This window comes from Micromonospora sp. NPDC049175 (assembly GCF_043197345.1).
Taxonomy (GTDB): Bacteria; Actinomycetota; Actinomycetes; order Mycobacteriales; family Micromonosporaceae; genus Micromonospora.
Genome location: NZ_JBICSY010000001.1, coordinates 631271 through 745308, shown reverse-complemented (window position 1 = coordinate 745308; position 114038 = coordinate 631271). Strand labels below are relative to the sequence as shown.

At 69.9% G+C, this 114038-nt stretch carries 96 protein-coding genes and 7 pseudogenes (1 of these 103 cut by a window edge); 41 read left to right on the top strand and 62 right to left on the bottom strand.

Annotated features, from left to right (window positions below; all coding sequences use genetic code 11):
- Window positions 1-387, bottom strand: partial view of a hypothetical protein gene (locus tag ACGFH8_RS03030; protein ID WP_393364563.1) — the 5' portion only. It extends 138 nt beyond the left edge of the window; only the first 387 of its 525 coding nucleotides appear in the window; the start codon lies at window positions 385-387; the stop codon falls past the left edge of the window.
- Between the two features lie 43 nt (window positions 388-430).
- Window positions 431-511: pseudogene (locus ACGFH8_RS03025) on the bottom strand (hypothetical protein); the annotation flags it as partial.
- A gap of 362 nt (window positions 512-873) precedes the next feature.
- Here ACGFH8_RS03025 and ACGFH8_RS03020 point away from each other — a divergent pair.
- The 5 genes from ACGFH8_RS03020 to ACGFH8_RS03000 all read left to right on the top strand — a co-directional run bounded on the left by ACGFH8_RS03020 (window position 874) and on the right by ACGFH8_RS03000 (window position 6875).
- Window positions 874-2490: an ABC transporter substrate-binding protein gene (locus ACGFH8_RS03020; RefSeq protein WP_393362535.1), complete on the top strand. Its 1617-nt coding sequence runs from the start codon at window positions 874-876 to the stop codon at window positions 2488-2490.
- Window positions 2490-3419 carry an ABC transporter permease gene (locus tag ACGFH8_RS03015; protein ID WP_393362532.1) on the top strand — a complete coding sequence of 310 codons (930 nt, stop codon included), beginning with the start codon at window positions 2490-2492 and terminating at the stop codon, window positions 3417-3419. The genes ACGFH8_RS03020 and ACGFH8_RS03015 overlap by 1 nt, the downstream gene beginning before the upstream one ends.
- Before the next feature lie 323 nt (window positions 3420-3742).
- Window positions 3743-4228: an ABC transporter permease gene (locus ACGFH8_RS03010; protein ID WP_393362529.1), complete on the top strand. Its 486-nt coding sequence runs from the start codon at window positions 3743-3745 to the stop codon at window positions 4226-4228.
- The gene (locus ACGFH8_RS03005; RefSeq protein ID WP_393362526.1) at window positions 4228-5811 is read left to right on the top strand and encodes a dipeptide ABC transporter ATP-binding protein; all 1584 of its coding nucleotides are present in this window, start codon (window positions 4228-4230) and stop codon (window positions 5809-5811) included. The genes ACGFH8_RS03010 and ACGFH8_RS03005 overlap by 1 nt, the downstream gene beginning before the upstream one ends.
- Window positions 5808-6875, top strand: a complete 1068-nt coding sequence (locus tag ACGFH8_RS03000) for an LLM class flavin-dependent oxidoreductase (RefSeq protein ID WP_393362523.1) — start codon at window positions 5808-5810, stop codon at window positions 6873-6875. The genes ACGFH8_RS03005 and ACGFH8_RS03000 overlap by 4 nt, the downstream gene beginning before the upstream one ends.
- Here ACGFH8_RS03000 and ACGFH8_RS02995 read toward each other — a convergent pair.
- Genes ACGFH8_RS02995 through ACGFH8_RS02975 form a run of 5 tightly spaced genes read right to left on the bottom strand, consistent with a single transcriptional unit; the run spans window position 6844 to window position 11987 of the window.
- Window positions 6844-7644 (bottom strand): class I SAM-dependent methyltransferase, encoded by an 801-nt coding sequence (locus tag ACGFH8_RS02995; RefSeq protein ID WP_363720636.1) that lies wholly within the window; start codon window positions 7642-7644, stop codon window positions 6844-6846. The two genes, ACGFH8_RS03000 and ACGFH8_RS02995, sit on opposite strands and share 32 nt — an antisense overlap.
- Window positions 7641-9098 carry a 4-hydroxyphenylacetate 3-hydroxylase N-terminal domain-containing protein gene (locus tag ACGFH8_RS02990; RefSeq protein ID WP_393362520.1) on the bottom strand — a complete coding sequence of 486 codons (1458 nt, stop codon included), beginning with the start codon at window positions 9096-9098 and terminating at the stop codon, window positions 7641-7643. Before ACGFH8_RS02990 ends, ACGFH8_RS02995 begins: the two co-directional genes overlap by 4 nt.
- Window positions 9095-9613 (bottom strand): flavin reductase family protein, encoded by a 519-nt coding sequence (locus tag ACGFH8_RS02985; RefSeq protein WP_393362518.1) that lies wholly within the window; start codon window positions 9611-9613, stop codon window positions 9095-9097. The genes ACGFH8_RS02990 and ACGFH8_RS02985 overlap by 4 nt, the downstream gene beginning before the upstream one ends.
- Complete coding sequence (gene asnB / locus ACGFH8_RS02980) at window positions 9610-11430, bottom strand: asparagine synthase (glutamine-hydrolyzing) (RefSeq protein ID WP_393362515.1); 1821 nt, start codon at window positions 11428-11430, stop codon at window positions 9610-9612. Before asnB ends, ACGFH8_RS02985 begins: the two co-directional genes overlap by 4 nt.
- Window positions 11418-11987, bottom strand: a complete 570-nt coding sequence (locus ACGFH8_RS02975; protein ID WP_146247468.1) for a hypothetical protein — start codon at window positions 11985-11987, stop codon at window positions 11418-11420. Before ACGFH8_RS02975 ends, asnB begins: the two co-directional genes overlap by 13 nt.
- A gap of 291 nt (window positions 11988-12278) precedes the next feature.
- Here ACGFH8_RS02975 and ACGFH8_RS02970 point away from each other — a divergent pair, with 291 nt between their 5' ends.
- Complete coding sequence (locus ACGFH8_RS02970; protein WP_393362512.1) at window positions 12279-13112, top strand: alpha/beta fold hydrolase; 834 nt, start codon at window positions 12279-12281, stop codon at window positions 13110-13112.
- Between the two features lie 17 nt (window positions 13113-13129).
- Here the strand turns inward: ACGFH8_RS02970 and ACGFH8_RS02965 are convergent, their stop codons facing one another.
- The 9 genes and pseudogenes from ACGFH8_RS02965 to ACGFH8_RS02925 all read right to left on the bottom strand — a co-directional run bounded on the left by ACGFH8_RS02965 (window position 13130) and on the right by ACGFH8_RS02925 (window position 22865).
- Window positions 13130-14002 carry a helix-turn-helix transcriptional regulator gene (locus ACGFH8_RS02965; RefSeq protein WP_393362509.1) on the bottom strand — a complete coding sequence of 291 codons (873 nt, stop codon included), beginning with the start codon at window positions 14000-14002 and terminating at the stop codon, window positions 13130-13132.
- Between the two features lie 100 nt (window positions 14003-14102).
- Window positions 14103-14963, bottom strand: coding sequence for an alpha/beta hydrolase fold domain-containing protein (locus tag ACGFH8_RS02960; protein WP_393362506.1), 861 nt, complete (start codon window positions 14961-14963; stop codon window positions 14103-14105).
- The gene (locus ACGFH8_RS02955; protein ID WP_393362504.1) at window positions 14960-15919 is read right to left on the bottom strand and encodes an LLM class F420-dependent oxidoreductase; all 960 of its coding nucleotides are present in this window, start codon (window positions 15917-15919) and stop codon (window positions 14960-14962) included. The genes ACGFH8_RS02960 and ACGFH8_RS02955 overlap by 4 nt, the downstream gene beginning before the upstream one ends.
- A gap of 11 nt (window positions 15920-15930) precedes the next feature.
- Window positions 15931-17115 (bottom strand): acyltransferase family protein, encoded by a 1185-nt coding sequence (locus ACGFH8_RS02950; RefSeq protein ID WP_393362501.1) that lies wholly within the window; start codon window positions 17113-17115, stop codon window positions 15931-15933.
- Entirely contained in the window at window positions 17102-18367 is a 1266-nt protein-coding gene (locus ACGFH8_RS02945) for an MFS transporter (RefSeq protein ID WP_393362499.1), read from the bottom strand. The genes ACGFH8_RS02950 and ACGFH8_RS02945 overlap by 14 nt, the downstream gene beginning before the upstream one ends.
- A gap of 78 nt (window positions 18368-18445) precedes the next feature.
- Window positions 18446-19507 carry a GDSL-type esterase/lipase family protein gene (locus ACGFH8_RS02940; protein ID WP_393362497.1) on the bottom strand — a complete coding sequence of 354 codons (1062 nt, stop codon included), beginning with the start codon at window positions 19505-19507 and terminating at the stop codon, window positions 18446-18448.
- 197 nt (window positions 19508-19704) lie between these two features.
- Window positions 19705-20301 (bottom strand): annotated as a pseudogene (locus ACGFH8_RS02935) (recombinase family protein); the annotation flags it as partial.
- A gap of 155 nt (window positions 20302-20456) precedes the next feature.
- Window positions 20457-21500: an NAD(P)-dependent alcohol dehydrogenase gene (locus ACGFH8_RS02930; RefSeq protein WP_393364445.1), complete on the bottom strand. Its 1044-nt coding sequence runs from the start codon at window positions 21498-21500 to the stop codon at window positions 20457-20459.
- A 27-nt stretch (window positions 21501-21527) separates the two neighbouring features.
- On the bottom strand, window positions 21528-22865 hold the full coding sequence (locus ACGFH8_RS02925; RefSeq protein ID WP_393362494.1) for a multidrug effflux MFS transporter: 1338 nt from the start codon (window positions 22863-22865) through the stop codon (window positions 21528-21530).
- Window positions 22866-22966: 101 nt separating this feature from the next.
- Here ACGFH8_RS02925 and ACGFH8_RS02920 point away from each other — a divergent pair, with 101 nt between their 5' ends.
- Window positions 22967-23845 (top strand): helix-turn-helix transcriptional regulator, encoded by an 879-nt coding sequence (locus ACGFH8_RS02920; protein WP_393362491.1) that lies wholly within the window; start codon window positions 22967-22969, stop codon window positions 23843-23845.
- 239 nt (window positions 23846-24084) lie between these two features.
- On the opposite strand, the gene ACGFH8_RS02915 is transcribed toward ACGFH8_RS02920, so the two are convergent.
- Window positions 24085-24801 (bottom strand): cation transporter, encoded by a 717-nt coding sequence (locus ACGFH8_RS02915; protein WP_393362488.1) that lies wholly within the window; start codon window positions 24799-24801, stop codon window positions 24085-24087.
- Complete coding sequence (locus ACGFH8_RS02910; protein ID WP_393364442.1) at window positions 24801-25136, bottom strand: ArsR/SmtB family transcription factor; 336 nt, start codon at window positions 25134-25136, stop codon at window positions 24801-24803. Before ACGFH8_RS02910 ends, ACGFH8_RS02915 begins: the two co-directional genes overlap by 1 nt.
- Window positions 25137-25279: 143 nt before the next feature.
- On the opposite strand from ACGFH8_RS02910, the pseudogene ACGFH8_RS02905 reads away from it, so the two are divergent.
- Window positions 25280-25489, top strand: a pseudogene (locus ACGFH8_RS02905) (hypothetical protein); the annotation flags it as partial.
- Between the two features lie 174 nt (window positions 25490-25663).
- Here ACGFH8_RS02905 and ACGFH8_RS02900 read toward each other — a convergent pair.
- Window positions 25664-26023, bottom strand: coding sequence for a cyclophilin-like fold protein (locus tag ACGFH8_RS02900; RefSeq protein WP_393364440.1), 360 nt, complete (start codon window positions 26021-26023; stop codon window positions 25664-25666).
- Window positions 26024-26718: 695 nt separating this feature from the next.
- Here ACGFH8_RS02900 and ACGFH8_RS02895 point away from each other — a divergent pair.
- The 3 genes from ACGFH8_RS02895 to ACGFH8_RS02885 all read left to right on the top strand — a co-directional run bounded on the left by ACGFH8_RS02895 (window position 26719) and on the right by ACGFH8_RS02885 (window position 30041).
- Window positions 26719-27339, top strand: a complete 621-nt coding sequence (locus ACGFH8_RS02895; protein WP_393362486.1) for a TetR/AcrR family transcriptional regulator — start codon at window positions 26719-26721, stop codon at window positions 27337-27339.
- Between the two features lie 159 nt (window positions 27340-27498).
- On the top strand, window positions 27499-28398 hold the full coding sequence (locus ACGFH8_RS02890) for an ATP-binding cassette domain-containing protein (RefSeq protein ID WP_393362483.1): 900 nt from the start codon (window positions 27499-27501) through the stop codon (window positions 28396-28398).
- A complete protein-coding gene (locus tag ACGFH8_RS02885; protein WP_393362480.1) occupies window positions 28395-30041 on the top strand; it encodes a hypothetical protein in 1647 nt (548 codons plus the stop codon). The genes ACGFH8_RS02890 and ACGFH8_RS02885 overlap by 4 nt, the downstream gene beginning before the upstream one ends.
- Window positions 30042-30283: 242 nt before the next feature.
- On the opposite strand, the pseudogene ACGFH8_RS02880 reads toward ACGFH8_RS02885, so the two are convergent.
- The 4 genes and pseudogenes from ACGFH8_RS02880 to ACGFH8_RS02865 form a co-directional block, all read right to left on the bottom strand.
- A pseudogene (locus ACGFH8_RS02880) lies at window positions 30284-30462 on the bottom strand (Na+/H+ antiporter NhaA); the annotation flags it as partial.
- Between the two features lie 47 nt (window positions 30463-30509).
- A complete protein-coding gene (locus ACGFH8_RS02875; RefSeq protein WP_393362478.1) occupies window positions 30510-31328 on the bottom strand; it encodes an S-methyl-5'-thioadenosine phosphorylase in 819 nt (272 codons plus the stop codon).
- Between the two features lie 40 nt (window positions 31329-31368).
- Complete coding sequence (locus tag ACGFH8_RS02870) at window positions 31369-31905, bottom strand: hypothetical protein (RefSeq protein ID WP_393362475.1); 537 nt, start codon at window positions 31903-31905, stop codon at window positions 31369-31371.
- The gene (locus tag ACGFH8_RS02865) at window positions 31898-33265 is read right to left on the bottom strand and encodes a molybdopterin-dependent oxidoreductase (RefSeq protein WP_393362472.1); all 1368 of its coding nucleotides are present in this window, start codon (window positions 33263-33265) and stop codon (window positions 31898-31900) included. The genes ACGFH8_RS02870 and ACGFH8_RS02865 overlap by 8 nt, the downstream gene beginning before the upstream one ends.
- 117 nt (window positions 33266-33382) lie before the next feature.
- Between ACGFH8_RS02865 and ACGFH8_RS02860 the strand changes: the two genes are divergently transcribed.
- Window positions 33383-34444: an NAD-dependent epimerase/dehydratase family protein gene (locus ACGFH8_RS02860; protein ID WP_393362469.1), complete on the top strand. Its 1062-nt coding sequence runs from the start codon at window positions 33383-33385 to the stop codon at window positions 34442-34444.
- Window positions 34445-34461: 17 nt separating this feature from the next.
- On the opposite strand, the gene ACGFH8_RS02855 is transcribed toward ACGFH8_RS02860, so the two are convergent.
- Window positions 34462-35862 (bottom strand): hypothetical protein, encoded by a 1401-nt coding sequence (locus tag ACGFH8_RS02855; RefSeq protein WP_393362466.1) that lies wholly within the window; start codon window positions 35860-35862, stop codon window positions 34462-34464.
- A 144-nt stretch (window positions 35863-36006) separates the two neighbouring features.
- Here ACGFH8_RS02855 and ACGFH8_RS02850 point away from each other — a divergent pair, with 144 nt between their 5' ends.
- The 5 genes and pseudogenes from ACGFH8_RS02850 to ACGFH8_RS02830 all read left to right on the top strand — a co-directional run bounded on the left by ACGFH8_RS02850 (window position 36007) and on the right by ACGFH8_RS02830 (window position 40286).
- Window positions 36007-36681 carry a glycosyltransferase family 2 protein gene (locus ACGFH8_RS02850; protein ID WP_393362463.1) on the top strand — a complete coding sequence of 225 codons (675 nt, stop codon included), beginning with the start codon at window positions 36007-36009 and terminating at the stop codon, window positions 36679-36681.
- Window positions 36678-37280 (top strand): annotated as a pseudogene (locus tag ACGFH8_RS02845) (TIGR04282 family arsenosugar biosynthesis glycosyltransferase); the annotation flags it as partial. The gene ACGFH8_RS02850 and the pseudogene ACGFH8_RS02845, both read left to right, overlap by 4 nt.
- A gap of 206 nt (window positions 37281-37486) precedes the next feature.
- Window positions 37487-38176 (top strand): class I SAM-dependent methyltransferase, encoded by a 690-nt coding sequence (locus tag ACGFH8_RS02840; protein WP_393362460.1) that lies wholly within the window; start codon window positions 37487-37489, stop codon window positions 38174-38176.
- Between the two features lie 415 nt (window positions 38177-38591).
- Window positions 38592-38830: pseudogene (locus ACGFH8_RS02835) on the top strand (two-component sensor histidine kinase); the annotation flags it as partial.
- Window positions 38831-38996: 166 nt separating this feature from the next.
- The gene (locus tag ACGFH8_RS02830; RefSeq protein ID WP_393362457.1) at window positions 38997-40286 is read left to right on the top strand and encodes an SLC13 family permease; all 1290 of its coding nucleotides are present in this window, start codon (window positions 38997-38999) and stop codon (window positions 40284-40286) included.
- Between the two features lie 3 nt (window positions 40287-40289).
- On the opposite strand, the gene ACGFH8_RS02825 is transcribed toward ACGFH8_RS02830, so the two are convergent.
- Together ACGFH8_RS02825 and nhaA are read right to left on the bottom strand one after the other, a co-directional pair.
- Window positions 40290-40736, bottom strand: a complete 447-nt coding sequence (locus ACGFH8_RS02825) for a CBS domain-containing protein (RefSeq protein ID WP_393362455.1) — start codon at window positions 40734-40736, stop codon at window positions 40290-40292.
- Between the two features lie 70 nt (window positions 40737-40806).
- On the bottom strand, window positions 40807-42129 hold the full coding sequence (gene nhaA / locus ACGFH8_RS02820; RefSeq protein ID WP_393362452.1) for a Na+/H+ antiporter NhaA: 1323 nt from the start codon (window positions 42127-42129) through the stop codon (window positions 40807-40809).
- A 472-nt stretch (window positions 42130-42601) separates the two neighbouring features.
- On the opposite strand from nhaA, the gene ACGFH8_RS02815 reads away from it, so the two are divergent.
- Window positions 42602-43102, top strand: a complete 501-nt coding sequence (locus ACGFH8_RS02815) for a hypothetical protein (RefSeq protein ID WP_393362449.1) — start codon at window positions 42602-42604, stop codon at window positions 43100-43102.
- A gap of 197 nt (window positions 43103-43299) precedes the next feature.
- A complete protein-coding gene (locus tag ACGFH8_RS02810; protein ID WP_393364437.1) occupies window positions 43300-44409 on the top strand; it encodes a hypothetical protein in 1110 nt (369 codons plus the stop codon).
- Window positions 44410-44804: 395 nt separating this feature from the next.
- Here the strand turns inward: ACGFH8_RS02810 and ACGFH8_RS02805 are convergent, their stop codons facing one another.
- The 3 genes from ACGFH8_RS02805 to ACGFH8_RS02795 all read right to left on the bottom strand — a co-directional run bounded on the left by ACGFH8_RS02805 (window position 44805) and on the right by ACGFH8_RS02795 (window position 46688).
- Complete coding sequence (locus ACGFH8_RS02805; RefSeq protein ID WP_393362447.1) at window positions 44805-44954, bottom strand: hypothetical protein; 150 nt, start codon at window positions 44952-44954, stop codon at window positions 44805-44807.
- 305 nt (window positions 44955-45259) lie between these two features.
- A complete protein-coding gene (locus ACGFH8_RS02800; protein WP_393362444.1) occupies window positions 45260-45763 on the bottom strand; it encodes a hypothetical protein in 504 nt (167 codons plus the stop codon).
- Between the two features lie 142 nt (window positions 45764-45905).
- Window positions 45906-46688 carry a hypothetical protein gene (locus tag ACGFH8_RS02795; RefSeq protein WP_393362442.1) on the bottom strand — a complete coding sequence of 261 codons (783 nt, stop codon included), beginning with the start codon at window positions 46686-46688 and terminating at the stop codon, window positions 45906-45908.
- A 90-nt stretch (window positions 46689-46778) separates the two neighbouring features.
- Between ACGFH8_RS02795 and ACGFH8_RS02790 the strand changes: the two genes are divergently transcribed.
- Complete coding sequence (locus ACGFH8_RS02790) at window positions 46779-47927, top strand: cellulose binding domain-containing protein (RefSeq protein ID WP_393362440.1); 1149 nt, start codon at window positions 46779-46781, stop codon at window positions 47925-47927.
- 280 nt (window positions 47928-48207) lie between these two features.
- Here ACGFH8_RS02790 and ACGFH8_RS02785 read toward each other — a convergent pair whose 3' ends face one another.
- Window positions 48208-49488 carry a hypothetical protein gene (locus tag ACGFH8_RS02785; protein WP_393362437.1) on the bottom strand — a complete coding sequence of 427 codons (1281 nt, stop codon included), beginning with the start codon at window positions 49486-49488 and terminating at the stop codon, window positions 48208-48210.
- A 352-nt stretch (window positions 49489-49840) separates the two neighbouring features.
- The gene (locus tag ACGFH8_RS02780; RefSeq protein ID WP_393362434.1) at window positions 49841-50581 is read right to left on the bottom strand and encodes a hypothetical protein; all 741 of its coding nucleotides are present in this window, start codon (window positions 50579-50581) and stop codon (window positions 49841-49843) included.
- A 39-nt stretch (window positions 50582-50620) separates the two neighbouring features.
- Between ACGFH8_RS02780 and ACGFH8_RS02775 the strand changes: the two genes are divergently transcribed.
- On the top strand, window positions 50621-51247 hold the full coding sequence (locus tag ACGFH8_RS02775; protein WP_393362431.1) for a TetR/AcrR family transcriptional regulator: 627 nt from the start codon (window positions 50621-50623) through the stop codon (window positions 51245-51247).
- 16 nt (window positions 51248-51263) lie between these two features.
- Here ACGFH8_RS02775 and ACGFH8_RS02770 read toward each other — a convergent pair whose 3' ends face one another.
- From ACGFH8_RS02770 to ACGFH8_RS02735, 8 genes are all read right to left on the bottom strand, one after another.
- Entirely contained in the window at window positions 51264-52271 is a 1008-nt protein-coding gene (locus tag ACGFH8_RS02770) for a hypothetical protein (RefSeq protein ID WP_393362428.1), read from the bottom strand.
- Window positions 52272-52348: 77 nt separating this feature from the next.
- Window positions 52349-52885 carry an FHA domain-containing protein gene (locus ACGFH8_RS02765; protein ID WP_393362425.1) on the bottom strand — a complete coding sequence of 179 codons (537 nt, stop codon included), beginning with the start codon at window positions 52883-52885 and terminating at the stop codon, window positions 52349-52351.
- The gene (locus ACGFH8_RS02760; protein ID WP_393362422.1) at window positions 52873-53511 is read right to left on the bottom strand and encodes a 4Fe-4S cluster-binding domain-containing protein; all 639 of its coding nucleotides are present in this window, start codon (window positions 53509-53511) and stop codon (window positions 52873-52875) included. The genes ACGFH8_RS02765 and ACGFH8_RS02760 overlap by 13 nt, the downstream gene beginning before the upstream one ends.
- Window positions 53508-55364, bottom strand: coding sequence for an AAA family ATPase (locus tag ACGFH8_RS02755; RefSeq protein ID WP_393362419.1), 1857 nt, complete (start codon window positions 55362-55364; stop codon window positions 53508-53510). The genes ACGFH8_RS02760 and ACGFH8_RS02755 overlap by 4 nt, the downstream gene beginning before the upstream one ends.
- A complete protein-coding gene (locus tag ACGFH8_RS02750) occupies window positions 55361-56671 on the bottom strand; it encodes a hypothetical protein (RefSeq protein WP_393362416.1) in 1311 nt (436 codons plus the stop codon). Before ACGFH8_RS02750 ends, ACGFH8_RS02755 begins: the two co-directional genes overlap by 4 nt.
- Window positions 56668-58959 carry a protein kinase gene (locus ACGFH8_RS02745; protein ID WP_393362413.1) on the bottom strand — a complete coding sequence of 764 codons (2292 nt, stop codon included), beginning with the start codon at window positions 58957-58959 and terminating at the stop codon, window positions 56668-56670. Before ACGFH8_RS02745 ends, ACGFH8_RS02750 begins: the two co-directional genes overlap by 4 nt.
- A 65-nt stretch (window positions 58960-59024) precedes the next feature.
- Window positions 59025-60485 carry a toll/interleukin-1 receptor domain-containing protein gene (locus tag ACGFH8_RS02740; RefSeq protein WP_393362410.1) on the bottom strand — a complete coding sequence of 487 codons (1461 nt, stop codon included), beginning with the start codon at window positions 60483-60485 and terminating at the stop codon, window positions 59025-59027.
- Between the two features lie 2 nt (window positions 60486-60487).
- On the bottom strand, window positions 60488-62293 hold the full coding sequence (locus ACGFH8_RS02735) for a BTAD domain-containing putative transcriptional regulator (protein WP_393362407.1): 1806 nt from the start codon (window positions 62291-62293) through the stop codon (window positions 60488-60490).
- Window positions 62294-62576: 283 nt separating this feature from the next.
- Here ACGFH8_RS02735 and ACGFH8_RS02730 point away from each other — a divergent pair, with 283 nt between their 5' ends.
- The 3 genes from ACGFH8_RS02730 to ACGFH8_RS02720 all read left to right on the top strand — a co-directional run bounded on the left by ACGFH8_RS02730 (window position 62577) and on the right by ACGFH8_RS02720 (window position 64774).
- On the top strand, window positions 62577-63062 hold the full coding sequence (locus tag ACGFH8_RS02730; protein WP_393362404.1) for an HIT family protein: 486 nt from the start codon (window positions 62577-62579) through the stop codon (window positions 63060-63062).
- Window positions 63063-63477: 415 nt separating this feature from the next.
- Complete coding sequence (locus ACGFH8_RS02725; RefSeq protein WP_393362401.1) at window positions 63478-63714, top strand: hypothetical protein; 237 nt, start codon at window positions 63478-63480, stop codon at window positions 63712-63714.
- 247 nt (window positions 63715-63961) lie between these two features.
- Window positions 63962-64774 (top strand): hypothetical protein, encoded by an 813-nt coding sequence (locus ACGFH8_RS02720; protein WP_393362398.1) that lies wholly within the window; start codon window positions 63962-63964, stop codon window positions 64772-64774.
- A 281-nt stretch (window positions 64775-65055) separates the two neighbouring features.
- Here ACGFH8_RS02720 and ACGFH8_RS02715 read toward each other — a convergent pair whose 3' ends face one another.
- On the bottom strand, window positions 65056-65841 hold the full coding sequence (locus ACGFH8_RS02715) for an SGNH/GDSL hydrolase family protein (protein ID WP_393362395.1): 786 nt from the start codon (window positions 65839-65841) through the stop codon (window positions 65056-65058).
- A 56-nt stretch (window positions 65842-65897) separates the two neighbouring features.
- Here ACGFH8_RS02715 and ACGFH8_RS02710 point away from each other — a divergent pair, with 56 nt between their 5' ends.
- On the top strand, window positions 65898-66539 hold the full coding sequence (locus ACGFH8_RS02710; protein WP_393362392.1) for a TetR/AcrR family transcriptional regulator: 642 nt from the start codon (window positions 65898-65900) through the stop codon (window positions 66537-66539).
- A gap of 243 nt (window positions 66540-66782) precedes the next feature.
- Here the strand turns inward: ACGFH8_RS02710 and ACGFH8_RS02705 are convergent, their stop codons facing one another.
- The gene (locus ACGFH8_RS02705; RefSeq protein ID WP_393362389.1) at window positions 66783-67718 is read right to left on the bottom strand and encodes an NADP-dependent oxidoreductase; all 936 of its coding nucleotides are present in this window, start codon (window positions 67716-67718) and stop codon (window positions 66783-66785) included.
- A 224-nt stretch (window positions 67719-67942) separates the two neighbouring features.
- On the opposite strand from ACGFH8_RS02705, the gene ACGFH8_RS02700 reads away from it, so the two are divergent.
- Window positions 67943-68416, top strand: coding sequence for a MarR family winged helix-turn-helix transcriptional regulator (locus ACGFH8_RS02700; RefSeq protein ID WP_393362386.1), 474 nt, complete (start codon window positions 67943-67945; stop codon window positions 68414-68416).
- 120 nt (window positions 68417-68536) lie between these two features.
- On the opposite strand, the pseudogene ACGFH8_RS02695 reads toward ACGFH8_RS02700, so the two are convergent.
- Window positions 68537-68641: pseudogene (locus tag ACGFH8_RS02695) on the bottom strand (LuxR C-terminal-related transcriptional regulator); the annotation flags it as partial.
- 324 nt (window positions 68642-68965) lie between these two features.
- Between ACGFH8_RS02695 and ACGFH8_RS02690 the strand changes: the two are divergent.
- Complete coding sequence (locus tag ACGFH8_RS02690; protein ID WP_393362383.1) at window positions 68966-69304, top strand: PadR family transcriptional regulator; 339 nt, start codon at window positions 68966-68968, stop codon at window positions 69302-69304.
- Window positions 69301-70386 carry a hypothetical protein gene (locus ACGFH8_RS02685; protein WP_393362381.1) on the top strand — a complete coding sequence of 362 codons (1086 nt, stop codon included), beginning with the start codon at window positions 69301-69303 and terminating at the stop codon, window positions 70384-70386. Before ACGFH8_RS02690 ends, ACGFH8_RS02685 begins: the two co-directional genes overlap by 4 nt.
- On the opposite strand, the gene ACGFH8_RS02680 is transcribed toward ACGFH8_RS02685, so the two are convergent.
- From ACGFH8_RS02680 to ACGFH8_RS02655, 6 genes are all read right to left on the bottom strand, one after another.
- Window positions 70377-70574, bottom strand: coding sequence for an NAD(P)-binding domain-containing protein (locus tag ACGFH8_RS02680; protein WP_393362378.1), 198 nt, complete (start codon window positions 70572-70574; stop codon window positions 70377-70379). The two genes, ACGFH8_RS02685 and ACGFH8_RS02680, sit on opposite strands and share 10 nt — an antisense overlap.
- The gene (locus tag ACGFH8_RS02675) at window positions 70571-71479 is read right to left on the bottom strand and encodes an SDR family NAD(P)-dependent oxidoreductase (protein ID WP_393362375.1); all 909 of its coding nucleotides are present in this window, start codon (window positions 71477-71479) and stop codon (window positions 70571-70573) included. The genes ACGFH8_RS02680 and ACGFH8_RS02675 overlap by 4 nt, the downstream gene beginning before the upstream one ends.
- Before the next feature lie 47 nt (window positions 71480-71526).
- Window positions 71527-72333 (bottom strand): helix-turn-helix domain-containing protein, encoded by an 807-nt coding sequence (locus tag ACGFH8_RS02670; protein WP_393362372.1) that lies wholly within the window; start codon window positions 72331-72333, stop codon window positions 71527-71529.
- A 149-nt stretch (window positions 72334-72482) separates the two neighbouring features.
- Window positions 72483-73277 carry an ABC transporter permease gene (locus ACGFH8_RS02665; protein WP_393362369.1) on the bottom strand — a complete coding sequence of 265 codons (795 nt, stop codon included), beginning with the start codon at window positions 73275-73277 and terminating at the stop codon, window positions 72483-72485.
- A gap of 20 nt (window positions 73278-73297) precedes the next feature.
- Window positions 73298-74815: an ABC transporter permease subunit gene (locus ACGFH8_RS02660; protein ID WP_393362366.1), complete on the bottom strand. Its 1518-nt coding sequence runs from the start codon at window positions 74813-74815 to the stop codon at window positions 73298-73300.
- Window positions 74816-74862: 47 nt separating this feature from the next.
- Window positions 74863-75612 (bottom strand): ABC transporter ATP-binding protein, encoded by a 750-nt coding sequence (locus ACGFH8_RS02655; protein ID WP_393362363.1) that lies wholly within the window; start codon window positions 75610-75612, stop codon window positions 74863-74865.
- A gap of 117 nt (window positions 75613-75729) precedes the next feature.
- Here ACGFH8_RS02655 and ACGFH8_RS02650 point away from each other — a divergent pair, with 117 nt between their 5' ends.
- Both ACGFH8_RS02650 and ACGFH8_RS02645 read left to right on the top strand, forming a co-directional pair.
- Window positions 75730-76875, top strand: a complete 1146-nt coding sequence (locus tag ACGFH8_RS02650) for a sensor histidine kinase (protein ID WP_393362360.1) — start codon at window positions 75730-75732, stop codon at window positions 76873-76875.
- Window positions 76872-77531 (top strand): response regulator transcription factor, encoded by a 660-nt coding sequence (locus ACGFH8_RS02645; protein WP_393362357.1) that lies wholly within the window; start codon window positions 76872-76874, stop codon window positions 77529-77531. Before ACGFH8_RS02650 ends, ACGFH8_RS02645 begins: the two co-directional genes overlap by 4 nt.
- A 15-nt stretch (window positions 77532-77546) precedes the next feature.
- Here the strand turns inward: ACGFH8_RS02645 and ACGFH8_RS02640 are convergent, their stop codons facing one another.
- From ACGFH8_RS02640 to ACGFH8_RS02630, 3 genes are all read right to left on the bottom strand, one after another.
- On the bottom strand, window positions 77547-77732 hold the full coding sequence (locus ACGFH8_RS02640) for a transposase (protein ID WP_393362354.1): 186 nt from the start codon (window positions 77730-77732) through the stop codon (window positions 77547-77549).
- A 24-nt stretch (window positions 77733-77756) separates the two neighbouring features.
- Entirely contained in the window at window positions 77757-78329 is a 573-nt protein-coding gene (locus tag ACGFH8_RS02635; protein WP_393362351.1) for a GNAT family N-acetyltransferase, read from the bottom strand.
- Window positions 78330-78435: 106 nt separating this feature from the next.
- Window positions 78436-79236: a helix-turn-helix transcriptional regulator gene (locus ACGFH8_RS02630; protein WP_393362348.1), complete on the bottom strand. Its 801-nt coding sequence runs from the start codon at window positions 79234-79236 to the stop codon at window positions 78436-78438.
- 124 nt (window positions 79237-79360) lie between these two features.
- Here ACGFH8_RS02630 and ACGFH8_RS02625 point away from each other — a divergent pair, with 124 nt between their 5' ends.
- Together ACGFH8_RS02625 and ACGFH8_RS02620 are read left to right on the top strand one after the other, a co-directional pair.
- The gene (locus ACGFH8_RS02625; RefSeq protein ID WP_393364434.1) at window positions 79361-79810 is read left to right on the top strand and encodes a VOC family protein; all 450 of its coding nucleotides are present in this window, start codon (window positions 79361-79363) and stop codon (window positions 79808-79810) included.
- Complete coding sequence (locus ACGFH8_RS02620) at window positions 79764-82646, top strand: AAA family ATPase (RefSeq protein ID WP_393362345.1); 2883 nt, start codon at window positions 79764-79766, stop codon at window positions 82644-82646. Before ACGFH8_RS02625 ends, ACGFH8_RS02620 begins: the two co-directional genes overlap by 47 nt.
- Window positions 82647-82709: 63 nt before the next feature.
- Here ACGFH8_RS02620 and ACGFH8_RS02615 read toward each other — a convergent pair whose 3' ends face one another.
- Complete coding sequence (locus ACGFH8_RS02615; protein ID WP_393362342.1) at window positions 82710-83351, bottom strand: SRPBCC family protein; 642 nt, start codon at window positions 83349-83351, stop codon at window positions 82710-82712.
- Entirely contained in the window at window positions 83348-83833 is a 486-nt protein-coding gene (locus tag ACGFH8_RS02610) for an SRPBCC family protein (RefSeq protein ID WP_393362339.1), read from the bottom strand. Before ACGFH8_RS02610 ends, ACGFH8_RS02615 begins: the two co-directional genes overlap by 4 nt.
- Window positions 83834-84664: 831 nt before the next feature.
- Between ACGFH8_RS02610 and ACGFH8_RS02605 the strand changes: the two genes are divergently transcribed.
- The gene (locus tag ACGFH8_RS02605) at window positions 84665-85408 is read left to right on the top strand and encodes a DUF6082 family protein (protein ID WP_393362336.1); all 744 of its coding nucleotides are present in this window, start codon (window positions 84665-84667) and stop codon (window positions 85406-85408) included.
- Window positions 85409-85587: 179 nt separating this feature from the next.
- On the opposite strand, the gene ACGFH8_RS02600 is transcribed toward ACGFH8_RS02605, so the two are convergent.
- Window positions 85588-85788, bottom strand: a complete 201-nt coding sequence (locus ACGFH8_RS02600) for a DUF397 domain-containing protein (RefSeq protein WP_393362333.1) — start codon at window positions 85786-85788, stop codon at window positions 85588-85590.
- Between the two features lie 344 nt (window positions 85789-86132).
- On the opposite strand from ACGFH8_RS02600, the gene ACGFH8_RS02595 reads away from it, so the two are divergent.
- From ACGFH8_RS02595 to ACGFH8_RS02580, 4 genes are all read left to right on the top strand, one after another.
- Window positions 86133-86465 (top strand): hypothetical protein, encoded by a 333-nt coding sequence (locus ACGFH8_RS02595; RefSeq protein WP_393362331.1) that lies wholly within the window; start codon window positions 86133-86135, stop codon window positions 86463-86465.
- Between the two features lie 333 nt (window positions 86466-86798).
- Window positions 86799-86969 carry a hypothetical protein gene (locus ACGFH8_RS02590; protein ID WP_393362328.1) on the top strand — a complete coding sequence of 57 codons (171 nt, stop codon included), beginning with the start codon at window positions 86799-86801 and terminating at the stop codon, window positions 86967-86969.
- A gap of 99 nt (window positions 86970-87068) precedes the next feature.
- Window positions 87069-89951 (top strand): hypothetical protein, encoded by a 2883-nt coding sequence (locus tag ACGFH8_RS02585; protein WP_393362325.1) that lies wholly within the window; start codon window positions 87069-87071, stop codon window positions 89949-89951.
- 4 nt (window positions 89952-89955) lie between these two features.
- Complete coding sequence (locus ACGFH8_RS02580) at window positions 89956-91935, top strand: pre-toxin TG domain-containing protein (RefSeq protein WP_393362323.1); 1980 nt, start codon at window positions 89956-89958, stop codon at window positions 91933-91935.
- 152 nt (window positions 91936-92087) lie between these two features.
- Here the strand turns inward: ACGFH8_RS02580 and ACGFH8_RS02575 are convergent, their stop codons facing one another.
- From ACGFH8_RS02575 to ACGFH8_RS02555, 5 genes are read right to left on the bottom strand one after another with little or no spacing between them, the layout of a single operon-like run.
- Window positions 92088-93767 (bottom strand): hypothetical protein, encoded by a 1680-nt coding sequence (locus tag ACGFH8_RS02575; protein ID WP_393362320.1) that lies wholly within the window; start codon window positions 93765-93767, stop codon window positions 92088-92090.
- Window positions 93767-99103 carry a hypothetical protein gene (locus ACGFH8_RS02570; protein ID WP_393362317.1) on the bottom strand — a complete coding sequence of 1779 codons (5337 nt, stop codon included), beginning with the start codon at window positions 99101-99103 and terminating at the stop codon, window positions 93767-93769. The genes ACGFH8_RS02575 and ACGFH8_RS02570 overlap by 1 nt, the downstream gene beginning before the upstream one ends.
- Entirely contained in the window at window positions 99100-101628 is a 2529-nt protein-coding gene (locus ACGFH8_RS02565; protein WP_393362314.1) for a hypothetical protein, read from the bottom strand. The genes ACGFH8_RS02570 and ACGFH8_RS02565 overlap by 4 nt, the downstream gene beginning before the upstream one ends.
- Entirely contained in the window at window positions 101625-104816 is a 3192-nt protein-coding gene (locus ACGFH8_RS02560) for a DUF6603 domain-containing protein (protein WP_393362311.1), read from the bottom strand. The genes ACGFH8_RS02565 and ACGFH8_RS02560 overlap by 4 nt, the downstream gene beginning before the upstream one ends.
- 19 nt (window positions 104817-104835) lie before the next feature.
- Window positions 104836-106086: a hypothetical protein gene (locus ACGFH8_RS02555; RefSeq protein WP_393362308.1), complete on the bottom strand. Its 1251-nt coding sequence runs from the start codon at window positions 106084-106086 to the stop codon at window positions 104836-104838.
- 97 nt (window positions 106087-106183) lie between these two features.
- On the opposite strand from ACGFH8_RS02555, the gene ACGFH8_RS02550 reads away from it, so the two are divergent.
- The 4 genes from ACGFH8_RS02550 to ACGFH8_RS02535 are packed head-to-tail and all read left to right on the top strand — an operon-like array spanning window position 106184 to window position 110155.
- On the top strand, window positions 106184-106723 hold the full coding sequence (locus tag ACGFH8_RS02550) for a DUF2332 family protein (RefSeq protein ID WP_393362305.1): 540 nt from the start codon (window positions 106184-106186) through the stop codon (window positions 106721-106723).
- Window positions 106707-106835, top strand: coding sequence for a hypothetical protein (locus tag ACGFH8_RS02545; RefSeq protein ID WP_393362302.1), 129 nt, complete (start codon window positions 106707-106709; stop codon window positions 106833-106835). Before ACGFH8_RS02550 ends, ACGFH8_RS02545 begins: the two co-directional genes overlap by 17 nt.
- A gap of 18 nt (window positions 106836-106853) precedes the next feature.
- Window positions 106854-107597 (top strand): ABC transporter ATP-binding protein, encoded by a 744-nt coding sequence (locus ACGFH8_RS02540; protein ID WP_393362299.1) that lies wholly within the window; start codon window positions 106854-106856, stop codon window positions 107595-107597.
- Complete coding sequence (locus ACGFH8_RS02535; RefSeq protein ID WP_393362296.1) at window positions 107594-110155, top strand: ABC transporter permease; 2562 nt, start codon at window positions 107594-107596, stop codon at window positions 110153-110155. Before ACGFH8_RS02540 ends, ACGFH8_RS02535 begins: the two co-directional genes overlap by 4 nt.
- 372 nt (window positions 110156-110527) lie before the next feature.
- Here ACGFH8_RS02535 and ACGFH8_RS02530 read toward each other — a convergent pair whose 3' ends face one another.
- From ACGFH8_RS02530 to ACGFH8_RS02520, 3 genes are all read right to left on the bottom strand, one after another.
- Window positions 110528-111235 carry an SDR family oxidoreductase gene (locus tag ACGFH8_RS02530; protein WP_393362293.1) on the bottom strand — a complete coding sequence of 236 codons (708 nt, stop codon included), beginning with the start codon at window positions 111233-111235 and terminating at the stop codon, window positions 110528-110530.
- A 182-nt stretch (window positions 111236-111417) separates the two neighbouring features.
- Complete coding sequence (locus ACGFH8_RS02525) at window positions 111418-112407, bottom strand: hypothetical protein (RefSeq protein ID WP_393362290.1); 990 nt, start codon at window positions 112405-112407, stop codon at window positions 111418-111420.
- A gap of 181 nt (window positions 112408-112588) precedes the next feature.
- Window positions 112589-113584, bottom strand: a complete 996-nt coding sequence (locus tag ACGFH8_RS02520; RefSeq protein WP_393362287.1) for a LacI family DNA-binding transcriptional regulator — start codon at window positions 113582-113584, stop codon at window positions 112589-112591.
- Window positions 113585-114038 lie beyond the last annotated feature (454 nt).

The following is a 114038-nucleotide window of genomic DNA, read 5'->3' as shown; positions in this document are numbered from 1 at the left end:
GGCGTCGCAGAGCACGGCGGTGATGTCGCCGAGCGCGTTCACCAGGGTCGTGATTTCTGCTCGGCTCATCCTGCGCGGGGCGGTGCCCGTGTTCGCGCGGAGGCCTGCCTCCGCACGGGCGCGTTCGGCCTGGGTCTGCGCGATCCAGCCAGTGACCACCGCCGGGTCGGCTCCAGCGTCGAGGGCGGCGCGGAAGCGCTCCAACTTGGCGTCGCACTCGGTGATGATCGTCTGAGCTGCTGTGCCCGCTGCGGGCGAATGATCCATGGGCTGGGCTTCGGTCATCGCGGTCATCGCGGTGATCGTTGATTCGACGTGGTGGGGTGCGAAGGCGGCGGCCAGCCAGGTGTCGATTGGGTCGGTGAGGGCATCCTCGCGCAGGTACACGTTTGCTGGGATGATCAACTTGGTTGGCGAGGGCGTACTCCTGCGGGAAGCGGCAGCGGTAGTAGGCGTCGCCGTGGTTGTACTGGCCCTGCATGCGTCGGTCGCAGGCGGCGCAGTAGATCATGCCCCGGAAGACGTACGGGTTGCGGGTGCGCTGCCGGACGTGTTGTCCGCCGGTTCCCCGACTCGAGGCCGGACCCGCATCCCATCCCGGTTACTTTCCGTGACGTTGGCAGGGTCTTTGTCGTCCCGGTAGGGGCCGTCACGGGGCCGTGTATGCCAGTGCGTGGTGCGGAGGCCGGCGGGCGGGACTGAGGGGGCGTGACCCGCTGGGCCGAGGTCTCCCATGATCGTGTCCAGGAATGCCGTGCCGGCTACGACAGCTGAGCCTGATACTGCAGACAACCCCATAGATTGACGTCTGGTTGGCCGGCGACAGGGAACGCAAGCTCGGCGGGACGAATCGTTCATCCCCCTGGAGCTCTCGTGCCGCACTTCCCTGGTCCTGTCGCGTTGCTGTCCGCCACCATTCTGACCCTGGTAACGGCCTGCTCGGGTGCCGTGCGGCAGCCGACCGGTCAGGCCGGCGGCCGGGTGGTCTTCGCGACCGATAAGGAGCCGGAGTGCTTCGACACGCAGGTGTCGCAGTCGGATATCTCCGGGGTGCTGATGCGCAACGTCTTCGACTCCTTGGTCAGCCGTGGGCAGGACGGGGAGTTCAAGCCCTGGCTAGCCAGCAAGTGGTCATTGTCGGCGGACGAGCTGACCTACACCTTCACGCTGCGCGAGGGTGTGAAGTTTTCCGACGGTACGCCGTTCGACGCCGCTGCCGTGAAGGCCAACTACGACCGGATCGTTGCCCCTGCTACCAAATCGAAGTACGCCGCGGGATTGCTCGGGCCGTACGCGGGGACGACCGTGATCGACCCGCTGACCGTAGCCGTCCGGTTCACCCGCCCCTTCGCATCGTTCCTGACCGCCGCCAGTACGTCGTACCTCGGGATCCGCTCGCCCAAGGCGATCGCGGCCGACCTCTGCGCGGGCAGCCCGGCCCAGCAGGTGGGGACCGGACCGTTCCTCTTCGCCTCCTACACCCGCGGCCAGCAGGTCGTGCTCACGCGGAACCCGTCGTACAACTCAGCACCGGCCACCGCGGCGCATACCGGCCCAGCGAACCTGTCCGAGCTGGTCTTCCGGTTCGTCGCTGAGGACACCGTGCGAGTAGGGAGTGTGACGAGCGGCCAGGCGGACATCGCAGATCGGGTGCCGCCGAACCAGGTCGGCACCCTGAAGAACAACGCCACTGTCCAGCTCACGAGCAGCAACACCCCAGGTCTGGGATACCAGTACTTCCTCAACACCCAGTCGCCACTCTTCGCCGATCGCCGGGTCCGCCTCGCCGCCCAGCAGGCCTTCGATGTCGACCGGGCCGTCAAGGCCGTCTACTTCGGGGAGTACGAGCGGGCGTGGAGTCCGCTGAGCCCTGCTACGGAGGCGTACGACGCCAGTCTGGTGAATTCGTTCAAGTACGACCCCGCTGCCGCAGCTGTGCTCCTCGACCAGGCGGGGTACACCGGCCGAGACGCGCAAGGCTTCCGTACCAAGGCCGGTCGCCGGCTGACCGCCACCTTGCTCTATGTACCGCTGTACACACCCGAGGACCGCCGGACCCTCGACCAGGCGCTGCAGGGTGACCTGAAGAAGGTGGGGATCGAACTCAAGCTCGTACCGATGGAAGCCGCCGCCTACGAGCCGGTCCGCAACGCCGGCGAGTACGACGTGATCGCCTTCGCCTGGGGTGGTTCGAACCCTGACCTGCTCCGGACGATGTTCGACTCGAAGAACTTCTTCGATGCCGGCGGCAACAACGCATCCCGGCTCACCGACCGGGCGGTCGACGACTGGCTGGCAGCGGCTGCCGCGAGCACGGATCCGGTTGCCCGCAAAGATCTGTACGGCAAGGCACAGCGCCGGATCATCGACGAGGGCGTCTCGCTGCCGACAGCGGTGTCCGAGCGGCAGTTGGCCGTCCGGTCCGCGATCACCGGTCTGACCTTCGACGCCAACGGCTGGCCCTTGTTCTATGACGTCGAGCGCAGCTGATGATCGCCCTGATCCTCCGCCGAGTACTGGCCGGAGTCGCCGTGATGTGGGTCGCGGCGACGCTGACCTTCGCCGCCCTCCGAGGTGTCCGGGGCGATCCGGTGGCTGCGGTAGTGGGTTCCGGTGCCCTGGTCACCCCGGAGGTGCGGGCGCAGATCGTCAGCGAGTACGGCTTCGACCAGCCACTCGTCGTTCAGTACCTGCGCTGGTTGAGCCGGCTGGTCAGTGGGGATCTCGGCTGGTCCTATCAGCTCGGCCAGCCGGTCACCGAGGTGCTGCGTGGTCAGCTCGGCCCAACGGCTGAACTGGCAATCGCTGCGACGATCACGGCGGTGCTGGCTGCCGTCGTCCTCGCGCTGCTCACGGCCGGACGTGGACGGACGACCAGGTCGCTGGCGTCGATGGCCGAGTTGTCAGCGGCCTCGGTGCCGACCTTCTGGCTCGGTCTGGTGGCGCTGACATTCTTCTCGTTCCGCTGGCAGCTCTTTCCCGCAACCGGGGCGGGCAGCCTCAGCGCGCTGATCCTCCCGGCGGTGGTCCTCGCCGTACCGGTCGCCGGTGTGCTGACTCAGGTGCTGCGCGAGGGCCTGGAGACGGCACTCGCCCAGCCGTTCGCGCTGAGCGTGCGGATGCGGGGGATCGGGCCGGTCGCATTGATCGGACGGCACGCTCTCCGCCACGCCTGCATCGCGTTGGCCACGATGACCGGCTGGGTCCTCGGCAGTCTCTTCGGCGGCGCAGTGCTCACCGAAACGGTCTTCGCCCGCCCTGGCCTCGGCCGCGTCCTGCTGTCGGCGATCGCCTCGCGCGACCTGCCCGTCGTCACCGCTGTGGTCCTGCTGGTCGCGGCCGCCTTCACAGTGATCAACCTGCTGGTCGACCTGGCCTACCTCGCCATCGATCCTCGGCTGCGGAGGCGTACCGGATGAGCGGACGAACGCGGAGATCCTGGTCGCCCGCCACATTGGCGGCAGTCGCGACACTTGTGACCATCGTTCTGGCTGCCGTGTGGCCGGAGCTCCTGACGCACCGGGCGCCCGACCCGACCGATCTGGGCGCCACCCTCCAGCCGCCGAACGGCGAGCATCTGTTCGGAACTGACAGGCTGGGGCGTGACGTGTACAGCAGAGTCGTCCATGGTGCCCGGCTCTCCCTCTTGATCGGCCTCGGAGCGACAGCTCTCGGACTGAGCCTGGGCACGCTCCTCGGCGTATTCGCCGGGGCTGGTGGCCGGTGGGCCGACGGAGTCACGATGCGGCTGATCGATGTCCTGTTCGCCGTCCCCGAGCTGCTGGTGGCGTTACTGGCCATCGCCGTCTTCGGCAGCGGCACAGCGAACGTCGTGATCGCGATCGGGCTCGCCTCCGCACCGAGCTATGCCCGGCTGATCCGCTCCCAGGTCCTGACCGTCCGCGAGTCCGAGTTCGTCCAGGCAGCGCGCACGGTGGGGCGGCATCCGCTGCATCTAATCGCCCGGCATGTCATGCCGAACACGCTCGGCCCGGTGCTGGCACTCGCAGCGGTCTCGGCGGGTGGCGCGGTGGTCGCCGGGTCCGCTTTGAGCTACCTGGGTCTCGGGCCACCACCTCCCGCACCGGATTGGGGCAGCATGCTCGCCGACGGACAGAGCTTCCTGCAGACCGCTTGGTGGCTGGTCCTGTTCCCCGGCCTCGCCATCGCCGCCGTCGTGATCAGCGCGAGCGTCGTCGGACGCTCGCTGCGGACCCGGAGCACCTGATGGCCGAACTGCTCGACGCCCGCGGGCTCACGGTCTCCTTCGACGACCGGGCTGTTGCCCAAGACATCGATCTCCAGTTGGCCGCCGGCGAGTGTCTGGCACTGGTCGGCGAATCGGGATCGGGCAAGTCCGTCACCGCCCGGGCCTTGGTCGGCCTCGCGGGACCGCGGGCCACCGTCACGGCCGAGCGGCTGCAGGTCAGCGGCGAGGACGTCAGCCGGTACGGCGAACGGCAGTGGCGGCGAATCCGCGGCAGCCGGATCGGGTTCGTGCTGCAGGATGCGCTTACCGCGCTTGATCCACTCCGCACCGTCGGTGCCGAGGTGGACGAACCGTTGCGGCTGCACACCCGGCTCGGTCGGACGGCCCGCGATGCCGAGGTCGAGCGGCTGCTCACCGAGTGCGGGATTCCTGATCCGGAGCGGCGCAAGAATCAGTACGCCCACGAACTGTCCGGTGGTCTCCGGCAGCGTGCTCTGATCGCCAGCGCACTCGCTGCCGGTCCGGCACTCCTGATCGCCGACGAGCCGACCACCGCCCTCGACGTGACGGTCCAGCAGCAGATCCTCGACCTGCTCGCCAAGCTCAAGCGGGACGGCCACGGCCTGGTGTTGATCAGCCACGACCTGGCCGTGGTGGCCGAGATCGCTGACCGGATCGCGGTCCTCGATCGTGGCCGCATCGTCGAGCAGGGTCCTGCGCTCGACGTCCTCGGCCGCCCACGACACGAAATGACGCGGGAGCTCCTGGCGGCGATCCCCGGCAACCGGAACGCGAAACCGCGGCAGGTGCACAGAGAGGGACCGGCGGTGCTGTCGGTTCGCGGGGTCTCTCATCGGTACCGCGAGCGCTCTGGTCAGTACCGACAGGCGCTGGCCCGGGTCGGCTTCGAGCTGGCTCGCGGCGAGACGCTCGGCGTCGTGGGTGAATCAGGGTCCGGCAAGAGCACCTTGGCGAAGGTGATCCTCGGTCTGCTCCGCCCGGACTCCGGCGATGTCCTCCTCGATGCCGATCCCTGGAGCAGCATCGGTGAGCGGGACCGGCGCCGCCGACGCCGCGAAGTGCAGTTCGTGCCTCAGAATCCCCTCGGTGCACTCGATCCCCGCTACCGCGTCGGGTCCGTTCTGTCCGAGAGCCTGGCCGCGATCGGCGTACCGCGCAGCGATCGGCTGCAACGAATCGCCGCCCTGCTGGCCGAGGTCGGGCTGCCTCCCGAGCTCGCCGTGCGACGTCCGTCCGAGCTGTCCGGCGGTCAGCGCCAGCGCGTCTGCATCGCCCGCGCCCTGGCCACCGACCCGAGGATCCTGGTCTGCGACGAACCGGTGTCCGCGCTCGACGTCCGCACCCAGGCAACCGTGCTCGACCTGCTCGCCGACTTGCGCGACCACCGCGGTCTCGCGCTGGTCTTCATCTCGCACGACCTGGCGGTCGTTCGCGAGATCAGTGATCGCGTGATCGTCATGAAGGACGGCCACATCGTCGAATCCGGACCTGTCGACGATGTCTTCGACCATCCGGAGCATCCCTACGCCAAGGAGCTGGTCGCCGCCACTCCCCGCATCCCAGCCGTGGAGACCCGATGACGCTCGAGATCCGCAGTGGTGTCCGCGGTGCCGCCTTACCCGGTCACGATCCGGGCGAGCGGCAGGCACTCCGGCTCGCCCCGGACACCAGGCAGCGCGACGCGGACCCCGGACACATCATCGCCCAGGCAGTCGAGCACGAGCAGTCCGGCGTCGACAGCGCGCTCGTCGCCCAGTCCAGCTCCTGGCCGGACCCCTGGCTCGTCGCCGCGTGGGCCCTCGCTGCCACGAGCACCTTGCGGCTGGTGCCGGCCCACCGCATCGGGACGACGGCGCCGACTGTGGCGGCCCGTTCGCTCGCGACTCTCCATCGGCTCTCGGGCGGCCGGGCCGGCGTTCACCTCATCCTCGGTTCGAGCGACCTCGAGGTCGGCCGGGACGGCGACAACCTGCCGAAAGAGGTCCGCTATCGGCGGGCGGCCGAGTTCCTGGAGATCTTCACTCGGACCCTGACCAGTCGCGAGCCGTTCGACTTCGACGGCGAGTTCTATCAGGTCCGGGACGTGGTGTCCGGCCTGCCGCCAGTGCGGCCGGAGCTGTCCTTCGCCGGCACCTCACCAGCGGGCATCGCCTTGGCCGGCCGGTATGCCGATGTGTACGGCATACCGACCCAGCCGATCGAGCAGACCCGCGAGCTGATCGCCGCGGTGCAGGCAGCAGCCGCCGAACACGACAGCAGGATCCGGATCTGGCGGAACGCGAGCTTCATCCTCGGCGACACCGATGCCGCCGCGGCAGACCATGCCGAACGGCTCGCCGCTCAAGCCGTACACCTCGGCACCCGGCTCGGGCCGGATCCGCTCTGGATCACGCGGCCCGGCCGGATCGCCGTACCGGATGAGCTGGAGCAGGCGATCGCGAACGTGGCCGGACGGGCCGTCGTCGCCTCGCCCGAGACCGCGGCCGAGTTGGGTGCGCAGCTGTGGCGAGCGGGCGTCGACATACTACAGATCTCGACGCCCCTCGAGACACCCGAGGATCTTCGCCTGCGGCGGCGCCTGATCAGCTCACTGCGCGCCGCCACCGGCGGAGTCAGAGACCCAGCCTCCACGCTCGTACGGTGATGTCGTAAACGGATCCCTTGTCCTTGGTCCACGCGGCCGCGACCTCACCGACAGCCCGGAAGAAGTCTTCCTGCTCGTGATCGGCGACCAACCGGCTGAAGTACGTACCGAATGTCGACGCGTGGAAGTCGGCGTACTGACCTGCCGACTCCGCGACCACCGGGGCCACCCGCTCCTCGACCTCGGCGACCTTGAAGAACCGGCTCAGCTGCTGACCGATGTCAACTGCGGGCCGGGCTCGCACTGCCATCGGTACGACGTCGCCCAGCTCGGCGGGTCGGCCCAGCGCGAGCAAGGCTGCCCGTGCAACGAGATCCTCCGCACCGAATCCGTCATCCTGCACCTGCGGGTGGTGCGTGGTCAGCACGAAGTCGCCGCCGGCAGCGAGGTGCCGAGCGATCCAGCTGTAGAGCAGATGCTCGTCGGGGTACAGCCAGTGCAGCACCGAGGTCATCGTGATCAGGTCGAACCGCTCGACGAGCTGCGGTAGTCGCAGCAGGTCGTCCTGCCAGACCCGCGCGCTCGGCCCGAGCCGATGCTTGGCCTCCTGCACCCGCTCGGGCGATCCGTCGATGCCGAGCAGGTCGAGGTGCCCGGGCCAGCGATCCGTGACCGCCGCCAGGAGTGCGCCGGTGCCACACCCGAGATCGGCGATCCGCCGCGGCCGGCGTTCGACGAGCGACAGCACCCAGTCGTAGTCCTGATGCTGGCGGATCTGGCTGACCTCGTCGTACCCGGCCAGGTCCCTGGCCCGCTGGACGATGCTCATAGCGGCACCTCGATCAGCTGCTCGATCCGGCGGCGAACCTCGGTCTGGTCGTGCCGCTTGAACAGGTTGATCCGGTTCCGCGCCGGATCGCCGCGATGCACCGCCTCGTAGAGATCCTGACGCTGACCGAAACTGTCCGACGTCAGGTCCCACGCGAGCCGGAAGAGCCGGGACTTGGCCTGTACGTCGCGGTTCGCGCCGCGCATGTACCGCTCCAGCAACGGCTTGAGCGACGACTCGATATCGCGCTCGGTGGGCTGCATCAAGATGCCGGATTGTCCGATCCGCCGGACGATGTCCAGGGCCTCACCAGCCACCTCGGCCGCCCAGATCGCCGCGGCGGGCGTCGACCCGGGGGCGAGCAGCCCGCTGTCGGTGACCCGCGCGGTCGCCTCCCCCGCGGCCAGGAAGTGCCCGAGGATCTCGATGAACGACGTCAGCCGGCCGAGGTCCTCCTGGATGTTGCGGAACGAGTCGACGCCGATCGCCTCGGCCAGCAACGTCCCCACTCCCAGCAGCGTCTTCAACCGCTCCTGATAGCGGACTTGGCCGACGTACTGGCTCCAGGCGTTGATCCGGGTCAGGCCTTCCAGTGCCAGCCGGCCGTCCCGCAGCAGGAACACCCGATCCGCGGGAACCCGGACGTCGTCGAAGAACAGCATCGCGTCCTGCTCGTCGTAGCGGGATGCGAACGGATGCGCATGCCCGTACGGCGTTCCGCCCAGCGGCTCGCGGCACAGGATTCGCAGCCCCGGCGTGCTCAGCGGGAGCGCGAACCAGATCACCAGGTCCTCGGCGCCCCGACCGGCGAAACTGGCCGACAGGTAGACCAGGACCTCATGAGCGAACGGTGCCAACGTGGTCAACTGCTTCGCGCCCCGGACGATCACGTCGTCACCTTCCCGGCGGACGATCCGCAGCGCCAGGTCGGGATCCTGCACCGGATCGGCACTGCGATCGATCTGCGGGTCGCCGAGCGCGTGGGTCAGCACCAGATCGCGCTCGGCGACGAAGCGGTACCAGCGTTCGGCGTTCTCACCATGCGCCGGATCGTTGGCCGCCAGCCGGTGCCGGAAGTCGTACACGCCCAAGGCGATCGTGGACATGAACGCAGGCACCCGGCCGAGTTGCCCCCACGACTCCCGCATCCACACGGCGGCGTTGCGCCGCAGCGCCCGGAGGTCGGCAAGATCGGTCGGTGGATGGAAGCCTCGGCCGATGCGCAGGCCGGTCGCCGGGTCTTCGACGGTCAGGGTGTCCCGGTGCTCGTCAGCGTGCTGCAGATCGATGAGGCGGCCGAGCTCGTCCAGCAGCGGAGTGAAGGCGGGATGCTCGCCGACGTTCTTCACCTCCTCGCCGTCCAGCCAGACGCTGCGCCCGTCGTTCAGGCTCGCGCGGTAGCGCTCACCGGTCAATGCGCCACGTGGTTCCACAAGCGATGTCAAGGAACTCATGTCGTCGTCTCCAGGTCTGGTCCGAGATGCCTGTAGCCGCCGCCGTGGTGGATCAACGGCCGGCCCGGGCGGGTCTCCACATCGGTCACGTGGCCGATCAGGATCTGGTGGTCGCCGGCCGGCACCGCCGCCGCGAGCTCACAGGTGAACCAGCTCAGGCAATCCGCGAGGACCGGCGTACCGCAGGTGTCCGCGAAGTCGGGCAACGTCTCGTCCGGCCGGTCAGCGGCGGACCGTGCGAAGTGCCGTGAAACGTCCGGCTGGCTGTCGTGCAGCACACTGATGCCGAACCGCCGTGTGCTCCGAATGGCCCAGATCAGCGGGCTGTTGGTGCCAATCGCAACGGACACCATCGCGGGTTCGAGCGACAGCGAGCAGAAGGCGGACACGGTCTTGGCCTCCACCTGACCGCGGTACCGGGTGGAGACCACGGTGACGCCCGACGCGAAGGTCCGCGCGGCGGACCGGTAGGCGCTCGAGGTCGGCCAGGTGGTTAGCACGTCGGTCCCGGTCATCGGATCCGCACCTTCCAGTCCTGCAGCCAGCTGTTCACGGCGAGCAGGAAGTCCGCGCCGCCGGTCGGATGCGGAGCCGCGCGCGGTCCGGGCAATGGCATACCGCGGTGCACCAGAGCCTCGACCTTCGCGGGATCCACCAGGTCGAAGACCGGTCCGCCCCGATGCAGCAGGTCGGCCAGCTCCAGCCGCAGCCGATCGCCGTACGCCGTCCCCGCACTGGCCGGGTAGCCGCTCTTCGGCCGGTTCACCACCTCGTCCGGCAGGAGGTCGGCTGTTGCCTGCCGCAACAATCCCTTGGGCCGGCCACCCGCGTTCTTGAGCGCCCACGGGACGTTCCACAGGTACTCGACCAGGCGGTGGTCGGCGAACGGCACGCGTGCTTCCAGGCCGGTCGCCATACTCATCCGGTCCTTGCGGTCCAGCATGGCCGGCAGCCAACGCGTCAGCGCGAGATAGCTGATCCGCCGGATCCGCGCATCCTCCGTGGCCTCCCCCGGCAACTCCGGTACGGCGGCCAATGCCTCGTGCAACCGATCTGCGGCGTACTGGTCGGGGCGAACCTCCGCCCGGACCTCGTCCCTCAGCAGCCCCGCCGGCGCGGTCTTGCCGGCCGTCCATGGAAAGGCTCCGGTGACCGCCGGGGAATGGAAGTACGGGTAGCCACCGAAGATCTCGTCGGCGACCTCGCCGGTCAGCGCAACCGTCGAATGTGCCCGCACCCCGCGGAACAGCAGGTACAGCGAGACATCCGGCTCGCCCCAGCCGGGCCGGTCGCGAGCCGCGAGACCGATCGATCGGTGCTGTAGCAGCTCGGTCGACGGCACCACGATCCTGGTGTGCTGGGTGCCGACATGCTCGGCAACCAGAGCGGCGTACGGCGAATCACTTGTCGAGTTCCACGCCCCGAGCACCTCCGCGCCTTCATTCTCGGGGAAGTCGACCGCAAATGTCGCAAGCTTGTCCGGCGAGTACTGAGCGGCCAGCGCAGTCACCGCGCTGGAATCCAACCCGCCGGAGAGCAGCGAGCCGAGCGGAACATCACTGACAAGCTGGCTACGCACCGCCTCCTCCAGCAGCTCTCGGACCGTGCGGACAGTCGTCGGCAGATCGTCGGTGTGCGGATCGCTACTCAAGGTCCAATAACGGTTCTCACGGACCCCTTGGCGCCCGAACGTCACCGTGTGACCCGGCAGAACCTCGCGGAGGCCGCGGTAAACGGCGTGCCCCGGAGTCGGCGCGGTCGGGACGGCGAACAGCTCAGCGATGCCCTCGGCATCGATCTCGCGCTCGAACAGTGGGTTGGCCAACACGGCTTTGGGCTCTGAACCGAACAGCAGATTATCCGGTGTCGCTGCGTAGTACAGCGGCTTCACGCCGAGCCGGTCACGCACCAGCAGCAGCTCCTCGGAGCCGGCGTCCCAGATGGCGAAGGCGAAGATGCCAAGCAGTCGCTCGGCGACCCCGGCACCCCACTCGAGGTAGCCGGCAAGCACCACCTCGGTATCGGACGCGGTCCGGAAGTAGTGGCCGCGGGCAACCAGCTCGGCACGCAGGTCCCGATAGTTGTAGACCTCGCCGCTGTAGGTGATCACGGCACGTGGCTCGCCGGCCGCGCCCCGTGCCACCATCGGCTGGACGCCACCCGCAAGATCGATGATGGCCAGCCGCCGATGCCCAAGCGCCGCATGCTGCGACAACCAGACACCGCCGTCGTCGGGACCGCGCCGATACAGGGTCTCAGTCATGGCCTCGACCAGGGTGACCTCGCAGCGAAGGTCGCGATCCCAGTCCACCCAGCCGGTCACCCCGCACATGACGACTCCTGTCCCGACGGTTTGGTCGCCTGCCATCGGCACCCCGGGCCGGACGGGTGGTTCAGCAGTTCGAAGGTCGACCGGTAGCCCTTGGCCTCGAGGTTCGCCGAGGTGGCCAGGGTGCAGAACTCGCACGGGGACTTCAGAGTCAGAACCACCCCTCGGGCCCGGGCGCGCTCACGGTAGTCCCAGATCGCACAGTGCGAGATCTCGATCGTTGCCTGCTCGGGCTCTGCTTGCGTCACCGCGTACTCCGAGGCATACAACTCGGCCTGCCGGGCGAAACGGCGGATCGGGTCCGCGGCGCCGCCGCCGAAGTCCGGCTCGACGAGTCGGTAGACCTGCGCGATCGCGTTCGTCCAGCCGGCCAGCCCGTCGTGGCCGAACCGTCCGACGACGAACCGCTCCATCAGTGCCTGGGCCCGGAAGAAGACACGCTGCCAGCCGGCCGGGTCAGGTGCGGACTGGCCGGGCAGGTCGGCGAAGATCTCACCGCGCAGACGCAGCCAGGCCGCGACATCCTCCGCACTGCCGTTCGCTGCCAGGTAGCGGGTCAAGCCCGCCTCTCCCTCGAAGAGGCGCCGTTGCCACAACCTGGTCCGGTGCTCCGTACTGAGACCTTCCGTTTCCAGGACTTTCGCGGACTCGGCCATCTACCCACTCCCCGAGGATTCGCCGTCGTGGATTCTTGGCTCGACTCTAGATTTGTGCTGTCCCCCCAACAATGCCGCTGTTTAGACCCCCAATCGGGCACCCTATGACTTCTGGTCATTGGATAACTTCGGATATTGCGAGGCCTTTCGGCAGCGCTTACCGTCACTGCCATGTTCGACAGTTTCACGGACCAGGTGGTCACCACCGCCGAGACCACGATCCGGGTCCGTGTCGCCGGCAGCGGGCCTCCGCTCCTGCTGCTGCACGGCTTCCCGCAGACCCACCTGATGTGGCATCGGGTCGCGCCCGGTCTGGCCGAACACTTCACCGTCGTGGTCACCGATCTGCGTGGGTACGGCGACTCCGGCAAGCCGCCGACGACCGCCGATCACGGGCCCTATTCCAAGCGCGCGATGGCCCGCGATCAGGTCGAGGTCATGCAGCAACTGGGGTTCGACCGCTTCCGGCTGGCCGGTCATGACCGCGGCGCTCGCTGTGCGTACCGACTCGCACTGGATCATCCGGACGCCGTGGAACGCCTTGCCGTACTGGATATCGTGCCGACCATCGATGCCTTGGAGCGCACGGACCTGGAGGTTGCCAACCTATGGTGGCGCTGGTTCTTCCTCGCCCAGCCGGCGCCGCTGCCGGAGACCCTGATCGCCGCTGATCCCGAAGCCTTCTACTTCGGCCGGCACCACGAGCTCTTCTCGCCGCAGGCGCTGGCCGGATACCGGGCGGCTGTCGCCGACCCGGCGACAATCCATGCCCAGTGCGAGGATTACCGAGCGATGATGACCCTGGATCTCGACCACGACCGAGCCGATCGTGGTCGGTGCCGGATCACCGCCCCACTGCTCACCCTGTGGGGTCGGCGCTCACCGATCGATCGCTGGTTCGATGTCGAAGCGGTCTGGCAGGAATGGGCCACCGATGTCCGTGGTCACGCAATCGACTGCGGACATTTTCTGCCCGAAGAGGCACCGGACCGGATCGTCAGCGAATTCCTCAATTTCTTCCGCGACTGACGGATCAGCCGGCTGCATCATCCGGCTCGCCGGAGCGGCAAGCGGGAAATACGCACCAGATTTTCGATGAGCGTCCGATCGGCGTCCCGGGCCGGTGTCTGCACCAGGATCAGCGCCTCCGGATCGTCGACGGGCCGGAATGCGAAGAGCTTCAGCTGCAGTCGCCGCCCGGCGACCCGGAGCGAGACCGGCCGCGAGCGCAGGTCATCGACTCCCTGGCACTGCCACCACTCGGACAACTCCGGGAAATCCTCGTTGAGCACGGCATACAGCTCACGGGTCCGCGGATCCTCAGCCCGGCGGGCGGTCTGAGCACGGAACTGCGCCAGGGTGGCCCGAGCCAGCGGTTCCCAACACTCGACGGTCTCCTGCACGTCAGGCGCTCCACCGGCCATGAACCACATCAGGTTCCGCCGGATCGCCGGCACCAGCTCCGGATCGAACCAGACTGCCGCGTACGCCGCATTCCAGGCCGTGATGTCGAAGCGGCAGTCGAGCAGGACCGCTGGACTGGTCTCCCACGAATCCAGCAGCTCTTGAGTGCTGGGCGCGATCTGTTTCTGGTGGTTGACCTCGACCGGCGAGTCGGGCATCAGCCCGGCCAGTGCCAGAAGGTGCCGATACGACGCCGGGCGCAGCCCCAGTGTGCGGGCGACAGAGTCCAGCACCTTCTTCGACGGCACGATCCGGCCCTGCTCGAGCCACGTGTACCACGCGACCCCGACACCTGACAGTGCCGCGACCTCCTCCCGGCGCAGCCCCGGCGTACGGCGCCGGCCGGTGTCCCGCAGCCCGACATCCACCGGATTGCGGCGCTCGCGGTGAGCTCGCAGGAACGCGCCGAGCTCCTTGGGGTGGGTGGGTTTGGCTTGCTCCGTCGTGCTCGTCAAAGGATCCTCCGCGCGGCAAGATGGCTGCTACCACTCGCGCCAAAGCATACTAGAACGATAGGAAATCATCAGCCGCAGTGAATGATTGAACGCCGGCGTCTCACTCCGCGACACCACCTGCCGAACCCATCCGATCTTGAACGAAACCTCCAAGCTCGTCGATGGCCGCCACCGCGAGCGAATGCGGCACGGCCGACTGCCAGCTGTGGGTCACCCGCGGCCAGCTGCGCAGAACAACCCCGGTGCCCAGATCCGCCAGCCGTCGCGCGAAGGCGCGCGAGTCGTCGACCAGCACCTCGTCCGCACCGACCTGTAGGAAGGTCGGCGGCAGTTTCGCCAGCTGCGCGTCCGAGGCTCGCAGCGGTGAAGCAGCCGGGTGGTCAGGGTCAGCGCCGTTCAGGTAGCAGGCTGCGGATCGGGCGGCGGCCTCCCGGCTGAAAACCGGGTCCGTCGCCGCGCACCGGTGATAGGAATCCGCCGCCTGCGTCAGGTCCAGCCAGCCGCAGAGCACTGCCAGGCCGGCAGGCTGTGGCGACTCGGTCGTGAGCAGAGCCGCAGCAGCAAGACCTCCGCCTGCCGACTGGCCGGACACGACAATCCGGTCCCGGGACGAGAATGCGTCGTACACCGCGACGGCGTCCTCGACCGCCGCCGGGAACGGATCCTCGGGCGCCAGCCGGTACGACGGCAGAGCCACCCGCACGCCTGCCCGGTGGGCCAGCTGGGCCGCGAACCCGACGGCCCCCTCCGGCGAACCTGCCCGATAGCCGCCACCGAAGAAATGCAGCACGGTACCCCGAACCGGTCCGGTGTCCGGCCGCACCACCAGCGTCCGGCGGCCGGCGACGACTTCCTCTTCGACCGTGGTCCCCGGCCGCGGCACGATCCGGCGGGCCAGCTCGTCGAGCGCCCGCCGGGTATCAAGGATGTGTTCCCTCGTCAGAGGTGGCGGGAGGTTCACGGGTGCAGATCAGCGAGTACCCGCGGCAGGTTCTGCGGCCGACGAGCCAGCTCCGGCGTGCCGGCGACATACAGAACGATCCGCGTGACGCCCGGCTGCAGATAGCGGGTGATCCGCTCCACACACCGGGCGGGGTCACCATGGATCCAGAGTTCGTCGACGATGTGATCGGGGATCGCCGCACCCGCACCGATCCGGTCGCCCGCGTCAGCCGCCCGTTTCGACACAGCGAGCTCGTCACCACGACCCAGCCAGCTGTGAAAGGCGTGGTACGGCGTCTGGTTGAGGATCCACCCGAGGAAACCGCGACCGGCAGCCCGCGCATGGTCGGCGTCACCGGTCGGGCAGACGAACAGCTTGACCACGGTCTCTCGACCCGGCAGCAACGACTGCACCGGCTCGAGCACCCGCGGCAGATCCGCGGCCGCGAGGAGATTCAGCACCACGCCGTCCGCGTCCTCGTAGCCGACCCGGACCATCTTCGGCCGCAGCGCTCCCACCAGCACCCGCGGCCGCTGTTCCGGCTTCGCGTCAAGCCGGAACCCCTGCACTGAGAACGTCTCGTAGTCTGCCGAGACGACCTCACCGGCCAGCGCCCGGCGCAGGAACCGCACCGTGTCACGAACGCGCGCGAGCGGCTGCCCGAACGGTACGCCGTTCAGCGCGGTGACATGCGCCGGCACCGATGAGCCGACGCCCAGCAACACTTCACCGCTGGTCAACTCCGCCAGCGCTCCGACCGTCTGCGCCAGTACGCCGGGACCGCGCGTACCGACCGGCACGACGCCCGTGCCGAGCGACAACCGCGGCTGCCAGGCGGCCGCCGCAGTCAGCGGGGTGAAGGCATCAGTGCCACCGCCTTCCCCGGTCCAGACATCGGTGTAGCCGAGATCCGGCAACGCCTGGATCAACTCACGGGCCGCGGTCAGCGGCAGCCCGCTCAGTGGCAGGTTCACACCCCAGCTCGTCATGCTCGAACCAGCCCGCGGAGCCGCCGTACGGGACGCTCGACCAGGACGAACGAAGTCGCCGCGATGGCGACCGTGAACACCACGGTCACGGGGAACAGAATCCAGAACTGCGCGTGCCCGGCGGTCTGGCCGGTGATCCGTAGCCAGGCCTCAACGACGACCATGTGCCAGAGGAACAGCCCGTACGAGATCCGGCCGAGCGCACTCGGAATGCGGCCGGCGAGCAGTTTCGCCGGACCGTGGTCAGCGCGGAAGAGTAGCGGCAGGACCAGAGTGACCGCGATCACAAGGTAGAGCACGTGCTCCAGCAATGCCTCGACCACCGTCGGATAGCGCGCGGTCGTACCGGTCAATGGCGTCGACACGGCGACGTACGCTACGAGCGCGACTCCCCAGCTCAGCCAAGGGCGTCGGCCGATGAGGACGGCAAGCCCAGGCGGCTCCGCTGCTCGCGCCAGATGCGCGGACCAGGCGGCGAGCGCGATACCAGCGGCGAAGTAGCCCAGGTACTCCGGCAGCCAGAGCGCGAGCTTCGGGTACGGGCCCGCCGACGGCACATGCGTCAGGACCACCGTGCCCAGGTTGATGATCTCGAGTACCGCGAAGGCCAGCAGAATGCGGGCCGGTTGCACCACCAACCGGTGCAGAACGACGGCAAGCAACGGCAGCACGGCGTAGAACGCGACCTCGGTGGCCAGGCTCCAGGTCTGCGTGATCCCGAGCGGTATCCCCGTGTCCGAGTAGATATGCGTGAGCGTCAACGTCTGCACGACAGGCCACAGCGAGCCATGCGTGCTCGAGGCAAAGGCGATCAGTGCGACGATCGCCACCAGCCAGTACGCCGGAAGAATCCGGAGCGCCCGGTGCCACAGATAGACCCGCGCCGACGGAGGAGGCCTGTTGTCCAGCGCGGCGTCAGCCCACGGCCTGTACAGCAGCAGACCGGACAGCACGAAGAAGATCGGCACTCCGACCGTGAACCGGGACAACACCGGTCCGAGCGGGCCGCCGGTCCCGATCCCGAGCCAACTGGACGCAACCTGGCCCGTGTAGATACCAACGTGCAAGGCGATCACGAGCAGGGCAGCCACCGCCCGAAGTCCATCCAAGGCCGGGGCATATCTCCGGCTGGGATCGATCGGTACGACGACTCTCGCCACCGGCGCCTCAGACGTAACCATGGTCCACCTCCTCGGTCGCCCGGCCCGGAGCCTCAGACGAAGCCGCCGCCTGCCGTGTGACCGCGGTCAGCAACGGCAGCGACAGCACCGCCGCGATCAGAGCCAAGCCGCCGCCGACAACCGCGACACCGACATCGACATGCGGGAACAGCCCGACCAGCGCGACGCCACCCGCGGCTCCGGCGTACAGGACTGCGCTGTTCCACGAACTCGACGTCGCACCGAGTGCGGGCCGCAGATTGAGCAGCAGAGTCTGGACATTGGAGCCGAAGGCACCACTGGCCACGAACCAGATGACGATGGCGGCCGCGGCGACGACCAGCGGTGCGCCGAAGGCAGCCACAACCGCGGCCACGCCGAGCAGCACCGACCAGATCGGGATCCAGAACGTGTCCTGCCTGCCGTTGGCGCGGGCCTCGTCGCCGATCCGGCCTGCCAGCAGCGCACCGACTGCACCGCCGATACCGACCAGAACCCCGATCAGGCCGAGCTCACCGACCGAGAGCCCGAACCGGTCGTGCAGCACCACGCCGAGGAAGGTGTAGGCGCCCAGGTTCGCGGCTTGCAGGAAGAGCACCACGATGAGGGCCTGCCGCAACAACTTGTCCGACCAGACCGAGAACACCGAGCCCAGGTTGAGAGTCGCGCCCCGCGGCTTGCTTCCCCGGGTCTCGCGGTACACCAACGGCACCGTGATCACCGAGGCGGCAGCGATCACCCAGAACGCGACCCGCCAGCCCGAGACATCCGCAACCAACCCGGCGATCGGGATCCCGAGAACCTGACCGGCCGAGAACAACGCCAACCCGACACCGATCGCTCGACCGACCAGTCGTTCCGGCACGCTCTCCGCGATGTGCGCCCAGATCGAGGGCCCGGCCAGTCCGGCGCCGAGGGCACCGATCACCCGCGCCAGGATCAGCACCTCCAGGTTGCCGGCCAACGCGGCCAGCACGTTGCCGAGCAGGAACAGCACCGCACCCGCGACGACCGTCGGCTGCCGGCCGAACCGGTCGGACACCGCACCCAGGAACGGCGCGGTGATCGCATAGACGAGCGTGTACGCCGTCACGGTGATCGCGGCCGCGGTCTCGGAGACCTGGATGGACTCGGCGATCGTCGGCAGCAGCGGGGACACCAGGAACGTCTCGGTCCCGATCAGGAAGACGACCAGGTAGATGCCGGCGAAGGACCGCCAGGGCACCCGATCCGGCGCGCCCGCGGGCTTGACCTGGGCATGATCGATGGACACGCCGTTCCTTTCGTCAGGCGGGGAAGACTGTGATGTGTCGATCGTGATGCTCCTGACCAGGGCTAGCCAGAACCCGGCTTATGCAGATACCCGCGCTATCAGGCTGGGCACCATCCCGAGATGGTCCAGGAACCGCTCGGCGAAGAGGTGGTGGCCCGCGGGCCCGGGGTGCAGTCGTTCGATCGACAGCGGCTCGAGCATCAGCTCGGCGTCAGACGGGCCGAAGATCTTCAGCCCGTCCAGGTAGTGCACATGCAGGTCCCCCGCTGCTCGCAGCAGCTCGACGGCCCGGGCGGTGCGGGCCCGGCAGTCCTCGATCGTCAGGCCCGACGGCCCGGCCACACTCTCGCGCTCGGGAGCATAGATCGTCGACATCATCATCAGTGGAGTCACGGGATGGCGTTCGCGCACCGTCCGGACGAAGCCGATCACCGCGGCAGTGAAGGTCTCCGGACCCAGGCTGCCCAAGGCCTGACTGTTGATACCGACACAGGCGGTCAGGACCTCGGCGGGCAGATCACGCATCAGCCGGGCCGTCATCGGTTGCATATGGCAAGCAGCGCCCAGCGCGAGCGATGTCAGATCCCAGCCCGCGGACTCCGCGACCAACGCATGCCAGGCAGTGCTCGGACTCGCCGCACCACGCCCTTGGGAGATCGAGCTGCCGTAGTGCACCCACCGAGGCCGTCGCCGCTCGTCCGGCTGCCACCGGGTCTCGACCTCCAACAGACGCAACCGAAACTGGTTGTACGTCGGCAACCACAGCTCGACCAGCCGATCACGTCGCTGACCCCCGAGCGGAACCTCGAACTCCTGGTCCCCGCCGTCCGCGCGGAGCCGGACCGTCCTCAGCAGCCGCCCGTCGACACGTACGTCCAGCCGAGGCCGCTCCTGCGGGCCATTGAGCACTGGCGCCGGATCGGCCTGATACCGGCACCGCAACCAACGGCTGTCGGACCGGAGGCTGATCCGGACCCCCGACGGCATCGCGGCCCGCCCGACCCCACCTTCCGGCAGATGCAGCTCAGCTTCCTCATAAGGCACCCGCCACGGCGCCCACCACAACGGCCGCCCATCGGGACCGGGCGGACCCGGCTGAACGGACACGGCGCCCCGGAACAGGACCGACGGATCCCCCACCGCGACACCTCGGGCGAGAGTTGACGCAGACATGCCTGAATCGTCAGCGGCCCCGTCGGCCTTAGCCAGTCCCGCGAGATGCAGTGACCAGAACTATCACCGTAGTTGGCGCACACGCCGCAGCAGATCAGTCCGGCCAACACATAGCGGCGGGGGAGGCCGTCGGCTGGGGTCGGTGCGCTGTGGATTGCCTGGACGGCGACGAAGTGTTCTTCGCTGACCAGCGGATCATGCGCGATCTCGCGGGAGATGACCCAGTCGGTGGAGGCGCTCCACCGTTGGATCTCGTGGTGTCGATCGAAGGTTCCCTCGTCAGGGAGGGCATCACGGTCGGTGCGTTGACGGTTCCAGACCTGCCGCCCGGTGTAACGGGGGTTGGCCAGGATCGCCGCGACAGCGGTGAGCATCCACTGGCGGCCGCTGCGGTGGGGGTTACGCGCTGGGTCGGCGCCGGACGGGCACGGGACGCCGGTGTCGTTGAGGGCACGGGCGATGCTGGCCACGCTCCGGCCGGCAAGGCGCTGCTCGAAGATCCACCGGACGTGGGGTGCGGTGGCATGGTCGGGCTCCAAGCGGTGCAGGCGCGTCCCCAGGTTGCGTGGGCGCAGGGCCGGCGTCGGCGAGCCGGTAGCCGTAGGGTGGCCCGCCGCCGAGATGTCGGCCCTGCAACTCCGCCTGAGCGCGCATGGCCGCAGTGGTGCGATGCCGGGCTCGGGACACCTCCCGGCGGGAGTGCGCGCCGAGCAGGTCCAGCAACGCCACCTGCCGCGGGTTGTCGAAGTCCACCGGCCCATAGGTTTCCGGCCAGCCTCCTGAGCCTGCTCGACGAGTAGCCGGCTCTTGACGAGCCCACCAGGAAGGCGGACCGGAGTCGCCTTCCTGCCGTTCACGCCTGGTCGTGGATCAAGAAGGGCCCGCCGTTCGGCGGGCCCTGGCACCCGGGAGAAGATCAGCGCAGGGTGTCGATGTCGATGACGAACCGGTATCGCACGTCCGAGGCGAGTACCCGTTCGTACGCGTCGTTGACTGCCTCGGCACCGATGACTTCGACCTCGGGGGCGATGCCGCGCTCGGCGCAGAAGTCCAGCATCTCCTGCGTCTCGGCGATGCTGCCGATGCTGGAGCCGGCGAATGACCGTCGGTTGCCGAACAGCGCGAAGACGGGCACCGGCAGCGGCTCCGCCGGGGCACCCACGCTGACAAGCGTGCCGTCCAGACGCAGCAGACCGAGGTAGCTGGCCATGTCGACCGGTGCGCTGGCCGTGTTGATGATCAGGTCGAAGCTGTTCTTGAGCGCCTCGAACGTGGCCGGGTCCTTGGTGGCGTGGTAGTGCTCGGCTCCGAAGCGCAGGCCGTCGTCCTTCTTGCCCAGCGTCTGCGACAGCACCGTCACCTCGGCGCCCATCGCCGCGGCGATCTTGACGGCCATGTGGCCCAGACCACCCAGGCCCACCACGGCGACCTTCTTGCCGGGGCCGGCGTTCCAGTATGCCAACGGAGAGTACGTGGTGATGCCCGCGCACAGCATCGGCGCTGCCGCCTCGTACGGGATGCTCTCCGGCACCCGCAGCACGAAGTCCTCGTTCACGACGACGTGGGTCGAGTACCCGCCCTGGGTCACGGTGCCGTCCCGGTCGACGCCGGCGTACGTCTGGGTGTTGCCCTTGAGGCAGTACTGCTCGTTTCCGGTGCGGCAGTTCTCGCACTCGCGACACGAGTTGACCATGCAGCCGACACCGGCACGGTCGCCGACGGCGTGGCGGGTGACGTCGGCGCCGACCTCGGTGATCCGGCCGACGATCTCGTGGCCGACGGTGAGCGGGTAGGGAACTGTGCCCCAGTCGCCGCGCACGGTGTGGATGTCGGAGTGGCAGATGCCGGCGTAGCGGATCTCGATGAGAACATCGTGCGGGCCCAGGTCCCGCCGTTCGATCGTGGTACGCACGAGCGGTTCGGTGGCAGAAGGCGCGGCGATGGCGTTGACGGTGAAGATGATGTCCTCCGGTGACGTGATGCTGACCTACCCGCACCTCACCACAGGTGCGGCGGCGCTGCGAGTCTCTGCCAATGGGTGTACTACGTGCTCTGTCTTTTCCGGGCGGGCCAGCACGAGCAGGCCGATCATCGAGAGCGCCGCGCCGGCGACCATGAGCAGTGCCATCGGCACGGCGGTGTGCTCGCCGCCGAGCCCGGCGATCGGGGCGATGATCCCGGCGGCGACCCACTGGACGAACCCGAGAATCGCCGAACCGGTACCGGGATGCTCGGGCACCTCCGCGGAGGCGAGGGCACCGCCGTTGGGGCCGATGAGGCCTTGGGCGCTCATCAGCACAAGGAAGCACACCACCGCGAGCAGCATCGGTGTGCCGAACCACAGCGCGCCGACGAGCATCGCCACACCCGCGGCGAGGGCCGCGACCTGGCCGACGAGAATGACCTTGCGGGTGGCGACCCGCCCGGCCAGCCGAGCGGCGATCAGAGCCGCCACCGTCATGCCGCCAGCGTTGACGGCGAAGTCGACCGAGTACGCGGTTGGCGACATTCCGTTCATCGACTGCAAGACGAACGCCGAGGTGGCGACGTACGCAAACAGGGCACCCATCGCTGAGCCGCTGACCAGCAGGTATCCGACGTAACGGCGCCGAGCGAGGACCTGCCGCCCAGCGACGGCGAACGCCCGCAGGCCGCCGCCGTGGCGGCGTCCGACCGGCAGCGACTCCGGCACGGCGAGCAGCACCGCCAACGTCATCACCACACCCAGGGCCGCGACAACCCAGAACGACACGCGCCAGTGCGACACCTGCAGGATGACCGCGCCCAGCAGCGGCCCGGCGATCGGGGCGACGCCGCCGACACCGGCGATCACGTTCAGCAGGCGGACCAGCCGGGCGCCGGATGCCAGGTCGACGATCACCGCCCGGCCGATCACCATCGCCCAGCCGCCACTGAAGCCCTGCACGAGCCGGGCGACCATCATCACGCCGATGGACGGGGCGAGAGCACAGACGACCGAGGCAACGCTCATCAGCACGATCGCGGCGATCAGCGGCCGGCGCCGGCCGCGCTGGTCGGAGACCGGCCCGCCGATCAACTGGCCCAGCGCCATGCCGACGAAGAACGTGGTCAGGGTGAGTTGCACCTGCGTCGCGGACGCCGACAGTTCCCCAGCGACGCGGGGGAACGCTGGCACGTACATGTCGGTGGCCAGCGGGGCGATCGCGGTCAGGAAGATCACGGTCGCGACCAGGGCGGAGGTGATCCGGGCCTGGCGGCGTACCGGGTCGGGAACGACACTGGCTCCGGTGGCGGACGTGAGCGGGGACGCCTCGTCCCGCCGGGTGGTTGATACCGCGGTCATGCATCAAGCACATCTCGCGCGCCGCACCCAGGAAAGGCCCTGACGATGGGTGTACCAGCAGTACATCCCACCTCACCGCCGCCCGTCGTATCGTCGAAGTCGTGGACAACCGAGTCGAAGCACGCGAGTTCCTCACCACCCGCCGCGCCAAGATCACCCCGGAGCAGGCCGGGATCCCGACCGCAGGGCAGCGCCGGGTGCCAGGGCTACGGCGCAGCGAAGTCGCCGCGCTGGCCGGGATGAGCGTCGAGTACTACGCCAAACTCGAACGCGGTCAGCTGGCCGGTGTCTCCGCCAGCGTGCTGGACGCGATCGCCCGCGCGTTGCGACTCGACGACGCCGAACGGACTCACCTGCTCCGACTCGCCCAGGAGGCGAACGGCAGCAACGCGTTGCTGCGGCCGAGCCGCCGCCCGAAGCAGTCGAGCGCCCGTCCCAGCCTGCAGTGGTCGCTCGACGCCATCACTACCCCGGCGATCCTGGTCAACAACCGGCAGGACCTGCTCGCCGCCAACCACCTCGGCCGAGCCATGTACAGCGACGTCTACACCGACCCGACGAACGTGCCCAACTTCGGCCGGTTCACGTTCCTCGACAGCGCTGCCCGTCGCTTCTACCCCGACTGGAATCTCGCCGCCGACATGACCGTCGCGAACCTGCGCACCGCGGCCGGCAAGGACCCACACGACAAGGGCCTACACGACCTGGTCGGCGAGTTGTCCACCCGCAGCGACGACTTCCGCCGCCGCTGGGGCGCCCACAACGTGCGCACCCACGGCACGGGCACCAAACAGTTCCACCACCACGTCGTCGGCGAGCTCACCCTGGCGTACGAGAGCATGGACCTGCGCGCCGAGCCGGATCTCACCCTGACCATCTACGCCGCCGAGCCGGCCTCACCGACCGCCCAGGCGCTGGCTCTTCTCGCCTCCTGGGCCGCCACCGCCGTCGACAGCGACGAATCGGTGCATCCGCTGTAACGACCATCACATCGCGGGTGGCCGGGACGGCACGATTGAACGAAACCTATGGGGCCGGTGGTCATCGACGTATTACTTCCGCGTCGCCTACGCCGAGATCCGCGGAAATGACGGCCGACACTCATGGCCAGGTTGACCGACCTGCCTGGGCGGTACATCTAGCCCGTCCGCCGCGTCTGGGCTCGTCGCTCAGCAGTTCCGGCGGTGGCCGAAGGAATTTGCCGCGTCCGCAGGTCCGCTCAGCGGTTGTCCGTGGTGCAGCACCCGTCGGTGCATTCGCTGGCGTCAGCGCCTAGGGCGGGGGAGCGCAGCGCTGCGCCGGGGGTGCAGCAGGTGTCGCCGCGCCAGGCTTCGCGGCCTTCCTTGACCGCGACCGCGGCGATGATCAAGGCGGCGGCCGGGTCGGCCCACCACCAGCCGAACAGCGAGTTGACCGCGAGCCCGACCAGCAGCACCGCCGAGAGGTACGTGCACAGCAGGGTCTGTTTGGAGTCCGCGACGGCGGAGGCCGACCCGAGTTCGCGTCCCGCACGACGTTGCGCGGCCGACAGGACCGGCATCACGGCCAGGGACACCGCGGCCAGGACCAGGCCGATCGTGGAGTGTTCTGCGCGGTCCGCGCCGACGAGCGCGCGCACCGACTCGACGGACACGTACGCGGCGAGGGCGAAGAACGACAGCGCGATGATCCGCAGCGCGGCGCGTTCCCGGCGTTCGTGGTCAGGGCCGGAGAACTGCCAGGCGACTGCGGCGGCGGAAGCCACCTCGATGACGGAGTCGAGCCCGAACCCGATCAGCGCGGTCGAGGATGCCATCCTCCCGGCGCTGATGGCGATGACCGCCTCGATCACGTTGTAGGTGATAGTCGCGGCGACGAACAGGCGCACCCGCCGGATCAGGGTCGCGCGGCGGGCCGGTGTCGGGCCAACCGAGATCAGCGGAAGTGGCGCGTTCATCAGCAGCACCCCTCGGCTTCGGCGGCCGGGCAGACGGCCGGGTCGACGGCCAGGACCAGACCGAGGAGGTCTCCGAGGGCGTGCGCGAGTCGGGCGTCAGCCAGTTCGTAGCGGCTGCGGCGGCCCTCCGGTACTGCGACGACGAGGCCGCAGCCCCGCAGGCACGCCAGGTGGTTGGACAGGTTCTGTCGGCTCGTGCCCAGCAGGTCGGCGAGGTCGGCCGGGTAGCCGGGCCCCTCGCGCAGGGCGAGGAGGAGCCCGGCGCGGACCGGGTCGGACAGGGCGTGACCGAAGCGGGCCAGAACCTGTCCGTGCGTCAGAGTCTCCACCACCAGACAGTACATCAGTCAGTGAATAAATAAGACGCTGAACTATTGAGCACGGACCGTGACGAGGCTCGAACGAATTGTCGTCGGCGCAGTCATCACCGGCAGCCTCGCGCCGCTCGCCGACGCCGGGCACGTCCTCGCTGACGCTGATGCTGACGCTGACGCTGACGCTGACGCTGACGCTGACGCTGACGCTGACGCTGACGCTGACGCTGGCGCCCGCGCCCTCGGCGCGGCCATGCGCGCAGCCCGCTCGGCGACCGGGGCGGCGCACCTTCGGCTGGGCACGCGCGGAGATCCTCGCCGCCGCCGTCAACGGCCTGATCCTGGCCGGGATGGGCGTCTACGCCTTCGTCGAAGGCGTCCGGCGTCTGTTCGAGTCTGTCGATGTGCAACCCGGTGGCATGGCCGTCATCGCCCCACGCGCGCTGCGGCTGCTGCGCGACGCGGTCAACATCCTGCTCGAAGCCGCCCCGCAGAGGCTGACCTCGAACAGATCCGCCAGCACATGCTCGTGCGGCTTGGGTTTGGCCTCAATCGGCGTGGACTTCGACAGTCGCGGTGATGGCACCGTCCATGTCGGCGATCCGGCTGGCGGCGTCGCCGTCCAGACGTCCGATGATCACGATGCCGGGGTAATACGACTGATCGCCGTAGTAGAGGACAAGATCGTTGCCAGGTGCGTAGTAGCCGACATCTCCGACGTCGGGATCGGCGCCGTCGGGTTGGCCGTCCAGTCGCAGTGGTGAGGGCAGTGGGCCGGTCTTCTCCACCGAACCGTGGTCGGTCATGGCAATGGTCAGGGGAAGCAGGGCGATGAGGTCGCGGCCGGCGGCGCTGTCGAAGAGGGTGGCCGGGAAGCGCTGATCGCCGATGGTGATGCGGATCTTCATCTGTTCCTCCTGGGCTCTGGCGTCGGTGTCGCTCGGCTGCCGCGGTGGGCTGCCGGGCGATGTTGATGTAGATCGTGTGCCCACCGGACTGTCACCGGACTGACTGTTGTCACCGCAACCGGCAGCGGTCAGCCCGATGATCGTCAGCAGTGCTGCGCAGACGGCCGTACGGAAGGCTGGCATGGATGGCATCTCCTTCGATCGGGTAGGCCGTCCGGGACGGCGCCCGGATGGGCTACTCCTTGTCGCCGGTCCACGTGGGCTTACTGAAGGCGAGCAGGAGCTCGAGCATCCGGGGTCCTGATGAGTGAGCTCCAGTGTGGGTTGCCGGCGATCGAGTCCGGCGATGGCGGTCACGTCTTGCCATAGGTCTGTGCGATGGCGGCCCAGCGTCGGGTCGGTCAGGACACCCCTGTCGCCTCAGCCAGCGGCGATCAAGCCCGCAGGAGGGCGCGCCGTGCCCTGCATGTCGATCTGCTGTCGCAACACCAGGGGATAGAACACCGACTCGCGCTTCGCAGCCTCATCGAAGCTGTTGAACGTATGGGCAGTTGTGACCCGCAGGATCCGGTTGTGCGATGACGAGCACGATCGCGGGGTCCGAAGGCGGCGGGTCGACCGGATCAGGCACGATCTAGGGCAGCCACCACAATTCCCGTTGACGGAGTGAGTCTTCACTCCGTACCTTTTTCGGTATGACTGAGATGCCCACCCGGCGCAGAGCGCCGGGAATGAGTACCGAACACCGACGCGAGATGATCGTGGCTACTGCGCTGCCACTGCTGGTCGAGCACGGCTCCGCGGTCACCACACTGCAGATCGCGAAGGCGGCCGGGATCGGCGAGGCCACGATCTTTCGTGCCTTCGCCGACAAGGACGAACTGTTGGACGCCTGCGTCTCCGCTGCCCTGCGCAACGACCATGTGCTGGCGGAACTTGACGCCGTGCCGTTGGATCAGCCGTTGGCGGCCAGACTGACCGAGGCGGCAGCGACCCTGCACGCCTACCTGGATCGGATGGGTGCGGTGATCGGCGCCGTGCACGGCAGCGGCCGGCGAGGTGAGCGACGCGAGCCAGCTGATCGCAGTGCGACCGGGGGTCGAGCAACAGCGACCGAGCGCACCCACCAGGCGGTGATCCGACTACTGGAACCCGACCGGGCCGTACTGCGACTGCCGGTCGAACAACTCGCCGCCATCTTCCTCGGCATTCTCATGGGCCGGCGAGGAGCACCCGGTGATGCGGAGACCCGGGTCGAGACGCTGGTCGACGTGCTCCTGCACGGCGTGGTCGATACTGCGGCTGCTACTGGATGAACCCCCGCGATCGGGATGAGCCTCGTTGAGCGTCCGGGACCGTCCTGAGTGTCCACGCGGTGGCTTCCTGCCGGGTGGATGCGGGAGTACGGTGGGCTCTGGTGTGCCGGGAAGTCTGGTCGGCGGTCATATCCGTGTCGACCGGTGAGGACTTCCGCCATGAACGATCTCGCGTTGCGTGCCATCAATCTGACCAAACGGTACGGCCGTTTCACGGCTCTCGACGACCTGTGCCTTGAGGTGCCCGCTGGTGAGGTGTTCGGGTTTCTCGGTCCGAACGGCGCGGGCAAGTCGACCACCATCCGCCTGCTGCTGGGGCAGTTCCGTGCCACGGCGGGGCGTGCCTGGGTGTTCGACAGCGACGCGGCGGATGTCGCACGGGCGCATCGGTCGTTGGCGTACGTGCCGGCCGATGTGGCGTTGTGGCCGCAGCTGACCGGCGCGGAGATCCTGCACCTGCAGGCGCGTACCGGGCCGGGCGTCGACCTGGCGTACCGCGATGAGTTGGTGCGACGGTTCGCGCTCGATACCAGCAAGCCGGCCCGTGCCTACTCGACGGGGAACCGGCAGAAGGTGGCGCTCGTCGCGGCGTTCGCGACGCGGGCGCCGCTGCTGATCCTGGACGAGCCGACCAGTGGCCTCGATCCGCTGATGGAGCGCGAGTTCCGGCTCGCTGTCGCCGAGGCCCGTGACCGTGGGCAGACCGTGTTTCTCAGCTCGCACCAGTTGGCCGAGGTCGAGGCGGTCTGTGACCGTGTCGCGATCCTGCGGGCCGGCCGGCTCGTCGAGATCGCCACCATCGAGCAGTTGCGGGGTCTGCATCGCGCCGAGGTGACCGTGTCGTACATCGGCGTACCGCCGCCAGGTCTTGATCTGGTCCCTGGCGTCGACGCGGTCGAGCAGGTCAGTCCCGGGCGACTACGGTTCTCGCTCATCGGGTCGCCGGCGCCGGCGTTGCGGGCGCTCGCCACGGCCGAGGTCACCGCGTTGGCAATCCGCGAACCGAACCTTGAGGAGATCTTCCTCGACTACTACGGCACTGCGGAGAGCATCCGATGATCACCAGGACGGTCCCGTCCGCCGTCGGACTCAGCGTGCCGGCCCTCCCCGGCAGAGCCGTCACCAGGCTGGCGGTGCGGCAGCTACGCCGCAGCGGCCTGATCGTGCTGGTGCTCGTCGCCGCCCTACCGGCACTTGTCGCAAGTACGTACACCAGCGTCATGGCGGATCCCGCCGCGGCGGGTAGCATCGCCGCGCTCGCGGCCAACCCGGCCATCCGGACCCTGTTCGGCGAACCGATCGCCCTCGATCAGGCTGGCGGATTCACGGTGTGGCGGGTCGGCACCTTTCTCGCTGTCCTCCTCGCCGTCTGGGCGATCCTGGCCACCACCCGCATCACCCGGGGTGAGGAGGACGCCGGCCGGTGGGACGTGCTGCTGGCGGGACGGGTGCCGCTACGAGAGGCGGTGGCCCGCCATTTGGGCGCCGTGATGGTTGTTCCGGTCGCCGCGGGCGTCGCCGTGACCGTGGTGTTGCTGCTGGCCGGTACCGATTCGGCCGGCGCCGCCGTGCACGGCGCCGCCGTGCACGGCGCCGGTGTCGGTGTGCTCGGGTTGTTCTTCGTCGCCGTCGCCGGGCTGGCCGCGCAGGTGTTCCCAACGCGAACGGCCGCGACGGGAACCGCCGTGGCGGTGCTCGGTGCCGCCCTGCTGACGCGCATGGTCGGCGACGGCCTCACCGGACTTGGGTGGTTGCGCTGGCTGTCACCGTTCGGGCTGCTCGCTCTCAGCGAACCGTACGCGCGGAACCAGGTCATGCCGCTGCTGATTCTGCTGGCCGCGGCGGTGTTGCTGGCCGGCGCGGCGGTTGCCGCCGCTGGCCGCCGGGATGTGCGTGGCGGTCTGATCGCGGTCGCTGCCGGCCGCCGCCCACGGCTGATGCTGCTGTCCGGCGTGGGAGCGTTCGCGGTGCGGCGCATGCTGCGGCCCCTCACCGGCTGGGCGGTGGGCGTCGGTGCCTACTACCTGCTCATCGGCTTCACCACGGTGTCGGTCACCGAGTTCCTGAGCGACAATCCGGCCCTCGCCGAGGAGGCGGCGCGTGCCGGGTTCGCCGCGCTCGGTGCGGTCGAGGGGTTCGCCGCGACCCTGTTCGCGTTACTCGCGTTGCCCGTCGGCGGGTTCACGGCGGTCCGCGTGTCCGCTTTCGTCGCGGCGGAGAACAGCCGCATTCTCACGTTGCTGACCGCCCAGCCGGTCACCCGGTCCCGGCTGCTCGCTGCGGAGATCGCCGCCGCGGCCGCAGGTGCGATCGCCTTGGTGTGTGTCGCCGGGTTCGCCGTCTGGGCGGGCATCGCCGCGACCGGGGGTGATCTCAGCTTGTTGGCGGCATTGGGTGGGGCCTGGAACACGCTGCCGGTCGTGCTGCTCAGTCTCGGCGCGGCCACTCTCGCCGCCGGCTGGGCGCCGCGGGCGGCGGCCTTCGCCGGATCGTTGCCCGCGGCCGGGGGGTTCCTGCTCCTGGTGATCGCCGACAGCGTCGGCGCACCCGGCTGGGTTCGCGGACTCTCGCCGTTCGCCCACCTGGCGCCGGTCCCGCTGACCGCGGTCGACTGGACCAGCACGCTGATCATGATCACGCTGGGCGTTGCCCTGTGCGTGGCCGGTGTCATTGGCTATCGGCGACGCGACCTTCAGAGTTGAGGAGGGATGCGGGTTGCGCTCAGGCGTTCCGCCGCACGTCGGGGGTGTCCTGTTGGTAGACGTCCGGGATGTTGTCACGGTTGGCGTCGGCGGTCTCGGCGTCGTGGATCCGCCGGTAGGTGCGGTTGCGAAGCCGCAGGATGACCGCTGCCAGCAGCGCGGGGTCAGAGAACCGGCCAGTACGGCGACCTTGACGTGGTCGTCGCGTTCACTGCCGATCCCGAATGCCAACTCCCCGGCGTGTGGCAGGAAGCGGCCGATCACCGCGAGCACGGCCAGGGCGAACGCGATATCGGTGGCGGTCGGGATCGCCCAGCCCCCTGCCGTCGCCCTCGCCCGCGGCGAGGTTGATCACCAGGTACAACACGGCGGGGACGGTCACCCCACCGACGGCGGCGGCGATCGGGACGGCGGCGCGCTGGCGACAGGCTGCGAGCTGTTTGTCCTTCACCCGTCCTTCACCGTGTGTCAGGGCAAGGTGATCGGGAGCGGGACGTCCTCGTGGCCTCGCCCGCAGGCGCAGGTGGACGGGTCGGGCGGCAGTGCCGGAATGGCCTGGTAGAGCACCTCACGTAGTCGCTCGACGTTCGCGGCGAAGATGCGCAGCACCTCGGCGTGGCTGACCGCACCGGCCGCGTCGACTCCGGCGTCGAGGTCGGTGACCAGGGCGATAGGGGTGTAGCACAGCTCCAGTTCACGGGCGAGGATCGCTTCTGGGTGCCCGGTCATGTTGATCAGTTGCCAGCCCTGGCGGGCGTACCACTGTGACTCCGCTCGCGTGGAGAAGCGCGGCCCTTCCACCACCACCATGGTGGCGCCGACGACGGCTTCGAACCCGACATGACGGGCGGCGGCGACAGTCGTGCGCCCGTTCGGGCAGTACGGGTCGGCGAACGACGTGTGCACCGCACCGTCGTCGAAGTAGGTGCAGGCACGTCCGCTGGTCCGGTCGACCATCTGGTCGGGGAGGACGAGCGCCCCGGGGGCCAGTTCCGTGGTGAGGGATCCGACGGCGCAGGGTGCGAGGATCTGGCGTACCCCGAGCGCGCGCAGTGCCCAGAGGTTGGCCCGGTAGTTGATGCGGTGCGGGGGGAAGCGGTGGTCGGCGCCGTGCCGCGGCAGGAACGCCACCGAGCGGCGACCGACGGTGCCGACGGTGACCGGGTCGGACGGGCGGCCGTACGGTGTGGAGACGTCGACCGCCGTACCGCCGGCTACCAGGTGGTAGAGGCCACTGCCACCGATCACCCCCACCTCGGCCTGGGGCAGTTCCGCGTACCTGGTCATGCTCGTGCCTTCCTGCGGACAGCGGCGGGGGATCACCCGTTCAACGCGTCGACCCGCCGACCCGTCGCCAGCGGATCTGCCGCACGAGGTACCAGACGCCGCTGACCAGGAACAGCGCGGCGGTGACTACCAGCCAGCGGGCCAGGTACGGATGCTGGTTCTGACCGGTGGCGGCGAGATAGGTTTCCTGGCCCTGCCGCAGGATGCCGGGGAGATACACCAGGAACAGCAGCCCGGTGGCGAGTGCCGGCACCCGGATGTGATTCAACGGTGACGGCTGCCCCGCGCTGCCCGGTATCCGGTGGTGTGCGGCCGGCGATCGGCCATCCGGGCCGGCGGAGCCGGAGCGCCCGAGCGCGGCGCGCAGCACCCGGTCGGCCGACGCGTAGATCGGAAAGAGGACGAGGTCGTGGGCGACGGCCGCGCCGACGAACCAGAGCAGCATTCGGCCAGCCGTGGCCTCTTCGGCGATGCGGAGCGCGACCCAGCCGGTGAGGGTGAAGCAGACGATCAGGAGGACCAGGTGCTGGAGGGACGATCCGTAGGCCGCTCGGAATCGGGGGAGAGGCTCACCCATCGGCGTCGGTCCGGAAGGTGACCTCGGTGACCCATTTCGTGCAGTGCACGCCGGGCAGGGCGGGGACGATCACCCGGGCGGGGAAGCCGTGGTCGGCCGAGAGGTCGACACCGTTGACCCGCAGAGCGAGCAGGGAGTCGGTGTCGACCACCTGGTTGGCCTGGAGGATCGCCTGGTTGAACAACCCGGCCTTCTCCAGTGACCGCACCTGCGCCGACGCCGGATCGTCCACACCGACCAGGGCGGCGAGGTCGCGCAGTCGTACACCTGACCAGGCTTGTCGTGTCGACCACCCCTCCACGCAGGCGATCGGCAGGCGGGCGGTGTGCTGGCCCATCGCGAGCAGGCCGGGACGGTCGAGGGTGACGAGGCGGTCGCCGCCGCGCACGGTCAGTCGCCATCGTTGCCCGGTCTCGTCCGGTTGGATGCCTGCCGCGGCGGCGGTGCGGTTGATCGGGAAGCCGTTCGGTCCGGTGCCGGGCTGACGTCCGCGGGGCAGCAGCAGCGCGGTGCGGCGCCAGCGCCCGTCGAGGCTCTGCCCGATCGTGAGGGCGCCGAGCAGCAGGGACAGGCCGCCGACCAGGGCTATCGCGCCGCGTCGGCTCATCGTCGGCGCGCCGGGTGCGGTGGCCACCAGGTCGTCCGGATCGGGTGGCTCGGGCCGGGTCGCGGCCAGCGGGGTACGCAGCTCGGCCCGTAGCGGCTCGCTCTGCCCGGGTGGTTTGCGGTCCCGCAGGGCCGGCCGGGATCGGAGTGCGCTGACCATCCGGGGCAGTTTCAGCGTCACGTGTGCCACGAACGCCGCGATGAAGACCCAGGCTCCGAAGTAGTGCGCGGTGTAGAAGTCGAAGCCGAACAGGTACGCGTACTGGATGTTGAGCAGGCCGGTCGCGATCTCGAAGAGGATGCCGCCGACCAGCAGCAGCAGGGACAGTCGTTCGAGCACCTGGGCCAGGGAGCGGGCCGGTGGCCAGCTGAAGAGCTTCGGGATCACCGACCACAGCTTCCCCAGCACCACGGGGATCAGGATGATGCCGAGCGTCACGTGCAGCCCCTGAGTGACCCGGAACAGCCAGGACGGCCGAGTCGGCCAGTCGAACGGCGGCAGCCGTAACCAACCCACCTCGCGGGGGAGCGCCTGATCGAACTGGGGGCCGTAGGCGGCGTAGTCGAGCAGCCCGGTGATGATCACCAGCGGCAGCCCGACGAGGAGCCCGGCACCGTAGACGGCGGTGAGCCACGGGCCGCGCAGCGGACTGCGCCAGCGGTCCCCGGCCAGGCCGGGGACTGGTGGAGGGTGCCGTTCAAGGGCACGCCACCACCGCTGCGGGAAACCCGTCGGCCGGTCCGTCACACCCATACCCCGGGACGCTAGACGCCACAGGTGCCCGATCTGGTGCATTCCGGCGATACCGATCGCCTGGCAAGGCGGGTGAAATGACCGCGCCCCGGCCGAGTGCCGTCTACGGTCACCGGGATGCGGGTACTGCTCACCGGCGCGGCCGGTTTCATCGGATCGCAGATCGCCGACCTGCTCGTCGCCGAGGGCCACGACCTGGTGGCGCTCGACGCGTTGCTGCCCCAGGCGCACGGCGGGGAACTCCCCGAGTGGTCCCGGCGGCACGACCCGGTGGTCGGTGACGTCCGGGACGCCCGCCTGCTGGATCGGCTTCTCGCCGGCGTGGACGCGGTGTGTCACCAGGCGGCGATGGTCGGGCACGGGCTGGACCCGTCCGACGCCCCCGACTACGTCAGCCACAACGACTACGCCACGGTGGTGCTGCTCGCCGCGATGCACCGGGCCGGTGTGACCCGGCTGGTGCTGGCCAGCTCGATGGTCGTCTACGGCGAGGGTCGGTACGACTGCGCGACGCACGGCACCGTGCGACCCGCCCCCCGCAGCACCGCCGACCTGGCCGCCGGACGGTACGAGCCAACCTGCCCAGACTGCGCCGGCACCCTCTCGCCAGCTCTGGTGCCCGAGGACGCGCTACTCGAGCCGCGAAGCACGTACGCGGCCACGAAGCTTGCCCAGGAACACCTGGCCGCCGCGTGGGCGCGGCAGACCGGCGGGAGCGTCTGGGCGTTGCGCTACCACAACGTCTACGGCCCCCGGATGCCCCGGGACACCCCGTACGCGGGCGTGGCCTCGATTTTCCGGTCCGCGCTGGCGGCGGGCCTGCCGCCGAGGGTGCTGGAGGACGGCCGGCAGCGCCGCGACTTCGTCCACGTCTCCGACGTCGCCCGGGCCAACCTGTTGGCGTTGACCGCCTCGCCACCGCGGGGCCTCGTGCCGGTCAACGTCTGCTCCGGCGAGCCGCACACGGTCGGTGAGCTGGCCGTCGCCCTTGCCGAGGCGATGGCCGGGCCGGCGCCGCTGGTCGCCGGTGGCGGCCGGGTGGCCGACGTGCGACACGTGGTCGCCGACCCCCGGCGGGCGGCGGAGCTGCTCGGCTACACCGCTCGGGTCGGCTTCGCCGAGGGAGTGGCTGCCTTCGCCACCGATCCGCTCCGGGAACCGGCAGCCCTCACCGCCTGAGACCGTCGCCCTGCGGATCAGGAGACCGTCCACAGCAGGTGGCTGACCGCGAGGGCGGTGACCACCTGCCCGGCCAGCCAGAACCGTTGGGCGGGCGGTGGCAGGTGGGCGGCGGCCACCAGCAGCCAGACCACGAACGGTAACCAGATCCGTTCCACCTCACCCTTGCTCAGCCCGGACAGGTCAGCCGCGCCAACCGCCAGCGCGGCGGCCAGCGGCAGCAGCACCGTGGGCCCGGCGCCCCGCAGGGCGATCATCCCGGCTCGGTCCGGCCCGCGCCATCGCATCGCAACGGTCCGCGCCGGACCGGCCGACGCGAGCGCGGTCCGGCGCAGCGCAGGCCCGAGCACCGGGCCGGCGCAGAGCAGAAGCGCGGCCAGGTTCGCCCACACCCAGTAGCCGTACGGGCGATCCGCGGCCCAGCCCTGGTGATACCGCTCCACCACCAGGTGGTAGCCGTCCAGCCACCAGAAGCCGGCCAGGGTGAACGCGGCCACCACCGTGCCGACCCCGGCCAGTGCCGCGAGCAACGCCGGCCACCGGTCCCGCAGGCGCAGCGCCACCACCGCCAGGGCCAGAACGCCGACCAGCACGAAGCCGTACGACAGGTAGAGGGCGAAGCCGAGCAACAGCCCCCCGACCGCAGCAGCGGCCAGTCCGCGCACCGCCAGCAGGGCCAGCCCCGCCGCGACCACCCCGGTGAAGATGCCGTCGGCTGAGACTCCCACCCAGACCGCGCCGGGCAGCAGCACCAGGAACGGCAGCACACGGCGGGCTGCTTCCTCCGCGCCGAGTGCCCGCAGCGTCACCGGCACCGACACGGTCACCGTCGCCCCCACCAGCACACATGCGAGGGCGGCGACGGTGGGACCGCCGAGGCCGATCCGGTCCAACCCGACGAAGACCAGTAGCGCCCCCGGTGGATGGCCGGCGGTGTGGGTGGACCACGCCTCCGGCTGGAAGTCGAGAATCCGGGCGCTGAAGCCGGCCAGCATGGCGGTGATGTCGGTGACCCGGGGCACCTCGTGCAGGTATTCGGCCTGCGGGGTGAGTCGCCGGGTGAAGCCGGCCGACAAGCCGTCCACCAGTGCCAACGACATCGTCCATGCGACCGTCGCGAGATAGGCCGCGACCAGCAGCTGTCCCCACCCGGCGCTGCGGGACCACCGGACGCCCCAGCCGAGCACCCCGGCGGCGACCAGAAGCGCGGCCGGGGTACCCCAACCCAGGTGTGGACGCCAGGTGGCGTAGAGCGGCGCGGCGTCGGCGTGCAGACCGACACCGCGCGCGTTGAGCAGCAGCCCCACCGCCACCGCGGCGGCGACCAACGCGACCTCGACGCCGAGCACCACCAGGTCGGCGTCGACGCGTCGGGCGGGCACCTCCGGTCCCCGCCGTAGGGGCGCGAGCACATTCATGACCACCGGACGGTACGGCCATCGCCGGCCCGCTGCTGCGGGAACGGGCAGGACATCACCGTTCGATACGGGAGCGACGCCGGCAAGGATGCTGATGGTCCGATTACGCCATCTCGGGTGGCTTGGCGTCCTAGCGTTTCCGGTATGCCATCACCGATCGACGTGGTACTGCCGTGTCTCGACGAAGCCGCGGCGCTACCCGGCGTCCTGACCGCCCTGCCACCCGGTTACCGGGCGATCGTGGTGGACAACGGCTCCCGGGACGGCTCACCGGAGGTCGCGGCCCGGCACGGCGCCCGGGTCGTCCACGAAGCGCGCCGGGGCTACGGCGCGGCCGTACACACCGGCCTCGAGGCGGCCGAGACCGAACTGGTCTGTGTGCTCGACGCCGACGGCTCCTTCGACCCGACACAACTCCCGGAGCTGGTCCAGCCGGTGGCCAGCGGATCGGCCGATCTGGTGGTCGGTCGTCGTCGGCCCGTCACCGCCGGTGTCTGGCCGTGGCATGCCCGCGCCGGCACCGCGCTGGTCGCGGCGCTGCTGCGGCACCGGGGCATACCGCTGCGCGACCTCAGCCCGATCCGGGTGGCCCGCCGCGAGGCGCTGCTCGACCTCGGAGTCACCGACCGCGCCTTCGGATACCCGGTGGAACTGCTCATCCGTGCCGCCGCCGCGAGCTGGCGGATCCGGGAACTCGACGTGCGGTACTCGCACCGCGCTGCCGGCACCCGGTCGAAGGTCTCCGGCTCGGTACGCGGCACGCTCCGCGCGACCCGCGACTTCGCCGGGGTCCTGCGCACTGTGGAGCGATCGCGGTGACCGTCCTGCTGGTGATGGCGAAGGCACCCGTGCCCGGGGCGGTGAAGACCCGTCTCTGCCCACCGGCGAGCCACGTTCAGGCGGCCCGGATCGCCGCCGCGGCACTGCTGGACAGTCTGGACACCGTACGCGCCACACCCGGCGTGACACCCGTCCTCGCCCTTGACGGTCGGCTGGCCGACGCCGAGGAAGCCGCCGAGCTGACCGCCGCGATCGACGGCTGGCAGATCCTGCCGCAGCGTGGCGCCAACCTCGGCAACCGTCTCGCCAACGCCCACGCCGACGTGGCGGACGCCTACCCGGGTCGACCGGTACTCCAGATCGGCATGGACACGCCACAGCTCACGCCGGCGCACCTCGACGACGCCGTCCACCGCCTCACCCTGAGCGACGCCGTGCTCGGCCCCGCCATCGACGGCGGGTGGTGGGCGCTGGGTCTGCACAACCCCCGGCACGCCGCCGTGCTGGGGACCGTGCCGATGTCCACCGCATCGACCGGACACCACACCATCGCGGCCTTACGCCAGCGCGGTCTGCGCGTCGAATCCCTACCCCTGCTTCAAGACGTCGACGAATGGGCTGACGCCCTGGCGGTGGCCGCGTCGACTTCCGGCGATGCGTCGGGGTGGTCCACCGACGTGATTGCGGACGGTTGTCCTGGGCGGGCCGCGGCAGTCCTGCCCGGGCAGTCCGGGGGCGAAGACGCGGCCCACCCGGAGGCCCGACCGGAGCAGCACGGTAACGGCAGCCGCTTCGCGCGTCAGGTCGCGGCGGTCCGGCGCAGCCTGACGCTCGGAATCCCACGGTGAACCGCAGCGTACGGACCCGACCGGCCGACGCATTCGCCAGCGCGTTGCGGTGCCGCACCGACGACCACTGGCTGGTGCACGGCGACAACGGCTGGCGCAGCCGCCTACCGGTACGCCGGTGGCACGGCCCCGCCGAGCCGGCGATGGCCGCACTCGTCGCCCGGTGCACCGGGCCGACCCTCGACCTGGGCTGCGGTCCAGGCCGACTCACACTGGCCCTCACCCGGGCCGGACTGACAGCGGTCGGAGTCGACATCTCCGCGCAAGCGGTCCGCCTGACCCGGGCACGAGGCGCGATCGCCCTCCAGCGGGATGTCTTCGCCCCGCTGCCCGCCGAGGGACGTTGGGCGCACGTGCTACTGATCGACGGAAACATCGGCATCGGCGGTGACCCCACCACCCTGCTCGGTCGGTGCCACGACCTGCTGCGCCCCGGCGGCACCGTACTCGTCGAACTCGAAGCACCAGGTCCGGGATTGTGGCGCGGTCAGGCCCAACTGGCCCTCCAGGCCGCCGGCGGTGGATCGCGCCTCGGGCCACCCTTCCGGTGGGCGCGGCTCGACACGATGGCGGTCGCCGGGGTGGCATCAACGGCCGGACTCACGATCCGCGAGATGTTCCGCCGCGATCACCGCTGGTTCGGCGAGCTGGCCGCGGACAGCTGTGGCGCGGTCAACCCAACGTGAACCGAGCAAGGCCTCGGCCGGTGATCACCGCGGCCTGCCCAGGGAGCACCATGCCCGCCGGGCCCGGCTACCGCGGGCCGCCCTGTCGTCGAGATGGCGACGACACCCGCGACACGCCCAACTGGCACCACGCGCTGCGGCCGGTGTGTCGACGGATAGCGGTCCCGCGTCGGCCTGCCGGCGACCCTGCGGCGACTGCCGTGCCGGATATCGACGGTGAGGCCGAGGAAGGTCAGGCAAATGCGAAGTAACGGCTGGTCAGGAATCCAGGTCACGCCGGCGGTAGCCGATCGTGCCGGCGACCACTCCTACTGCGGCGATGCCGCCCATCACCGACGCTGCTGGCCACGCCGGCGCCGATGCCGGCACTGCAGGCAGGTGCGCGAACGGAGATAGCGCACGGATCCAGGAGGGTGCCGCGTACTTCGACGCGACAGTCGTCCGCGCCGGGATCGACACCGAGACCCCGACGTCGTACAGGTGCTCCGGTCGCTGGACACCGGTGGCGGCCGCCGCCCGGTCCCGCACCTCAACGGCGAGTGGTACGCGCGCACCGCGGATCCCGGTCCCACCGCGGCCATCCCCGTCGACCTGCGACGTCTTGTGGCGTCCGGGCAGCCGGCGGTGCAGCGGGTCCGCGTTGACGGACAATCCCGCCAGGCCTTGGCCGGCAGCGAGGGTGTCACCGCAGGGGATGCACCTCTCGCCCAGGGTCGGCACGCCCGTTGCTGACCGACCAGGCTGATAGGTTGATCTCAGGTGTGCCGGGAAGTCTGGTCGGCGTTGTGATGACGGCTGACCAGAACAGGAGAAGCGCCGCATGAGCACCCTGGCCTGGATCGCGGTGGCCGTATTCGCCACCGCCTACGTCCTCATCGCCACGGAGAAGATCAACCGGGTGGCGGTGGCCCTGGGTGGGGCGTCGATCATGCTGGCGATCGGGGCCACCGACGCCGAGCACGCGTTCTTCTCCGAAGAGGCCGGCATCGACTGGAACGTCATCTTCCTGCTGCTGGGGATGATGCTGATCGTCGGCGTGCTGAAACGCACCGGCCTGTTCGAGTACCTGGCGATCTGGAGCGCCAAGAAGGCCCGAGGCCGCCCGTTCCCGATCATGGTCATCCTGGTCGTGGTGACCGCCATCGTGTCGGCGGCACTGGACAACGTCACCACCGTGCTGCTGGTAGCGCCGGTAACGCTGCTGGTCTGCGAGCGGCTCGGTGTGCCGCCGGTCCCGTTCTTGATCGCCGAGGTGATGGCGTCCAACATCGGTGGCGCGGCCACCCTGGTCGGCGACCCACCGAACATCATCATCGCCAGCCGGTCGGGGTTGAGTTTCACCGACTTCCTGAACGTCATGGCCCCGCTGGTGCTGATCGTGATCGTCGTGTTCATCGGCCTGTGCCGGATCATGTTCCGCACGGCCTTCCGCTACGACGCCGAGCGCGCCTCCCGGATCATGGCGCTGCGGGAGGCGGACGCCATTCGCGACCGCCGCCTCGTCGTGATCAGCCTGGTGGTCCTCGGCGCGGTGCTTGTCGCGTTCAGCCTGCACACGGTGCTGCACCTGGAGCCGTCGGTGGTGGCCATCCTCGGCGGCCTGCTGCTGCTGGCGTTGTCCCGACTGGACGCGGAGGACGTGGCCAAGGAGGTCGAGTGGCCGACGCTTGTGTTCTTCGCCGGCCTGTTCATCATGGTGGGGGCTCTGGTCGCCACCGGGGTGATCGACAGCATCGCCCGGTCGGCGACCGAGGCCGTCGAGGGCAAGCTGTGGCCGGCCACCATGTTGCTGCTGTGGGCATCGGCCGGGTTGTCGGCGATCGTGGACAACATCCCGTACGTGGCCACGATGAGCCCGATCGTGAGCGAGCTGGTGAACGCCGAAGGCGGGATCGGTAAGGCTCAGGTGCTCTGGTGGGCCCTCGCCATCGGGGCTGACTTCGGCGGTAACGCCACTGCCGTCGGCGCCTCGGCGAACGTGGTGGTGCTCGGCATCGCCGATCGCGCCGGGCACAAGATCACGTTCTGGGGGTTCACCAAGTACGGTCTCATCGTCACCGTGATCTCGGTGGCGATCGCGGTGCCGTATCTGTGGCTGCGGTTCTTCTGACGCTCAGGTGCCGAGCATCCGGTCGAGCAGCCCGTCCAGGGTGATCGCGCCGGTCATCACCCGATTGCCGTCGACGACCGCGACCAGCGGCACATTCGAGCGGGCCATCACCGAGGCGACCTCGAGCAGGGTGGCGTCGGCGCTGACCGCCGGCAGGCCCGGACGGTTGCGGGGCAGCAGGTCCGCGACGGTGCGGTTACCGATGCCCTCCAGGATCACGTCGGCGGCGGCCTCGTCGATCACCCGGGCCAGCGCCGGATCGTCCTGGCAGTAGGACGGCAGCGCCATCCGCAGCACCTGCGTGCCGGCCAGCACCGTCGAGGGACGGCCCATGGTGTCCACCACGATCAGGCCGGGCAGGTCCTGCGCCGCCAGGATCCGCGCGGCCTCCCGTGCCGGCATGTCCTCGGTAACGGTTTCCATCTGGATCGCCACGTCGCTCGCGCGCATGCACCGACGATACGCCCGGGCCGCCGCCTCGACCGCGCCGATGCCGCGTGTCAGCCCACCCGCGGCCGACCTACTGCTGGTAGACGTCGGGAACGTCGTCACGGTCACGGTCGGCCTGCTCAGCCTCGTAAATCTGCTGGTACACGCGGTTGCGCACCCGCAAGATGACCATGGCGAGCGCGGCGGCGATCAGGGAACCCGCCAACACGGCGATCTTGACCCGGCCGTCGGCGTCGCTGCCGATGCCGAAGGCGAGTTCGCCGATCAGCAGCGAGACGGTGAACCCGATGCCGGCCAGCACGGCCAGCCCAGCCACGTCGATCCAGGCCAACCCCGCGTCCAGCCGGGCCCGGGTGAAACGGGCGACGAGCCAGGTCGCCAGCAGGATGCCGATCGGCTTGCCGACGACCAGACCGAGCATGATGCCCACAGCGACGGGATCGGCGACCGCCTGCACCAGGCCGTCCAGCCCGCCGACGGCCACCCCGGCGGACATCAGCGCGAACACCGGCACCGCGACGCCTGCGGAGATCGGCCGGAATCGGTGCTCGAAGTGCTCCGCCAGACCGGGCCCGGGCCCGGCGTTCCTGGAACGCAGCACCGGGACGGCGAAGGCGAGCAACACCCCGGCAACGGTGGCGTGCACACCGGAGGCGTGCACCAGCGCCCAGGTCGCGAACGCCAGCGGCAGCAGCAACCACCACGAGCGCACCCGACGCTGCACCAGCAGCGCGAACAAGCCCAGCGGCACCGCCGCGGCCAGCAGCGGCAGCACCAACAGGTGAGCGGTGTAGAAGACCGCGATGATGACGATCGCCAACAGGTCGTCCACCACCGCCAGGGTCAACAGGAAGGTACGCAGCGCGCTCGGCAGATGCCGGCCGATCACCGCCAGCACGGCAAGGGCGAACGCGATGTCGGTGGCGGTCGGAATCGCCCAGCCCTTCACCGCGCCGCCCCAGTTCACCACCGCGTACAGCAAGGCCGGCACGAGTACGCCACCGACCGCGGCGGCGACCGGGACCGCGGCCCGGCGGGGATCACGCAGATCACCCGCCACGAACTCGCGCTTGAGTTCGAGACCGGCGACGAAGAAGAAGATCGCCAGCAACCCGTCGGCCGCCCACATCGCCAGCGACAGGTCAAGGTGCAGCGCGTGCGGCCCGATGGTGAGCGCCGTCATCGCCTCGTAGCGGTGCGCCCACGGCGAGTTCGCCCAGATCAAGGCCACGACGGCACCGATCAGCAGGAGCGCGCCGCCGATCGTCTCCTTGCGCAGCACGTCGGCGATGCGACGTGCCTCGGCCCAGGAACCACGGCCGAGGACACGAGGGGGCGACTGGGGGTTCGACGTCACAAGCGGGCCAACTTTCGGAAGACAGGTCGGAGCCATTTGCCGACCAGACTTCCCGGCGCACCGGAACCCATCGTACCGGCGCCCGCCGCTGCAGAGGCCTGGACGCTACGGCCACATCGGGCATCGCCGCCGTCGGCACCATCACGACGGCGGCGTTCGGCGTCCTAGCGCTCCTTGTACGCAGACGAGGCAGATGACGGGAGCCACCGCAGGGGCGCCTGTCAGGCCCGAGGATCAGCTCGCATGGTGCCGTGTCCGCCACGACTGCACGGCGCGTTCGGCGCCGCCGTGCGCGCGATGCCGAAGGCCGACCTCGATCCGCCCGTGTCGCCTCCCGGCACGGTGCACAACTCGCTGAGCACCGCCGTGTTCGATGACATGTATCGGGAGTCCCGCGAGCGGACGGAGACCTATTCGCCGGGGTTGTGGGACACACTGCTGCGTCGTCTCGGCGAGATCCCGGACGCGGCATCCTTCGAGGCGCGGACCAGGGGACGAGCAGGGGCGGTTGAACCAGCCGAGTTTCCTCGTGAGTGCGGTCAGCGACGAGGACTACGTCGATCTCGTCTGCACCATCGACGACGCGGTGGCCCTTGATCCCGGCGGTGAGCGAGCGCTCCTCGCGGCCGTCCGCGATGTGGCGGACTTGGCCGCCCCGGTGGCGGTCGCCGTCGCGGTACGAGGTCCGCTGACGGATACGTCGCTGGAGGCGGCGCTCAGCGGTGCCTCGGCTGACTACCGCAAGCGCCCGGGCGAGGTGCTGTGCAACCACGGTTGGCTGACCGTGCTCAGCGACGAGATCGCCGAGCGCGTCGGCGGTGCTGATCGTCTGCGCGCCGCTGGCGGGTTCGTCGAGGTGGAGCCGCTCGCGGCTGGCGGCTGGTGCTGCTGGCGACGAAGGCCTTGGACGAGTACGGCGGGAAATCACCGGCTGAGTCCGTATAGTCGAAGGCTTGATCCGCGAGAACCTGCTCGATCGTCCAGAGCGCCAGCGCGGTCGCTGGTGTGAACCGGGCATCCTGCGCAGGAATGACAGCCATTCTCACTGCAGCTGAACAGCGGAAGAGCTTGGCGAAGTCGGGCTCTGCGGCGAGGTCGAAGCAGTCCTAGTGGAGTAGGCGGGCCAGCTTGCTGCAGGGTGCGCGAAGGTGGGATCATTGCGGCCATGATCGAAAGAATCGAGTCCTCCGTCCGCCGGTGAGCGTGATGACCGAGCCTGGACTGCTCGGACCCCAGATCGCTTTGTTCGAGCACGCTGTGCGTCTCCATCAGCAACATCCTGACGGTGCTCTGCCTGGCGACGGTGAGCCGTATCCGGACCATGATCGTCACCGCTCGCGGCCGTCTTATCGGCGTGCGAGGGATCGACGCCTCTACGGGGCCGATGTCGCTGTCATTCTCGACAGGCACTTCAACGAGCCTGACGCGCAGGCGAGTGAACTTGTCGACGCCTTCCGGGAGGTCTACGTTCCGATCCATCGCAACGACCACATCGTTGCCGCGGCGCTGCGCGCGGATCGGCAGCTCATGCGGCAGACCGGCCGGTGGTTGGTGCGGCGCAGCAACGATCGGAATGCCGCCGCAGTCGGGCTCGCGCTGCTGGCCGCCGATTGGGCCGAGGACGACATCCCGCTTATCCAAACCATCGGTCTGCTGTCGAATCACTTCGGGCCTTTGGCCGTCGAGGCGTTGCAGCGCCGCCGTGGAGGTGCTGAAGCGCTGCAGTGGCTCGGTGATCGCGTCGCTGGCTGGGGCCGGGTCTATGTCGTCGAGGCGCTATGCCGACAAGGCGCCGCCAACTCCCGGGCATGGTTACTGCGTCACGCCTGCGACGGCGACTACCTCAATGGCTATTTCGCCGGCAAGGTTGCCACCACGGCGCATCTGCACGAAGCGATCACCGGCACCGATGCCGACGACGAGCTGATCGATCACACCGGCCGGCTCCTGAGGATCATGGCCGACTGCGATGGCATGGGCATGACTCTCGAGCACTACCCGCCGGCGCCTGCCGTGCTGGCCGCGCATGCCGCTCACCTCGCCCAGCAGCCGCCGACAGCGAACCGATACGTCGATGCCGCGATCATCGCCAACCATCTGACGGCCAAGCCTCCGAACCGGTGCGGCTGCAGTGCCGAGCAGCGGGACCGCATCGTGCAGCAGTACCTCGCCGTACTCGACCGGCCGGATTGGCGCAGCGCGGTCCGCGCGGGCCTCGGCCCGACCAGCAACTTCTTCGCCTGGTTCATCGACCACGTAGCAGCGCGGCTGCGTCTCGGCGCGTTTTCCGACGTGGCTGAAAATGGCGAGCGATGAACCGCAGCGGCTGGATCGTCCACCTCTCCGGCGGTGCCGGCCAGCAGGTAGTGCAGGCGTGCCATGACTTGTGCAGATCCAGCTCGGGATCGGGCATCTCTGCGTCTTCATCGTCGAGGTCGCCGAAGAGCAGCAAACTTACGGTCGCCGGAGCATCCAACACGGCCCGCAGTTCCTCGACCGACAGCCGGCGCCCGATCAGCTCCATCCCCACGAACAAGTCCTCCCGATAAGTCTGTTGCCTCCACTTGCGGGAGTGCCTTTGCTGCTGGCGGGCACGATACCGACGTCTGGTTCGGCGGTGTGAATCATCCTGGGCAGCACGTGCTTCGTACGTGGAGCCGGAGCATCGCGGTTCTGTGGGCCGGCGCGAACTACGGATGGGGCGTCGGCTGTCAATCGAGCGCCGTCGCGCCTCCGACATCGGTGGCTAAACCGAAAATGGTGCACGCCGGCCATGGCGCGGTCTCTGGTTGTCCGCTCCATGTCAAATGGACCAGCGCCCATCGGCTGCCGGCCTTGACCATCACCAGCGCCGAGATCATCGCCCGTATGACCGGGTACGTCTCCTGTACGATCCGGCCGAGCAAGAAGCGGCGCGGCTGCAGTGATACGTGTGTGTCGCTCCGGTCGGACCGGACTTCCGTCTCGAGATCCCCACGAATTTCCGCACGGCGTCGTCCTCGTCTGCTTCGCGCAGCGCGCCGGCAAGTTTCGCTGCGAGTCGCGGCCATCGGTCGGTGACCAGTGCTGATTCTTCGTGCGTCATCGCTGACGACGGTAGTCAGCGAACCGTTGTCGTCGCTCTCATTCCCGTCGCGCGTGTGCGGGTGCTCGGCGTTGTCCACGCTCAGCCGGCCGCCGGCTCGGCGTCCGCTCCGTCGAGGCGCAGCTCGGCTACGAACTCGGAGAAGGTTTCGGTGACTGTTCGCCAGGTGTAAGGCGCAGCGCTGGTCCAAACATCGCTGGCAATGACTCGTGGATCAGCCGAACTCGTTCGGTAGTCGAGCGCAATCGCGGTGTCGTCACCGGCGTACTGCGCAACGGCGATGAAGAAGGCGCGGTCGACGTCAAGCCATGGGAGTTCGACCGGACCGGTTGCCGTCGGTTCTCGCGCGAATCGGAACAGCTCCGCCGTTTCGTCATCCTGGCTCAGGCGGTCGAGCGACTGTGATTCCCGCTCCATCTGCTCGGTGCTGCCGAGAAAGTCCAGCGGATCCTGGAACCAGGGCATGACCCGAGCGACAGCAGGATCGCCCGGATGGTTCCACCTGCCCTCCCGCAGGAGAACGAGTAGCAGGTCAGGAACAACGAGACCGCGGACCCGAATCGTCGCCGGATAGTCGTCCTGCACGCTCGTCCCTTCGTGGTCGGCGCGGGCTCCTCGCCGTCTCGTCGAGTATCCGCTCATGCCGCGATCCGGGCGCCACCAAGCGTTACCGCCGTCGTGACCATGAGCATCTGACCGGGCGCATCGCCAGCCGGACCTGCGGGCGTCAGCTGCCGCGCAAGATCTGGTCCCGGTACTGCTGGAAGCCGTGCCAGCCAGCGGTCCGAGTTGGCTCGCCGGTCAGGAACTCGCCGGTCGAGATGTCGAGAGCGCGACCACCAACCGAGGCGACGATCCGCGCGATAACGGCCAGAACGTCGTCGCCGCCTCCACGCACGTACAACATGATCGAATCAACGGGGTCGTGCGACCCGATGTTGAGCTCGATGTGCCAAGTCGGGCCGTCCATGCGCCCCCACTCAGGATCCGACAGGTCGAGGTCCCGGAGGCTTTCACGTAACCACCGCCTGACATCCGGCCCGGTTCCCAATGGCGGCGGACTGAAGTCCTGCGGAAGCTGGTCAACCGACCTGGCGTCGGCCGGGGCGTCGAAGATAAGAACATCCCAACTCACGGCGTCCCCCGGCGTCCTCAGCCAACTCGGGTACCTTACTCGTGGTCGTTGCACCACGATCCGCCTGCCATCCTGCCGGTGACAAGGCGCGGGGATCGTGAGCGTGCTCCCGAATCGACCGATGTGGCTGCCCGATCCGGCGCTGGTGCCAACCAATGCACTGGGCCAGCAGCTCTCGATCGGTCGGCGGTCGGCGGCGCGGTGAAAGCCCAGTCCGCGGCTCGGGTGTGCAGGTGCGGCTTCGACCTGGTCGACGATCCCGAATGCGTCAGCGGTCGTGAGCCTGCCGGACGCGGTGACCTGCCCCTCAAGGTCGAGAACGATAGCGGTGACAACATCGCCGGAAGCCTGAAGCCGTGCAGCTGCGCTATCCACTCATCTGCCTGCTCGGCGCTGTGGCCGCTACCGATCAGCCATGGGCGGGCTGTCCGTTGTCCTGCCGCCGGCAGGACTGCCTTACGTGCCTTGACAGGAGGGCGAAGCAGCAGGACAGTCGACATTCTCATAGACGTTCAGCTATCTAAGGCGAGGTGTGCCATGCGGAAGTCGCTGACTGCTGTGGCCACCATCGCTGTTGCCATGGTCGCGATGATGGCCGCGATCTCACAAGCCAGTGCGGCGAACGCGGCGGCCGGGTGTCGGGTGAACTACGTCGTCACCAGCCAGTGGACCGGTGGCTTCCACGCCGACATCGCGGTCACCAACTTGGGTGACCTCGTCAACGGGTGGACGCTGCGGTTCGCGTTCCCTGCAGTCGACCAGCGGCTCACGCAAACCTGGAGCGCCACCTGGGCCCAGGCGGGCCAGCAGGTCAGCGCGACCAATCTGGGCTGGAACGCGACCCTGGGCACCAATGGCTCCGCGAACATCGGTTTCGTTGGCGCCTGGTCGGGCAGCAACCCGGTACCGGCGTCGTTCACGCTCAACGGCGTCACGTGCACCGGCGGCGTCCTGCCCAGCGTGACGCCGACCCGGACGACCACACCGCCGGTCGCTGACTACCCGGCGATCGTCACCTGGCTCAGCCCGACCGCCGGCGCGGTGTACACCACGCCGGGAACCGTCCCGCTGGCGGCGACCGCGACCGTGGGAGGCGGCCACGGCATCACCTCGGTGTCGTTCCGGGTGGACGGCGTCACGGTGGCCCGGGGGGTGAGGACGACCGGCGACCGGTACGAGGCGCTGTGGACACCACCGATCGGGGAGCCCGGCACCAGCACCACCTTCGTGCTGTACGTCTCGGCCGGCACCGACCAGTCGCTGTCTGGCGCTGCGCCGCCGTTGCTGGTCACGGTGGTGACGCCGGCGTCCACCGGCACCAACCACCCGCCGGCGGTGGCGTTGAGCACCCCCGGCGGGCAGACCTACTTCCTCGAGCCGACGACCGTCACGCTGGTCGCCGACGTCGCCGACACCGACCCCGGGGACCTCGTCAACCGGGTGGAGCTTTACCTCGGCGCAACCCGGCTGGCCGTGACGCCGACCAACAGCGGACAGCGCTACCAGTTCCAGACGGCCCTGTCGGCCGGTACGTCGTCCACCTTCACCGTGCGGGTCCACGATTCCCACGGCGGCCTCGGCATCTCGAACCCGCTGACCTTCACCATCCATTAGCGCCTCGGCCCTCCGTTGAGGGCTGACCAAGGTCCTTGTGGGTGAACCTGCGGTGGTCGCCCCAAACAGCTTGCTGGAGCCTTGGCGTTGCGGGTGAGCTTGCTGGAGTCCGCCGTAGTTCCGTCATTCGAGACACCGATCCCACGGTGGTGCGTATCCGGTGGACTTCCCAGTGGCGGTACGCGTAGGTCGCGTAGCCGGGTTTGCGTGACCTCTCCCGCGACATGCATCGGTGATGCCGCCGGTTCGGCGATACAGGCAGCCGTGATCTGCTCGCGGTTCAGCGGACGACGAGCGCGTCGGCGACGCGGAGAAATCCGCCGTCGTCGTGGATGTGCTGACCGTGGTCGAACGCGCTACTGGTTATCCGAAACCGCGACGGTCGGGTGATCTCCTCGCTGGTGAGAGTCCAAGGTCCTGCGGGGTCTGCGCCTGGCACCGCGGCAAGGAGGACGGCACAGCCGTGGCGAGGGACGTCGTCGTCGTGGGGCTCGTCGTACCGCGCGTGACGCAGCATGACCGGGCCGAAGCGGATCGCCTCAGGCGGCACCTCGGGCGGTACGTGACGCCACCGTTGTTCGAGCTCCGCGAATGCCGTCTGGCGCGCCGATCCATGGCGCGCGGCCGCCGCAAGGATGGCGCTACCCGCGTCGGCCGCGGCACGGCAGATGCCGACGATCGGTACGCCAGCCGCGAGGTTCGGATAGTGATGCACAAGCCGAGCGTGGAGCATCAACATGACGAGCGCTCGAGTTGCGGCCCGCTGCGGTGCGGGCAGGGTCGACGTCCGTACCGGCTTCCGCCGTTGCGGCCGTGCGTGTGGCGTGGCTAGGTCGGCCGCCTGGCCGGCCGTCGACTCGTACCATCGCGGGTCGTCGGGCCACACTGAAGCCTCGGTCGCGTGCAGGCGACCGCTCCGCCCGATCGTCACGGCTGACCCGGAGCTGGTGCGGCTTACGGCCATGCCGATCCGGTCCTCGGCGTCGAACAGCAGGTCGGTGACCCCGTTGAAGGTGAACCTCAGCGGAGCGGCCGGCCAGGGCAACGGGGATCCGTCCCGCGAAGCACGTCCGGTACTGGGTGTGAACCGCCGTGGAGCGGCCAGGGTCAGATGTACCTGCAATCCTGCCTCCGACGGTTGTGCCGTCAGCGAGCGCACGCTGCCGCTGGCGAGGTCGTAGTCGTGGGCTAGCGCATCGATGATCTCCGCGGTCAGCCGGAATGTACCCGGGGAGACGCGCCCTTGGTAGTCCCGATGTACGGAACGCTCCGGCAGTGCGGTGGGAAGCATCCCGTCCAGGCTCGGGTCCAGGTCGACCATCAGCCTCCGCCGGTCGGCCCCGAGGTCAGCCATCCATCGGAGGGCGGTGCTGGCTCGGCTGGATCGAAGTGGCCAGGGAGCACATGCGGCGCTCACCAGAGGCAGAGTGTTGTTGTCCCAGATGTCGGCGACGCGGCCGATGCGAGTCGCGTCGAAGCTCCGGGCGTCCATGGCCAGAGTTGCGATTTCTCGGATGGAGCGATCGAGCAGCCCGGCGAAGGTTTCCAGCGGCGAACTCACGTCGGCGAGTATGGCACCCGCGCGAAGAGGAGGGCCGCGTCGATCACGAGGCGACTTGCCGGCAGATGCGGTGCCACCGCCGCAGCTCGTCTCGGCTGAGCGGGCACACCACCTGCCATGCTGACCGACGGGACACTTGCCCTGAGCCAGTCACACCTGATGGCGGTGGACAGCCGTAGAAAGAGCGACCCCACCAGTCAGCTCGGCCAAGCCTGGCTGGGTTGCGGTGGCACCACCAGTCGATAAGTAGCCGATGAGCGGATGTCTATGCCTGCGCGCTCTCCGGCGGTTCGACGCGCTGCTGTGCTGGATGGCGACGCTGGCCGTCGGGTAGATCGGCCTGCCGATGGTCTCATCGAAATGACTCAACGGGACCGGTGCCTCGGTTGTTCGGTATCGCCTGGATGGGAACGGATGTCGGGCGGATCAGGGTGATGCCGTAGGCGACGACCCACACGACCCAGATTAGCCAGCCGACAAGGCCGAGGAGACCGACCGTACCGGGGTCGTCGATGGCCAGAGGGCTCAGCACGGCCGAGCCGAACTGGAGTGCGGCGGCAAGCAAACCGATCCCGCTGTGCCAGCGGCGGATCAGGCCGGCGCGTCGGCCGCTGATGGACAGGCCGGTCATGGCCAGTGCCAAGAAGGTGCCGTTGAAGACGAACAGCGCGTTGTGTAGTGCCCAGAGCCCGGCGATCGTGCTGCTGTCCTGCGCGGTCGTTGACGCGAGCGCGAGCCGCGTGGCCATCACGCCGGTGAAGGTGATGTTCTGCAGGATCACCCCGGCGAACCCGACCAGGGACCAGGCTGTGCCTTGCTCGAGGTCGGAACGCCACAGCACGGAGACCGCGCCGGCGCCGAAGAGGGTGGCCAGCACCCAGGCGATCGGTGCGAGTGCTGACGCGAGGCCGACGGTGTTCTGTTGGGTGGTGAAGAACTGGACAACGTCGTTGGTCTCTGCGCCGGTGTGGGGCAGGCCGGCTGGTACCAGGAAGGCGTTGATGGAGACGATCAGGATGGCGAAGCCGAGTCCGGCGAGGCCGGCGATCCGTGAGAACGTCCAGGTACTTCCGACGCCAAGTTTACGCAACATATATTCAATATAAGGCCCGAAAACCGAAGGGGGCAAGTCATGACCGCCGAGGCAGGCAGGCGCAGGTACGAGTCGCTGCGCCGGGCGGCGCAAGCGGCAGAGACCAGGGGTGAGATCGCCAGCGCCGCTCGTCGACTGTTCCTCTCCCGGGGCTGGGCGGCGACCACGGTACGTGACGTGGCGCGGGAGGCCGGGGTCTCGGTGCCGACCGTCTACGCGGTGTACGGGAACAAGACCGGGCTGATCCAAGCCCTGGCAGACGCGGCAGACATCGCCGCGGATCCATCGCAGTCGCTCGCCGAACTGGAAGGGGCCGAGAACGATCCGGTGCGGCAACTCGCGGCGATGGCCGGCTACGACCGGCGCCTCTTCGAGCGCGCCGGTGACGTCATCACGCTCGTGCGCGAGGCGGGCCGCACCGAGCCCGAGCTGGCGAGCGTCTACCGCGACGGCCGTCAGCGGGGGGACGAAACCAGGGTCCAGGTGTTCTCGTCCTGGCCGGCCGGCGTTCTCCGGCAAGGATTGGACATTCCGTCGGCCGTCGATATCTACGCGGCGGTCTGCAACATCGACGTCTACACCACACTGACCGACGAACGCGGCTGGCAACCCGATCAAGTCGAACGCTGGTGGACCGAGGCCCTGGCACGCGAACTCCTGACCTGACGTGTCATGAGGCGCCTCATGACAGGCCGTCCTGGTACGGAAGATTAAGAGGTAGACGACGACTACGAAGGCCACGCCACCTTTCGACCGATGCGGCTGCGGGAGCCAGCGCTGGCACCAAGCTGGTGCGCCCGCTGGGATAGACGATTCGCAGATTGCAGGGAGCATCGGCGCGGGTGGAGGCCAGCACACGGCAGTGCCCGTCGATCCGCGGGGTGCCGATGGCTGCGACGTCCAGCACGAAGATGTTCAACGTGTCGCAGATCCTGGACAACGACTTCCCCCACGCCCGGACCTCTGGGCTGCTGATACTCGCGAAATGCAGTCCGACCGCCGTGAAGGTGTTCCGGTCCAGCCACAACGCCCCCGAGTCGCCGTGATCGCCGAGCACCCCCTGAGGCAATGCGAAGTCGTCGGGAACGACCGAGAACTCGGTGCCGTCCGTGCCGTCGATGGTGCCGCCGGTGACTCCGGTCCGCAGCCCGGACTTGAGCACCTTGAGGCCGACGACGTGCGGGTTGCTAACGGATGCCGGCAGTGGCAGCCCTTCGATGTCGGTGGACACGTTCCGGCTGCGACTGGCGTCCTGCTCACCGATCGAACTCACGGCGGCATCCAGCCCCTGGTCCCAGCGCAGCAGGCGGCCAAGGAAGTTGTTCGGCGGCTCCGGATCGGGCGCAACCGGGTCGGGTTGGATCATCTGATCCATCGTGACCGGCGGATCAGCGACCGCCATGTGCCAGTTCGTCAACGCCAGAGGCCGCAGCGTGCCCCGTTCGAACACGATGGCCCCCAGCGTCCCCGGGTCTCCGGTGCCGGGACCTCCGACCTTGAGGTTTCCGACGTTGATGCCAACGAGGACAGGATCGTGCCGAGAGTGCCGGACATCCACATTCGGTACGGGATTGCTCTCGATGACGTCGACCGGCACCCCCTCGATCTCGTCGGGGAGTTGCTCCGACGGGGTGAGGCGCTGTTGGGCGCGGCGCTCAGGAAGGCGGCCGATGAGCTGCGCTGGTATCACGCCCGCCCCGCCCCTTGCCCCGTTCGGAAGGCCGGAAGTTGAGTATCCGCTGCGCCGGGGGCGATTGGCTCGGATTGTCACTCGACCTGAAACGTCGCGGTCGATGCGAGTCGCAGGGTGGCCCCAGGTCGAAGTGGGTGGCGTGCGCCGGGTTCAAGCCGCCGTTGGTCCAGCCAGGTGCCGTTCGTGGAGTACAGGTCGGTCACCGTCGCGGCCCCGTCCGGCGCCGTCGTGACAGCCGCGTGTCGTCGCGAGACAGCGTCGTGGCCGGACAGCGCGGCCGCCGCGGGCGAGCCGGGGTCCCGACCGAGGATCAGGGTTCCTCCGGCCTCGAGCACTGTCTGCCACGGCGGGTCGAGCAACGCGATCGTCAGGACGGTTTCGAGCACACTGAGGCAGTGAGGGCACATCCGGCTCCCCGGCGGACACGCCGTTCCGCACGACGGACAGGTGATGTCCATGGCGACCGGGTCGATCGGCCGCGGGGTGACGAGGTTGTCGGCCTCGATGACCGCCGAGACGGCGGTGAGGTTCGCATAGCAGTCCGGGTTCCCGCACACGATGTCACCGGAGCCGACCGGTGCGCCGCAGGCGCGGCAGATCAGCCGCTCCATGTCGATTCCCCGACGCCGATGCCGCGGGCCCTCAGATGATCGGCGATCTGGTCGAGCTCGCCGGGCCGTGGGATCCCGACCAGCCACAGCCGGCCGTCGAGTACGCCGGTCTGCAAGCCTGCCCGGACGAGCTGAGCGGCCTCGCCGTATCGCTGGTGGCCCAGCGGGCTGAGGGTGATGACGCGTTGGTTCGCCGAGCCACGCAGTGGGGTGTCGCCGTTGTTACGCCGCTCGACGTACCTACCCGCGACCACGGCGTCGCAGCTTGCGCGCAGCTCTGGCAGCCGTGCGGCACGCGACCAGCCGTATCCCGTGTAGAGCAGGATGTCGATCGGCCTGGTGTTCCGCCAGGTGGCTATCCCGCGGAGGAGCGCGGCGAGCGCGACCGGCTGCTGGAGCGGTTCGCCGCCGGAGATCGTCACACCGTCGATCGGTCGAGGAAGCGACGTGAGCCAGTCGAGCACCTCCTCGACGGGGACCGACCGGTCGGGGCGGCGAGGCCAGGTGTCCTGGGCGAGGCAGCCGGTGCAGGCGAGGGTGCAGCCTTGCAGCCAGATTCCGGCTCTCCTGCCGTATCCCAGGGTGGTGACCGGGTGGTGGAGGCGACTGATCTCGATGGTCGTCATGAGAGCTCCACGGTGATGACGCCGGCCTGACGCCGCCAAGCCGTCATGACGAGCGACGTGGTGTCGCCGGACGCCGGCGCGTCGCCCGCCGGTGCCGCCAGCCGGTCGAACAGGGCGCGGGCCAGCGGGTTGACGAGCGCGGTCTCCAGGGCGGAGCCGATCCCCCGGCCGCCTCGGGACAGGTCGCGCGTGCACTCCCTGAGCACGCGCGCATGGACCGGCTGGTCGAGCGTGACCGACACGTGGTGTTCTTCGCTGAGGCGCCGGAGCACGTTGCCGAATTGGAGTTCGAAGATCTGTTCGGCCGCTTCCGGCCCGATGAAGTCGAACACCACGATGTTGTCGCCGAGGCGGTTGAGCAGCTCGGGTCGACCGAGGACCCGGGTGAAGTGATCCTCGATCGCTGCCCGCACGATCGCCTCGACCTGGTCGTAGGGAGTGCCCGGCGTAGCCGTCGGCGTCAACTGGCCCGTGCCGTCGTCGACGTACATGCCGAGGTTGCTGGTGAAGATCAGGATGCATTCGGAGAAGTGGACAGTACCGCCGCGGCCGTCGGTGAGCCGCCCGTCCTCGAGGATCTGCAGGAACTTGTCGAGGATGCGCGGATGGCTCTTTTCGATCTCGTCGAACAGAATCACCCGAAAGGGTTGCTGACGCACGGCGTTGGTGAGTTCTCCGCCGGCTTCGAAACCGACGTAGCCCGGTGGAGCACCGATCAGCCGATCGCCGGCGTGCTCGGCGGAGAACTCGCTCATGTCGAACCGCAGGTAGGCCGCCTCGTCGCCGAACACCACATGGGCCACTGCCTTGGCCAACTCGGTCTTGCCCACCCCTGTCGGACCGGCGAAGAACAGAACTCCGCGGGGGCGTGACGATGCCCGCGCCGCATGGGCGCCGGACAGGCCGAGAGCGGCGCGTTTGAGGATGTCAAGGGTTTTGGTCACGGCTTGGCGCTGGCCGATGATCCGCTGGGGCAGGGACCGTTCCCCGTCTCGGATCCGGGTGTGCAGGTAGTCGCGGCGCCAGGGATTGTCCAATACCCCGAGCTTGAACGTTCGGGTCGCGTCGGGCCATTGCTCCGGGCTCAGCCCACGATCACGTGCCAGCCTGGTCACTTCGATCATGCCCTGCAGGGTGAGGCCTTCGGACTGCTCGGCGAACGAGCGAGCCCGCTCGTGCAACGTCGCGTCCGGGATCTGGCTGTGCAGCAGCCGGCGGGCGCAGCGTTCGCGATCGCCGTAGTCCGGTCGGGGCAGGCTGATCACGCGGATCCGGTCCTTGCCCGCGGTCAGCCAGGCCGGCAGGTCACTTTCGTTCTCCACCAACCAAATCACCGGGTTGTACAGGCTCTGGGTCCGACCGGATTCGGCCGCGACCGGCCGCGCCGACCGGGCCAGCTTCTCCATGCGGCGCAGGAACTGCCGCTCGGCGTCGTCCGGATCGCTCGGATGCCGCAGCAGGTGCGCCGCTCGGACGATGGCTGCCGCCCGCACATTGGTGCGTGGCTGGGCGATCGCGGCGAGCTGGACGAACAGCGCGCCCAGGTCGGGCGTCGGGCCGCCGGGGCGATACCCGTCGTCGAGGAGGGCACGGGTTGCAGTCGTCACGTCGCTTCTGCCGATCTGGTGCACGGCACCGGAATCGATCAGATCATGATCGAGTACGAACGTGTAGCCGCTCCGGTCCAGCAGCTCACGTATCACGTCGGTGAGGGACAGCAGCCGCACCCCGCTGGGCGTGTCGATGAGGTACGAGTCGTGGGCGTTGCCCCACAACACGTACTGCGACTGGGTCGGCAGTGTCGCGTGCAGTTCGCGGGCGAACGCCGGCCAGCCCGCGAGGTCGTCGATCACCGTACGTCTCCCTCCGCCTCGCGGCTTCCGAGCCGGCGCCGGGGCTCGGTGCGCTGCCGCGGAGCCGTGCGGGGCGTGGGTTCGGCGCCCGGGTGACGCAGCTCGGTGTGCGCGCACGGCAAGCCGGCCTCCCGGAGACTGGCCAGTGCCTGTTCCAGGTCGGCGCACCAGCGGTGCTCGGCTGCCGCGTCGGCGTGGGGGTTCTCGCCGGGTCCGGTCCGGTAGACCATCGACTGCATCCGGCGTGCCCCTGCGTCGACTTTCAAACGCACCAGGTGGTCCGCGTCGTCGGGTCGGCTCACCGCGAGCCTGCCCGTGCTGGGTTGCCCGACGCTGAACTCGGTGCCCACGCTGTAGCCCATCTCGGTCAGCGCGTCCGCCACAGCATCCTGGAGCGCGATCGCCAACGCTCGCTCCTCCATCTCCGACCGCAGTTGCTCAACCTCGTTCAACAATTGGTCGTTGAGCTCCGCCCGGCCGGACACCACGTCGACGAGGCCCGCCCTGGCCCGGTGTAGGGCGCCGGCGTCAAGATCCTGCTGCGCCGCGTACGGTTCCATCGCGTCCAGCAGTTCCGCCGCGACGACGGCGTCCGAGCGACGGACCCGCGCCCGCTTGTTGGCCTCCTGCACCCGCAGTTGCACCTGCCGCAGGCGCGGCCGTCGCTCGTCGGGCCGGCGCCAGACGTCAGCGGCGGCGGCCTCGGCTCTGGCACGATCCTCAGCGGCGGCCATGGGGTGCAGGCCCGCGAGGATGCGCACCACGGCGGCGGCGGGGTCCGAACCACCGCCGGGCAGCGGCTCCGGCTCGTCAATCTCGTCCGCCGCGGTCCGCAGCGCCGCGGCCGACACCGGTGGCAGCAGGTCCGCGAGACCCCGTGCCGCGGTGACCGTCCGGGCGGCGGAGGCCCGGCTGAACACTCCCTCCAGGACCCGGTTGACGTCGTCGCACCAGGCGTCCCAGACCGATTCGGGCGCCGAGTCGGAGGGCCGGGCCAGCGCGGGCTCCGCCGGCAGTCCTTGCTGTGCGAGGGCGGACGCCGCATACGCCGCGTCGACCCGGGCGGCCGCCCGGCGTTCAAGTCGCAGTTCCCAGGCGTGGACGGCTTGGTCCCGCTGCGACTCCTGGGCGGCGACGGCTTGCCGCCGCGCGGTGGTGTGTGCCCGGATCCGCGCGTTGCGGGCGGCTGCCTCGCCTGGGCTCACCTCGAGTAGCCTGCCGAGTGCCGCCGTGGCGCGGATTCCGACGACGGTTGCGGTCCCGATCACGGCCCCCACCGGGAACACCACCACACTGCCAGCGCTCATTCCGCTTCCCTCCCGTTTCGCCGCTGAGTGAGTTCGCTGCCGAGCAAGTCACGGCTTCGTTGTCGACGGACCTGACCGAAACGCCATATCCGGGTGCCGGTCCAGCCGAGATGCACCAGTGGCCCGATGAGCGCGACCATGGCGACGGCCAGTAGTCCTGCCGACCAGAGGAACGGAACGCCGCAGCAGCAGGCCAACGTCAGCACACCGAGCAGCAGCGGCGGAGCGCCGCCCCGGACGCGGTTGGCGCCCCTGCGAAGCGCCGCCCAGCCGGTGGGCACCCGCCGAGCCAGCCACCGCATTCGGTCGAGCGCGGACCAGCGCGGATGGTAGAAGGATCCAGCCCGCACCGCGAAGCCGACCTCGGCCAGGGTGGGCACCAGCCATTCCGCGACGGGGACCGACCAGTGTCTGATCACGAGACGTGGGTCGGGAAGAAGATGGGGCAGGAACACGGGAGCGGCGACGGCCAGCGCCCAGATCAGGGAGGCCGCCGCGGCGAACAATAGGGCCTTCGGCCGTCCGGCCTTGAGCTGCTTCAGTTCCTCGTCGAGAACGCGCTGTCCCCGGGTACGGGCCTCGACGATGCCGGCGCACTCCTGCACGGCGGCGGGGACGACCGTCAACACACACAGCGCGCTGGCCACGTCGGTCACCGGAGGCAGTGCCTCGAACCAGTCCAGGTGCTCGGTAATTTCTCCGCGATCCCGAACCGCGCTGTCCAGCAGCGGTCGCAACCGATCCGGATCGGCGGCGACGCTGAGCAGGACGGCCCGGTGCTCGGTTCGGCGCGCCGCCAGCATCGACGAAGCCTGTGGTGGCAAATCGACCCGGGTGGCGAGCGCGTCGAGATCCTGTGCCGAGCTCCGCCAGCGTGTGTCCACCTGCACGAGGGCCTGGCCGTCGCCGAAGTCGGCGAGCACCGGCAGGAGCGAGTATCGCCACAGGTCGCGGACCGCCGTGGCCGCGCGGCCGTCCGGCTCCCTCACCGCCACAGCCGCCGCATCGGCGAGGTGCTCCGACCCCACTCGCAGCCCCAGGTAGGTCGCCGGTTGCCCCCGGTCCAGCCAGCGCAGCAAATGCACCATTCGCACATCGGGGGTGTGATCGGGGTGGGTCAACGTCTGGTCGATCAGCCGGATCCGTTCGTCGACATCGTCGTCGAACTGCTCCAGCCAGGCGCGCAGCACGCGCCACCCCTCGCCTGGGTCTTTTCGCGTGCCGACGCGTCGCAGGAACATGTCCGCCGCGTCGCTCCAGTGGGCCGCCATCGCGCGCGCGACCTGCGCGCGGGTGCGGTAGGGCACCCCCTTCAGGATCAGCGGCGCGGCACGTGACGTCGAGGCCGGACGGTGCACCTCGGGCGATCCGCCGGACAGCCACCGCCGGACCTGCGCCTCGCCCCACCGATGGTCTGGGTCGCTGACCAGGAGCCCTTCGCAGAGAAGCCGCAGCCGGTGGTCCGCGACACCGTCGACGGATGCGCCCCGGACCGTCACCTCGTGCTGGATGATTCGCTCGTCGAGACCCTCGAACGGGGCTTGGCCGGTGGCCAGTTGTCGGACCACCACACCGACGGCCCACCAGTCGCCCGCCGGGGAGTAGGCGCCGGCGAAACTCTCCGGCGCCGCGTAGGCGAACGTCACGCCGCGGCTGGTGAATCGCACCGATGCTGGACCGAGGTACCTGCTCAGTCCGAAGTCGGCCAGCGCCAGCCGGAGGTCCGGCGGAAGGCTCCGGACCATGATGTTCGACGGTTTGAGGTCGCCGTGCACGATTGTCGCCGAGTGCAGTTCGCCGAGCGCCTCGGTCAGCTCGGCGACCACGTGCCGCAGCAGTTCCGGCGGCACCGGGCGGGGGCTTTGGTCGACGAAGTCCGCCAGGGTGCCAGCCGGTAAATACTCGGTCAGCTCCCAGCGCCGGCCCTCCGCGACACCGAAGTCGATGGGCGTCACCAACCTCTCGCTGCGCAGCCCGATCAGCCGGTCGACCGCGTCCTCGTCGATGACGATCCCCGGCCGGTAGATCTTCAACACCCGGTCGTGGCCCGCCGCGTCGCGCAGCAGAAAGACGTCGGCCTCCGCGCCCGCCGGCAACGCCGCGATCACCGACCAGCCCGACACCCGGTCGGGCAGCCGCAGCAGACCGGCGGTCACCGGTACGGCCACCCCGGACTCGGCCGGGTGCTCCCGGCGTGTGGCGGGAACCTGTGGCCCGGGGTCGACGGCCTGATCGGCCTCGCGGCGCGTCGGCGGCACGTCACCCTCGGCAGGCGGTCGCGGGTTCACTGCCGCCTACCGCCCGCTCGATCGCGTCGTGGCGTGGTGACCCGTCGCGCTCGCGCCAGCTCTACTCATGGTGGATCCCCTACGGACAGCGGGTGCGCACCCACGGACACCGAGTGATGACCGGCGGCCAGCGTGGTCTCAAGCTCGCGCAGAAACGAGTCGATCTCACCCGCGATCCGGTCGGTCCCCAGTCGTTTCACGCGTACGTACAGCACCCACGCCAACGGCCCGAGGATGGGGACAACAACAGCTACCACGACACCGCCCACGATCCAAACCGGGCTCGCACCGTGACGACTGAGTGCCCACGGAAGCAACAGGGAGGGGAGAGTGGCGGTCGGAAGTTCAAGCGAGATGAGGAATATGAAGAAGCTTTCCATCGACTTGATCTGGTTGACCCAGCCTCGCCGAGTCTCCTCGCGCAGACCGTTCATCGCCTCCTCGAGGCGCCCGTGCAGCCACGCGGTCTGATCGCGCTCCAGGCGGGACAACGGCAAGGATCGGGAGGCCGAACGTTGCCGGTACTGTGCCATCACCCGGAGGGCGCGGCCGCCGGCGGCCTCACCGCGGACCGTGACAGCCGGCGGCCACTGCCGTGCAGCCTGCTCAAGGATGACGTAATAGCCACCAAAAATCGGCACGGCCATAAACACCAGGACAAATGAGATCAGAAAGCTGAGGCTTTCGTCGGTCGCATTGGGGGCCACCAGCACGCCAAGAATCAGTCCCAGGATGAAAGTCATCGCCATGCCCTGCCCCAGCAGCATGGCTGCCGGGTTCGCTACCAAGATGGCGCGTTCGAACCTGTTCAAGGATTCCGCCAGATGCAACGCTGCAGCTAGTAAGACAACAGGCAACAGGGCGACGAAAAAGACAAACAGTGCGTAGGTCTGCAAAAACCCGAGAGGCGAATCCGATTCTGATTCGTTTGCTTGTGAGTAGTACGGAACGGTGGCGAGGATCGCTGGTCCGACCGCAGCGGCGAGAATCCTCGTCAGCCGTCCGGAGACTCCGGACTTCTTCGCGGGCTCCTCGGGCGGAATCCAGGTCGGGCGGACGTGCGCCTCCAGCGCCTCGATCAACCGGATGACGTCGAGGCGGAAGGTGCCGTGCCGGATACGCTGCGACTGGCGTGCCGAAAGGTCACGCATGTCCGCCGGAAGGTCATCCGCCACCGGGACAGGGGTCTCGCCCAGCAGGACCGGGACGACAACCATGCCCGGTAGCCGCAACGCCTCCGCGATCTCCCAGCGGACCCAGTCCTTTGCCGGCCGGGTCGCCCGATGCCGGGTCTCCGCCAGCCAGCCGGGACCGATGATGGCGATCAGCACCTCGGCGTCCCTCAGCCGGTCCCGGAGCTGGCTGGGGTACCGCTCGCCGACGGGGATTGACTCCACATCCAGGAACACCTCGGTGTCCCCGAAGTGCCGCCGGAGTCGGTCGGCGAGCGCCTCGACCAGAGCGGGTTCGCTGTCGTCGCCGGCCTCACGGAAGTGGCGGCGATAGTTCATGAAGATGCCGCTCATGCTCACCCGATCCGTCGGGTGGAATCGTCGGCCGGCCCAAGGCCGTACGCGTCGGCTCGTGCCGCCGGGGTCAGGACCTCGGTGAGCCGGGCGGTCAACGGTGCGACCGTGGGGTCCTGGTACCAGCGGGCCAGCAGCCGCCGCAGTCGGCGCAGGTCGGTGCGGATGGTCGCCGAGTCGACCAGTTCGATGCCGTCCAGCACGTCCGGAGCGAGTTCCAGGGCCGCATCGAGGTGGCCGGCGCCGACGTGGGCGAGTAGTCGGCGAACGCCATACCGGGCGCGGGCCCGGCTCGCCGCCGGGCTGATCCTGAGCACCTCCCGATCGAGGATGTGCGCCGCCTCCCGGTACGACCCGAGATCGACAAGCCCCCACCCCTGCACAATCGCCGCCGGATCCGGCATGTTGCCCGACCCGAACACGGGCATCCCGCCGGCCAACTGTCGATGCGCCCGGCCCACCTCCGCCACCGCCGCGTGGAAGTCGTCCGACCTGCCGATGAGGGCGGAGCCCTGAGCGACCCGTTCCAACGCCAGCCGCCGGAGTTGCGGCGGAGCGGCCGCGTCCCTCACCACTGGTGCGACAGCGATCAAGGTGCGTGCCGGATCGTCGTCGTAGAGGGCGATATCTGCCTGACGGATTGCGAACAACCGGCCGAAATCCCCGTCGCCGCCAGCTGCGGCAAGAGCGACAGCAGTGCGGGTCCATTGCAGACAGGCCGCGTCATCGCCGGCCTCCTGTGCCATCCAACCGGTGAACTCGGCGTACCTGGCGGCCAGTCGAAGAATCTCCACGCGTTCGGCCAGCATGCTGACCTCGGCGAGCCCTCGCAGGGTCCGCACCTGCGCGGCGAGGGTCGGTAGCAACACCCGAGGGCTGGTCGTCTGCGCCGCCTGCCGCATACGGCGCAGCAGTTCTTCGAACGGTGACGCACCGTCAACCGGGCGGTCCGGCAGCGTCGACGGAAGCCACGCCGCGGGCAGTGGGACCGGATTCGGGTCCGCTCCCCGGGACGGCGCCACGGCAGACCGGGCTCGCGGAGGCCCCGACGACTGGGAGCTGACCTCCAGGGCCGCGTCGTTGCGGAGGATCATCACCTGCAGCTGTCCCAGGTGCGGGCTGGGAGTCAGCCCCAGCTCGGCGAGCCGGTGGGCCAGATGCCGGTATTCCCGGAGGGCGTCTGCCTGCCTACCGCCGCGGTACAGCGCGACCATCAGTTGCCCGACGAGTCGTTCCCGCAGTGGGTGTTCGGCGACCAACCCCGTCAGTTCGGAGGCCACCGCCTGGTGGTGACTCAGTCGCAGGTGGACCTCCGCCCGCTCCTCCAGGCCGCAGATTCGGCGCTCGTCTAGCTTGGCCGCCCAAGCCTCGATCCAAGAGGTCCGCACCCCGTCGAGCGCCACCGCTCCTCGCCACAGGCTGAGTGCCTCGTCGTACGCGTCGATCGCCTCCTGGTCCTGGTGGCGCCCGCTGAGCCGACGAGCCTCGTCGAGGAGCTTGTCGAAGACCAGCGCGTCGAGGTCGGTCCGGTCGACGTTGATCTGGTAGCCCTCAGGGGCTCCACTGATCGGCTCTCCTCCGACCTCTCCGTGGAGTTGGCGCCGCAACTGCCAGACGCAGTTCTGCAGTTGTCGTCGCGCCGTCGCGGGAGGGTCGTCCCACACCACCCGGACCAACCGATCGTGCGTGACCAACCCGTTCGGCCTGGTCAGCAGCCCCGCCAGAATCCTCCGCTCCCGATGACCACGCAGGACGACAGGGCGACCGTCCCGGAGAGCCCGCAGCGGACCGAGCACCGAAAACTTCACTGGGGCCTCCACCCATGGGAGAACTCGAATATACGCGGTCATCTCTCCGACCACCTCGGCAATTCGGGCCGCCCAGACCACCCTGCTCGCTGGCGGAAGGCACTTCTGCGGTAGCGGCATGGTGCCTTCACTCCCTCCACCACGCGTCGACTTTTCCACCTCGACTGAAGCAGAACCGGGCGCGGTATGGGAGCAGCGCATACCAGAACGGTGAACACGTCGATGCCGGAGAAATTCGGCTCTCGCTTCTGATGGGAACATGCGGCAGAAGAGGGGCGAACGGATGAACGACGACATCGGGACCTGCGTGTTCTGCGAGATCGGTGACGGCACGGCAACGGCTCTGCGGATTTATGAAACCCCGCAGACGATGGCCTTCGTCCCGCTGCTGCCCGCGGCCGCCGGGCACACTCTGGTGATACCTCGAAGGCACGTGACCGACCTGTGGGCCTTGGCCTCGGAGGACGTCCAGCCGCTCATGGACACCGTTCTCGACGTGTCCCATGCCATCAGAGAGGCACTCGCGTCGGACGGACTGAACCTGATCATCTCGGCCGGCCAGGCTGCCTCACAGACGATTCCGCACCTTCACATACACCTGGTTCCCCGCTGGCACGGGGATCCGATCCAGACCATCTGGCCGGCGCGGGCACCCACAATCGACAGCGCCCGGCTAGAGCAGACCGCTGAACGGATCCATGCCGCCATGCCGCCCCGTTCCCGGGCGCCTCCGCCCGCAGCAGGGGGACGACAAGTCGGCCAAGTCTGACACCCGGACCATGACGGTCATCCGAGCCTCGCCACGCGGGTAAGGCCGCCGACCGCGTACGGGAAATGCGGCGGATGCCGGTCCGTCCAGCGCCTCCGCGGATCTCAACGTTTGCCCTATGCGCTGGCCGCTCAACGACGATCGCCAGCGGAAAGGTACAAGGACCGAACCAATTTGCGAACGCCCGGCCGTATGACCAGGCACCAAGGGAGAAACCCGTGAAACTCAACCGAAAGTCCTGCACGGACTCGTCACTGCCGTCACCGCCTGCACCGCCACGCTGATCGCCTTCCCCGAATCGGCGTCGGCCGGGGTCGAAACCAACTGCACGGTCCGCCCCGGCGGTCCGGTTGTCCTGTACTACGGCCAACAGCAGCAGGGTGCCTCCATCTGCCTCAACGGCTTGATCAACGACATGAAGAACCCGGCCCTCTACTTCGGGCCGTCCGGGTCCGGCCACGGCACCCGGGTTTGGAACAACGCCGGCTCGGCGTCGAACTACGACACGAGGTGGCGGCCGGTGATCTGGTCCGAGCCCGGCATGACTGGCGCGGCGTACCAGCTGGGCGTCTGCTGCGATCAGGGTAGTGCGCCGTACAGCCTCGCCGGTCTCACCAACAACAACCGGTCACTTTCCTGGTCCGCCAACTAGCCGTCATCCAGACACGTCAGACCCTCGTGGCACGTGACGCCGCCGGCCCTGCCGCGGCGGCGTCACGGACCACCGACAGCAGCCGGGGGCAGCGAACATGGCATCGCACGGACGAAGAACCGCCCGATGGGGCGCACTCATGCTGCTGCTCGCAACCGCGGCGGCTTGCTCTCCCGACCCGGACGGCACAGGTGACCATGGTGGCGTGGGTGGGATCACGATCACCAGTCCACCCGCGGTCCCCGAGATGCGCAGCGCCGACGGTGTTGCGGGACTGGTTCTGCCCATCGAGGCGTACCGGCTCGACGGCGAGCAGCGCGTCACACTGAACCGGGCTCGATCCATCCTGGTCGAGGACTGCATGCGACGCTTCGGGATCGATCGCGGACATCCCGCCGCCACCGGCGGCGCGGGCCCTGAGCCGATGTCGCGCCGGTACGGCGTCACCGACCCGGCCGTCGCCGCCAGGTGGGGGTACCACCTCGCACCGGGTGAAGGCACCATCGCCCGCACAGAGCCGGGTGCCGCCGTGCCACCGGCCGAAATGCTCGTCTGGACCGGCAGCGAGGACGGCCGCCCGGCACTGGCCGGCCAGCCCACCCGCACCTACCAGGGGCGCGAGGTGCCAGCGGGCGGCTGCGCGGGCGAGGCGGGCCGCAAACTGCAGCTCACGAGCCCTGAGGACATCGCCGAGCACCTCGTCACCTCGATCGACTTCAACGCTTTCGACCAGGCGCGGGCGGACAACCGGATGCGCCAGGTGTTCGGCAGATGGTCTGCGTGCATGCACGAACAGGGCTTCAACTACGTCGACCCGTTGACTGCTGCGGCAGCCGCGGATCTGCGGCCGGCCACGCCCTCATCCGCCGAGAAGCGGACCGCGACCGCGGACGTCGCGTGCAAGACCCGTAACAACGTCGTGGGCGTCTGGTTCTCAGTCGAGTCCGCGTACCAGACCGCGATGATTCAGGCGCACGCCCAGGATCTGCGCGCCGCCCAGCAGAGGATCGCGGTCGTGGTCCGGAACGCGCAAGCCGTGCTCGACCACCTCGGCGGGTGATCAGGCGCGGAATACCAAAACTAGGTCTGATCCCCGCAGCACTCGGACGGCGACCGCGAACCCTGCCGCTGGCCAGCGCGGAAACGTTCGCGGCGCCGCTCGATGGCACGCTGTCCACTCATCGGCCCTGTCGGCCGGGTGAGCGTCGCGAAGCACGGCGGTGATGGCACAAGGCGCGGTCACCAGGGCGGTGATCTCTTCCCGAAGGAGTCGGCGTCGGCGTTCTCCGTAGGGACGAGGGCGGTGCCCGCTTCTGCCGGTGTGCGGATGTTGCCCGCCGGCTACCTCCGGCCGGCTTCTTCTGCAGTTGCACCCCGCGTGTGGCCCTCACGCTGACCGGCAACATTCGGTTCCACGGTCATAGGCAGGACTGCGTCGACGATCGTGGCCGCCTGTGCACCCAGCGTTCGGCCCCACACGCGGTATCCGGCTGGGCCGGGATGGAAGCGATCCGAGGCGAAGAAGTCGTCTCGATCGATGGGCAAGTGCCCGACCGGCAGGTGGAACACGCCCGTGTCCCGTCGAGCGAGGCGCGCGAGTTGACGGTCCAGCCGGCGCGCGTGGGTCCCCAGCAGCAGCCGCACCGGCGCAGGCAGGGCGGGAAAGCGGTGCACGGGGGGCAGCCCAGCCAGAAGCACAGGGATCGGGGCACCGAGCCGACGCCGAATCACCGCCACCAGATGCTCGACGTCGCGCCGAAACCGGCCGGGTCGCCGCAACCGGACCGCGTCGTTGACCCCCACGACCACGAGGACCAGGTGTGGGCTCCAGCGCGTGTGTGGATCGGTGATGCCGTCCACCAAGTCTCGTCGGATCGTTCTGGCCGTGGCTCCCGATCGTGCCACGACCCGCCAAGACAGGTGCCGCCCGGTCAGCGCGGCGAGTGCAAACGCAGTCTGACCGGCCAAGGCCGCCTGATGGTCGGGCGCACCGACTCCGGCCGCCGCGGAGTCGCCGAGCACGGCCAGCCGAAGTGGCTCTCCGTCGCCGGCCACCGTTCCCCAGTCATCTCCGTGCGCTTCGGCAAGTCGCGGGATCCGTGCTCGGAACTGTCGTGGCCCCAACATCCAATCGCCTCCCCCTCATAACACCGTTATGCCAATAACACCGTTATGATGAGCTCATGTCAAGGGCAAGCAGCGATCCGCGGCAGGAACTCGTCGAAGTCGCCGCTCGGCTGCTGACCGAGCAGGGGCCCCGGTCACTGTCCGCGCGAGCACTAGCACGCGAGACGGGCACCTCCACAATGGCCATCTACACGTACTTCGGCGGCATGCCAGGCCTGGTACGGGCCGTCATCCGGGAGGGCTTCGCCCGGCTGGCTGACCGGCTGGCGACGGTGCATGCCAGCGACGACCCAGTCGCCGACAGCTTCCAGTTGGCCATCGCGTACCGGCAGTCCGCGCACCTGGCACCCCACCTGTACGCGGTGATGTTCGGCGGCTCAAGCATCGCCGGGTTCCAACTTTCAGAAGAAGACCGGCGCATCGGCCTCTACACGCTGCGCGTAGCTAGGGATACCGTCCCCCGATGCATCCAGGCAGGCCGGTTCCGTCCCGCAGACCCCTGGTCCGTCACCCGGCGCATGTGGTGTCAGCTGCACGGACTGGTCAGCCTCGAACTCGCCGGCCACCTCACCCCAAACCACCCGTCTGATGACGAGTTCCGCCAGTACCTACGGGACCTTGCGGTTGGAGCCGGCGACACACTCGAGCAAGCCCAGGCATCGATAGCGCTAGCCCTGGACAGAGCGCGCAACACCTGACGACAGCCCGCCGTGCCAAACACCGGCGGGCAGAAGCAATCCATCACGAGACCGTCCGTCAACCGCACCCAGCGGGGGAGACGGAGTGTCGGTCGCCGGGCGGCTGCGAGCACCGCGCCCATGACGACCACGAACGGCGCCGAGTTGGCCGCAGCTCCGACCGGCCGACCGAGCTGCTCCGTGTACGTCGGCGTCCACCATCAAAGTGGGGCTTCGATGGTGGACGTGGACGTGGACGTGGCGTCAGGCGACGACGATTACCGTTTTGCCGAGCAGCTTGCCGTTGCTTGCATCCTGGTGGATGGTCGGCACCTCCTCCAGCGGTCGGCGGTCGGCGATGTGCAGCTTGAGTACGCCGTTGTCGATACGGGAGACGAGGTCGGCCAGGTGGGAGGCGTCGGGGCCGACCCACACGCCGGCGGTGCGTACCGAGCGTGCCTCGTCGGCCGGCACAGGCCCGGCGGAGCTGACGACGATGCCGCCGTCGGCCACGTAGGGGGTCAGCTTCGCGAGGTCCTCGGGAGCCAGGCGTACGTGGTTCACCACCACGTCGAAGGGACCACCGACGGCGGCCGGGCCTGCGTCGAGGTCCAGCGGGTCGACGACCTTCTCCGCACCGTAGCCGTTCAGGCGGTCGGCATGCTGGGGGCCGTCGACGGCGGTCACCTTCGCGCCGGCTTCGACGGCGAGCTGGACCACGATGCTTCCGACCGCGCCGCCTGCCCCGTTGACGAGAACGGTCTGGCCGGCCTTGATCCCGGCGAGCTCGACGGCCGCTTGGCGAGCGGCCAGCCCGGTCAGGGGAAGTGCGGCGGCGTCGGTCAGAGGGATGCTGCGGGGCGCGGCGGTCACCAGGTCGGCCGCCACGACCGCGTACTCGGCGGCTCCGCCGTGCTCGTGCAGCGGGAACATGGCGATGATCGGGTCGCCGACCTGCAGTCCGCTGACCTGGTCGCCGAGCGCGGCAACGGTGCCCGCGACGTCGAGGCCGGGGGTGATCGGCAGCGCGGTGGGGATCATCTCGGCGAGGACGCCCAGCCGGATGTGGTCGTCGACGGGGTTGAACGAGGTGGCCACCACCTTCACCAGCACTTGGCCGGCACCGGGGACCGGACGCTCCACCTCCTCCTGGCGCAGGACCTCGGTGCTGCCGAACTCGTGGTAGCGAATTGCCTTCACTGCACTCTCCTCATGGTTTCGGGGTGTCGGATCCGTGGCGAACGGGGGAATCTCCGGACGCCGCGACGCCGCCGCACTTGCCTGGGCAACTGTGAACGAGTGTGCTTCACTTGCCTAGGCAAGTCAAGGTGCGCGGCATCACAGGGGCCGGCCGGGTCAGTGCCTGCCTCTGAGCAGCGAAAGGCACCTGGGTGCCAGGTTGCCCAGTCAAGTAAGCTGCGCGTATGACCGGCACCCCCCATTGGCTCGACGACGAGCAGCAAAAGCTGTGGCAGGACCTGCGCACCGTGGTCGTCGCGCTGCCCACGCTGCTGGACCGCCAGTTGCAGCGGGACGAGGGCATCTCGAACTTCGAGTACAGCGTGATGGCTCGGCTGTCCATGACCGAGACGCACACGATGCGGCTCAGCGACCTGGCCGCGCAGTGCGACAGCACGCAACCACGGCTGTCCAAGCTGATGGTCCGTTTCGAGCAGCAGGGGTGGGTCACCCGGTGCCCTGACCCGCACAACGGCCGGTACACCCTCGCGACCCTGACTGACGCCGGACTGCGTAAAGTCGAGGACAGTGCCCCGGCTCACGTCGAGCGGGTCAGGCAACTGGTGTTCGACCCACTCAGCGCTGCACAGCAACGCCACCTCGGCGCCGCGCTCTCCCGCATCGCCGCTCTGGTACGCGAGCAACTCGACGGCCGGTGAACGACGCCCACCGAACTGAGCTCGATACCTCAGCCGAGTCGACGCGGCGCACGCCAGGGTTGGCATCCGGTATGTCCTGAGCTGGGGCCACTGACTCGCCCGCTATGGCTGCCCAGGGTGTCAGAGCAGCGCGTTCTCGTAGGCGAAGATGACGGCCTGTACCCGGTCGCGCAGCCCCAGCTTCGTCAGCAGGTGCGACACGTGTGTCTTGACCGTCTGTTCCCCGGCGGCCGTAGGCGTGTTCCCCGGTCGACCGATGTGGCCGTGGGAGCCAGCGCAGGTGCTATCCAAGGCACTGGGCTGACAGCTCACGATCGGTGGGCGGCCGGGTGCGAGCCCGGGTGGGGGAGCAGGCCGGGAGCAGCAGGGTGCCTTGAACGGCCTTGAACTGCGTCCAACGGCGCCGATCGGCGCTCAACTGCCCCCACCCTGCCTGCGGCTCCACGTTCCCGCAGTTCAGAAGCGGTGCGGCGTCCTGGTTCCCGCGGAGCGGCCGGCGCGGCACCAGTGCCGTTGCACCATAGTCAGACAATCTTTATATTGGCGATTATGTCGAAGGCCATGCGAGAACCGACGTTCTGGATCCTGACCGCACTGGTCGATCAGCCGCGGCACGGGTACGGCGTGATCCAGACGGCCGAGGCGCTCTCCGAAGGCCAGGTCAGGTTGCAGGCCGGCACCCTCTACGCGGCGCTGGACCGGTTAGCGGCCCAAGGACTGGTCGCGATCGACAGAGAGGAGACCGTTGACGGGCGTCCTCGGCGCTACTACCGCCTCACCGACGCCGGCGCGGCGGCACTCGCTGAGGAGACAGCGCGATTGGCCCACAACGTTCGCACCGCATCGCGGCGGCTGAACGCCACGCGGCCTGGCCCGGCGTTCGCATGAGCCGCCGCCTCGCCACCCCATATCGCCTGCTGCTACACGTCTACCCGAAGGGCTCACGTCGCGAAGAACTGGCAGACACGCTGCTCATGGCCGCCGAGGCCGGACACGTCCGGCCCGCCCCCATTGAGACGCTCAACCTGCTTCGGCAAGGCATGCGGGCCCGACTCGGTCGCCCACTCAGCATCGGCGTGGTCGTGCTGGCAATCGTCGCCTCAATTTTCTCCGGCTTTCTGAGCGCGTCGCTGGCGAACCGTATTGGTTGGGAGGCGGTGCCGGCGCTTCCAACCGGCGCAGCGTGGACCCAGCTCGCCCAGATGCTCACCCCAGGCTTGTCGGCACAGTCGTACGGAAGGTCGGACGACCCCTTCCGCAACAACGGTGGTGAGACCGATGCGGCGTCGGTCAGCTACCTCACCGAGCGAACGCCCGCGACCGAGGACGTCGATGCCTACCTAGCCGGCCTGCAGCAACGCCTGGAGGCGGCCGGCTGGCGCGTCACCGACACCTACTCGACCAGCCCGACCTACATCGAAACCGGCGCCCGGCAAAACAACTCGCAGGCGTTGACCGCACGCAACGGCGCACTCGTGCTGTCCTTCGAGGACTACTTCGACGCAGCGTACGCCGAAGGCGGGCTCAGGGTCTCGATCTACCGGGCGGAACCGCTGTGGCTCACCGGTTCGACGCTCGCCGTCGGCCTGCTCGGTATGCTGGCCGGCTGGCTGCTAGTCGGCTGGGCCAGCCGCCGTCTCGAGCACCGTCCGTGGGCCACTCCTCTCGCGGCCACCGCCGCCATTGGCGGTCTCGTCATGCTGATCCCCGCCTGGCTGCTCGGTAGTCTGCAATTCCTGGGCGCACTGTCCGACACGGCCGTGCCTGACTCGCCGTTCTGGCGTGGCCTGGTGCCCACCGACGAGTTCGGCGGCATGGCCTACCCCGCCGGGGCGGCGATAACAGCAGCCGTCGCCGTGGCCGTGCTCTGCCCGCCCCGCCCGGGCCCGGCCCGGCCCGCACTCGCCACCGACCCGGGCTCAGCCAGTAATCTGACTCACGAGGCCAACCTCGACCAAGATCAGAAGTAGCCGCCGACCGGGCGCGGCGTACCGGTGTCGTATTCGGGCGGAACCGCAACGCCGCCGGTCGTCGTCCGGACTCCGCCGCGGTAGGAATCGGGTCGGCGGGCCCACACGTACAAATCGAAGCCTTTGTCGGCGATCGCCCGCGCCATCGGTGCGCCTTCGTCGCCGAGGCCGATGAAACCGACGGTCATCGCTTCAGCAGACCGTTGGCAACGTCCCACAGGTGAGCGGCGTTGTCGGCGTCTACGGCCCACGCGGCGACACCCTTGCCGAACATCTCTGGCGGGGCAGTCAGGGTCGGGGACTCGTTGCAGTCCTCGAAGTAGCGGCCGCCGACGCCGTCGAGCAGCGGGGAAGCGGCGAGCAGGACCGAGGTGGCCGCGCCCTGTGGCGGGGTCTTGCGCAGGTGTTCGGGTGTGCGCAGGCCGCCGGTGTGCTTTTGCAGGCCGGTGGCGATCGCACCGGGGTTGAGCGAGTTGGCGACGATGCCCTCGGCGTTCCACCGGCGAGTGGCCTCGACGGCGAGCAGGACGTCGCCGGTCTTCGACTGGCCGTAGGCGGTCCAGGGGTTGTAGTCGCGGTGGACGTAGTCGATGTCGTCGTAGGCGATGTCGGACATGAAGTGGGCGTTGGAGGAGACCGACACGATCCGTGCCTCGCCGGCGGCCGCCAAGACGTCGTGCAGGCCGACGGTCAGCGCGAAGTGGCCGAGGTAGTTGGTGCCGAACTGCAGTTCGTGGCCCTGAGCGGTGAGCCGCCGGTCGGGTACGGCCATGACGCCGGCGTTGTTGACGAGGATGTGCAGCGGGCCCTGCCAGGCGCGGGTGAAGGCGTCGACCGAGTCGAGGTCGGCCAGGTCGAGGGGGACAACCCGAATGTTGCCCGGCGTGCTCTCGGCGACCTGTCGGCCCGCGTTCACGTCGCGGGTCGCGATGGTGACCTCGGCGCCGGCCGTGGCCAGGGCGCGGGTCGTCTCGCGCCCGATGCCGGTGGCGCCGCCGGTCACGATGGCGCGTTTGCCGGTGAGGTCGACCCCGGCGAGAACCTCGTCGGCGGTGCTCTCGAACCCGAATGGGGTGGTAATCAGATTGGACATGTCAAGGACGGTACGGCCGTGCGGGCGGACATACCTGGGGTTGTCGTTCATAGGAACATGGCGCGCAGTTTCGCCAGTTTCGACTCCGTTTCGCTGCCGGGGCGGGCGTGATGGATGACGAGGAACTGGGCGTCGGTGCCGGTGATGTGCAGCCGCTCGTACATCAGCTCAAGGTCACCAACGGCCGGGTGGTGCAGGGTCCGAACGCCGGCGGCAGTCTCCCGCACGTCCTGCCGGTCCCAGATGGCACGAAAGTCGTCGTTGGTGGCGCGCAGCTCCTCCACCAGATGCTGGAGCTGCTCGGAGCCGGCGTCCGCGCCGAGGACGAGTCGGGCGTTGGCGACGACCTCGGCGACCACCGTGGACCACTGGTCGTACATTGCACGGACCGTGGGGTCGGTGAACGCCACCCGCAGCAGGTTGGCACCTTCGGACTGGCCCGGGAACAGCGCCCCGGCGAGCGGGTTGGCGGCCAGGACGTCCAGGTATTTGCCGTGGGCGAAGGCAGGCACCTCGTGCAGCCCCTGGATCAACAGGCGGATGCCCTCCGGCAGTTGCTCGCCATCGTCCGAGGCGGCGGTGGTCCGGGGCTGGTCGGCGAGCTTGCGCAGGTAGCTCGCGCCGTCCTCGTCCAGTTGCAGGGCACGGGCGAGCGCATCGACCACCTGCGGGGACGGGCTGTCGTTGCGGCCCTGCTCCAGACGTACGTAGTAATCGGGGCTGATCGAGGCCAGCTTCGCCACCTCCTCGCGGCGCAACCCGCGGACGCGCCGCAGCTTGCCGTCGCGTTCGACGGGACGTAGGACAGCGCGCCGCGCGCGGAGGAAGTCACCCAGGGGCGTCGGCTCTGGCACGGGAACAAATCTACCTATGACCGAGCCGCTTCGTACGGCTCGTACCGGCTTCACCGTTGCCTGCCGGCGCGTCACCCCGGGGGCACTCAATCGGACATATCGCGCCGGACGATGAATATCCTGGTGCCTACGGTCGCGGGGAGGGCGGGTCAGGGGTCGCGGTGGTAGAGGAGGAGGGCGCCGAGGAGTAGGGACGCGGCGGACCAGGCGGCCAGGACGGCGAGGCCCGCCCAGGGGCCGATCGGGAGGTTATCCAGGTCGGTGGTGGCCTGGATGGCGAGGCCCGACGTCATCGGCGCGAACCGGCGTAGCGTCCGTTGCAGCTCCGGGTCGTTGACCACCGCCGCGACGAGCGGCACGGTGTAGAGCAGGGCGAACATCGCCCCCGCCGAGGCCGCCGAGTCTCGGATCGCGGCGGCGACGCCGAGCGCGAGCAGCCCGACCAGCACCAGATAGAGCACCGACCCGACGGCCGCCCGCAGTGTGGGACCGTCGGCCAGCGACGGCGCGGCGATGCCGTTGCCGGGCAGGATCGCCCGGCCGGCGGCCACGCAGCCGAGCACGGCGACGGTCCCGGCGGCCAGGGTCAGGCCGCCGATCAGGACCGCCTTCGCGGCCAGCACCGCTATCCGGCGGGGCGCGGCGGTGAACGTCGTGCGGAGCAGGCCCGTGCCCTGCTCGCCGCCGATCGCCAGCACGGCCAGCATCACGACGACAGCCTGGCCCAACTGCACCCCGGTCAGGCTCAGCGCCGCCGGATCGAAACCGCATCCACCCACCTTGCAGCTCGCCGCGGCGACCGCGAACAGGCTCACCAGCACCGTCGCCACCACGATGCACGGCAGCAGCCAGCGGGCGGCCGGCTCGGTCCGCAGCTTCGTCCACTCGGCGTGCAGCGCCCGGCTCACGCCGTGCCCCATGTGCGTTCGCTGCGGGGCTCGCAAGCTCGCTCCTCGCTCCTCGCTCACGCGTCGCTCCGGCGCAGCCGCGCGGCCGCCAGGCCGAGGGCCAGCGCGGCGTACCCGGCCATGACGGCGAGGCCGCCCCATGCCGGCAGCGGGTAGTAGCCGGACCCGGGTGTGTAGTTCGCCACCACGTGCGCATACTCGGGCGTGACCTGCTGGATCGCGAAGGCCGCGGCGGGGGTCAGCCGTAGCAGCCATTCGGACGCCGCGGTCGGCAGGCCGCCGATGATCACCGCCAGGTACGGCAACACCACTACCGCCACCGCGATGCCGACCGCCGCCAACCCGCGCCGGAGCAGCGCGCCGAGCCCCAGGGTAAGCAGCGCCGTGCCGGCAACCAGCAGACCGGCCTCGACGGCCACCCGCGCGATGGTCGGCAGCGGCAACCCCGGCTGCCGGAAGCCGTTGTCCCGCAGCAGATCCCAGGCGAGTGGGATGACCAGCGCGGCGGCGGCCGTCCCGGCGACGAAGGTGACGGTGCCGAGCACGACGGCCTTCGCCGCCAGGACGCGACCCCGCCGTGGGCTCGCCAGCAGCGTCACCCCGATCAGGCCCCGCCTGAGTTCGGTCGAGACGTTGAGGGCGGCCACCACGATCACCACGATCAGGCCGATGACCAGTCCGATCAGTACAAGCAGGACAGCGGGCCCGGCTTCGCCGGTGAGTGGTGCCATGTCGCCGTTGCCGGACAGGGTCATGACGCCGCCCGCCTCCTCGACGCTGCCCGGGTGGTGCGGGGCGCCGTCCAGGTTCGGCTTGGCCCCGACGTCGTCGCGGAGCCAGTCGCCGCCGGGCGCGGTGCCGGTCAGCCCGACGTTGTCGAAGGTGGCGGTCGCCTTGGCCAGCCGGGCCTGGGCGGTCCCGCCTCCGACGCCACCATCCACGGTGAGGTCACTGGGTGAGGTAACGAAGAGCCCGATCTCGACGGTGCCTGCCAGCGTCGCGGTGCCGACTCTGGTCCAGGATGCGCCGTCGGTCGACTCCTCTCCGGTGAGCGTGTCACCCGTGCGGGTCAGCCGCAGCCAGCGCGGAGCGTCGGCGGATACGGCGCCTGGTTTGCCCGCGGTGTCGTGGATGAAGTCGTGCTGCATCCGCACGCCGTGCTTGGCGGTGACCATGAGGGCCACATAGCGGGATCCCTCGGTGGTGCCGTCCTTGGCGATGACGCCGGCCTTCGCCCACTCCACCAGGCCGGGGATGATCTCGTTGTGATTCGGCGGCGGGTAGGTGATCAGGCCGGTCATCGACGTCACCCGTACCGTGACGGCGCCGTCCCCGGCCAGCGGCTGGTGCACGAAGTAGAACTTGTCCCGCACCGCCTCGCCGTCCGGGCCGACGGGGGGCGTCGGGCACTCGACCTCGACAGTCCCCAGAGAGCAGGATGACAGGCTGTTCGACGCGACGTACAGCCCCAGCAGCACGGTCACCACGGCCGCGGCCACGATGCCGAGCACCCAGCCGCGGACCGTCCGGAACTTGGTCCATTCGGCCCGCACGAGCCGTCCGAAGTCGCTCATGCCGCCACCGCCGCTACGCTCCGGCGCTGATTCGCCCGAACGCTGGCTCATCGGGCCACCTCCCCGCGGAACTCCACCGCGTCGCGGGTCAGCGCGAAGTAGGCGTCCTCCAGCGAGCCCGCGCCTCCCCCCGGTGTCGCCGCCAGCAAGTCGGACACGGTGGTGTCGGCGAGGACCCGGCCCCGGCCGACGATCACCACGTGCGCGGCGATGTGTTGGAGCTCGCTCATCAGGTGGCTGGAGACCAGCACGGCCCGCCCCTGGGCGGCGAGGGTCCCCAGCAGCCCGCGCATCCACACGATGCCCTCCGGGTCGAGGCCGTTGAACGGCTCGTCCAGCATCAGCACCGGCGGGTCGCCGAGCAGCGCGGCGGCGATCCCGAGCCGCTGCCGCATGCCCAGGGAGAAGCCGCCGGCTTTGCGGCGGCGGACCTCGCCCAGCCCGGCCTGCTCCAGCACCTCGTCGACCCGCCGGGCAGCGAAGCCCTGCGAATGGGCGAGCCAGAGCAGGTGGTTGCGGGCGGAGCGGCTCGGCTGCAGCGCCCCGGCGTCGAGCAGGGCCCCCACGTGGGTCAGTGGCCGGCGCAGCGTCCGGTAGGGCACGCCGCCGACGAGCGCGGTGCCGGCGTTCGGGGCCGCGAGACCGAGGACCACCCGCATCGTGGTGGACTTGCCGGCGCCGTTCGGGCCGACGAAGCCGGTGACGTGCCCCGGCCGTACCGTGAAGGACACGCCGTCCAGGGCGACGGTGCGCCCGTACCGTTTGTGGAGGTCTGCGACCTCGATGGTGGATTCCATGGGCTCGGTTCTACGGCGCGCGCCGTAACAGCGGTCGAACGCGCACCGTTATGGCGTTGTTAGGTCCGGACCGGAATGCTGGTCGCGTGCCGGTCGGCGGCGCGGCAGGGGGAACGGATGCGGACGGCTCGGCTGCGGTTCACGATCATGTACGTGGCGCTGTTCATGCTCTCCGGCGTCGCGCTGCTCGGCCTCACCAGCTTCCTCACAATCGCCCGCAGTACCTCCCCGGTCGTGCCCGCGCAGCAACAACGGTCGGACACCTCCGCCGCGCGGATCGCCGAACTGGAGGCCCGGCTGGAGGCCGTGCACCGGGATCAGGCCCGGCAACTGCTGGGAGGCTCGGCGACCGCGCTGGCCGTGATGGGGGTGGCCTCGGTGCTGCTGGGCCGGTCCGTCGCCGGGCGGGTACTGCGCCCGCTGCGCACGATCACCGCGGCCACCCGCCGGATCACCGCCGACAACCTGCACGAGCGGCTGGCCACCCCCGGTCCCGACGACGAGGTCAAGGCGCTCGCCGACACCATCGACGAGTTGCTCGAACGCCTGGAGCAGGCGTTCGCGGCGCAGCGCCGGTTCGTCGCCAACGCCTCCCACGAGCTGCGCACCCCGCTGGCCACGATGCGTGCGTCGCTGGACGTCGCGGTCGCGAAGCCCGGGCCGGTGCCGCCGCAGACGGTCGCGCTCGCCGGCCGGCTGCGTACCGAGCTGGACCGGGTCGACGGGCTGCTCGACGGCTTCCTCACCCTGGCCCGCATTCAGCACGGCGCGCTCGCCGACCGCGAACCGGTCTCCGTAGGCGCGCTGGTCACGGAGGTGGTGTCCGCCCGCGCCGCCGACATCGAGGCCAAGCGGCTGACGGTCCGCGCCGACGTGCGGCCGGACGCCTGGACCCGCGGCAACGCGGTGCTGCTCGCCCAGATGACCGGCAATGTGATCGACAATGCGATCACCCACAACGTGCCGGACGGCTGGGTCCGGATGGTCGCCGCGCCCGAGGCCGGCACCGCACTGCTGGCCGTCGAGACCGGCGGCCCGTCCCTCGACCCGGAGCAGGTCGCCCGGCTCGGCCAGCCGTTCCAGCGGCTCGGTCTGGAGCGGACCGCCGGCGGCGGCACCGGGCTGGGCCTGTCCATCGTGGCGGCCATCGCGGCGGCGCACGGCGGCACGCTGGTGCTGCGTGCCGCGCCCGAGGGCGGCCTGCACGTGGCGATCCGGCTCCCGCTGCTACCGCCGGTGTCCCGGGAGAACGAGGCCGCGTGAGGGTGCTGGTGGTCGAGGACGCGCGGGCGCTCGCCGAGGTGATCGCCGAGGGCCTGCGCGACCAGGGGATGGCCGTCGACGTCGCGCTGGATGGCCTGACGGCCGCCGAGAAGCTGGACCTCGCGCCGTACGAGGTGGTGGTGCTCGACCGCGACCTGCCGGGCCTGCACGGCGACACCCTCTGCCAGATGATCACCGAACGGGACGACCGCCCGATGGTCCTGATGCTGACCGCTGCTGGCGCGCCCGGCGACCGGGTCACCGGCTTGACGCTCGGCGCCGACGACTACCTGGCCAAGCCGTTCCACTTCCCCGAGCTGGTGCTGCGGATCCGCGCCCTGGCCCGCCGCCGCCCGTCGGCGCAGCCGAGGACGCTGCGCGCGGCCGGCCTGGAGCTCGACCCGGCCCGGTGCACCGCCACCCGCGACGGCCGCCGGCTGGACCTGTCGGTCAAAGAGTTCGCCCTGCTGGAGGCGCTGCTGCGGGCGGCGCCCACGTTCCTGAGCGCCGAATCGCTGCTGGAGCAGGTCTGGGACGAGAACACCGACCCGTTCACCAACACCGTCACGGTGACGATCGGCCGCCTGCGCCGCAAACTCGGCGACCCGCAGATCATCACCACCAGGGCCGGCGTCGGCTACCGCATCGCCGACTAGGGCCTGTCCGGTCGATCATGGAAGCCAGATAACGGCTGCGATGAGCACCAGGCTGGCCTGGTAGAGGGATGCGCGTTTGGCGTATCGGGTGGCCAGGTCGCGCCACTGTTCGAGCCGGTTGAAGCAGCGTTCCACGACGTTGCGCTTGCGGTAGATCCGACGGGTTGCTGCCGCAGACATCTTCCGCAGGCTCGACCCCACCCGGTAGGACGCCGGGCCGTTCGGTCACAGCGGTGACGGGTCGTCGCGCAGCCGGCTGTAGAGCCACCCGTCGCGCCAGGCGCCGGCCCGGAACTCGCAGGCCCGCACGACCCCCTCCAGTTGGAAGCCGGCCTTCTCCAGCGATCGCTGCTCGGCGGCGTTCTCGGCATGGGTGCTGGCCTGGATGCGCTGCGCCGGGGTGTGGCTGAACAGGTAGTCGCAGAGCAGCGCCTGGGCCCGCCAGCCGATGCCCTGGCCGCGCCACTCGGGCAGCAGCACGATGCCGATCTCCCAGTAGGGCGCCCGCCCACCGTACTGGCCCTGGAGATAGCTGAGGTAGCCCGCCCGGGCATCCGCCGCCGACTCGACCTGCACGACCAGGCCGCCAGTCCGCTCGCCGAGATAGCCGTCCTCGGCGAAGCGGCGGGCCGGCGCGGCCGCGTCCCGGAAGCCGGCCCAGTCGAGCCCGATCAGCCCGGGTTCGACCGCGAACCGGCGCAACATCACCAGGTCGTCCTCGGCCACCGGGCGCAACCGTACGGTCGAGCCGGGCGCCTGGTGCACAATGCCGGCCACCAGTGGATCGGAACTGTCCATCCTCCGCACCGTAGTGACGGGCCGGGCCGCCCGCTGCCCCGGGCCGGCGGCCGTCAGGTGGGAGATACCTACCGGCGCGGCGTCCCCGTCCAGATTGGAGGTGTCGTCAACCCAGTCGGTCCAGCTTCTCGCGAGCGGCGGTGTCGGGCCGAGGCGTGAGGACCACGAGGCGCAGGTCGGTGTTCTGGGTGGTCAAAACGTTGGCGTCCAGCGGGATGGCGCCCACGTCCGGGTGCACGGCGGTCTTGTGCGCGCTCTCGTGAGGGGCCACCGCGCCGAGGGCCCAGAGGCGGCAGAACCTGTCGTTCCCGGCCATCCGCGAGATCAGTGCTGCCACGTCGGGATCGTTCGGATAGCGGGCGCTTGTCGCGCGCAGGTCGGCCACCAACGACTGCTCGAAGTAGGCGCGCTCGGTGTCGGTCTGGCGGACTCGGGGGTTTCGGGACTCGAACTGGACGATCAGGGCGTTGCGATCGTCGGCGATGGCGCCCGTGGGGTCGCCGAAGACGGCCCCGAACAGCCGGTTCCAGTGCAGCAGCCGCCACGCGGCGTCGTAGACGGCCACCGGGGTGTCGTCGAGGAGGTCGATGACGCGGTGCAGGCTGCCGGGGATCAGGTGGGGCATGCGGTCCGGGGCCGCGGCGAAGCCGGCAAGGCGCATCAGGTGCGCCTCCTCGTCGTCGGAGAGTCGTAGCGCGCGGGCCAGGGAGGTGCACACCTGCGCCGATGGCGTGGCGGCCCGGCCCTGTTCGAGGCGTGCCACGTATTCGGGGGAGATGCCGGCCAGTGCTGCCAGCTCGCCGCGTCGTAGCCCGACGACGCGGCGAGGTGATGCGTTCGGGAGACCGACCGCGGCCGGGTCCGTGCGATCCCGCCAGGCCCGCAGCGCGGCTCCGAGGTCATTCATGAACCCATGATCCGCCATCGGTCCTCCTTGGAGCTGGGTGGTACCAGCGGTACGCGGAAGATCTGTGCCTTCCACAGTGCCGGCTCAGCCCTTCAGGATGGGGATCATGAGCAAAGTGACCAGGATGCATCACATCGGAGTGCCGGTCAGCGATTTGGCGCGGTCGGTGAGGTGGTACGAGGACGTCCTCGGCATCGCGCCGAACGGCGTGACGATCGCGGCGACGAACCCGGCGATCGGCGCGGTTGTCGAGGTCGAGAACGCGTCGATGCGGGCCTCCTTCGCGTTGGCCGGCGAGAACGTCCTGCTGGAACTCATCCAGTACGACAGCCCGCAGCCGAGGCCCTTCACCGGGCGCAACTCTGACGTCGGGGTGATGCACCTGTGTTTTGAGGTCGACGACCTCGACTCGGCGCACCGCGACCTGGTGCGGCGGGGCGTGCACGTCAACGCCGACCCGGTCGTGCTCCAGGACGGCGATGGCGTCGAAGCGGGGGCGCTGACCGGAACGAAGATTCTCTACCTCCGTGACCCCGACGGCATCCAGCTGGAACTGTTCGAGTTGCCCTCGTAGGAGCGCCGGCACCGGACCCGGCGCCCGTCCCGGTCGGTGCGCTGCTCTGGATACCATCGGCGGGGGCCGAACAACCGGAGGGCACCATTCGTCCGGCGACACGCAGAAGCTGATGACAGATATCGGGTCGGGATTGTTCGTCGCTCGCGAGGCGGAGTTGGGCGAGATCGCCTCGGTGACGGCAGCCGCGGCGCGGGGCCGTGGCGGGGCGATGCTCGTTCTCGGTGATGCGGGGATCGGCAAGTCGACGCTCATCGGTGCGGCCGCTTCGCGGCTCGACGGATGGCGGGTGCTGCGGGCCGGTGGTGTCGAGTTCGAGAGCGAGCTGCCCTATTCGGCGCTGCACCAGTTGTGCGCGCCCGTGCTCGACCACCGCGCTGGGCTCCCCGTGCCGCAGCGGAGCGCGCTCGACGCGGTGTTCGGGCTGCGGGCCGGGGCAACGCCGACCCCGATGCTTGTCGGCCTTGCCGTTCTCGGCCTGCTGAGTGCCGTAGGGCGGCGCAGGCCGGTGTTCTGCGCGGTCGACGACGTGCAGTGGATCGACGCCGGCTCGCGGGAGGTACTGGCCTTCGTCGCGGCACGCGTTGCGGCGGAGCGGGTCGCCATGGTGTTCGCTGGCCGTGACGCCGCCTCGGTGTTCGCTGGCCGTGACGCCGCCTCGGTGTCGGGGCTCGGTCGCCTGCCCGTCCTCACTCTCACCGGGCTCACCGATTCGGAATCCCTCACCCTGCTGCGGTATCGGGCACCATTCGGCCACGAAGCGGCGATCGTGCAACGGATCCTCGCCGAAGCGGCCGGCAACCCGCTCGCCCTGGTGGAGTTCGCCCGCGACGCCGGACCGTTCGGGCTACCCGGGGACGCCGGCCACCGCGCGGTGGAACACCGGTTCGTGAGTCGGTTCCTGCGACTGCCAGCACCCACGCGCTCGGTTCTGGCGCTGGCCGCGGCGGAGCCGACAGGCGACCTCGTTCTGCTGCGCCGCGCGATGGCGATCCAGGGGCTGGACGCCGTGGACCTGGCCGCGGCCGAGGACAGCGGCCTCTTGGTGACCGGGCCCCGGGTGTACTTCCGGCATCCGTTGGCGCGTTCCGCGGTGTACCTGTCGACTGGCGCCGGGGCGCGACGGCAGGCACACGCGTCGCTCGCCGCCGGTACGGACGTCGACGTCGATCCCGACCGTCGCGCCTGGCACCAGGCGAACGCGATCACCGGCCCGGATGAGGAGACCGCGGCCGAGCTGGAGCGTTCGGCCGGGCGGGCTCAGCGCCGCGGCGGGCTCGCGGCCATGGCCGCGTTCCTCGAGCGCGCGGCCCGACTGACACCCGGCCGGTCGCGGCAGGCCCGCCGGCTGCTGGCCGCGGCCCGGGCGCGGTTGGGCTCGGGGGCACCATCTGCCGCTCGGGAGTTGGTGGACGAGGCCGAGCGTCTCCACCCGGACCCCGCCGACCGCCACGCCGCGCGACTGCTGCGCGCCACGATCGACTATCACGTGGCGCGCAGCATCCCGGCGACGATCGCGCTCATCGACGCGGCCGACGGCGTGGGGCCCGACGAGGTCCGCGAGACCTACCTGGAGGCGTTCGCGTCGCTCATGTTCAGCGTCGACGAGCCGGGGAGGTTACGGCGGCTCGCCCTGCACATCCGGGAACGGGTACCCCAGCGTCAGCCGCCACGTCCGGTCGACCTGCTGCTGCAGGCGTTGGTCGAGCAGCACCTCCGCCCGGTGGACGAGGCGATGCCCATGATGCGGCGCACGGTCGACGCCTTCCGGGACCACGCCCGCACCTCCGACGCGGATCCGTGGTGGATGGAACGTGCCTGCGTGTTGAGCGTCGACATCGGCGACAGCGATGCCATGGAGCAGATCGTCGACCGTCAGGTGGAACTCGCCCGGGCGCAGGGGGCCTACGCGATCCTTCCCCATGCGTTGCGCTTCCAGGCGGTCGCCCGGACGATCGTGGGTCGCTTCGCCGACGCGCAGGTCTGCATCATCGAGGCGCGTGCGGTCGACGAGGCCGCCGGGACGTCAAACCTCGTCGGGTCCGACCTGATGCTTGCCGCGTGGAGCGGGGACGTCGAACGGTTCCGCGAGATCCGGGAGAAGCTGCGCGACTGGGTGGGGGTGAAACCCACCGCGCTGCACTACTCGATCGGCGTCTTGTGCAACGGCAGCGGCGACCATGAGGCCGCGATCGACGCGTTGCTGCTCGTACGGGACCAGCACCGGCGCGGGGCGTACGCCGCCTCCGTCTTCCACCACGAGCTGGTCGAAGCCGCCGCGTACGTCGGACGTCCCGAAGAAGCCAAGGAATCGGCCAAATGGATCGGGGATGTCGCACGGGTCAACCCGAACGCGTGGACGACCGGTGCGCATCTACTGGCGAGTGCGCTGCTCGACCCGGGGCTCGGCGCGCAGGACCACTACCGTGCCGCGATCAGCAGGTTCGCCGGGAGCAGGATGCGAGTTCACTACGCGCGTGCCCGACTGCTCTACGGGCAGTGGCTGCGACGGGTCGGCCGCCGCGCCGAGGCGCGGGTGGAGCTGCGCGCCGCGCACGAACTGCTCTCCACCATCGGCGCGCGCGGGTTCGCCGGCCGCGCGGCCCGCGAACTGGATGCCATCGGCGAGCCGACCCTGGCCGACGACGCCGATCCGCTCGCGGGGCTGACCGCCCGCGAGCTACTCGTCGCCCGCAAGGTCGCCTCCGGCGCAGGCACCAGGGAAGTCGCCGCGCTGCTGTTCGTCAGCCCGCGAACGATCGACGCCCACCTGCGCAACCTCTACCGCAAACTGGGCATCACCTCACGCCGGCAGCTACGAGAACTACTCCGCTGACGGAGCCGGGCCGACCGAGCGAGGAAAGGGCCCCGCCGGTACGAGACCGACGGGGCCCCTGGGTCACGTCAGCGCCAGGGCCCGATCACACTCCCGTTCGGCACGCGTCTTCAGCTCCGTCAGCCACGTCTCCAGGCCCCCTCCGAGAGCCTCGGTGGAGAAGGCGACGTCCTGCTCCACCTGGTCACCGCGCCACGTCTCCTCGGTACGCACGAGAACCCGGCCGCCGATCTCGGTGAACGTCCACACGTGCACCCCCTCGTCGATGCGCAGCCCCGCACCGATCGCCGGGCCGTCCCACCGAAGGCACCTCTGGTGCTGAAGCTGCCGGACGGTGGACGTGACGACGAGGGTCGTGGCGGGATTCAGCGCGGTCTCGAGGACCGGTGTCGTCCACCGGAACGACGAACCGGGACGCAGTGGGCCACGATCGAGCCGCTTGCTGGACAAAACGGGCTTCTGCCACGACGGCCAGCGTTCCACGTCCGTCTGCAACCTCCAGACGGTCCGTAGCGGAGCGTCGATCGTCGTCTCCGTCCGATAGCGAATCTTCGCCGCGGTGTCGACAGTCCTTCCCGCACATCGCACCGTCGCGCGGTCGGCGCCGACATCGCGCCTGGCCTCGGCCCGAGCCGGCGCACCTGCGGTGCCCACGAGGCCGGCCACGACCACTGCCGCCGCGACGGCAAACACACGATTCTTCACGAGGCGGCCCCCGCCTCGGCGGTGCCCTTGAGTCGTTCCAGCCACCTGGCGAGGGTCGTGTCGAGGCCCTCCTGGAAAGGCCCAGGGGCGGCATCGACAGGCGGGCCCGCGAAGGACTCCTCGGTCGACACCTCCACCCCGTCGCCGGCCGGAGTGAGCGCCCAGACGTGGACACCGAGGACCCCGTCCGGTCCGTCACCGTATCCCCGCCACACGAGGCGTTCCCGCGGCCGTACCTGAACGATCGTCGACTCGATCTCCATGCCCGCGGCCGACCAGCGGAACACGGAGCCCGGGGCGAGCGGACCGGGTGTTTCCACGCGTGCGTACGGGATCTCTGGCAGCCAGGTTGTCCATGCGTCGATGTCGGTGAGGATCCGCCACACGTCTTCCGCCGACGCGGTCACCGTGACGCTGTGGCGGCTGACCACCGGGGCCGACACGTCAATGCCGGCCTCATCGGTGTCCGTAATGTTCTCCATCGTGAAGCCTCTCTGCGGTCACTGACCATCGGATCGCCGGGCAGGAGAGCGAGCCGCTAGATCCACACCCGGCAGATGCGATCGTGCCAAGACGGCAACCGCTACACATCGGCAAGAACTACCTAGTTCGCGGTACGTGGGCCGGCCCCGGCCTCTCGCGTACTCCGCCGTCACGACGCCGTTCCGTCGACCTCGTCAGGGGGACGGCAGCACGGCCGCGCAGTGGACGTTTTGGCGCAGGCGGAGGCATATCTGTGATCAGGTGCCATGTGCAGCGCCTGACGACATCCGTCTCAGGACCAACGGCCGGCACGCCGACTGTCGACTCAGGCTTCCTGACCGCTCGACCTGATCGGGCAACCGCCGCGTGTGGCGACTTGCGCTGTGGTCGGCCCGCATGCCGCCCGCAACGTCAGCGTCACCTCGTCGGTTCTGGCTCGAACACCCAGCGCTGCCACCCTCTGAGCTGCAATAGGCGCAGGCGTAGAAGTATCACCACAACGGTTTTCATCCCGCAATGAGTTCTTCTCGGCAGCACGCACGACACGCAACAATGGGTACCGGGCCGAGGTTCTGTTGCCGTTGACAAAAGTACCATTATGTCCATAGGTGCCGACCCCTCAGAGCCTGCTCACCGCTATGGAGGCAAGACCGCGCGGCAGTCCTGGCGGTAGCCGTCGGCTACTCCATGCCTGACCGCAGGCTGAGGCACCTGGCAGTATCCGACTCTCCAGGCAGAACGACTGCGGCAATCTCTCGCATCGACGTACTTGCGCGGCCAGTCCATGCTGGCTAAGAGGGTAGCCGAGTGCGAAACTATCGGAGAGTGGTATGTCGAGCTTTCAGACCTGGCCATCATGGTGCCGGAAGGCGTTCATCTCACTGGCGGCGATAGCTTCGATGGGCCTAATTGCACTTTCTCCCGTGGCGATGGCCTGGATGGCGGACCTCTCGGTCCAGTGGAGTGACCTCTCGAATATCGGTCAGGCATACGGGGGCACGTCGGCTGTGCTTTCCGGCCTTGCCCTCGTTGGCGTCTCAATATCCTTGCTAATCCAAAACAATCTAAATAGAATCAGTCAAGTTCACCTGATTCGACAAAGGCAGTTTGACATCGTGAAGTTGGCACTCGAGAATCCTCAGTTCCTCTACGTTGATGGATCGGCCGCGACTGGCGATCCCGATGCAGTGTTGAAGGTCTATGCGAATCTGTTTGTCGGCCACTGGGCGATGGTGTGGGATCTCGGCGAGATGAACGAGAATACCCTGCATACTGTGGCGAGGCGCCTTTTCGAGTCAGGGATAGCTCGCGAATGGTGGAAGATTAACGGGGGTTCATACCTTAGCTCGCGACGACGGAAACGGTTCTATGCAATCCTCTCCGAGGAGTGCCACAATGCTGACCGGGGTGCTGCGGAAGCCCCTGCGGGGCGCGGCGTTGCGGTTGCCGTTCCAAGTCCAGAACGACAATTATCGCGTAGCTCGCGCCATCTGCTTACTGTTGGTGTAGCGGCAGGGATGGCAATTGGAATTCTACTACAGCCAGCAGGGAGGCGGTTTTTCGGCAGGCCCTGACGCCTGGGAGTGCCGGTGAGTCCACCAGTTTTGGTAGGAAACCGGGTTCGTCCGCCACTTCGAAGATCCCTGCGCTCCCGCCGATTGGCGGAGAGTGCGTCGTTGCTAACTGATGGTCAGTCGAACTGATGAGGAAGCCACCTGCGGCCGGGCTGCCCGGAGTGTGCGTGTCTGCGGTTTCATAAACCGCTGCGGACGTTAGAAACAAATACCCTCCAGGATGAATGGTGGAAAGTGAGAATCGGACCCCCGGGGTCTTTTGAATCCCTGACCAGGTGGTGATCTCGGCTTCTGGTCACCTCAACACACTCTTGGGTCAACGTGCTGCGACTGCTCTTAATCCAATTCGGTGATCGATCATCGCTATATTCGGGCTTCAATGGAAGATCTCCTTGTTACGGTTGCGCCGAATCGACACTTTTTAGGTAGTGTAGAGCGTAAAGGTATCTGGACTGCGGCGGGCTTGTCGCACAGAGTGTGCGACAAGCCCGTATGGCTTCGTGGGAGTCAGAATGCCGGCGCGGCCAGCGGTAGATCATGTGGTCGTGCAGGTATTCGACCACAAGTGCGAACCAAGGTGATGGTGGATTCTGTCAGAGGGTATGCGATCGCCTATCACCTTATGAAACTTGAATACGTTCCGAATTAGTACGACAGCCTGGGATCGTTAGGTAGATTTCAGCTGATCCCGGCCGCGGGCATCCGTGCGATAGCGTGTGGCCCCATGGGATCCGTGGACCTGGTCTTGGCCATCGTGGCCGCCGCGGCCAACCTGGCCGTCGCCGCCGTGCTGCTCGCCAGGAGCCGTGGCGGCACGGAGGTGCCCCGGATCTTCGGCCGCCCGCAGCCCGTCCCACGCCTGCGGGCCGCGATGCACGCCTTCCTGGGGCTGGGGATGGGCCTCGGCTGGCTCGTCAAGGACATCTTCCCGCCCCACTCCACGGGCGACACGGTGCTGTTCACCGTGATAAGGATCCTGCTGGTGGCTGGCCTCGCCGCCGCCCTGCTGGTCGCCTTCCGGCACGTGCGACCCATCCGTGACAAGGCCGCCCGCTAGCGTGGTGGCCGCTATGGGTTCGTTATGAAGCCAGGCTGGGTTGGGCTGTTCGGCGCGTCTGCGGGCACGGGAACGGCCGCCACGTGATCATCGTCGGTTTGTGGAGACAACTGAAAATCTTGTGGTGGCCGCTGGGCGCAGCGTAGACGCCGAAGGGTGGCTGGCCGAGTTCGACACCGGGTTCGCGGCGATCGCTGGACGGTTCGGCCGGGTGAAGCCGCGTCGGCAGGCGCGGGCGCTCTTGCTCGGCTTATAGTCCGATGTGGACACACGGTCGTGTTGGCAGGTGGCGGAGATGCCGGTGACGGCTCGCCGCATGCCATGCAGCGGCTGTTGGGTGAGAGGGTCTGGGACGCCGGCGCGGTTCGCGATGGTGTGCGCGGCTATGCGGTGGACGCGCTCGGCGAAACGGGCGGGGTGCTGATCCTGGACGACACGAGTGATCTGAAGAAGGGCTGCCTCACCACACCTGCGTCCGCGAGCTGTTCGCCGAGTGGTTGGTAGACGGCTCACGCAGTGGTGACCTCGCCCCGTTGTCGGCTCGGCGAGGCCGCTATCCGACAGACACTGTGCGCACGCGTCGCGAGGTCCTACAACGGACCTATGCCAGACAGTCAGACCGTCGATGCCTTCAAGTTCGTCGCCGTACGTCCGCCGCAACTGGTCGGGCAACGTGAGGCGGCCCTCGGCTTGATCACCGACCAGCGCAGAGCCCTCGGCGGCGGATCGCTCGCCGGCCACGATGATGACGAGTCCACGCGGCACCAGGACGCGCGGCTGGCCGCGCTGGCCGAAGCGGCCCGCGCGCTGGCCGACCGCTTCGGCGCGCAGCCCGGCGGCGACCCGCTGGGCGACGCGGACGCGGAGCTGCGTGACGTGCTCGCCTTGGCCGACCGCGATGCCGCTGAGCTGGCCGGGACGGCTTGGGACGCGCTGTACCGGGCGTATCGTCAGGGCCCGGCGGCCGGACCCGACCTGGAGACGCCGACGGCGGCGCTGCGGGCACTGCACTTCGCCGCACTGTGGCGCGCCGACGCGGCAACCACCGCCGCCGACGCGGTGACCGCGCTGGGCGCCACTCCGGTTGTGCCCGCGGAGCTCGCGGTCGTCGAGGCGCCCGAGGCCACACGCTGGCGCGGCTCCGCCTCGGTGGCAGGGCACGCCGAGGTGTCCGACGAGCCGGTCCGCGCGCTTCTGCGGGAGGTCGCGGCGACCCGCACACTGCTGGACGCCGTACGGGCGAACGCCGCGCCAATCCGCGAGCGGGTGCTGTCGGAGGAGCCGACCCAGCACGGCGACGTGTTCCGCAACCGGATCACGCTGGGACGCGTGGCGAGCATGGCGCGGATATTCGAGGGCGACCTGTCCGAGGAAGCGCGGAGCGTCTCGGCCCGTCTACGGATCGGGGAGGCCACCGCGGTGCCGACGGCGACCGCGACCGCTCAAACGCACCTGAGCACGCTGCTGCGGAGGGTGGACGCTCTGCGTGACGACCCGGCGCTGCGGCGCGAGTTCCGAGCGCTGTCGGGCACGCTCGATCTGCACGACGTGGGCACCATCGCGCCGGGCCTGGACCTCCTCGGGATCTTCGATGCCGACCCCGACCCGGGCACCAGCCCCGACGTGGATGTCAGCGGCCGGATCCGGCCACTGGGCGTCGGCGACCTGAAGGTGGTCAAGCAGACCCTGCTCGGGTACGCCCCGGGAGAAGTGGCACACATAGAGAACGTGCTCAAGGGCGAGCACCGCGAGCGGGTGCACCGCATGCTCGACCGGGTCGAGTCCACGTACTTCGAGTCGTCGGAGGAGGTGAACGAGACCGAGCGTGACCAGCAGTCCACCGACCGGTTCGAGCTGAAGAAGGAGGCGGACCAGACCGTCAAGGAGGACATGAGCGTGCAGGCCGGAGTGACGGTGACCGCCGCCTTCGGGCCGGTCGTCACCACCGCGCACGGCGACTTCGCCTACGCGACATCCAAGCAGGAGTCGACCAGAAGCAGCTCGAACTTCGCCCGCGATGTGGTCGACCGCTCCGTCACGAAGATTCAGAAGAAGGTGAAGACCGAGCGCACCACCAAGACCTTCCACGAGGTCGAGGAGACCAATACCCACGGCGTCGACAACGCCCAGGGCACCGCGCACATCACCGGCGTCTACCGCTGGGTGGACAAGCGCTACCGGGCGCAGGTCTACAACTACGGCCGGCGGCTGATGCTGGAGTTCATCGTGCCGCAGCCGGCGGCCTATTGGCTCGCCTCGCAGCTGCGGCCGAAGACCGTGGTGGGCGCTGAGCCGCCGATACCGCTCGTCAACGCCAAGAACCAGCCGCTGACCGCCGCCGACCTCAACGAGTCGAACTACCAGATGTTCGCCAGCCGCTACAACGCCCAGGGAATCACCACACCGCCGCTGGAATGGACGTACGCGGCGACGTCGTTCGAGCAGAGTGGCGTCGACAACGGCAAGACCGTATCGAAGATGCTCAAGGACCTGGTCGTGCCGGACGGTTACACCATGATCTACTACATCGCCAACGTGTCGCTGATCTACGTGGTCGGCGGGCCACGGTTCTCGATCCAAATCGGTGATGACGCCGCCGAACTCGTCGTCAGCACCGCGGTCAAGGAGGGCGGAGTGCACACCCTGGGATGGGCGCAGTCCGCGGAGACCTTCGACAACCCGACAGGGCCCATGGCGGTCAGCTGCATCGGGTACGACATCAACGCGTACTCGGTCAACGTTGGCATCAACTGCTACCGGAACGCCGCGCACCTGCAGGACTGGCAGAACAAGACCTTCGAGAAGATCAGCACGGCCTACCTGGCCATGAAGACGGCGTACGACCAGAAGGTGGCACAGGCCGGCGCGCAGGAGGGGGCCGTGGTGATCCAGGGCCGCAACCCGGCCACCAATCGGGAGATCGAGCGCACCGAGCTGAAGAAGCTGTGTGTCACCATGATGACCGGCAGCCACCTCAGCGGCTACAACGCGATGACGGACCCGGCGGACGCCCCGGCGAAGCTGCCCGAGGTCGACGTGTACGAGGCGTTGGCAGAGGGCCCGATCATCCAGTTCTTCGAACAGGCCTTCGACTGGCCGCAGATGACCTACCTGTTCTATCCGTACTTCTGGGGCCGCAAGACCAAGTGGACCGAGGCCAGCAACCGCTCCGACATCGACCCGTTGTTCGCCCAGTTCAAGCAGGCAGGCGCGGCCAGGGTGGTGGTCCCGGTGTCGCCCGCATACAACCTGGCGGTCGCGTACTTCCTGGCTCGCAGCAGCCCTCGGCTGGCCGACCGGGTCTGGCTCGGCGGCGAGCCGCCAACCATCGACGACCCGCTGTACAAGTCGGTCGCCGACGAGGTGCGGGCGCAGACCGACGACCTGGCCGGCGCGTTGCCCGAGGGCAGCCCGTGGGAGTTCACCGTGCCGACCACACTTGTGTGGTTGCAGGAAGGCCCCGAACTCCCCGTCTACCCAACCTGACTCGATGGCCATCGACCTGGGCCCCTACCGGCGAATGCTGACCTCGGCTCGTGTCGAGTTCGAGGCCCGCATGACCGGCGGCAGGGCGAGCGCCTTCGAGCTGGCCGTGCTGCGCGGCGGGGTCGCCATCATGGCCGAGGATCTCGCTCGGCGGCCTGACTCCCTTGCCGCATACGAGCATCGCAAGGAGGGCGGTCTCTCCGGCCCAGAGCTGTGGAAGGTCAACGCACGGCGGCAGGCGGCAGTCCCGCTGCGCCGCCGTGAGCTGACCCCGGAGGCCTTCACCGCCAAGAACAACGAATACCTAGCGCTGATGCGGATGCTGCGCGAATGCGCCACCATGCCGACGCACCTGGTCGTCGATCGCCCCCGCAAGCGCGTACTGCTGGTACAGGAACACGACCGGGCGTCGGCGGTGCCAGGATCTCCGGTGCCTCCCGAGCCTTCTGTTCCTGACGCCCTCGACGCCATTGCGGCGACCCTGGCCGCGTGGGTGATGGCGCACCAGGGCGACGACGACTTTCTCACCCTGCCCGCGGCCGAGGGTATGAGCCGGATGCTGGCACAGCGCCAGGACCTGCTGGTCACGCTGCGGATAGCCCAGCGGCAGCCCACCGACACCAATCCCTTCCCGCTGCCCCTCGAACACCGTCCGGCGGTGCTGGAGGTCGTCGAGTTCGGCATCGCCCTCATCCCGGTCGTCGGCACCGCGGTTGCGATCTTCGAGGCGACCTTCGGGTACGACATCTTCGGCTACGAGCTGACCGAGGTCGACAGGTGCATCATCGCCGGGGGAGTGCTGCTGCCGTTCGCCTCCCGGTTCGTCAGGGGCGGTCGGGCGCTCTACACCGCGGCGCGGATGGAGCGGCTGTACGGGCGCGACGCCAGACGGTGGAGCCTCGCCCTGGCTGCGGGTGAGAAGGTCAGCGAGGACGTCACTGGGCGCCTCGCCATCTCCGAGGCCCGGACCCTGATCGTGGCGGGAAAGAAGGTCGATTCGGCGCTGGCGGCGAGGGCCGTCAGCGCGCTGGAGAGGATGGGCGTCAAGCGGGGCAGCCCGCGGGGGATGTCCATCGCCACGTACGTCGCCGACTCGCTGAAGAAGCTCGTCAGCGGCACGGCGGTGCTCAGCGAGCTGGACCATCTGGCGCTGATGCGGGTCGTTGAGAAGGGCCCGAACATCAATCTGATGAAGGGGCAGCTGCTGGAGGAGTTCCTGGAGGCGCGGATCGCGGCGTGGCTGCGTGATCCCGCCGGGCTGCGTGCCCTGGGCATCCACATCCCCGCGCCCCAGACGCTGGAGTTCATCCCGGGCCACATGATCCGCGACGCGTCGGGACGCCAGCTCACCGACGGCATCCTGGCCCACCGGCAGAACGGTGAGCTGATCATCGTCGCCATCTTCGAGGCCAAGGCAGGCCGGCACGCCGCCCGGGAGTTGAAGATCGCCTCCGGCGGCATCAGTTCCCTGTCCCAGGCTGAGCGCGCCGAACTGCGCGCGTACGCCCGTGACGTGCTGCGCGCCCGCAACAACCGGGCCCGGCTGCGCGGCGAAAAGTTCCCCACCAGGGCCGACGAGGTCGACGCGGCCCTGGACGGGATCGAGCGTGAGGTCGTGCTGAGCGAGGAGGGTGGGCAGGTCCGCCGCGACATCGAACGGCTGGCGGTCAATGAGGACGGTACCGCGGCGGTGATTCAGGTCGGTGAGGAGTTCCTGCCGGTGCGGGTCTCCCCGAAGGACACAAAGGTCTTCGGCTTACTTCCCAGGGATGTGCCGGTGGGGAACATGCAGGAGCAGCTCACGGGACTGGGCTACAACTTCGAGGTGCTCGGAATGAATGTGACGCAGAAGGAGCTGGTCGACCTGTCCAACAGCCTACGCATCCACGTGCCGCCGGAGCATCTGCTGGGCCCGGCTCCCCTGCTCCCCGGCGGCGTGCCCGGCCAGGCCGTCCCGGTGCCCGCCACCGGCCGGCCGAAGTAGCAGCCCCGCGCATGTCCGGTGCGGTGCGGCTCGCCGCGACACGTCACCGAGCGCGTCGGGGTAGGCGTAGGTGTCCCGGCCGACGCCGAGCCACTCTTCAATGGAGAAGACGTCGGGGTAGCGCCCCCAGTAACAGCCGCCGGGCCTCGTACTCAGGCGGGCGGGTCGGCGGTGTCGAAGCGCAGGCCGCTGGAGCCCTCCCCGCGCCCGACGCTCTTGCGCCTGCCGAGCCAGAGCAGCGTGGTTCCGTCGATCCAGCGTGCGAGCTGGTAGGCGCGGGTCGCCCGCGCGCCTTCGCGGGGGACCTCCTCCTCGCGGAGCCTGAGGGTCGGGTCCTTGACCATCGGGGCCAGCAGCCGGCCCCGCGGGCGCAGTGGCGCGGCGGGCTGCTGGCGCGGGATGGCGCCGAGCCGGAAGCTCATCGACGGGTCGGTGGGCAGAAGGCGTTGCGGCAGGAGCGGGAACCAGTGTGCCGGCGGGTCGGTGCGTAGGCGGTAGGGCAGCGTGCCGGCGGTCGCCGGTGGTGGGTCGACGGGGGCCGCCTCGTAGGCCGCCTGCGCACGATCTGCCGGGCGGCCGTCCTCGCCCTCGGTAATCCGTTCGATCGCCCAGGCGAGGTTTGCCGCCTCGTCGCGCAGCAGCAGGACATCTTCCAGATCGCGGCCCTGAACGCTCGCGGCGAGCGTGGGCGCGAGCAGCAGGGCGGTGTCCGGCGGCCCGTCCGCGCGTGACAGGCCGAACATGCCCCAGTCGCCGCCGGGGGCGGTCGGCCCGACCGTGGTGGTGCGACCGAACGTGTCGCGCACGTCGAGCCGCGTGATCCGCACGACGCTGCCGATCGCGGCCTCGAGCGGGACGAGCAGCCAGTCGGCGCCGTAGATGAGTCCGAAGCCGGCCAGCAGGAGGCGTCCCAGGTCTTCGGGGTGCGCGTCGACCGCCCCGAAGTTGACGCGCCCGTCCTCGAACTCCCACAGCCGCGGAGCCGGCATGCCGGGGTAGGTGACGGCGGCCGGGACGACGGTCACCGGGCCGAGCGTGCCGCGCCCCACCGGCGGGACGGCCGGCGTACCGGTGGCGTCGAACGCGTGCCAGTCCAGCCGCCCGTCGGAGTACTCGGCGGCCTCGAGCATGATGCCGTCCGGGGACGCCGTGCCGAACGCGTACTCCAGGCGGTCGGGCATCCAGGCGGCGGGCGCACCGGAGCCGGTGAACACGAGCGCGTCCATCCACGTCACCCAGGCCTGCGCCGCCGCGGTCACGGCGGCGGCGTCGGCCGCGGGGATCGCCGGGGCGGCGGGCAGCGTCGGCGGCGTCGCCCGCAGCGATGTCTTGAGGTCGCGGTACAGCTTCTCGCCGTCGATGGCGCGGCCCGCCACCATGGTCAGGAAACGCCGGCTGGGCGAGTCGCCGGGGTCGGGTGTCGTCGCGATCGGATAGGCGGTGCGGTAGCCGCTCACGTACGTGCCGAGGCTGCGCGCGCCGAGCAGTCGCTCGAATTGTTGTCCCGCGCGGACGCGCATGCGCGCCGTCGGTGCGGCGTGGATGTCGTCGGCCTCCACGAGCGCCTCCAACGGCATCGCGGTGGCCGAGTAGTTGCCGATGCGTGGGGTCGGCGTGAGCCGGCCGGGCCGCAGCTTGCTCAGCGGCGCGACCGACGCCGTGACCTGCGCGAGGATCGCGCTGCCGGCGTCGCTCGCGGCGAACTCGCCGAACTGCCACTGGCGTCCGAGCAGCCAGAGCGGGTCGTGGACGCGCGCCTCCAGGCCCGGCGCGAGCTCCGGGTCGCGGGCGGCGGGCTCCAGTCGGGCCCAGCGTGTCGGCTCGACGGTCATCAGGCACCCCCTTGTGCGACGGCCGTGGCGGCCACGTGCCCGAGGTCGGTGGTCACCGTGTCCGACGCGGGCGCGGAGGCCAGGTAGATCGCCGGCAGGTACTGCCCGAGCGGCAGCGGGGGCGGGCCGGGAGGCGGAGCCCCGGTGGGACCGGCGGCCAGCGCCTCGCCGTCGACCAGCCGCAGCCGGGCCAGCTCGAGTGTCTCCAGCACCGTCGCCTCGAGCGCGGACAGACTCCAGACGTGCGCCTCGGTCGGCGGGACGGCCAGCAGGATCGCCTGCGGCGCGCGAGCGTCGGGCTGGTCGACGTGGAAGCTGAGGCCGGTCACCTGCGTACGGTCGGGGACGACCTCGGTCCACTCGTCGACGACCAGCCCGGTGACGGACGCACCGGCGGCCGGCGGTGCGGCGGCGGACTGCACGACGAGTGACAGCCGGCCCGACCCGATCGGCTGCTGGCTCGTCGCCGGCAGGCCGACCCAGCGGTCGCCGGCCCGCCGCGGCAGTTGGGCGACCCGCAGGCGCATCGGCTGGCCGCCGGCGGTGGCCTCGCCGTACATCAGCGCGGTTTCCAGCCGGGAGGCGCCCTCGCGTACGTGCGCGGCACGCTGCAGCCAGGTGACCGCCGCCAGCGGGTCGCCGCCCTGCAGCGGCGTGCTGTCGGCCAGCGAGCCCACGAACTCGGCCGCGGCGCTGGCGGTGACGCGCGGCAGCAGCCGGAAGTCGTCACCCAGCACGGCGGCGACCCGCGCGGCGTCGGTGCTCGCCGCCGCGACGCTCGCGGCACGGCGGTCGAGCTCGGCGAGGGCGGCGCCGGCCGCCTCCGGAGGCGTGCTGACGCCCAGCTTCGCGGCGCGGGCGAGGGCGGCTCGCAGCGCGTCCGGGGGGCCGCCGGCGAGCGCCGCGGAGAGCTTGGTACGCGTGTCCGCGAGCGCGCCGGTGGCGATGGCGGCCCGCGCGGCCAGGTCGGCCAGGTCGATCCCGGGGTCGGTCGTGGGTCCGGGCAGCGCGAGATCGCGCGCGTCCAGCGGCCGCGCACCCTCGATCAGCTCGCGGGTGGCCCGCGCGAGCTCGAGGAACTCGGCGAGCGAAAGCTGGGCCGGCGTCCACGTCGGGTCGCGGTCCGGCACCAGCGGGCCGCCGAGGCGGGCGCTCAGCGCCTGCTCGATCTCCGTCTGCCCGGTGGGCCCACCGGCTGGGGTCAGGGCAAGGGCGTCGAGCGCCGAGAGCTTCAGCACGCTCAGGTCGGTGGTGGACACTGTCGTCCCGGAGCGCACCCGAATGCGTACGCGGCTCGCCGGGCCGAGCAGGCTGCCCGCCCAGGCTTCGAGGGCCGGCTCGACCTTCGCGCGTACCTGGGTGGCATCCGTGGGCCAGCCGCTGCCCGCCGTCGCGTCGGCGAGCGCGAGCAGGCGATGCGTGACGGCGGTGCCGCTGCGCGGCGTGCGTACGACCTCCACGTCGGGCGCGGTGGTGTCTCCCCGCGAGAGTGCGTCGACGGTGGCGCCGGCGCGTTGGGCGTTGCCCTGCACCGCGTGGTGGACGCTCTCGGCCGTGAGCAGGTCGGCGAGCGCGTCGACGGTGTCGTCGAGCGCGCTCAGCTCCGCCTCGACCGCCTGACCCTCCGGCGTGGTCCGCCCGGGCAGGCCGGCGCTGCCGAACGGGATCGTGGTGTCGTTCCACACGTTCGCGGCGACCCCCGCGCGCCAGCGCCGGCGCAGGCCGAGCCCGTCGGCGACGTTGTTCGCCAGCAGCGCCTCCGACACGGGCGGCTCATGTGCGCGCAGGTCGTCCACGTGCGCCTGGGCGGCCGTCACGGCGGCGTTGGCGGCGTCCACCGCGTCCTGCTGGTCGCCGACCTGCTGCTCCAGCGCGGCGACCAGCGCGGCGGAGGCCTGCTGCTGCGCGTGCAGCTGCGCCAGGGTCGTCGTGGCGGTGCCGACCGCGGCGTTCGCCGCGGCGACCTGGGGTTGCACCGCACTGATTGTCGCCTCGGTCGCGGTCACGTCGTCGCGCCAGACCAGGATCGAGGGAAAACCACCGGGCCGGTGCTCCTGCAGCCACTCGAGGTGATTCTGCGCCGATTCCAGCTGCCCGCCGAGCGACGCCGCGCTGGTCTGCGCCGCGGTGAGCGCCGTCTGCGCGGACGCGACCCGCCCCTGGAGTCCGAGGTCGGCCGCCTTTGCCTGTTGGTCCTGTGCCTGCAGCCGGCCGAACACCTGGGCCGCCTCGGTCTGCCGGTCCTGCGCCGCGCTCAGGTCGTGCTCGGCCGCCGTCAGCGCGTCGAGGGGAGCGAGCCCCCGCAGCGCCGCGACGTAGCGGTCCAGCACGAGCTCGGGGTGGTTGTCGTGCAGACCGCGCTCCAGGCGGTAGCCGAGGACTGCGCCGAGCGGCTGGCCGGCGCGCACGCCGTCGAGCACCGAGAGCGCGACGCGCACGCGGCGTGACGAGAGGTCGATGGCCAGCGGCGCTCCGGCGTCGGAGAGGTGGGCGAGGTGCCCGGATCGCAACACGGCCGCGGTGGCCGCCTGGCCGAGTGAGGGCGCGTGGATGTAGCCCTTGCTCGCCGTCGGGGCGCTCGCCGGGCGGAGGTTCTCCACCACCCCGTACCCGCCGAGGCGTACGCCCGCCTTGCGCGTTCGCAGCGTCGCCAGCCGGCGCGAGGCCTGCGCGGTGACCCAGGCGTCGAGCCGGTGCGACGCGAGGTCCAGCACGCCGGCGGTCATCCGCGCGAGCGCCGCGCTCGGGACGGACAGCAGCTGGCGCAGCGCCCCGTGCACCTCCATCAGCTCGGTGAGCTGGGCGGCGGCGGGCGAGCCGGCGGCGCTGTTGACGGCCCGCAGCGCGTCGATGTGCTGGGCGAGGGTCTGGCCGGCCGCCGTGACGCCGTCCAGCGGCGCGGCGAGGCGCGTCCATGGCGACGGCGGCACCCCGGCGGCCAGGCCCGGCTCGTCGCCCTCTCCCGGCTGTGCGAGCCCTCGGGCGCGGACGATGCGCAGCGCGGCCGTCGCGTACGCACGCAGCAGCGCGTGGCGCAGTAGAGCGAACAACAGCGTGTTCGCGCCGGCCGGCGGGGGACCGGATCGCACGGTGTCGAGTCCGCTCAGGACGAGCCAGCGAATGTAGTTCTGGGCGGCGGGGACCGCCGCGGTCTCCGACGGCGCATCGGCGACCAGCGGGCCGGTGAGCGCGGCGAACTGCCTCTCGAACACGGCCACGGCGAGTGCCGGGTCGAGCGTCAGGCCGAGTGCCCGGATCGGCGCAAGGGCCTGGGCGACGCGCAGGACCGTGCCGAAGTCGGGGGACGGGCGGGTGACGACGCGAGCGGCATAGTGGACCGACACCGGGCTCATGGCCACGCTGCCGGCCAGCACCCCGCCGAGGTCCACGCCGGGCCGGACGGACGGCACCCGGTCCAGCGCGGCACGCCAGGCGGGGGCGAGGCCGGAGAGCAGCGGCACCATCAGCGCGTCGAGGTCGGGCGGGTCGAGCAGCCGCCAGTGTGCGAGCGAGGTCGCGGCCAGCACGCCGTACGGCTGGCGGCCGACCCGCACGACGGGCAACGCGCCGCCGGCCGCCACGGTGGTCAGGAAGTGCCCGCGGGCCAGGGCGACGGCGTCGTCGGAGATCGGACCGAGCAGGTGCTCGAGCACGTAACCCCACGTCGCCGGCCAGAGCGCCACGCGCATCAGGCGCTCCAGCCCGACGGCGCCGCCACCGGCGCCGTCGACGTGGCCGAGCGGGTCGGTGGAGATCCCGAGCGCGCGGGTCAGCACCGCGCCGTCGGAGTTCGGTGTGGTGAGCGCGGTGCCACGTTCGTTGCGTAGGCTCACGGCCGGGTCGTCGCCGGCGGGCGTCCACCCCGATCGCACGCTCTCGGTGTTGTTGGTCGGCGCGCCCGGCGGGATGAGCGAAAGTCCGTCGGTGTAGTGATGGGCGTCGAGCAGCGCGGACAGCCGCCGCGCGCCCTCGGCGCCGTCGGCGGTGACGCGGACGCCGAGCACCAGGAGCCGGTCGAGGCCGGTGGAGGCCGCGCCGAGCGGAATGCGCAGCGCCATGCCCCGCTCGATCGCACGATCGAAGTCCACGAGCCACTGCGCGGCCGGCCCAAGCGGGGCCGCCGGGTCGCCCGCTGCGGCGTCGTGGGGGTCCGGACCGAGGGCCAGGGTGTCCGCGATCGGACGCCCGATCGCCGCGATCTGGCGGGCGCCGCCGCGGTAGCCAAGCGCGACCCACCGGTCAGGCAACACGTTCGTCCGGGCCGCGCGTGTCCACGCCTCGGCGCGCTGGGGTGGCACCGGCGCCGCCGCGGCCTGGGCGATCCAGGCCGCCCGCGGCGACCCGAAGCGGGCCACCACCGCGCGCCAGGCCTCGAGGGTCGCGGGAGCCGTCACGCCGCTCGCCGTCTCCCGTTCGAGGTACGCCCTGCCCCACGCGAGCTCCTCGGCGGTCAGCTCCGGTTCGTGGGTGTCGACGTGCAGTGTGTCGGGATAGACGCGCACCAGCAGGTCGGTGCCGTCGAAGCGGGTCTCCAGCCGTACCGGCAGCAACGCCAGCGGTACGTCGGCGGCGAGCAGCGCGACCAGGTCGTCGGGGCTGTCGCCGGCGACGAGTTCGCCGCGCAGGCGCTCGACGTCGGTCGGGGCCGCGCCGGCGATGGCGGTGAGCGCGGCGCCGATCAGGGTGTCCCACTGCTGCCAGGCGGCGCTCACCTTCGTACGCTGCGTGGCGATGGCGGTGGTCAGCGTGCCGGGCAGCGCCTCGACCCCCGCCTGGCGCGCCTGCGCGGCCGCGAGCTGCTGCTGAGCCGCGGCGAGCTGCTGCTGGGCTCCGGCGACCTCCGCCTGTGCCGCCTGAAGCTCGGCGGCCGCGGCGGCGATCGGCGCGTCGAACGCCGCCGCCGCGGCGTTCGCTGTCGCGGCCTGGTGGCGCGCGGCGAGCGCGGCCTGCTGTGCGTTGAAGGCGGCCCGTTGCGCGGCGGCGATCTGGGACGCCGACTCGTGCTCTCGCTGTACCTCCGCCAGCCACTCGAGGGCGCTGTCCCACCGGCTCTGCGCGCTCTGGGCGGCGCTGTCGGCGGCGGCCGCCGCGGCCCGGACGGGCGCGGCCTGCGCGTTGATCGAGTCCCGCGACTGCGTCGCCGCCGCCACCCGCGCCTGGGCCTCGCCGACCGCGTTCTGCAGCGCGGCGACGCGGCCGGGCAGCTGCGCGAGGTCGTCGCGCAGCCGCGCGCGATCGGCCTTGGCGGCGACGAGTTGGTTGGCCAGCGTGAGAGCGTCGGCCTCGGCCGCGCGGCCCGTGGCGCGCGCCGCGGCGATTGCCGCCAGGTCGGTCATGTGGTCCTCCGGGCAATCAGACGCGAGGCGTGCATGGCGATCCGGAACGGCTGCTGGAGGGTCACGAACGCCGTGTTGGCCGCGTTCTTGCCCCACTGGGCCTGCAGCCCGGTGGACGCCGACAGCAGCGGCTTGCTCACGTCGGCGTGCCCGGATGCGGTGACGGGCACGTGCGTCCAGGCCAGCGCGTCCGGGGTGCCCGGGACGCCGGGGCCGGCGACCTCGTCGAAGCCGAACCGCGGCTCGCCGGGGTACTGCTCGAAGACGAAGTACCAGCCCGGCGCGGCCAGGGCCGCCTCCTCGCTCAGCCCGAAACCCACAAGCACGATGTCCGGCGGCAGCGCGGCGCGGAACATGGGCTGCAGCCGCGTCGTCGCGTCCAGCGCGCCCGCCCCGGTCGCCTGCGCGGCGTAGATCGTGGTGGTCGGGTAGCGGCGGAGCAACTCGCCGCGCACGAGCAGGACGAGCTGATCGCTGCCGCCCCGCACGTGCCGGCCGAGCGGCGTACCGGCCCACTGGGCGATCGGCGGGATGTCGGCGAGCGCCTCGGCGTCGCCGGGCTGGCCGCTGACGTCCCAGAACTGGCGGAACGCCGTGCCGGTGAGCACACCGGGGAACTCCCGCCACAGCAGCTCCCGGCTGAACTCGTGGTTCAGCCCGGCCAGGTACGCCTCGATGACCTTCGGCGTCGTCTCCAGCAGCGCCACACCGTCGGCCTCGACGTCCTCGACGCCGGGGAGGAACAACCACGGCGCCACCCGCTGGAGGCCGTCGAACATCGGCTCGGGGAAGCGAGGCGCGATGGCCGCCGGGGCCAGCGGGTCGGGCCGGGTCCAGGTGCCCGCGGGGGCGGCCACGCGGGCCATCGTCCGCGCCAGCACAGTCTTCTCGGGCGCGAGGCGATCGAGGAGTTGGGCGCGCAGCACGTCCGCGGAGATCGCCGGGCGGGTGTCCACGGTGGCCGACACGGCGACGGCAGCTTGCAGGGCGACGGGGGACACGATCACCATGCCGGTCGGCGGCGCCGGCGGCGGCCGCTTCGCGACCTGGTCGACGGCGGCGAGCATGTCCACCGGGCCGGTCTGCGCGGCCCGGCGCGCGAGCGCCCCCTCCGGGCTGGTGAGACGGCGCATGGCGCCCGACGCGGCGGCCGCCGGAATGCGGCTGGCCTGCAACGCATCGGCCACGGTTCCGCCGGCGAGAGCGATGCGGGTGTGCGCCGCCCGGGTCATGGTCACGAGCTGCGGCGGGGACAGCGGCGTCAGGTGCCGGTCCATGACCACGCCGCCGAGCTCGCGGGCCAACTGCGAGCCGCGCAGGACGGCATTGGCCTCGGCGGCGGCACCGGCCTGTTCCCAGGCGCGGGCCATCAGGCGTTCCTGGCGGTCCCGGACGACCCGGGTGCCGGCGGCCGCGGCGACCCGCAGGCGCGGGTCGAGGTTGAGCTCGCGCAGCCAGGCCGGCTCCGCGCCGGCCGGCGGGAGCCCGCCAACCCCGGCCTGCACCTGGCCGTACGCCGGTGGCGCCAACGTGTCCGGCGCCGTCGTTCCGAGAAGGCGTTCGAGCGCCGACTGGAACGGCATCCGGGCGGTGTCCGGCCACACCGGGGGGTCGTCCGGGCCGGGCGCGCGCAGCGCGCTCTGGACGCCGATCACCCCTGCGGCGGGCAGGCCGCTGCCGGCGGCGCCCAGGTCGAGGTTCGGCGGCCGTGACGTGGTGGCATCCAGCGGTGCCGGGTGCAGCCTGCGAACCAGCGTCTCGAAGCTGCCCTCGCGCCCCGTCTCGAACTCCCAGGAGTCGTAGACCGGCAGCCGCAGCGGGCCGGTCGGTGTCGCGCCCCAGGCCGGGTCCAGTTTCGCGTCTTCCGGCACACGCATGCCGAGGCCGGCCTGGACGCCGACGGCGAACGCGGGCACCAGGCAGGCCAGGTAGGCGGTGCCGGCCTCGAGCTTGCGGGCGCAGACAAGCCGGGAGCCGGCCCGGCCCGGGTCGGTGGCGAGGGCGTCGGCGGGCCGGACGCCGGGGGCGAGCCCGGTGATCTGCGCGTGCGCCCACGCCCAGGACTGCGCGAGATCCGGCAGCTCGGCGGCCGGGTTGTCGAGTTCCAGTACCGGCAGCGGGTTGCCGGGCCGCAGGCGGGCCGCGGCGCCGCGGCGGACCGTCACCAGCACCAGCCACGGACGCAGCCTCGTCCTGGCCGCCCCGGCCGCAGCGGGAGTGAACAGCCAGGGGAGGTCGGCGCGCGCGAACTGGACCTGTGGCAGGTAGCCGGGTTCGAAGCGGGTGGTGCCCGGTGCCGGGTCGCGGCGGACGATTTGCGCGGCGGTCAGGCCGGTCACGTCGCCCGGCCCGTAGAGGCGCACGGACACCGGCACGTCGCCGGCGGGGTCCAGGTGCAGCGACACGGGCAGGGTCACGCGCGCGGGCAGCGTGGCCGCCGGCTCGTCCGCGGCGGCGATCGAGCGGCCGACGCCGCCCTGGACCCAGGGCAGGAAGGTGTACGCGGCGGGCACGGGAGAGGTCATGCGGCATCTCGCAGGGCGAAGGCGGCGGCGGGGGCACTCGTCGGCGCGGTGAGGGTGGCGAAGACATCGGGTGGGAGCGGGAGCCGCTGGTGGCCGGGCGGCGTGATGTTCTCGGCGGTGACGAGGGCCTGTTCGTAGACGACGCCGACGGTGACGGGAGCGCCCGTGGTGTAGCCGTCGGCGCCGAGCGCGGCGCCGGAGGTCATCGCTTCGAAGGACGGCGCGGAGAGCTTCACGTCGTCGCTCATCGTCGTGAACTGCGCGGGCGCGAAGCGGTCCGGGAGCGGGGTGAGCGTGGTGCGGACGCCGCCGACGGTGGCCTGGGTGATGCGGAAGCGTCGAGCGCCGCTGGGGACTCCGGCGCCGAAGCGGTCCAGGGTGCGTTCCAGCGGAGCGACGCGTTGGCGAACCTGCAGCGTCGCCAGCGGGTGCGCGAGGATCGCCGGGCCGGGCTCCAGCCGGCGCAGCGTGACCACATCGGCGCTGGCGGGCAGCTGTGCGTTCCAGGAGCGCGGATCGGCGAGCGCCGCCAGCAGGAGCGGGCCGACGTCGACCGGGTTCGGCAGCGCGGCGGGTGCGGCGTCACCGACCGTGAGGTCGAACCCGAACGAGACGTCGAAGAACAGGATCGAGAACGAGGCGCGACCGTGCGCGTGCCACGGCCTCGGGCCGGTGAGGGTGAGCGCGAGATTGATCGAGAACAGGGTGTGGCTGCCGGCCTTGACCGCCAGCTTCGCCGCGATGTCGACGTGGAACGCCAGCGGCGAGAGGGTGACCAGCGCATCGAAGGCCAGGAAGCCGCCGATGCTGAAGCTGCCGGCGCGGGCGCCGACGTCCACGCGCGCGCCGAACTGCACCGTGTTGGAGGTCAGCGCGAGGTATGCCTCCAGCCGCAGTTTCGGGTTGTCCCCGCTCGCCAGCGCGACCGCGACGCGGTCCAGCGCCGGGAACCCCGGCGGCGCGGCGAAGCGCGGATGGAACCCGCCGACCGCCAGCAGGAAGGTGGGATTCGGGCCCCAGCTCATGCGCAGCGCGAGATCGCCGGTGAGCGCGAACTGGGCGATGCGGGAGTCGATGAGCGTCGCGTCGACGGCGGCGCTCTGCTGGTCGAAGTCGATCACGCCCAGCACGTCGACCTGGAGGCGCACCACCGGGTCGCTCTCCTCGGGCAGCAGCGCCCGTACCCGTCCCAGCGCGACCAGCCGTACCGGTGACGGCAGCTCCAGCACCAGCGCGAGATCGATGGTGATCAGCACCGGTGAACCCCACACGATCCGCGCGGTCGGCGCGAACACGTGCCGGCCCGCCGCCGGCGGGAACAGGCCGGCCAGACTCGCCATCAGGCGGGCCGGGTCGGCCTTCGGATCCGGCGGAGAGAGCACCGCGCCCAGAGCGCCCGCCTTGAGGCCGGCACGCAGGGCCTCGACGGCGACGGTGCGATGGATGCCGAGCAGGCCGCCGACGCCGACAAGCATGAACCCGAGCCCGAGCTGTACCGGCGGCAACTGCGCCGACACCAGCACCAGCAGCGAATAACCCGACGGGCCGGTCGTCAGCAGACCGACGGCGCGCACCGCGATCTGCTGGAACTGCAGCTGCATCTCGCCCGCGTACACCCCGCGGTCGGGGTCGAGGACGAGCGCCCCGCCGCCGGTCACCGGCCCGGCGTCCACGGTCAGCGCCAGCCCCGACGGTGGTGTGAAGCCGACGTGCAGGTCGGCGACCCCGAGGTTGCCACCCCTGGTGGGAAACGTCACGACCGCCGCCATGCCGACGCGATCCACCAGGGCCTGGACGGGACCGATGGACAGCCCCACGCTTGCCGACACCTCGGCCCGTAGTCCCGGGCCGCCGGCCTGCAGACCCAGATGGATCGCGGGCACCGTGAGCCCGTCGAGGGAGACGCCGACCGGCAGCGTCGCGTCGAGACCCGCGGTCCCGTGGAAGGTGAAGCCGCGCTCGCTGGACCAGCTGATGCCGAAGTCGAAGGCGCAGCGCAGCTCCCGCGGGAGGACCTGGGTGACGAATCCGTCGCCGCCCTTCGACGACAGCACCAGCCCGCCGCCGGTGACCTGGAGATCAAATGTCACCCCGGCCGAGCCGTCGGCGGCGAACGACCCACCGATCGACGCCTCGATGGTCGACGCCTCGAGACGGCTGGCACCCCCGATTCCCAGCAGGACGAATGGCTTCCCGGCGTCGGCGGCCGCGCCATGGATCTTCAGTGCGACGCCACCGGGTGCGGGCGGGACGGCGCCGGCCAGCTGCAGCCGCGCGGGCGGCAACAACATCAGGGCAAGACCTTCCCGGTACGCGCCCTGAAGGGCGAGTTCCACGCGCCAGCCGGGGGACGGCGCGGAGAGTGGAATCGTCGCCGAGTCCGTGGCGCTCGCCGTCAGCGTCGCCGCGAGCCCGGGCGGGTGTCGGTCGGTGCTGATGCCGACGGTGAGGCCGGACAGGTCGAGCCCGAGTGCCGGTTGGCCGGTTTCAGCGTCGAGCAGGTCGCCCGCCGCGATGTCGATCGCGTGCAGGAGTTGGCCCAGGCGCCAGAGGAACAGGTCCCACTGGACCGACTCGGTCCCCCATCCATAGCCGCCTCGCAGGACCGCCTGCAGATCGGTGACGAGCGGAGCGAGACGGTCGACATGAGTGCGCCGCCGCATGACAAGCGCCGCCGTCGCACCGGTGCCGACCTCGACCACCGTCCGGTCGACGACGGTGAGGAGCTCCAGCACCGCCAGCAGCGTCGGATGACTGCGTTCGAGTTCGCCGACCAGAGCGAACTCGAACAGGCGCGGGACGAGTTCGGTGGCCAGGCTCGCCGCCGACGCCGCGAACGGGGTGGATGTGGCGGCTCGTGTGAGGTCGGCCGCGACGGAGTCCAGCGCCCCGGTCGCCGCCGTCACGGCGGCGAGAACGTCGCCGCCCGCCCGCAGCGTCAGCTCGGCGTCGCCCGCGGCGAGGCCGTCGTAGAGCGCGTCGAGCGCGGGCAGCAGCGCGTCGAGGACGTGCGACGCGTCGGTGAGCTTGCCCTGGAACACCGCATCGCCGGAAAGGTCCAGCGCGCCGTCGAGCCCGAGCTCCATGAGGAACTGGGGAAACCGTTTCGGCGTGAAGTTCTCGGGGAGGGCGGCAAGCGCCCGTCCCACTGTGTCGAGGAGTCGCTCGAAAGTCGATGCGTCATGCATCGCGCCCCTGTTCCCGCGCCTAGGGAGTTCCCGCGGTGATCTCCGCGTTCAGCCTTTGGACCGTGGTCACGTCGAATATCCCGTAACCCTTTTTGTCGACCTTGACGCCCAGATGGGTCTCGTAGAACCGGAAGACCAACCCGTAGCCGTCCGGGCACTCGAGGATCTTGTTCGACGGGCCGGTCTTCTTGCCCTGGCGTTCACACACCCGCATCATGAAGAAACCGGACCTCTCGTCGTCGCCCGAGGTCCCCGGCAGCGCGCCGAAGCCGGCCAGCATCGGGCTGGACTCGACGAACTTGAACGCGTAGCCCCGTGCCAACCGCCGCCGGAGGAAACGCTTCACGTCGCCGAACGTTCTGGAGAAGCTCTTGACCGTCTGGTCGGCCGGGAAGAACACCGGGGCCAGGCCCGGGTCGACGACCCCGTAGCGCGTGAGCCACTTGTCCTCGAACTCGAGCTCGACGACCGTATCGTCAGCGACGGCGGCTTTCCGCTTCTTCAGCAGCTTGATGACTTGCAGGAGCAGACTCACCTCGATGTCGAAGTTGCAGCCCCAGGCGCGCATGACGCCCCGAGAATCGAAACTGGCCATGAACCGGAACAGGCGCGAGATCGAGGTGACGGTGCCGTCGGCCGGCTCACCCATGGTGATGTTGAAGTCGATGGATGCACGTCCATCCTTGTCGGTGGTGTCCCGGAGCTTCGGATCTTTCCGGATATTGGAGCTGTTGACGAGGATCGGCCCTTCGATCCAGCCGTGGGAGAAGAAACTGACCTCAAGGACCGAGCCGTCCGGAGCGTCGTGCACCGAGCGATAGACGTCGGCGATCGACATGACCTGGTTCGTGGTGCCGTCCTGTTTGAACCGGGGCTGCTTCTTGTCCAGCTCGGTGTAGTCCGCAGCCACGTCGATGGCGCGGAACGGGCCCTTGCTCACGAAGACGGCGGGGTCGAACGTATCGCCGGTCCCGACGGAGCTGAGCGGCTTCCAGTCCCGCTCGGCCACCGTCGCCCGCTTGACCCCCTGGCCCGCGACGAACGCCCGGTCGATCACCTCGATCTTGCCGGTCTCCACGGAGAAGCGCAGAAACCGTAGCGTCGTGTCCACTGTGACCAGGGCATCCGGCTCACCCACGCTGCCGTTGATGGTCTCGATGCGTTCCCGGACCCGGCCGGTGCACATGCTCCCGAACGCGAGACCCTTTTCGCTGCCCCGGCCTTCGTAGTCGTACCCGGCCACCAGGACAAAGAACTTGGTCGTTGCCATCGGCGGCTCCTCCCCTCATCGGCGGTGCGGCCGTCGGAGGTCTCGGGTGTCATCTTGCCCGGGGTGGAGCGGCACGAGCCATCCTGTCGCCGGTCGGATGGCCGACTCCGGCGCCGACAGCGTGGTGACGCAGGTGCTCCGGCACATCAAGTACGACCGGCTGGAGCCACGACTGCGCCAGATGGTGGCCGACGACGAGCCGACCCAGGAAATCCTGGTGCGCCGTCGGCCGGTTCAGCAGCCGTCCTTCCTCCTCTTCGGCGCCGTGCACCACCTGTTGCTGGGCGGGGTCGAGCATGAGCTGCGTGACTTCCACCCGTCGCTCGTCGGTACGTCGGCGCGGAATCCGGCAGCCGCCGGACTCATGCGTGGGTTGTCACTGACTCCACCGATGCTCTTGATCTGTGTCAACAGCGTGAGTTCGAATCTGGCGCACATCCGCTCGCGCGGGCTGTTCGCTGTGAATCTCCTGAGTGATCGTGGCCGTGCCGCGGCGGATCTGTTCGCCAGTCACTGCCCGGATCGATTCGCCGGAACCAGGTGGCGTACGACCACCCTGCGACAGCTTCCGTTCCTGGTGGACGCCGCCCAGGGCGGTCAGCGAGTGCCGGGTGGTGCGGATGGATACGGTCGGTGATCACACCATCGTTGTCGGCGCGGTGGAGGCCGTGACGATGGAAGATGCGGATCCGACACCGCTATTACACGGTCTGGGTCGGTATAAAGTCTGGCCGAAATCGGTGACGTGAACTTTCCAGGAGGAGCCAGTGCAGGCCGTCGTCCCTCCCGCTCTGGCCGGAGCCGTTATACGCAAACGATTCGGTGTCGGCGAGTCTGCGATAAAGGCATTGAGGGAAGTCGATGTCACGATCCCATCCGGCGTCTTCACCGCCGTCGTGGGGCCCTCCGGCTCCGGCAAGTTGACGTTGTTGCACTGCCTGGCCGGGCTGGAAACCCTTACCTCCGGCTTGGTCAGCCTGGCCGGCGTTGAGATCAACGGTTTGTCCGACACCGAGTTGGCCAGGTTGCGGCGTGACGAGATCAGCTTCATCTTCCAGCCGTACAACCTGTTGCCGACTCTCACCGTCCGCCAGAACATCCTGCTGCCGCTCGACCTGGCCGGGCGCGCCGTCGACCGGCCATGGTTCGACCGGGTGGTGGAGGTGCTCGGTCTCGGTGACCGATTGGATCATCGGCCGGCCCAGCTCTCCGGCGGGCAGCAGGTCCGGGTGGCGGCCGCCCGCGCCCTGGTGACCCGCCCGGCGGTGGTCTTCGCCGACGAGCCCACCGGTAGCCTCGACACCCGATCGGGCGCCGAGGTGCTCAGCTTCCTGCGAACCTCGGTCCACGAACTCGGCCAGACGGTCGTCATGGTGACCCACGACCCGGTCGCGGCGAGCTTCGCCGACCGGGTGCTCTTCCTGGTCGACGGCACCGTCGTCAGCGAACTCATGGAACCCGCCGCCGACCTGGTCCTGGACGGTTTGAAGACGCTGGAGCAGGGCCGATGATGAGGCTGGCCTGGGCCAATGTCGTGCATCGGGCATCGCGGCTGCTGCTTCCCGGGCTCGCCGTCGCGCTCGGCGTCGCCTTCGTGGCCGGCACGCTCATGGTGACCGATACCATGCGCGCGGCACTGTTGGACCAACTCACCCGGACCTCAGCCACACTCGACGTGGTGGTGGAACGTCAGCCGCAGGACGTGGCGGGTAGTGCCCGGACCGTGCCGGCGGCGCTTCTCGACGAGGTGGCCACGGTAGACGGAGTGGCCGCGGCGCACGGTCAGGTCTGGGGGCCGGTGAAGGCCGCCCGACCGGACGGCCGGACGCTGGCAGCCGCGCCCAGCCGTACCCAACTGATCGGGATCGCCGACGAGTCCCAACTGTGGGACGTCAGGTTCGTGCGGGGGCAGGCCCCGGCCGGTCCCACCGACATCGCAATCGATCGCGACACCGCCAGTGAGCAGCGGATCGGAATCGGGGATCGATTGCTGCTCACGGCCGGCTCCGACGCCCGGCCGCAGCCGTACACCGTGACCGGTCTGATGGACGTGGACACCCGCCGGGACGACCTCGGTGACGGCGTGGTGGTCGGCACCACGGACGCGGTGGCCGTCCAACTGTTGAGGGCGACCGCGTTCGGCCGGATCGAGACCGTGGCAGCCTCAGGGCTGTCACAGGAGGCGCTGCGAGACCGCCTGGTCGCTCAACTGGGTGACCGGTACGCCGTCCGTACCGGCGCGGCCGTTCGAGCACAGGAAGCCCGCGACGCTGCCCGCGACCTCGACGGGTTCAGCAACGCCCTACTGGTGTTCGCTGGCATCACGACGATCGTCGCCGGGTTCGTGGCCTACAACACCTTCTCCGTCCTGCTCGCGCAACGTCTGCGGGAGACGGCGTTGCTGCGGTGCGTCGGGGCGACCCGGCGGCAGGTCCGCGTGGGGGCACTGGGAGAGTCCGCGCTACTCGGGTTCCTCGCCTCGGTGGTCGGCCTGGTGCTCGGCCTGGGCGCGGCGCGGGTGCTGTTGCGGGTCTTCGGCTCGGGCGAGGGCATCGACGTCGGAGGTGCCGCGCCGCTCCTTGAGCCTCGTACGGTGCTGGTCGCGTTCGTTCTGGGTCCGGTGGTCGCGATGCTGGCGGCCGTGGGCCCGACCCTGAGGGCCTCGCGCATCCGACCGGTGGAGGCCCTGCGGGACGCGGCGCCGCCGCCGGTGCGCTCTGCCGGTCGCCGCCTCCGCACGGCGACCGTGCTGGCGGCGCTCGCCGCCGTGCTGGTCGTCGGCGGGGTCGTCGCCGCCCGCACCCTCGCCCAGCCCGGTCGTCTCCCGATCGCCGTGGTGGTGGTCGGCGCGCTGGCGCTGATCACGGCGGTGCTGATCTTTGCGCCGCTGGCCATCCCGCGCCTGGGATCCGCGGCCGGCCGCATCCTCGGGCGGATCCTCGGGCACCCGGGACGGCTCGCCGGGGAGAACGCCCGCCGCAATCCGGAGCGGACCGCCACGACGGCGGCGGCGCTCTGCATCGGCCTGACCCTTGTCACCGTGGTCAGCACGATCGCGGCGGCCGCGACACGCTCCATCGAGGAGGATTTTGCGCAGAACTTCCCGTTCGCCTACACGCTGCGGGTGGACTCCGCGACCCCCACGGCCAGCACGGACGTGATGGCTGCCCTGCAGGTGCGGCCGGAGGTCGGCGCCGTGGTGGGCGCTCGGGGCCCCAGCTCGGCGACCGAGGTCATCGTGAACGGGCGGGCGATCCGGATGAAGGGTGTGGACGACACGGTCGCTCGTGCGGCCCCGACCGCTGTGGCAGAGGGTTCGCTGCGCGGCTTTGGTCCCGGCAAGGTGGCTCTCGAAGCGAAGCTGGCGCGTCAGCTGCGGGTCGAAGTGGGCGATCGGCTCACCGCCAGATCTGCGAACGGCACCGAACTCACCCTCAGCGTGGTGGCACTCCTGGACGCCATGTCGCCACTCGGTCCGTTCGCCGTCTCGGGTAACGACCTGACCCGCGTCGCACCGGCGCTACCGGTATCGGCGGTCTACGTGACCCAGGCGTCGGGCGCCACCGACGCGGCGTTTCGTCGTGCCGTCACCGACGTGGTCGCCGGGCAACCCGCGATCACTCCGGTGAGCAGTGCCCAGAGCATCAAGCAGTGGACTGAGGCGATGTCGACGTTGCGCAGCCTGCTGCTCTCGCTACTGGGGCTGTCGGTGCTGATCGCCTTCTTCAGCGTGGCCAACACGCTGTCGCTGTCGATCGTCGAGCGGACACGGGAGTCCGGCTTGTTGCGGGCTCTCGGGCTGACCAGGCGGCAGCTGAGCCGTACCTTGATGGCGGAGGGCTTCTTCGTGGTGACACTCGGCGCGGCCGCCGGTATCGTGCTCGGGGTCGGCCTCGGCTGGGCGGTGGCTGCGGCGATGAATTGGAGTCTGACGGCTGTCCTGTCGTTCCCCGCGGCGCAGATCGCTTTGTTCGCCGTCTTGGCGCTGGTTGTCGGCCTGCTCGCCACGGCGCTGCCGGCCTGGCGGGCGGGACGTTCGCCGATCATCCTGATGCTGGCTCGGGAGTAGCCCACGCTGCCATGGTCGTAGCGCGTCGTGATGTTGGGCCAGGTCTTCCCTCAAACGCCCCCGGACGTCACCCATGTCCTGTTCACCTCCGGCCGACCGCCCGCCGTGGCGATCCTCACCTGACCTGACGAGTCGACCAGCCGATGTGGTTACCGCGTTCGGCGCGAATTCTCAGCCGCCCCGTTCGACCCAGGTGCTGCGGGCCGCACGGACAAGCGAATAGGCGGTGACCGCGACCTTCAGGGCTTCGCTCTACGTCCGCACCCCTGCGACGGTCAGGCGGAGGCCCGGATTCATGCGAATCCGGGCCGTCCGCCGGGCGTCCGCCCGTTGACCAAGCCGCTTACTCCGGCAGGCGGATTGCCGGTGCAGTCAGGCGAAGAGGTTGCCGGTGATGTCGGCGTAGAAGTCGGCGGGATCGCGGGAGAGGGAGGCCTTGACGTTGGCGGTGGGCTTGTCAGCGATGACTTCGATCTTGCCTGCTTCCAGTCCGTCGAGGGCCTGGGCGACCACCTCGTGGGGCGCGAGCTTGGGGATGTCGAAGCCAGCCATCATGTCCGTGTCGGCGATCGCCAGCGCCAGGGCGGTGACCAGAGTCTTCTGGTCGGCCAACTCGAGTCGGATGCCATTCGTCAGGGACCACTCCGCGGCCTTGGAGGCGGCGTAGCCGTTGGTGCCGGGGTTGAAGGTGTACCAGCTCAGCGCCGAGATGACGTTGAGGATGGCGCCACCGGCCAGCCTGGGCGCGAAGGCGCGGGTGACGTTGAGAGTGCCCCAGAAGTTGGTATCGAGGTCGCGGCGGATGTTCTCCGTGGAGGGGCCGAGCAGCGGGGCTTCGGTGGAGGTGCCGGCGTTGTTGACGAGGATGTCGAGGCCGCCCACCTTGCCTGCGGCGGCCTCGATGGACGCGGGATCCGTGATGTCCAGCTGGAGCGCGATGGCACCGGGAATGTCGATGCTTTCCAGGCGACGGGCGGTCGCATAGACGGTGGCGCCCCGGGCGAGGAGGGCCTCGGCGAAGGCCTTGCCGAGGCCGCGGTTAGCGCCGGTCACGAGAGCTGTTGAGCCGTTGATTTGCATATCGCCACGCTAAAACCTCACGTTGACGTCAGGGGCAAACTTGTGCGAGGTGAATCACGCTCGCCCGTGTCGGCGGCGCTCGGCTCACGGCGACCCGGGTACGGCCGGTAACGCCCAGTCGGGCGAATCGGGCGTCACCGACCGCGCGAATGATCAAGAGCACGCCATGGTGGGAGGCCGCGTCACTGCATCGCGGTGGCCGGGGGGTGATCGAATGATTCGGGGCAGCGGAAGGTGTACAGCGAGTAGCCGCGCCCGATCTGCACGCCGACGGTGGCTGGGGACGCGGTCGGGTCTTCCTCGGATGGGCGCCAGCTGCAGTGCATGCCGTTCCAGTCGGTTGAGCCGACGGTGAGAACCAAGGTCATCGTGGTGCCACAGGCAGCACAGATCATCGGGTACGGATCGGTCAGTGACCAGTTCGCGTACCCGCCGACCTTCCAGCCTGGCGCCAGCGACAAGTCCCTCTGATAGTGGGGACGGCTCTCGTCCTCGTCGTCATCCCACTCGTCGAGCTGCTCGCGCAGGTCGTCGGGGAGCAGGCCGGCGTATTGGTACTCGCGGACCTGCTCGGGGTGAACCACGCACGGAATCGGCAGGTACGTGTCGCTGATCACCGGCGGTTCGGGAGGCGCTTCGAGTAGCGGGCCGACGGCGGAACTGTCGCGCCAGTAGAGAAAGACGCGCGGGCTGTAGTGCCGGTCCGAGTGGTCCACCGGGCACCACAGCACCTGGAGCAGGTCGGCGCCGTCCGGACCGGCGTAGTCCGGGATATCTCGTCGGTACAGCTGCGCGACTGGAACCAACGGGATGGCGTCCTCGATCAGGTCGTCCAGGTCCAGAGCGTCGGCCGCACCGAGCTCGGCCCGCTCCTCGACAGTCAAGAAGTCTCCGCCCGGCAGCGGCTCCCGAGCTTCTGCGGTCGCGAGGATCTGCCGCCTGCGGTGCAGGGCGGCCGGGGTCGTCAGGTTCCATGGCTCGTGCGCCCCGGCGTCGTCGCAGACCGGCCATACCTCGTCGGCCGGCCATAGCAGCGGTCCGCCGACCGAGCTGTCCATAACGGTCGGAGCGCCGGGTCGGGGATGCAGGCGGGTAGCGGTGGTGGAATGTTCCCGCAGTTCAGGGAAGAGCGCGGTGATGTCTAGGGGACGCGGAGGTGTGGTGCGGGCCATAGAGTTGGATCTTATGGCTCACGTGCAGGTCCTGAGCTCCGGGATGGCTCACACCGGCCGGCGTCTCGAGTCGCCTAACGCCACCCTGCCGACGTGCTGCCGATCGACGTAGGGCGTTGCGGGCGAGCGGCGGAAGTGTGCTGCGGGTCCGCCATCTGAGACGCCGATCCCACGAGCAATGTCATGAGGGCGGCCGGGGTGGTGGTGCAGTCGAGGCGCGGACGACGAGCTCGACCGGTTGGTCGGTCGCCGGTGGAAGCTCGATGTCCGGCTTCTCGATGACCTGTACCAGCAGCGCGAGGCCCTGCCGCGCGACCTCGTCGAACGGCTGCCGCACGGTGGTGAGCGGGGGAGTGACGTAGGCGGCGACCGGGATGTCGTCGAACCCGACGACGCTGATGTCCTCGGGCACCCGGCGCCCGGCCTCGAGCTGCGCGCGGATGAAGCCGATCGCCATGTCGTCGTTCGCGGCGAACACCGCGGTCACGGTGCCGTCGCCGGCCAGTTTCCGGCCCGCCGCGTAGCCGGACGCGGCCGACCAGTCGCCCTCGACGACCGGCGGCTCGTCCGCGCCGTGGGCTCGCAGCGCCTCGCGCCAGCCGGCGAGACGGTCCCGTGCCGAATACCACCGCTGCGGGCCGGCCAGGTGATGGACGGTCGGGTGCCCCAACTCCAGCAGGTGCTCGGTCGCGGCCCGCGCGAGCCGGCCCGCGCCGACCCTGGCGGTCACGACCTGCGGCGCGGTGAAGGTGGGCGGCGCGCCGAGGACCAGGACCGGCACGTCCACGCTGATGAGGCCGACGCCCTCGTCGATCGGCTCGGAGATGACGAGGCCGTCCACGCCCTGGTCCAGCAGCGACGCCAGGGCGCTCGCGATGCCACCCGGGTCGCCCTCGATGGTGGTGGCCACCCGCAGCGTGTAGCCCACCTTCCGGACCGCCCACTCGATGCCCATGAGCCACGACGCCGGCCCGTACAGGGCGCTGCCGAGCGTCACCACGCCGATCGACCGGGTCCGCCCGGAGGCCAGCGCCCGGGCCGCCTGGTTGCGCCGGTAGCCGAGCTCCGCGGCGGCGTCCAGGACCCGCCGGCGCACGTCGACCGAGACATACGGCTCGTCGTTGAGGACCCTGGACACCGTCTTCTGGGAGACGCCGGCCAGCCGCGCGACGTCCACGCTGCGCGGCGTCGGAGGGCTTCCACCAGGCCTCGCCAGTCGCGTCACGGCACCTCCCATCGCCGGCCACAGTCCTGTATGATTGCGCAGTCATGTCTACGCAGTCAGACACTCACCGTTAAGAGCCCGCGACCCGCCCGTGACGCTGGCGAAGCACGTTCCTTGCCGACACCCTAACCCCAGTTTCGAACCGAGAAGTTCAGGCCGGGCCCGCCCGCCGACTTCGCCGAGGACCGCAGCGCTGTCCGCGCCTTGAGCGTGTCACGCCGCCGGGCGCCGCAGAGGCGAATCGGTTCGCTATTCGATCGGTGCGCATCGCTCAGCCGGCGAGACGGAATGTCTGAGCGCGATGCCTTGGCACTCCGGAAGGGCCGTATCCATCGGCGGACGCTCGAAGCTTGCGAGGCGTCAGGAGCAGGAAGTAACCGTCTCGAAACCTTGACTTCACGCGCGC

What these genes read in the sequence shown, in the direction of transcription:
- ACGFH8_RS03015 (WP_393362532.1), top strand. Translation starts at nt 2,490, where the DNA reads ATGATCGCCCTGATCCTCCGCCGAGTACTGGCCGGAGTCGCCGTGATG.
- ACGFH8_RS03010 (WP_393362529.1), top strand. Translation starts at nt 3,743, where the DNA reads ATGCGGCTGATCGATGTCCTGTTCGCCGTCCCCGAGCTGCTGGTGGCG.
- ACGFH8_RS03005 (WP_393362526.1), top strand. Translation starts at nt 4,228, where the DNA reads ATGGCCGAACTGCTCGACGCCCGCGGGCTCACGGTCTCCTTCGACGAC.
- ACGFH8_RS03000 (WP_393362523.1), top strand. Translation starts at nt 5,808, where the DNA reads ATGACGCTCGAGATCCGCAGTGGTGTCCGCGGTGCCGCCTTACCCGGT.
- ACGFH8_RS02995 (WP_363720636.1), bottom strand. Translation starts at nt 7,644, where the DNA reads ATGAGCATCGTCCAGCGGGCCAGGGACCTGGCCGGGTACGACGAGGTC.
- ACGFH8_RS02990 (WP_393362520.1), bottom strand. Translation starts at nt 9,098, where the DNA reads ATGAGTTCCTTGACATCGCTTGTGGAACCACGTGGCGCATTGACCGGT.
- ACGFH8_RS02985 (WP_393362518.1), bottom strand. Translation starts at nt 9,613, where the DNA reads ATGACCGGGACCGACGTGCTAACCACCTGGCCGACCTCGAGCGCCTAC.
- asnB (WP_393362515.1), bottom strand. Translation starts at nt 11,430, where the DNA reads ATGTGCGGGGTGACCGGCTGGGTGGACTGGGATCGCGACCTTCGCTGC.
- ACGFH8_RS02950 (WP_393362501.1), bottom strand. Translation starts at nt 17,115, where the DNA reads ATGGTTACGTCTGAGGCGCCGGTGGCGAGAGTCGTCGTACCGATCGAT.
- ACGFH8_RS02925 (WP_393362494.1), bottom strand. Translation starts at nt 22,865, where the DNA reads ATGACCGCGGTATCAACCACCCGGCGGGACGAGGCGTCCCCGCTCACG.
- ACGFH8_RS02915 (WP_393362488.1), bottom strand. Translation starts at nt 24,801, where the DNA reads ATGAACGCGCCACTTCCGCTGATCTCGGTTGGCCCGACACCGGCCCGC.
- ACGFH8_RS02900 (WP_393364440.1), bottom strand. Translation starts at nt 26,023, where the DNA reads ATGAAGATCCGCATCACCATCGGCGATCAGCGCTTCCCGGCCACCCTC.
- ACGFH8_RS02895 (WP_393362486.1), top strand. Translation starts at nt 26,719, where the DNA reads ATGACTGAGATGCCCACCCGGCGCAGAGCGCCGGGAATGAGTACCGAA.
- ACGFH8_RS02890 (WP_393362483.1), top strand. Translation starts at nt 27,499, where the DNA reads ATGAACGATCTCGCGTTGCGTGCCATCAATCTGACCAAACGGTACGGC.
- ACGFH8_RS02885 (WP_393362480.1), top strand. Translation starts at nt 28,395, where the DNA reads ATGATCACCAGGACGGTCCCGTCCGCCGTCGGACTCAGCGTGCCGGCC.
- ACGFH8_RS02875 (WP_393362478.1), bottom strand. Translation starts at nt 31,328, where the DNA reads ATGACCAGGTACGCGGAACTGCCCCAGGCCGAGGTGGGGGTGATCGGT.
- ACGFH8_RS02870 (WP_393362475.1), bottom strand. Translation starts at nt 31,905, where the DNA reads ATGGGTGAGCCTCTCCCCCGATTCCGAGCGGCCTACGGATCGTCCCTC.
- ACGFH8_RS02865 (WP_393362472.1), bottom strand. Translation starts at nt 33,265, where the DNA reads ATGGGTGTGACGGACCGGCCGACGGGTTTCCCGCAGCGGTGGTGGCGT.
- ACGFH8_RS02860 (WP_393362469.1), top strand. Translation starts at nt 33,383, where the DNA reads ATGCGGGTACTGCTCACCGGCGCGGCCGGTTTCATCGGATCGCAGATC.
- ACGFH8_RS02855 (WP_393362466.1), bottom strand. Translation starts at nt 35,862, where the DNA reads ATGAATGTGCTCGCGCCCCTACGGCGGGGACCGGAGGTGCCCGCCCGA.
- ACGFH8_RS02850 (WP_393362463.1), top strand. Translation starts at nt 36,007, where the DNA reads ATGCCATCACCGATCGACGTGGTACTGCCGTGTCTCGACGAAGCCGCG.
- ACGFH8_RS02830 (WP_393362457.1), top strand. Translation starts at nt 38,997, where the DNA reads ATGAGCACCCTGGCCTGGATCGCGGTGGCCGTATTCGCCACCGCCTAC.
- ACGFH8_RS02825 (WP_393362455.1), bottom strand. Translation starts at nt 40,736, where the DNA reads ATGCGCGCGAGCGACGTGGCGATCCAGATGGAAACCGTTACCGAGGAC.
- nhaA (WP_393362452.1), bottom strand. Translation starts at nt 42,129, where the DNA reads ATGGCTCCGACCTGTCTTCCGAAAGTTGGCCCGCTTGTGACGTCGAAC.
- ACGFH8_RS02810 (WP_393364437.1), top strand. Translation starts at nt 43,300, where the DNA reads ATGACCGAGCCTGGACTGCTCGGACCCCAGATCGCTTTGTTCGAGCAC.
- ACGFH8_RS02805 (WP_393362447.1), bottom strand. Translation starts at nt 44,954, where the DNA reads ATGATCTCGGCGCTGGTGATGGTCAAGGCCGGCAGCCGATGGGCGCTG.
- ACGFH8_RS02780 (WP_393362434.1), bottom strand. Translation starts at nt 50,581, where the DNA reads ATGTTGCGTAAACTTGGCGTCGGAAGTACCTGGACGTTCTCACGGATC.
- ACGFH8_RS02775 (WP_393362431.1), top strand. Translation starts at nt 50,621, where the DNA reads ATGACCGCCGAGGCAGGCAGGCGCAGGTACGAGTCGCTGCGCCGGGCG.
- ACGFH8_RS02765 (WP_393362425.1), bottom strand. Translation starts at nt 52,885, where the DNA reads ATGGAGCGGCTGATCTGCCGCGCCTGCGGCGCACCGGTCGGCTCCGGT.
- ACGFH8_RS02760 (WP_393362422.1), bottom strand. Translation starts at nt 53,511, where the DNA reads ATGACGACCATCGAGATCAGTCGCCTCCACCACCCGGTCACCACCCTG.
- ACGFH8_RS02750 (WP_393362416.1), bottom strand. Translation starts at nt 56,671, where the DNA reads ATGAGCGCTGGCAGTGTGGTGGTGTTCCCGGTGGGGGCCGTGATCGGG.
- ACGFH8_RS02740 (WP_393362410.1), bottom strand. Translation starts at nt 60,485, where the DNA reads ATGAGCGGCATCTTCATGAACTATCGCCGCCACTTCCGTGAGGCCGGC.
- ACGFH8_RS02730 (WP_393362404.1), top strand. Translation starts at nt 62,577, where the DNA reads ATGAACGACGACATCGGGACCTGCGTGTTCTGCGAGATCGGTGACGGC.
- ACGFH8_RS02725 (WP_393362401.1), top strand. Translation starts at nt 63,478, where the DNA reads ATGAAGAACCCGGCCCTCTACTTCGGGCCGTCCGGGTCCGGCCACGGC.
- ACGFH8_RS02720 (WP_393362398.1), top strand. Translation starts at nt 63,962, where the DNA reads ATGCGCAGCGCCGACGGTGTTGCGGGACTGGTTCTGCCCATCGAGGCG.
- ACGFH8_RS02715 (WP_393362395.1), bottom strand. Translation starts at nt 65,841, where the DNA reads ATGTTGGGGCCACGACAGTTCCGAGCACGGATCCCGCGACTTGCCGAA.
- ACGFH8_RS02710 (WP_393362392.1), top strand. Translation starts at nt 65,898, where the DNA reads ATGTCAAGGGCAAGCAGCGATCCGCGGCAGGAACTCGTCGAAGTCGCC.
- ACGFH8_RS02700 (WP_393362386.1), top strand. Translation starts at nt 67,943, where the DNA reads ATGACCGGCACCCCCCATTGGCTCGACGACGAGCAGCAAAAGCTGTGG.
- ACGFH8_RS02690 (WP_393362383.1), top strand. Translation starts at nt 68,966, where the DNA reads ATGTCGAAGGCCATGCGAGAACCGACGTTCTGGATCCTGACCGCACTG.
- ACGFH8_RS02685 (WP_393362381.1), top strand. Translation starts at nt 69,301, where the DNA reads ATGAGCCGCCGCCTCGCCACCCCATATCGCCTGCTGCTACACGTCTAC.
- ACGFH8_RS02680 (WP_393362378.1), bottom strand. Translation starts at nt 70,574, where the DNA reads ATGACCGTCGGTTTCATCGGCCTCGGCGACGAAGGCGCACCGATGGCG.
- ACGFH8_RS02675 (WP_393362375.1), bottom strand. Translation starts at nt 71,479, where the DNA reads ATGTCCAATCTGATTACCACCCCATTCGGGTTCGAGAGCACCGCCGAC.
- ACGFH8_RS02660 (WP_393362366.1), bottom strand. Translation starts at nt 74,815, where the DNA reads ATGAGCGACTTCGGACGGCTCGTGCGGGCCGAATGGACCAAGTTCCGG.
- ACGFH8_RS02655 (WP_393362363.1), bottom strand. Translation starts at nt 75,612, where the DNA reads ATGGAATCCACCATCGAGGTCGCAGACCTCCACAAACGGTACGGGCGC.
- ACGFH8_RS02650 (WP_393362360.1), top strand. Translation starts at nt 75,730, where the DNA reads ATGCGGACGGCTCGGCTGCGGTTCACGATCATGTACGTGGCGCTGTTC.
- ACGFH8_RS02635 (WP_393362351.1), bottom strand. Translation starts at nt 78,329, where the DNA reads ATGGACAGTTCCGATCCACTGGTGGCCGGCATTGTGCACCAGGCGCCC.
- ACGFH8_RS02630 (WP_393362348.1), bottom strand. Translation starts at nt 79,236, where the DNA reads ATGAATGACCTCGGAGCCGCGCTGCGGGCCTGGCGGGATCGCACGGAC.
- ACGFH8_RS02625 (WP_393364434.1), top strand. Translation starts at nt 79,361, where the DNA reads ATGCATCACATCGGAGTGCCGGTCAGCGATTTGGCGCGGTCGGTGAGG.
- ACGFH8_RS02610 (WP_393362339.1), bottom strand. Translation starts at nt 83,833, where the DNA reads ATGGAGAACATTACGGACACCGATGAGGCCGGCATTGACGTGTCGGCC.
- ACGFH8_RS02605 (WP_393362336.1), top strand. Translation starts at nt 84,665, where the DNA reads ATGTCGAGCTTTCAGACCTGGCCATCATGGTGCCGGAAGGCGTTCATC.
- ACGFH8_RS02595 (WP_393362331.1), top strand. Translation starts at nt 86,133, where the DNA reads ATGGGATCCGTGGACCTGGTCTTGGCCATCGTGGCCGCCGCGGCCAAC.
- ACGFH8_RS02585 (WP_393362325.1), top strand. Translation starts at nt 87,069, where the DNA reads ATGCCAGACAGTCAGACCGTCGATGCCTTCAAGTTCGTCGCCGTACGT.
- ACGFH8_RS02580 (WP_393362323.1), top strand. Translation starts at nt 89,956, where the DNA reads ATGGCCATCGACCTGGGCCCCTACCGGCGAATGCTGACCTCGGCTCGT.
- ACGFH8_RS02575 (WP_393362320.1), bottom strand. Translation starts at nt 93,767, where the DNA reads ATGACCGTCGAGCCGACACGCTGGGCCCGACTGGAGCCCGCCGCCCGC.
- ACGFH8_RS02570 (WP_393362317.1), bottom strand. Translation starts at nt 99,103, where the DNA reads ATGACCGACCTGGCGGCAATCGCCGCGGCGCGCGCCACGGGCCGCGCG.
- ACGFH8_RS02565 (WP_393362314.1), bottom strand. Translation starts at nt 101,628, where the DNA reads ATGACCTCTCCCGTGCCCGCCGCGTACACCTTCCTGCCCTGGGTCCAG.
- ACGFH8_RS02560 (WP_393362311.1), bottom strand. Translation starts at nt 104,816, where the DNA reads ATGCATGACGCATCGACTTTCGAGCGACTCCTCGACACAGTGGGACGG.
- ACGFH8_RS02555 (WP_393362308.1), bottom strand. Translation starts at nt 106,086, where the DNA reads ATGGCAACGACCAAGTTCTTTGTCCTGGTGGCCGGGTACGACTACGAA.
- ACGFH8_RS02550 (WP_393362305.1), top strand. Translation starts at nt 106,184, where the DNA reads ATGGCCGACTCCGGCGCCGACAGCGTGGTGACGCAGGTGCTCCGGCAC.
- ACGFH8_RS02545 (WP_393362302.1), top strand. Translation starts at nt 106,707, where the DNA reads ATGGATACGGTCGGTGATCACACCATCGTTGTCGGCGCGGTGGAGGCC.
- ACGFH8_RS02535 (WP_393362296.1), top strand. Translation starts at nt 107,594, where the DNA reads ATGATGAGGCTGGCCTGGGCCAATGTCGTGCATCGGGCATCGCGGCTG.
- ACGFH8_RS02530 (WP_393362293.1), bottom strand. Translation starts at nt 111,235, where the DNA reads ATGCAAATCAACGGCTCAACAGCTCTCGTGACCGGCGCTAACCGCGGC.
- ACGFH8_RS02525 (WP_393362290.1), bottom strand. Translation starts at nt 112,407, where the DNA reads ATGGCCCGCACCACACCTCCGCGTCCCCTAGACATCACCGCGCTCTTC.